The following is a 115,343-nucleotide window of genomic DNA, read 5'->3' as shown; positions in this document are numbered from 1 at the left end:
GTCAGCACAGTCGGAGAAATCGTGCGGTCATGCGCATCAAATACGCCGCCGAACGCCGTTTTCGCCCCTTTTTCAATGGCATCATCATATAGGGCTTTGACACGGTTAAAGTTGCGGTCATTGACAATCTGCGTGAATTTAGTGCGGTCAACCGTATGATCATCCTCCATAAAACCTGCATTGACAATGGTTTGCAGGAGATCTGTAAAGGTATCCTGTACATCTTCCTTCATAAGGAGATAGTCAGGAGCGATACATGTCTGCCCCGCATTGACAAATTTGCCGACGGCGATTTTTTTCGCCGCGTCCATCAAATCATATTCGCTGTCAATAATCGTCGGACTTTTTCCGCCAAGCTCAAGCGTGACGGACGACAAGTGCTTCGCCGCTGCCGTCATGACGATTTTACCGACATTCGTGCTTCCGGTGAAGAAAATATGGTCAAACGGCTGGTCGAGCAGTTCTGTCGCTACATCGACCTCACCTTCAAAAATGGCGACTTCTTCTTCGTGAAATGCCTCGCGAATGACTGTTGCGGCGATATGGCTCGTCTCCATCGTAAAATCGGACAGCTTCACAATCGCGCTGTTGCCGGCCGCAATGGCAGCGGCAAGCGGAGCCATCGTCAGCATAAACGGATAATTCCATGGGCCGAGAATGAGGGTGACGCCTTTTGGCTCGTACATTAATACGCCGTCAGCGTCCGGACTGACGGATGAGCCGACGCGTTTCGGCGCCATCCAGGTGTCGAGATTGTTCATGTTATCTTTAATCGCCTTGATCGTTCCCTGCGTTTCCGCTCTTTTCACCTCGTGATAAGGCTTGCGCACGTCCCGTCTGATCGCCTCGATGATTTCTTCTTCATGAGCGGTGACGGCATCTAAAAAGCGCTGAAGCTTTTCTCTGCGCTGCTCGGCTGTTGAAGCACGCAGCGTTTTCTGATTTTTTTTCTGAAGCTCAAAGACGCGTTTGATGTCTGCTTTTATATGCTGATCCATCGGTCTTCCTCCTCTGGTTGCTTTTTTATTTCTTCAGGGCCTATTATAGTGTGATATGTTTTTGCGGCAAAGACAGCGTAAACACATCTATACGTTACCGTACAAATTGCGGTGATCTGTCTAATGGAAGGAGTGTCTCTTATGCCGGATTCTGTGACAACTGATATCAAACAAGCGCTTCTGGCTATGCTTGGAGAGCGGGATATCCGCCGTGTGACCATGAAGGACATCGCCGAGCGGGCGCACGTGAGCCGGGGGACATTGTACCTTTATTACGAGGATAAATATGCAATTTTGGAAGATATGGCGGAAGAAATGAAAGACGGCCTGAGCGAAGCGCTTTATCATTCGCTGAAGCATAAAGATGTGCTTCATTTAAATGGCGGATGGCAAAAAGTGCATCCGACCCTGTCTTTTGTTGACCGGCATCGGGTGTTTTTCCAAACGATGATGGATCGTCATAAAATGCCGTATTTTCACTTTCATGCTTTTTTTAAAGATGTGTTCCGGCATGATGTGCTTCTGTCACCGGTCAATGCGGATTTCTCACCGACTGAACAGGATATGTACATTCATTACCGCGCTTTATACACGTATGCTATTGTTCTGTACTGGCTGAATGAGGATCAGGCGGCATCCCCGGAAGCGATCAGCGGGCAGGTGTGGGATTTGATTTCTCAAAAACGGTTTTACTGGCTGTTCGGCCGCCGGGTGTCAGAGCAAGAAGAAAAAAAGCCCGCCGACCGCCGGGTGATCCGAACGAGACAGGCCTTGCAAGAAGCTATGATCGGCTTAATGGCGGAAAAAAAAGATTACGCGGCGATTACGATTTCCGATATTGCCCGTCAAAGCAATCTCCGCCGTGCCACTTTTTATGACCATTACGCCAACAAAGAAGGATTGCTGAAAACGATCATCCATCAATCATGCCGGGATTTGATCGGATTATTGACGGTAAAAGGAGAGCCTGCCGATTGCTCTATGGAAGAAGCGGAAGCGGCGCTCGTCCGTCTTTTTTCCGCACTGTCGGAAGGCATGCCGCTCGTCCATTTTCTGAGAGAGGGTTCCGGAGTGCCTGACGTCATCCCGGAGATCTTCAGAGCACTGCAATCGTTTTATCTTCATCAGCCTCTGCATATTCAGGCGGGCAAAAAGCTATACGCATACTATGTCGCATCCATGCTCGTCGGCCTGATTCAATACCGTCTTCATGAAGGAAAAGACCACGCGCCGGACGTGCTGGCCCGGGAATTTCTGCAGTTTTTGGATGTGAAGAAGTACCGTGTGATTTTGCTGTGAATAGGATGAAAAAAAGAACTCCCGAAACAGGCGGAGTTCTTTTTTACGGTTTTCTTGGATAAGAAATCGTCTTTTCTTTATCAGTCTAGTTTTAATCCCTTGCAAAAAAAGTAACCGCTCTATATGACGTCTGATCAGCATTCTGCCGCCAAACATGACAAATGTCATATTCGGGGCATGATGCCTGCTACTACAAGCTCGTCGAGCGCCTCGGTATACTTGGAATCATAATGAAAAAGAAGGGAAATGACATGTATGACCAATCACACCGCAACTCAAAAACAAGCATCTTTGAAAAAGCAGGTTGCTGCATTTTCCGGTGCCGATACAAAGCATAGTGTCATTCAGCTTTTCAATACGTTTGTGCCGTTCTTTGGCCTTTGGTTTCTTGCTTACTTCAGCCTCAATGTCTCCTATCTCCTGACCCTCGCCTTTACTGTTATTGCAGCGGGCTTTTTGACAAGAATATTTATCATTTTCCACGACTGCTGCCATCAATCCTTTTTCAAACAAAAGCGGCTGAACCGGCTGTTCGGGTTCATTTCAGGTGTGCTGACACTATTTCCGTACCTTCAATGGCAGCGCAGCCACTCCATTCATCATGCGACAAGCAGCAATTTAGATAAACGGGGCACCGGCGATATTTGGATGATGACTGTCAAAGAATATAACGAAGCGTCAGCCTGGACAAAAGTACGCTACAGACTTTATCGCAATCCGTTTATTATGTTTATTCTCGGGCCGATTTATGTATTTCTTATTCAAAACCGTTTCAATGTAAAAGGCGCCCGCCGCAAGGAGCGCTGGAACACGTATTTCACGAACGCGGCTATTGTCATATTGGCTGCCGCAGCGTGCCTGCTTGTCGGGTGGGAAAACTTTTTGCTTGTTCAAGGTCCGATTTTCCTTATTTCGGGGTCAATCGGCGTCTGGCTCTTTTATGTACAGCATACGTTTGAAGACTCTTATTTTGAAGCCGATGAGCATTGGAACTATGTGCAGGCCGCTGTAGAAGGAAGCTCCTTTTACAAGCTGCCGAAGCTTTTGCAATGGCTGACAGGCAATATCGGCTACCATCATGTCCACCATCTAAGCCCAAAGGTGCCGAATTACAAGCTGGAAGCGGCTCATGAGGGGCATGAACCTTTAAAAAATGTACCGACCATTACGCTTAAAACAAGTCTTGAATCCATGAAATTTCGTCTGTGGGATGAGGACGAAAAGCAGTTTGTCACGTTTCGGGAGGCGCGGAAAACACCGCCGCCCCGGCAGGCGCCGGAAAAACCTTTAAAGAAAAATGCCTGATATGGCACGCGGCTCTTTCTCTTATTAGAAAGGGCCGTCGCTTTATGAGTGAGGATGCAATGAAGGCGTTGTTTTGGTAAAGTGATGGTAGACATAAGCAGCAGAAGGTGGCACAAGGATGAAGAAGTATTTTAAATTTCAAAAACTGAGCGGGATTTCTCCTTATATATGGACGATTTTTTTCATTCTGCCTTTTTACTTTATTTTTAAAAGCTCTTCTACCTTTGTGATGGTTGCCGGCGTCATTTTCACCCTTGTTTTCTTCGGCGCATATCGCTTCGCATTTGTTGCAAAAGGCTGGCCGCTTTATTTATGGGCGTTTCTTCTGATCGGTATTTCGACCGGCTCAGTCATGCTGTTCAGTTATATTTATTTTGCCTTCTTTATTGCCTACTTCATCGGCCATATCCGAGAGAAAGTTCCTTTTTACATCTTATATTACATTCATATCATCAGTGCGGCGATTGCCGTCAACTTCAGCCTTGTTCTGAAAAAAGGGTGGTTTCTGACTCAAATTCCGTTTATCGTCATTACACTGATCAGTGCCATCTTGCTCCCGCTCAGCATTCGAAGCAGGAAGGAACGAGAACGCCTTGAAGAGAAATTAGAATATGCAAATGAACGGATCGCGGATCTTGTGAAGCTGGAAGAAAGGCAGCGCATCGCCCGAGACCTCCACGATACACTTGGACAAAAGCTCTCCTTAATCGGACTAAAAAGCGATCTTGCCCGAAAGCTGATATACAAGGATCCTGAACAGGCCCGCGCTGAGCTGAAAAGCGTTCAGCAGACGGCCCGCACCTCCTTAAATGAGGTCAGACAAATTGTCTCGTCGATGAAAGGCATCCGATTGAAGGATGAGCTCGGCAATGTTCGGCAAATACTTGAAGCAGCGGGAATTGACTTTGTGTACGAAGAAAAAGAAGCGCCAAAAAATATTTCCCTGCTGAACGAAAATATCGTCAGCATGTGTATTAAAGAAGCTGTCACCAATGTCGTGAAACACAGCGGCGCTAAATTTTGCCGCATCACCATTCAGCAGCTTTCGAAAGAGGTTGTCATTACGGTAGAAGACGACGGCAGCTTCCAATGCAGAGAAGACCGCTTTTTTTCAAAGGGGCACGGCCTGCTTGGAATGAGAGAACGGCTTGAATTCGCGAATGGCAGTTTAGCCATCGATACAGCTGCCGGAACAAAGCTGACCATGAGAATCCCGAATGATTCAAAATCAAAAGAAAAGGATGGTGGCAGATGATCAACATCTTCATTGCCGAGGATCAGCAAATGCTGCTCGGCGCACTCGGTTCGCTGTTGAATTTAGAAGAGGATATGACGGTTGTCGGCAAAGGCACAAGCGGCCAGGATGCCATCGATTTCGTGGAAAAACATGCTCCTGACATCTGTCTGATGGATATTGAAATGCCCGGGGTATCAGGTCTTGAGGCGGCGGAAAAGCTCAAGGACAGTGATGTGAAAATCATCATTTTAACGACCTTTGCCCGCTCCGGCTATTTTCAGCGGGCGCTAAAAGCAGGCGTCAGCGGTTACATGCTCAAGGACAGCCCAAGCGAGGAGCTCGTCAGCGCCATCCGCAGCGTCATGAAAGGAAGACGCGTCTACGCACCTGAATTAATGGAGGACATCTATGGTGAAGAAAACCCGCTGACCGAACGGGAAAAAGCGGTGCTTGAGCTCGTCGCAGACGGAAAAAACACAAAAGAAATCGCAAACGCCCTCAGCATCAAAAGCGGCACAGTCCGCAATTATGTTTCGATGATCCTGGATAAATTAGAAGTAAAAAATCGAATTGAAGCAATAACCCGATCAAAGGAAAAGGGCTGGTTTAAGTAACCAGCCCTCAGCTTGTTCTTCCACTCGTCACTCCGTCTCTTCCTTCCACTTCTTATCAATCAGCATTTTTCCCGGCCAAGTGTATGCCATGATGCCGCCGTCAGCGGTGATGTCTTCTCCCGTGACGTACGAGCTGTCGTCTGAAGCAAGGAAAAGTGCGACGGCCGCCATTTCTTCCGGTTTTCCGAGCCGGCCGAGCGGTGTGATCCATTTGTTGGCTTCACGGAAAGCCTCACCCATTTCGTCTTCTTTAGTGCCTGCCAGTTTATCAATGAGCGGTGTTTCAATCGTGCCCGGCGATAAGGAATTGACGCGGATGCCGCTTCTGGCGTAATCTCGCTTTTGTCAGGTTCGTGATACCGCCTTTTGCGGCGTTATAGCCTGAACGGTCAAGGTCTGCGGCCCGGCCGGACATGGAGGAGGTGTTGATGATGGAGCCTCCTTTTTCAAGCATGAGCGGAATCAGATATTTGCTGCAAAGAAATGTGCCGCGCAGATCGACGGCGATGATCCGGTCAAACAGCTCGACCGGGTACTCATGGACTTTGCCGCCCTCTTGGTCAACACCGGCATTGTTAAAAAGAATATCAATTGTTCCGTACTTCTGCTGAATACCGTCTGCAAAAGACTTTACGTTTTCTTCGTCTGATACATCAAGGTGAAAAGCCTCTGCTTCTCCGCCGTTTTTTGTGATGGCGCGGACGGTTTCATTCAGCTCGCTTTCATTGATGTCACCGCAGATCACGCGGGCGCCTTCATCGGCGAAAACCCGTGCCGTCGCCTGCCCGATGCCTGTTGCGGCTCCTGTGATGATTGCGGTTTTTCCGGATAATCTTCCCATGCTGCATTCTCTTTTTTTCTTTGACTTTTTCCCGTTATGTGAAGGAGTAAACATAGAACCGGGTGATTAAAAACAAACCAATTATTGTGTTTTATGTTAAATTATTAATATGGAGACTCAGCCGACAATCATATTGCAATAGATTGACAGAAGTCATTGAATATGATAAATAGATGCTGAAAAGATTTTACATAACATCAAAGCATAATTAAAGGAGAGATCTGAATTGCGGAAAAAAAAGTTTAAAGCAGAATCCAAGCGTTTGCTGGACATGATGATTAACTCCATTTACACGCAGAAGGAAATTTTTCTCAGAGAGTTAATTTCCAACGCGAGCGATGCGATTGACAAAATCTATTACAAGGCGTTAACCGATGATTCGTTAACATTTGATCAAGACAATTACTACATAAAAGTGACGGCGGATAAAGAAGGAAGAACCCTCACTGTCACAGATACCGGTATCGGAATGACAAAAGACGAGCTTGAACAGCATCTCGGAACGATTGCGAAAAGCGGTTCACTCGCTTTCAAGGAAGAAAACGACGCGAAAGACGGCCATGACATTATCGGTCAGTTCGGCGTCGGATTTTATGCGGCGTTTATGGTGGCTGATAAAGTCACGGTGAAAAGTAAGGCGCTCGGCAGTGACGAGGCGTATGTATGGGAGTCGGAAGGGGCTGCCGGCTACACGGTCGCGCCGTGTGACAAGGAAACCGTCGGAACCGAAATCACCCTGAAAATAAAAGAAAACACAGAAGATGAAAGCTATGATGAGTTTTTAGAAAACTACCGCATCAAAGCGATCGTGAAAAAGTACTCCGACTTTATCCGCTACCCGATCAAAATGGAAGAGACGGTCAACAAGCCGAAAGAGGGCAGCGAGAACGAGTTTGAAGAGGTTCAGGAAGAACAGACGGTCAACAGCATGGTGCCGATCTGGAGAAAAAACAAAAGCGAGCTGACGGATGAAGATTACGAGGCTTTTTACGCCGAGAAGCATTACGGCTTTGATAAACCGCTGACTCACGTGCATATCAGCGTAGACGGAGCGGTGCGCTACAATTCGATTTTGTTTATTCCGGAAAACATGCCGTTTGACTATTATACGAAGGAATTCGAAAAAGGATTGGAGCTGTATTCCAACGGCGTGCTGATCATGAACAAATGCGCCGACCTGCTTCCGGACCATTTCAGCTTTGTAAAAGGCATGGTCGATTCTGAGGATCTGTCGCTGAACATTTCCAGAGAAATGCTGCAGCATGACCGCCAGCTGAAGCTGATTGCGAAAAATATCAATAAAAAAATCAAAGCTGAGCTGAAGAGCCTGCTGAAGAACAAAAGGGAAAAATACGAATCTTTCTATGAATCTTTCGGCAGACAGCTGAAATTCGGCGTCTATAATGATTTCGGCGCGAATAAAGACGTATTAAAAGACCTGCTTCTCTTCTATTCATCTAAGGAGAAAAAACTCGTCACACTGGATGAATATGTGTCCAGAATGCCTGAGGATCAAAAATATATCTATTACGCGTCCGGCGATTCATATGAGCGGATTGAAAAGCTGCCGCAAACTGAAATGGTGGCGGACAAAGGCTACGAAATTTTATATTTCACGGAAGATATTGATGAATTCGCGATCAAAATGCTGACAAGCTACGAGGAAAAAGAGTTCAAATCCGTATCAAGCGCGGACTTAGGCATCGACGCTGATGAAGATGAAAAGCAGACCGAGGCCGAAGAAAACGAATATAAAGACCTGTTCGAAAGCATGAAAGAGATTCTTGCGGATAAAGTGAAGAACGTCAGAGCATCGAAGCGCTTAAAATCCCATCCGGTATGCTTTGCGACAGACGGCGAAGTGACGATCGAAATGGAGAAAGTGTTAAACGCCATGCCTGACAGCCAGCAGGTCAAAGCGGAAAAAGTGCTGGAAATCAACCCGAATCACGAAGTGTTTGAGACGTTAAAGAACGCGCACGGACAAGATCGGGAAAAGCTTGCATTATACACAAACCTTCTCTACAATCAGGCCCTTCTGATTGAAGGGCTGCCGATCCACGATCCGGTAGAGTTTACGAATGATATTTGCAAAGTCATGGTATGACGCCAAAAAGGAATCGCCCATCGGGGGCGATTCCTTTTTTGATTACAGCGTGCGCTGTTTAAGAATTTGATTTTGTTTGCTGCGCTTCTTTAAGGAGAAACGTTTTTTCAAGTGCGTTTCGATTTCTTCTAAACTTCTGCCCTTCGTTTCCGGAACGATGTAAGCGGCGAAGAAGAAGGATGTAAGGCAGATGACTGAGAAAATTCCGAATACCCAGCCGATGCCCATCGCGCTCAGCATAAGCGGGAATATCAGTGAAACGACCAGATTGGTTGCCGACAGAATCAATGTCGTAAATCCAGTTGCGGCTCCGCGTGCATTTGACGGGAACAGCTCCGGCATCAGGACCCATACGACGGGACCCCATGTCGCCTGGTAAAAGACGATATAGATTCCGAGAAACAGGACGGTCAGCCAAGCTGTTGAAGCTGACAGGCCGGCGAGAAGGAGAATGGCTGATAGTGACGCCAGGCTCAAGGTGATGCCGACACTTCCCCACATCAGCAGTTTTTTCCGGCCGATCCGGTCAATTAAGATCATGGCGGTGATACACATGATGACGTTTAAGACACCGATGCCCATCGTGCCGAGAACGGACGCCGAAGTGCCGAGTCCGGCCTTCGTAAAGATGGTCGGCGCATAGTAAATTACCGTGTTGATACCGACCGCCTGCTGGAAGATGGCAAGGCCGATTCCGATCAGCAGCATAGGACGGATCCATTTTGCTTTCAGCAAGCCGAGTGTCGATTCTTTTTTCTCGGCTTCTCCTTGTTTCATCTCCGCCAATTCAACGGCGATATCCTCTTTGTCGTGCGTCATTTCCATGACTTTTCTGGCTTCCTGTTCACGGCCGCGTTTGACGAGCCATCTCGGAGATTCCGGCATAAACGCGATTCCGATTAATAATAGCGCCGCCGGTACTGCGGCGAGACCTACCATCCAGCGCCAAGCTTCAAATGGGGTGAATATGTAATTCACAATATATGCGAGTAAAATTCCGGTCACAATCATTAAGTTATTCAATGTGCCGAGCGTTCCGCGTATTTTCGTCGGAGCCATCTCAGAAAGATAAACGGGAACAAGCGCCGTTGAACCGCCGACGGCTAACCCGAGAATGACACGGGAGATGATCAGCATAGTGACGGTTTGCGAAGCCGCGCAGGCAAGCGCACCGAAAATAAATATGAGTGAAAGGACGAAAACGACTTTTCTCCTGCCCCATCGGTCAGAGCATGTCCCGCTTAACGCGGACCCGAAAATCGCACCGAGCAGCAGCATGCTGACGACCAATCCCTCAGTCAGCGTGTTCAAAGGAATATCTTTGTTGATAAATAGCAAAGCCCCTGAAATCACGCCGGTGTCATAACCGTAAAGCAGCCCACCTAATGCTCCGAAAAAGTAAATCAGGTATTTTTTGGTGTTTTTCTTCACAGATGATCCTCCTCATCTTTTGGAACGCATAATAGTTTATTTAGATAACTATTTCATTCCCCTGTGAAAAAAAATATAAACATAAAAAAACACGCCCTTTAAAAGGCGTGTTTTTCTTATGAAAACAGCTTGTCGATAAACGCGATTTCTTCAGCAGAAAGCGTAATGGAGGCTGCTTTCATGTTGTCTTTTAGTTGATCCGCGCGTTTGGCGCCCGGAATCAGGATGTCGATTTCAGGTCTCGCCAAATACCTGGCAAGCACGATATGCGCCGTGTCAGCATTGTGCTTTTCGGCAATCGGTTTGAGCTGGTTGACTTTTTTGATGTTTTCTTTAAACTGCTCCCCTTGGAAATGAGTCTGATCATTACGCAGATCGCCTTCAGGGAAGGTTGTGTTCTCGTCGTATTTGCCGGCCAGCAGTCCGGAAACGAGCGGGAAGTACGGAATGAATGAAATATTGTGTTCTGTCGTATAAGGGAAGAACGTCTTTTCAGCCTCACGGTTCAGCAGGTTGTATTCCCCTTGAATCACATCGACTAAGCCGTCTTTATTGGCTTCTTTCAGCTGCTCCAGAGAGAAATTGGAGACGCCGATGGAACGGATTTTCCCTTCTTTTTTCAGCTCATTCAAGGCTTGCACGGCTTCGTCCTTCGGAGTGTCCTCATCCGGGAAATGGATGTAGAATAAATCAATGTAATCAGTCTGCAGGCGTTTCAGGCTGTCTTCGACTGATTGTTTCAAAAAGGCCAGTGAGTTGTCGAAAACGAAGTCATCGCCTTCTTTCCTGTGCGCGGCTTTTGTGGCGATGAAGACATCCTCACGGTTAAACTCTTTCAGCACCTCGCCGATTAATTCTTCAGAACGGCCCACACCGTAAATATAGGCGGTATCTAACATGGTAACGCCGCTTTTAATCGCTTCACGAACCAATTCTTTTCCCGTTTCTTCATTCAGATTCGGATAGAGATTGTGCCCGCCGACCGCATTTGTTCCCAAACCGATCGGAAATACCTTTAAGTCAGTTTTGCCGATTGTTACTTTGCTCATGTTTTCGCCTCCTGAAACAATAGAATATCTAGCGCCTGCCGGAAAATGACGGCAGCGTACTCTATTAACTATAACGCTATGCCAAGTGAATGTCGATTTGGTGCTCTTGGCAATACTTCGTATATTCCTCATCAAGCTGCTGAGAAGTGACGATGCTGTGAAGACGGTCGAAAGGCGCGTATGTCAGAAGCGTGGATTTGCCGAATTTAGAATGATCCGCGAGCAGATACACTTCGTTCGCCTTTTCAGAAATTTTCTTTTTCACCTCGTATTCCAGTAAGTCGGAATTCGTCAGGCCATGTGTGATCGTTGTCCCGGTAGCGGACATGAACGCTTTGTTAATGTTGTATTTATTGAGTGTGCTCGGATCATCAATGCCGACAAACGACCTTGTCTTCCGCTTGTAGTTATTGCCGATGATGATCAGGTCGATATTTTTCATGGATGAAGCGGCGTTAATAATATCAAGACTGTTCGTCAAAACCGTCACATTCTTATCGGGGTCAAGGGTCTCCAGCATCGATTTGGTCGTCGTGCCGGAATCAATAAACACAAGATCGTGATCCTCGATAAACCGTGACGCATAGCGGGCGATTTTGATTTTTTCATCCTGATGTTGAATAGTGCGGTTTTCAAAAGGGACGAGCACAGATTTTTCGGCTGATGTCACACCGCCGTATACCTTTTTAATAACCCCTTTTTCCGCAAGCTTATTAATATCCCGTCTGACCGTGTTTTTAGAGACGTTGAATACCTCGCACAGCTCATCCAGCGAAGTGGCTCCGTGTTTGAGAATGTATTCTTCCATCTCCTGAATCCGCATCAGTTTCATAAAAAAACTCCTTCTAGAATTCTTAAAGTAATTAAAATATATAATAAACACCAAGAGTTAATCAATAGTTACTTAACAAATGATAAAAAAGATGGATCATCCCGTACGATTCGACATCGTTCTCCAAGTTCCTGTTTCCCGGCTCAAAAAAAGTATAATAAAAATAATGAAAAAATTTTGATTTTTTAGATTGACTTGAAGGTGTGTTGGGCTTAAAATGTAACCAAGAAATGACCAAAATATAACCTGTAAAATCAAAAGTGAAAGGTGTAACCGCTTGCTTTTTCCGGTACATGACCAACTTTTACACGGGAAGATTGGGAATCACCATCATTTTAGCATTTGTAAGCGTTTAATTCATGTCTTTTGTATGTAAAAGATGAATATATTCATCCGTTATCACCCGGCTGAACAGGATGTTTACTATTTAAGGAGGCAATGAGAATGGCAGAGATCAGAAAACTGAAAAACTACATCAATGGTGAATGGGTTGAAAGTAAGACAGATCAATATGAAGACGTTGTCAATCCGGCTACAAAAGAAGTGATGTGCCAAGTTCCGATTTCTACGCGGGAGGATGTGGAATACGCCGTCCGGTCAGCGTCGGAAGCGTTTAAAACATGGTCAAAGACGGCAGTGCCGCGCCGTGCGAGAATTCTATTTAACTATCAGCAGCTTCTCCAGCAGAACAAAGAAGAGCTTGCCCGTCTGATCACTTTGGAAAACGGTAAAAACACGACAGAAGCACTCGGCGAAGTGGGACGCGGAATTGAAAACGTTGAATTCGCAGCGGGCGCGCCGTCACTCATGATGGGCGATTCACTCGCCTCTATCGCAACGGATGTAGAAGCGGCGAACTACCGTTATCCGATCGGGGTCGTCGGCGGTATCGCACCGTTCAACTTCCCGATGATGGTTCCGTGCTGGATGTTCCCGATGGCGATTTCTTTAGGAAATACGTTCATTCTGAAGCCGTCTGAGCGCACGCCGCTGTTAACGGAAAAACTGGCAGAGCTGTTTGAACAGGCCGGGCTGCCAAAAGGCGTCTTCAATGTCGTGCACGGCGCGCATGATGTGGTAAACGGCATTCTTGAGCATCCTGATATTAAAGCCATCTCATTCGTCGGTTCAAAACCTGTCGGCGAGTATGTCTTCAAAAAAGGGAGCGAACATCTGAAGCGCGTTCAGGCGTTAACGGGTGCGAAAAACCATACGATCGTGCTGAATGACGCCCATCTTGAAGATACGGTCACAAATATTATCGGTGCGGCATTCGGTTCTGCTGGCGAGCGATGCATGGCATGTGCGGTTGTGACGGTTGAAGAGGGAATCGCCGATGAGTTTATGGCGAAATTGCAGGAAAAGGCCGCAGACATCAAGCTCGGAAACGGACTGGATGACGGCGTGTTCTTAGGCCCGGTCATCCGCGAGGACAACAAAAAGCGCACGCACAGCTATATTGAAAAAGGCATCGAGGAAGGAGCGAGACTCCTTTGTGACGGCCGTGAAAACGTAACGGAAGACGGCTATTTCGTCGGACCGACGATTTTTGATAACGTAACGACGGATATGACGATCTGGAAAGATGAAATTTTTGCGCCCGTTCTGTCGGTCATCCGCGTGAAAAACCTAAAAGAAGCGGTTGACATCGCCAACCAGTCTGAATTTGCGAACGGCGCGTGCCTGTTCACTTCAAATGCGAACGCAATCCGCTACTTCCGTGAGAATATAGATGCGGGAATGCTCGGCATCAATTTAGGCGTGCCGGCGCCGATGGCATTCTTCCCATTCTCGGGCTGGAAGTCTTCTTTCTTCGGCACATTGCACGCAAACGGAAAAGACAGCGTCGACTTCTATACACGCAAAAAAGTCGTGACGGCACGATACCCGTCTCCTGATTTCAATTGATCTGACAGCCGGCCCGGACGGCTTTGATATCACGTCCGGGTTTCCTTTTACCATCAATTAAGGAGGAATAAACATGAGTCATTTGCTGCGAAAACCGAAGGCCGATGAGATTTCTCAAGGCGTGAACATCATACATGAAGTCACTTCATCTAATTCAGACCTCAAATACGTCGGATTTAAAGTCGTCGACCTCGCTCCCGGCTCAACATATACAGAAGATTTGAAAAAGACGGAGTGCTGCATTGTTGCGGTAACGGGAAACATCACCGTCACTGATCATGAACAGACATTTGAAAGCATCGGCACCCGTGAAAGCGTATTTGAAAGAAAACCGACGGACAGCGTTTATGTGTCTAATGACCGCTCTTTTGAGATCACAGCTGTCAGCGGGGCGAGGGTTGCGCTGTGCTACTCTCCGTCCGAACACCAGCTTCCGACAAAGCTGATAAAAGCGGAAGACAACGGTGTGGAACATCGCGGCAAGCTGGCAAACAAACGAACCGTTCATAACATTCTCCCCGATTCAGATCCATCGGCAAACAGCCTTCTCGTTGTTGAAGTTTACACGGACAGCGGCAACTGGTCGAGCTACCCGCCGCACAAACATGACCAAGACAATCTGCCGGCTGAATCCTTCTTAGAAGAAACTTATTACCATGAAATGGACCCGCCGCAGGGTTTTGTCTTCCAGCGTGTATACACGGACGACCGTTCGATTGACGAGACGATGACCGCAGAAAATGAAAACGTTGTCATCGTGCCGGCGGGCTATCACCCGGTTGGTGTTCCGGATGGGTATACCTCTTACTACCTGAATGTAATGGCGGGACCGACACGCAAATGGAAGTTTCATAATGATCCGGCCCATGAGTGGATTCTGGAACGCTAACAAGTGAGGAGTGGCAGATAACGATGAAATATACGTTTAATGAAGAAAGAGAGTTTGATATTGTCGCGATCGGACGCGCGTGTATTGATTTGAACGCGGCGGAATACAATCGCCCGATGGAAGAAACGATGACGTTTTCTAAATATGTCGGCGGCTCTCCGGCAAATATTGCGATCGGCAGCGCCAAGCTTGGATTAAAAACCGGTTTTATCGGCAAAATCCCGGACGATCAGCACGGCAGATTCATCGTTTCCTATATGAAGGAAAAGGGCGTTGATACGTCACAAATGGTCGTTGACAGAGACGGGCATAAAGCCGGACTCGCTTTTACGGAAATTCTCAGTCCTGAAGAGTGCAGCATTCTCATGTACCGGGATGACGTGGCGGATTTGTATCTTGAGCCGTCCGAAGTCAATGAAGGCTATATCGCAAACGCGAAAATGCTGCTCGTTTCTGGGACGGCGCTTGCGAAAAGCCCGTCGCGCGAAGCCGTCTTAAAAGCGGTGCATACCGCAAAAAAACATGACGTAAAAGTCGTTTTTGAGCTCGACTATCGCCCGTATACATGGCAATCGGCAGAAGAAACAGCCGTGTACTACACGCTGGTGGCGGAACAATCCGATATCGTCATCGGGACGCGTGACGAATTTGACGTGATGGAGAACCGCAGCGGCGGAAATAACGATGAAACCGTCCGCCATTTGTTTGCGCATTCCGCTGACCTTATCGTCATCAAGCACGGCGTTGACGGATCATACGCATACAGCAGATCGGGAGAAATCTTCCGGGCGCATGCCTATCAAACAAAGGTGCTGAAGACGTTCGGAGCGGGTGATTCCTACGCGTCCGCCTTCATCTACGGACTTGTCAGCGGCCGGGATATTGAAACGGCATTAAAATACGGGAGCGCTTCCGCTTCCATCGTCGTCAGCAAACACAGCTCCTCAGAAGCAATGCCGGCTGCCGATGAAATCATCGAACTGATTGAAGCACAGCACAGTCTGAATGGTAAATAGAACGATAAAAGGTGGGATCGTTTGTGGGCAAGACAATTCGCTTAACGACAGCACAAGCGCTGATTAAATTTTTAAACCGGCAGTACATTCATATTGACGGAAAAGAAGAGCCGTTCGTTGAAGGCATCTTCACGATTTTCGGCCACGGAAATGTGTTGGGGATCGGGCAGGCGCTTGAGCAGGACGCCGGGCACCTGAAAGTCTATCAAGGCAAAAACGAACAAGGCATGGCGCATGCCGCGATGGCATACAGCAAGCAAATGCTGAGAAGAAAAATTTACGCGGTATCAACATCGGTCGGGCCGGGTGCCGCAAATTTGACGGCTGCCGCGGGCACGGCTCTGGCTAACAATATTCCGGTGCTGCTGCTTCCGGCCGATACCTTTGCGACGAGGCAGCCTGATCCGGTGCTTCAGCAGGTGGAGCAGGAATACAGTGCCGCCGTCACGACAAACGATGCGTTAAAGCCCGTGTCACGCTATTGGGACCGCATTACCCGCCCCGAGCAGCTGATGAGCAGCTTAATCCGGGCATTTGAAGTAATGACGGATCCGGCAAAAGCGGGTCCGGCGACAATCTGCATTTCTCAGGATGTAGAGGGAGAAGCGTATGATTTTGATGAAAGCTTCTTTGAAAAACGCGTTCATTATATTGATCGTATGCAGCCGAGCGAGCGTGAGCTGAAAGGCGCCGCGGAAAGAATTAAAGAGAGCAGCCGCCCCGTCATTTTAGTGGGCGGCGGCGCGAAGTATTCCGGCGCGCGTGAGGAATTGATCGCGCTTTCTGAAACATACGGCATTCCTCTTGTGGAAACGCAGGCCGGTAAGTCAACGGTTGAAGCTGACTTCGCCAACAATCTGGGCGGCATGGGCATCACGGGCACACTTGCCGCAAACAAAGCCGCCCGCCAGGCTGATCTTATCATCGGTGTCGGTACACGGTACACGGACTTTGCGACATCCTCCAAAACGGCGTTTGATTTTGAAAAAGCAGCATTCTTGAATATCAATGTCAGCCGCATGCAGGCTTATAAGCTTGACGCGTTTCAGGTCGTAGCCGATGCGAAAGTGACGCTCGGCAGGCTGCACGGCTTATTGGACGGATATAAAAGCGCATTCGGCACGGCGATTAAAGACTGGAAGGATGAATGGCTGGCTGAACGGGACCGGCTCGGCAAAGTCACTTTTACACGTGACGCGTTCAAACCGGAAATTAAGAATCATTTTTCACAGGACGTGTTAAACGAGTATGCCGACGCGCTCAAGACTGAGCTGCCGCAAACAACGGCGCTTCTGACGATCAATGACACGATTCCTGAAGACAGTATCGTCATCAGTTCGGCGGGGTCTCTTCCGGGAGATTTGCAGCGTCTGTGGCATTCCAATGTCCCGAATACGTACCATCTGGAGTACGGCTATTCCTGCATGGGATATGAGGTATCAGGCACGCTCGGCCTCAAGCTGGCCCATCCGGACAAAGAAGTCTATTCACTCGTCGGCGACGGAAGTTTTCTGATGCTGCATTCAGAGCTGATTACGGCGCTTCAATATAACAAAAAAATCAATGTCCTGCTTTTTGATAACTCCGGATTCGGCTGTATCAACAACCTGCAAATGGATCACGGCAGCGGCAGTTATTTCTGTGAGTTCCGCACAGAGGACAATCAGATTTTAAACATTGATTACGCGAAGGTGGCAGAGGGATACGGCGCCAAAACATACAGAGCCAATACGGTTGAAGAGCTGAAAGCGGCGCTTGAAGATGCGAAAACGCAGGACGTATCCACGTTAATTGAGATGAAGGTTCTGCCGAAAACGATGACAGACGGCTATGACAGCTGGTGGCATGTCGGCGTGGCGGAAGTGTCTGAGCAGGAAAGCGTCCAACGGGCATACGAAGCGAAAGAGACGAAGCTGAAGTCTGCGAAGCAGTACTAGAGGGGAGGCATCACGATGGGCAAACAAGATATTCTGTGGGGCATCGCCCCCATTGGATGGCGCAATGACGATATGCCGGAAATCGGAGCCGGGAATACGCTTCAGCATTTGTTGAGCGATATTGTTGTCGCCGGCTTCCAAGGTACGGAAGTGGGAGGGTTTTTCCCTGAACCCTCCGTCCTGAATAAGGAGCTGGCTCTCCGGAACTTGCGGATTGCGGGAAAATGGTTCAGCAGCTTTATCATTCAAGACGGTATTGAAAAAACAGCCGAACAATTTACAGAACACTGTGATTATTTGAAAAAAGTCGGGGCTGATGTCGCCATCGTTTCTGAACAGACGTACAGTGTTCAGGGGTTGGACATTGATGTTTTTAAGAAAAAACCGCACTTCTCAGATGAAGAATGGGATACGCTTTGCCAAGGCCTGAACCGCCTTGGGAAAATCGCGGAAGAACACGGGCTTGACCTCACTTTTCATCATCATCTCGGCACAGGCGTTCAGACGGCGGGAGAAGTTGACCGGCTGATGGAAGGGACGGATCCCCGGTATGTCCATTTGCTTTATGATACAGGCCATGCTTATATCTCGGACGGAGATTACATGACGATTCTGAATAAGCATATGGAACGGATCAGACACGTTCATTTCAAGGATGCGCGGTTTGACATTATGGAGCTGTTCAGAAAGGAAGGCAAGTCATTCAGGCAGTCGTTTTTACAGGGCATTTTTACGGTTCCCGGAGACGGATGCATCGATTTCACCGAAGTGTACCGAACGCTCATCCGTCATGATTATTCAGGCTGGATCGTCATTGAAGCCGAACAAGACCCGGCAGTCGCCAATCCGCTTGAGTACGCGCTGATTGCGAGAAAGTATATCGACAAAGAACTGCTTGATCCTGCAAATTAGAGGGGGACTTATATGAATAGTGCCAAGGCGGAATCAGCTTTCAGCAAAAGGACCATCGCCGCAGCATTAGCAAATTACATTGATGCAGGTTCCATCGTGGCAGGGTCAGCGGGTTTATCCATGTGGGTCAGCTATTTGAAGCTGTCCGACAGCCAGATCGGATTGCTAGGCGCCTTCAGTGCAAACGCCATATCAGCGGCCATCGGAGCGCTGCTTGGCGGATATTTGGCTGATAAGGTCGGACGGAAAGCGGTCTATACAAACAGTATGCTCGTTTACGCCTTAGGAATTTGTTTGGTTTTGTTTGGATTCAACTTTCCTATGCTGTTATGCGGATACACGATTATCGGGATTTCTGTAGGCGCGGATATTACGGCGTCATGGACCATTATCGCGGAAAACGCCCCTGAGAAAAACCGGGCGAGGCATTGCGGGGTGGCGCAGGTGGCATGGGCCGCCGGAGCCGTTGTGGTCCTGCTGTTATCGGTCCTGGTTGGTGACCTTGGGCTTTTAGGAAATAAAATTGTTTTTGCGCATCTATTGGTGATCGCCCTTATCACATATACGCTAAGAAAGCGTTTACCTGAATCAGATGCCTGGAAAAACAGTGAAGACCGGCCTGCCGCCGTGAAAAAAACATCTTATTTTGACCTGCTTCAGCCGAAATTTTTTAAGAATATTTTGTTTTTAATGGGTGTGTTTCTCATATGGAATCTCGCCGCGGGAGTCATGGGATTCTTTATGCCGTACATCTATCAGCAGGTCGGCGGCGTATCCGCAAATACGGCTAACATTCTGCAGATGGCCCTGTTTATTTTCACCGGGCTCGGCGTCGCTTGTATCTTCATGCCTTTTGCGGATCAATATCGGAAAACGGTGTTCGGGATCTGCGCATTTATGGCTGTTGTCGGCTGGTCGCTGTTTTTACTGCCGTTTCAGGGGCTTCCGGTTCTGCTTTTGTTTGTCTTCGCGATCGGCATCAATAACGGAGCCGGCCAGCAGGCGAACTACCAGCTGTGGGCAAGCGAGCTGTTCCCGACGGAGCACAGGGCGTCGGCACAAGGGCTCATGTTCTTTCTGGTCCGTATTTCAATCGGAATTTGGAGTTTATTTGTGCCGGTTATCATGACACAGTTCGGCATCGGTGTTATGGCAGGTATTCTGCTCATATGCGTGACGGCCAGTATGGTCATCGGGCTTGTCTTCGCACCGAATACGTCCGGCAAGTCGCTTGAACAGATTCAGGAGGAACTGTACGGTGCTCCTCAGGACGGCAGCGAGAAAAGAAAGACGAGAACAATCATTTGATTATCAGAAGGAGTGGCGATCAATGAATTTACGTATAGGGGTTATCGGAACCGGTGCTATCGGAAAAGAGCACATCAACCGCATCACAAATAAGCTGTCCGGCGCGGAAATTACCGCTGTAACGGATGTGAATCAGGAGGCTGCACAGCAGACCGTTCAGGATTTCAATTTGAACGCCTCCGTTTATCCTGATGACGACAGCCTCCTCGCTGCTGAAAATGTGGACGCCGTCTTAGTGACAAGCTGGGGCCCGGCTCACGAGTCCAGCGTTTTGAAAGCGATTCAGCGCGGCAAATACGTTTTTTGTGAAAAGCCGCTCGCGACAACGGCAGAAGGCTGTATGCGCATCGTCGAAGAAGAAATGAAGACGGGACGCCGATTGGTGCAGGTAGGCTTCATGCGCAGATATGACAGCGGTTATGTTCAGCTGAAAGAAGCGATCGACAACCGTGTGGTCGGAGAGCCGCTGATGATTCACTGTGCGCACCGCAATCCGACGGTCGCGCCGAATTATTCAACAGACATGGCCGTTGTCGATACGCTCGTTCATGAAATCGATGTCCTTCACTGGCTCGTCAATGACGACTATGAATCCGTACAGGTCATCTATCCGAAGAAATCAAAAAATGCGCTGCCGCATCTGAAAGATCCGCAGATGGTCATTATTGAAACAAAAGGCGGTATCGTCATCAATGCCGAAATCTATGTGAACTGTAAATACGGCTACGATATTCAATGTGAAATCGTCGGAGAAGACGGCATCATCAAGCTTCCGGAACCATCCAGCATCAGCTTGAGAAAAGAAGGGACATTCAGCACCGATATTCTGATGGATTGGCAGCGCCGATTTGTGGCTGCGTATGATGTGGAAATTCAAGACTTCATTGATTCGATCCGGAAAAAAGGCGAAGTCAGCGGTCCGACGGCATGGGACGGTTACATCGCCGCCGTGACGACTGACGCGTGCGTAAAAGCTCAGGAATCCGGCCGGAAAGAGCCTGTGGCGCTCCAAGAGAAACCGGCATTCTATCAATCATTTACGACTGTGAATAAATAATAGATTGGGAGTGAAAGAAATGAAACTGGCCTTGGATCCATCCATGTACCGTGATGATTTAACGTTAGAAGAAATGGTCTATAAACCGGCGGAGCTCGGTTATGAATATATCGAACTGTCACCGCGTGAGGATTTTTGTCCTTTCTATAAATATCCGAAAGTCGATTCAGCAAAGATCAAACAATTGAAGCGCCTTTTAAAGGATACAGGCGTGAAGCTGTCCTCTCTCCTTCCGCTTTACCACTGGGCAGGCCCTGATGAAGACCGCCGCCAGGCAGCCGTGCGCAACTGGAAACGGGCGATCAAAATTGCGGTTGAACTTGAAGTGGATTTGATGAACAGCGAATTCAGCGGTTCAAAATATGATCCGTTAACTAGTGAAGAAAAATTTATCAAATCCATGGATGAGCTGCTGCCCGTCTTTGAAAAAGAAGGCGTCAAACTCAATCTGCAGGCCCACCCGTATGATTTTATCGAGACGCACAAAGGTGCGATGGATATGATCCGCGCGCTTGACAAGGATTGGAATCAATCTTGTCTACTCGACTGCGCATACATTCTTCTACGATGACGGCAAAGGCGATATTGCGACCATGTTTGACGAAGCCGGCGACCGCCTCACACATGTTTTATTTGCAGATACCTATAATCATAAGGCGGCGCATGGCCTGCGCTACATCGTCAATCCGCCTGACGCGAAAGTAACGGTTCACCAGCATTTGGACATCGGTCAAGGCGAGGTGGATTTTGATACGATTTTCAAAAAGATGAGGGAGATGAAGTTCGACGGAATTGCGACGAATGCCGTTTTTGCTTGGGTCGGAGAAAGAGCGGATGAATCAAGCCGGTTCATGCTTAAGAAATTAAAAGAAGAATTAGGTATGGCGTAAGCTGAGTATGGAGTTCGGCGGGACGGGGCCAAAAAGCCCTTCAGCCGGACTCCCTTCATATCTAAAACGCGATGGGAGAGGCTGACATGAAACTTTGCTTTAATGAAGCGACAACGTTGGAGAATTCAAACCTGAAACAGGATTTAGAGCTGTGCGAAAAGCACGGCTATGATTATATTGAAATCCGCACAATGGATAAGCTGCCGGAATACTTAAAAGACCATTCACTGGCCGATCTGGCGGAATATTTTCAAACCCATCACATTAAGCCGCTTGCACTGAACGCATTGGTTTTCTTCAACAATCGTGATGAAAAGGGCTATCGGGAGATCATTTCAGAATTCAAAAGCATGATGGAAACCTGCAAAACACTTGGCGTGGAATATGTGGTGGCCGTACCGCTTGTGACAGAGCGGAAAATATTAAAAGAAGAGATCAAAAAGAGCAGCATCAAGGTGCTGACTGAGCTTTCTGATATCGCGGAGCCGTACGGCGTAAATATCGCCCTTGAATTTGTCGGCCACCCGCAATGCACGGTCAATACATTTGAACAGGCATATGACATCGTGGAGGCTGTCGGCCGGGATAATGTCGGGCTTGTGTTTGACAGCTTTCATTTCCACGCGATGGGCTCCAATATTGAGAGCCTGAAGCAGGCGGACGGAAAGAAAATTTTCATCTATCATATTGACGATACAGAAGATTTCCCGATCGGTTTTTTAACGGATGAAGACCGCGTCTGGCCGGGGCAGGGGGCAATTGACTTAGACGCCCATCTGTCAGCACTAAGAGAAATCGGATTCAATGATGTTGTCTCCGTAGAGCTGTTCAGACCTGAATATTATAAGCTGACCGCGGAGGAAACGATCAAAACGGCAAAAGAAACAACGGAAGCCGTCGTATCAAAATACTTCATGAAGGAGGCGTGAACATGGCTTTTGTCACCATGAAACATCTTCTTGCGGAAGCGAAACGGGAGCATTATGCAGTCGGCCAGTTTAATATAAACGGCCTGCAATGGACAAAAGCGATTCTGCAAGCGGCGCAAAAGGAGCAATCCCCGGTCATCGCCGCGGCATCTGATCGGCTGGTCGATTATTTAGGCGGCTTTAAAACGATTGCCGCCATGGTCAGCGCGTTAATGGAGGAAATGGCGATTACCGTTCCCGTCGTGCTTCATCTTGATCACGGAAGCAGTGCGGAACGCTGCAGACAGGCGATTGACGCCGGGTTCAGCTCAGTGATGATTGACGGCTCCCATGCGCCGATTGACGAGAATATCGCAATGACAAAAGAAGTCACCGATTATGCCGCAAAGCACGGCGTGTCAGTAGAAGCCGAAGTCGGCACGGTCGGCGGCATGGAAGACGGGCTGGTCGGCGGAGTCCGCTATGCTGATATCACGGAATGTGAGCGGATCGTCAAAGCAGCCAATATCGACGCGCTGGCCGCCGCCCTCGGCTCCGTACACGGCAAATATCAGGGTGAACCGAAACTCGGATTTAAGGAAATGGAGGAAATCTCCCGCATGACCGACATTCCTCTCGTTCTTCACGGAGCATCCGGAATTCCGCAGGATCAGATCCAAAAAGCCATCACGCTCGGCCACGCGAAGATCAATATCAATACGGAATGTATGGTAGCCTGGACAGACGAAACACGCCGCATGTTTCAGGAACAAAGCGATCTGTACGAACCGCGCAGCTATATGACCCCCGGCATCGAAGCCGTGGAAGAGACAGTGCGAAGCAAAATGAGAGAGTTCGGATCAGCCGGTAAAGCTGTAAAACAGCAGGTCGGCTGATGAGACCGGAAACCGCCGGAATGGCGGTTTTTTTGTGCGGTGTTGCGTCCGTACGCCTGAAACGATTATGATGATGGCAGCAGTGTAAGAAACGGGAGTGGTTCAGATTGAATAAAATCATGATTGTGGAAGACAGTGAAGACATTCGCGGACTATTGCGGAATTATCTTGAAAAATACGGATATCAAACCGTGGCGGCCGCGGATTTTACGGCTGTTCTTGATGTTTTTTTACAGGAAAAGCCTGATGTGGTGCTGCTTGATATCAATCTGCCGTCCTATGACGGCTATTATTGGTGCCGCCAGATCCGTCAGCACTCCACAAGCCCGATCATTTTTATTTCAGCCAGAAGCGGAGAAATGGATCAGGTGATGGCGATTGAAAACGGCGGAGATGATTATATCGAAAAACCGTTTTCCTATGATATTGTGCTGGCGAAAATCAAAAGCCAGATCCGCAGGGCGTACGGGGAGTACGCCGCAAAGCAGGGGGAGAAAGTGCTTGAATATGCCGGTGTGCAGCTCTTTGTGGAACGGTTTGAACTGCGCTTTCAGGATGAAAAAAGCGAGCTTTCTAAAAAAGAAAGCAAGCTCTTGGAAGTGCTGCTGGAGCGGGGAGAAAAGGTGACGGGAAGAGACCGGCTCATGGAAAAAACATGGGACACCGATATTTTCGTCGATGATAATACACTTAACGTGTATATCACGCGGCTCAGAAAAAAACTGCGGGAGCTGAATGCGCCTGTATCAATTGAATCGGTGCGGGGCGAAGGCTACCAGCTGAGGGCGCTGTCATGAAGCTGTTTCTCCGGTCTCATGCAGTGCTGATTCTGCTTTTTCTCCTTCAAGGGCTGTTTGTCTTCTTTTATTACTGGTTTGCGGGTCTTCATTCTTTCTCTCACCTGTTTTACATATTGGGCGTGCAGCTTCTTATTTTGGCGGGCTATCTTGCCTATCGCTGGTACAAAGACAGCGGTGTTTATCTTTGGCTCAGCTCGGGACAGGAAGGGACGGACATCCCGCATCTCGGTTCTTCAGAGTTTTGTTCAGAGCTGTATGAAAAGCAGATGGAGCTGATACGGCTGCAGCACCAGAAGCTCCATGAGACCGAAGCCAAGCTCGACGCGCGGGTGACGTATATGAATCAATGGGTGCACCAAGTAAAGACGCCGCTGTCGGTCATTAATTTAATCATTCAGGAAGAGGATGAACCCGTTTTTGAACAAATTAAAAAAGAAGTCCGGCAGATTGAATACGGGCTGGAGACGCTTTTATATTCATCAAGGCTTGATCTGTTTGAACGGGATTTTAAAATCGAAGCGGTTTCGTTATCCGAGCTTCTCCAATCAGTCATTCAAAGCTATAAACGATTTTTTATTCAATACCGCGTCTATCCGAAAATGAATATTCGCGATGATCATCAGATTTATACCGATGCAAAATGGCTCAAATTCGCGATCGGCCAAGTTGTCACAAATGCGGTTAAGTATTCGGCGGGCAAGAGTGACAGACTTGAGCTGAATGTCTTCCGCGATGAAGACAGGACGGTGCTTGAAGTCAAAGATTACGGTGTCGGCATTCCTTCACAGGACATCAAGCGGGTGTTTGATCCGTATTACACCGGCGAAAACGGGCGGCGTTTCCAAGAATCTACGGGAATCGGCCTCCATCTCGTCAAAGAAATTACGGGCAAGCTCAATCATACGGTGGACATCAGTTCGTCCCCGGGTGAAGGGACATCGGTTCGATTTTCATTTCTTACAAAAATGTAAGGCTGCGTTAAGAAAACAACATAGCTCATTCTGTTTCCCCTTGATAACATGGATTTACGTCAAGGGGATTTTTTGTGTTGAACGCCCCGACATTACATGAAAGCAGCTGAGATCAAGAAGAATAAAACCATAAGGAGGATTCTCATGGCGAATATGCTTGAAGTCAAACATATAAATAAAACCTATAAAGGACAAGTGTCCTATCAAGCCTTAAAACAAATTTCATTTTCAATAGAAGAAGGCGAATTCACGGCGGTGATGGGGCCGTCCGGCTCCGGCAAAACAACGCTTTTGAATATCATTTCAACAATCGACCGTCCGGATTCAGGCGATATCCTGATTCACGGAGAAAACCCGCATCGGCTGAAGCGGACAAAGCTCGCTCATTTCCGCCGCAAGCAGCTCGGATTTGTGTTTCAGGATTTCAACCTTCTGGACACACTGACAATCGGTGAAAATATCATGCTGCCGTTAACGCTTGAAAAAGAACCGCCGTCTGTAATGGAAGAAAAACTGCACGCCATCGCGGAAAAGCTCGGAATCGAAAACCTCCTCAGCAAACGGACGTTTGAAGTATCCGGAGGCCAGCGCCAGCGGGCCGCCATCGCAAGAGCGGTCATTCATAAGCCGTCACTCATTCTGGCTGATGAACCGACGGGAAACCTTGATTCCAAAGCGTCAAAAGACGTCATGGAAACGATGCAGAGCCTGAATCAGGATGATCATGTCACGGCTTTGATGGTGACCCACGACCCTGTTGCGGCAAGCTACTGCCGCCGCGTCATTTTTATAAAAGACGGCGAACTGTTTAATGAGATTTACCGCGGGGAAAACCGCCAAGTATTTTATGAACAAATTCTTGATGTGCTGTCTATGCTGGGGGGAAACGCAAATGACCTTTCTTCAGTTCGCTTATAACAACGTCACGAGAAACAAAAGGGCCTATCTTGCATTCTTTTTAAGCAGCGCCTTTTCCGTTTTGATTTTCTTTACCTTTGCGATGTTCCTGTTTCATCCGGCTTTAAAGGAAGGCTACTTGAATAACATTGCCAGAAAAGGCTTAACCGCCGCGGAATGGATGATCTTTGTTTTTTCTTTCTTATTTGTTCTGTATTCGGTTAATGCATTTTTGAAATCGAGAAATAAAGAATTCGGCATCCTGCTTATGCAGGGCATTACGCCGGGGCAGCTGAGAAAGCTCATTACTGCGGAAAATATGATCATCGGCGTCATGTCGATTGCGGCCGGCATTATCGGCGGCGTCATTTTTTCGAAAACGTTCTTTACGGTCGGCGCTTATATTTTAGAAATGGACGCGCTGCCCCTGTACATGCCTTGGAAAGCGCTCGGCATTACGGCCGGAGGATTTCTGCTTTTATTTTTCCTTTTATCGCAGTTCACGATCCTTTTTGTCAGATCAAATACGGTTATCAAATTAATAAAGGGCACTGATAAGGTCAAGCCGGAACCGAAGCCATCCGTGCTTCTGTCCTTATTCGGCATCGCCTGCCTGTGCGGCGGGTACGGCATGGTTCTTAAAGGAAATGTCCACGGTACAGAACCATTCATCATTTTACTGCTTACCGTTATCGGCACGTATTTCTTTTTCAGCCAAAGCAGCATCTGGATTCTGCGCGCGCTGAAGAAGTGGAAAGCCTTTTATCTGCGCGGGAAAAATGTCATTTGGGTTTCTGATCTGGTCTATCGTTTAAAAGACAACGCCCGCCTGTTCTTTATTGTCAGCATTATTTCCGCGGTTGCGTTTACGGCGACGGGCGTGCTCGCGATGTACAAAGCGACCGTCGGGGCGGAAGAGTCAGCCTATGAGATGGAGTATATTTCTTATAGCGACAACCCAAAAGAACAGACTCATTTGAAAGATATTGAGCATGAACTGAAATCACACGGCTTTGCGTATAAGAAAGATAAAATAGATGTTTCCTATATTCGCTATCAGGAAGGAGATACTGTTCCGCCTGTATACATGATCAGTAAATCGGACGTGTCAAAATACTTCCATGTCAAGCTGAACGGGCTGAAAAATGATGAGGCTGTCTATTTCCCGGGCACGTATGACCGCAATCTCAAAAACGTAGCCCCGGATCAGCTGAAGCTGCTGAACCAAAAAGGCGAGCCGTCTGACCAAAAACTGTCGGTAAAAGAAGTCAAAAAACCGCTGATTTCATTGAATGCCATCATCGCTGTGAACGATCAAACCTTTGATCAGTTCAAATCACTCGGTGATAAAGCGTCATTATACGGCTACAGCTATGATCATTGGAAAGACAGTCTTGAGTTCAGCCAATCCTTGAAAAATGAAATTTACGGCAACTATATCGACGTGCATTCTGATTTTGCGTCAAAAGCCGGAACCTACTATGATACGGTGCAGCTGCCGAGTCTGAGTTTATTCATCGGCCTGTTTATCGCGATCGTCTTCTTCGTCGCAGCAGCAAGCTTCTTATATTTCAGGCTGTTCACCGATTTGGATGAGGACCGGGAGCGCTACCGTTCACTGGCCAAAATCGGTCTGAGTGAGCGTGAAATGTCACAAAGCGTGACGATACAACTGGCGATTCTCTTCTTCTTTCCATTTGTCATTGCCGTCATGCATACGCTGTTTGCCTTGAGAACAATGGCTGTGGAAGGGTATTCCGATATAGCGGGACCGCTCAGTCTTACCATCGGAGGATTTTTCATTTTTCAGCTTCTGTTCTTCCTCGCGGTGCGGTCGAGCTATTTGAAAAAAATGAACAAGTAAGGGGAGTGCAAAGATGAAGAAAGCATTGGCAATCCTGGCCGTCGTGGCGGCCGCTGCCGTTATATACGGGCTTCTCTTTTTTCATAACGATGTTACAGACAGATTTAATCCGCTTATTCACCAGCAAGATGTCTATGTACAGATTGACCGAGATGGTAAACATCTTAGCCCGGGCGGTACTGAGTATACATTAGACGGATATAATGCGTCCGGAAAAAAAGAGGAAGTGACCTTTTTCGCCGGTAAAGAACTTCGGAAGAACGCGTATTTGAAGGTGAAGGCGAAAGGAAAGTATGTCGAGACCTGGGAAGAAGTCAGGTTTGAAGATATGCCGGACTCCGTACAGTCAAAATTAAAATGAATCATACAAAACGGCACAGTGTTATAACTGTGCCGTTTTCTTATTTTTTATTTTCTTCAGCCCGTTTGATCAGCATGTCGGTGATGATATCCATCTGTTTGCTGACGGCAATCGGGTCATACGGATAGAAGGTGTGATAGTCGTTGATAAAGACACGATTGTTCTTCACGGCGTCGAGATTTTTCCAAACGGATGACTCTTTAAGACGCTCAAACGTTTTGCTTTCTCCGTTCGGATTGTAATCGGTAATGAACATATAATCAGCCGCATATTGAGGGATGACCTCTTGAGAAATCTGTTTCATGGCACCCGATTTGATGATGTCTTTTTCAATTTTAGCCGGCGCTTTTAATCCGAGCGCGTTATAAACGGCCTGGCCGCCGCGGCCGGAATTGTCATTGAAAATCCAGATCTCGCCTTTGTCCGTCGTTTCATAAAGGCCGACTGTCGTATCTTTGCCGATCACATCTTTGAGCCGCTTTCGATCGGCTTCAGCTTTTTTGTTGAAGTCTGCCATAAAGCTTTTGGCTTTATCCTTCGCTCCGGTAATGTCACCGAATAGGCTGACCGTATCTTTCGTATTTTTTGCGGTGTTAAAAGGAATGACAATCGTTGGCGCGATTTTCGATAGTTTCTCGTATTGGTCATCCTTCATCAGTACGATTAAATCTGGCTTCAGCTGCATCACTTTCTCCACATTGACGGGATTGCCGACGTCCGTGATGTGTTTCAGCTGTGTTTTGATAAACGGATTTTTGAAAGCCCATGAGCCCGCCCCGACGACATTTGCGTCAACGGACAGCAGCTCACCCGCATAAAAGTCAGTGACGATCCGCTTCGGGTGTGCGGGTATATCAATATTTCCTTTTGCCGATTGATATGTACGCATGTCTGTCTTCTCTTTACCTGATGCTGATCCGCTGTTTTCCTTCGCGCCGCTGCAGGCGCTTAAGGCAAAAACGAGCAGAAGTGCCAGGCCGATCAGCCATGATTGTTTCTTCATCATGATCCCCCTCATTAAATGATAATGATTATCATTATTAATATAGCAGGAAGACCTCATTCCGTCTATGTTTTTTATAGAAAACCTTCCTTGATTATCCATGTTATAGTAGTAAAGGAGGGATGAATGTTGATTACGAAAAGAGGGAACTGGTGGGAAGTGCTGCACAGCTGGTGGCTGCTGCTGACTCTCGTACCATTTGCGCTCACCGCTTTCTTGGCCTTTTTCTATATCGGCTACCGGGCCAAGAACAAAAAATGGCTGAAATACGGTCTTATCTATTTTATTATTTTAGCAATTGCTTTTGTGCTGCCGAGCACACCCGGCGTGTATATCGTGCTGCCTTTATGGGTCATCTCCATCATCCACGGTCTGAAGGTGCGGGCGGCTTATTTGATACAGCTTGATGTGTTTAAACAAAATGTCGAAGCAAGAGCGTATGAAGCGGTAAGACATGAGGCGGAAGCAAAATTCGGCAGAAAGCCCGCTCATCGCATTGATCTGACAAAACAACGATAAAAACAAATGACAAAGCCGATATCCTTGCGCTTTGTCATTTGCATGATCGGGCTACTGCTGGTATGAATGCTGTTGGAACGGTGTGTGATGCTGGGTTTGCGGGAATGAAGAAACATTCGTGTTTGGTCGGTGAAGGCATGTGTCCGCTTACGTCCTGCTGCAGCTGATTGCACACATTCACGATCTGCTGACATTTTTGAATGGCCATTTCATGCCCCTGAAGCGCTTGCTGAATGGTATGAACGGCATGCTGCTCATGGTTAAGCATCTGCTGAAGCATTTGAATATTTTGCTGTTCCTGCTGAAGCATTTGCTTGTACTGCTGGCTGCTTTGCTGTGTCTGCTGAATCAGCTGCTGTGCTGTCTGGCGGCATTGCTGGAGCTGATTTCCGCTGTATTGGTTTTGGTACATCATGAAAACCTCCTGGAATGATTGATTTTACATATTTATCATGTGAAAGAATGTGGGAGGCATTCATGCAAGCAGGGGATTCAAATATTTACCTGTTATGTACAGAGCGGAATACAAGGCTCGGGAATGGCCTGTCGAGCTTTGTATTCCGGCCCTTTTTCTCAGAAGCCGCCTTCTGTAGCGTGAAAAGGGATATTGAGTCTGTTTTCAACCGCGCGCAGGCGCTGATTCAAGCGGTTTAAGCGGCGGGAATGGATCTCAATTGCCTGGCTCAGCCGTCTGACCTGCTCGCTCATCCGTGTGATTTCCCGGTTTTGGCGCTGGTCTTCATTTGAGAGACGGGTGAGCTCTCTCGTTTGCTCAGCGTTTTGTCTTTCAAGCTGGGCGACTCTCCGTTCTAAAGCCGTCGGCTGCCGGTCTTCAGGCTGGTAGGGCGCATAATAAGCTTCCTGCTGATACGGCTCATACTCAACACGGTTCACTTCGAATTCCTGCTGCTGAGGGAAATAGGCAGGAGGGGTATAGTACTGATATGGGTTCATTCATCATTCTCCTTATCTAGTGAAGTCTTTATACACTATGTAGTCAATTGCACAGTGCCACGGCACCCGCCTAACTTACAGGCGTAAAAAAGCTTCGAAGGAAGGTGATCATGTTGCGGAATATACGGATTTTTATCATGCCGATTCTTGTTTTCGGATGCGTCATGATGACGGGCTGCCAGCTAAAGAAAGCAGACGATACCCCTTTTTATTACGGGACATGGGATGCAGGGCTTGAGCCGGGACCGATGGACGGGGTCAGATCTGAAACCGTCACGTTTACGAAAGACAGAGTCCTGACAAAGCAGGTCATCAAAGGCCGCGGCGAGGTTGACATGCCCTCAGATGCTTACAAGGTGATATCACAAAACACGGACGGAACGATCGAAATTGAATACCTCGGACATCCGCATCCCGTCAAAAGCACGTTGAAAAGAGGAAAAAATAATACGCTCATTTGGAAGATATACGGAGGAACAAAAACAATGACAAGAATAAAAACCGGCGGGGAGGATGCACATGCGAAATAAGGCTGCCGACAGACTCGTTTTGACGGGTGTCATCGTACATATCATTCAATGGTTTTCAGTGTTATGGTTATTCTTTATGCTTTTAGACCAGTTTGGGCATTTTACTATTTATAATCCCAATGTCGTAAACGGCAGCATGCAGTCATTTTCATTCTTTGATATGATGCGCGCTCTTCTGTTTTCCGGCACGCTGCGGAATACGCTGCTGCTGTTTTTATTCGCGGCACTGCTCATTTACTTATGGGTGAACGCTCTGTTTATCCTGTTAGAAATCGTTTCATATATCATGATCAGACGGAACAGCCGTTCATTGTGGGCATACTTTCCCGCAGCGATGGGAATAAAGCTTGCCCTTCTGGACATAGCGGCTGTCCCTTTCTTTGCGGCGGGGCTGATTCTCTTAAAGCAGAAAACAGAGAACGGCGAACAAGCCGACAAGAGGAAAAGACGGCCGCGTATCCGGAAACAAGCCCGGTATATGAAGAGAAGGCGGAGAAATCCGTCCGTTTGATTTTTCATTGAAAAGAAAAAACGATATGATGAAAGTATAAGAAGAAAAGGATCACAAAGGAGATGCAGGATGTACAAGTTAATCGCAATAGATATGGACGGAACACTATTAAACGATCATCATGAAGTAACGGCTGAAGTCCGCGGGGCGCTTGATGCCGCCAAAGCGGAAGGGGTCAATATCGTCCTGTGCACGGGACGGCCGATCGGCGGCGTGCGGCGGTATTTGGAAGAGCTGAATTTACAGGAAGAAGGCGACTTTGTGATTGCTTATAACGGCGCCCTCGTCCAAAATACGTATACAAACGGTGTCGTGGCCGAGCAGTCATTAGGCTTTGAAGATTTAGAGGCGCTTCACGAGCTGAGCTTACAGCTGGATACCCCGATGCATTACTTTGACACAGCCAATCTGTACACGCCGAACCGGGATATCAGTGAATACACGGTATACGAATCATACATTACAAAAGTGCCGCTTCATTTCCGCACGATCGATGAGGTGCCGAAGGATATTCTCATTCCGAAAATCATGTTCATCGACGATCCGGACAAGCTGGAGAAAACGATCGCTTCCATTCCGGAATCATTCAAGGAAAAATACACAATGGTCAAAAGCGCGCCGTTCTTCCATGAGATTCTTCACCCTGAAGTGAGTAAAGGAAACGCGGTCAAGCTGCTGGCTGAAAAACTTGGCATTGAACAAAAAGATGTCATGGCAATCGGCGATAACGGCAACGACATGTCCATGATTCAGTGGGCCGGCTGCGGTGTGGCAATGGCCAATGCCATCCCGGAAGTAAGGGACATTGCAAATTTTGAAACAAAATCAAACAACGAACACGGCGTAGCGCATGCGATTCAGGAGCTTGTGCTGAAAAAATAGGCACCCCATCAGAGGGTGCTTTTTTACCGTGTGTTTTGGTGATATGATAAGCGGAGAGGGGAGGCGCGATATGGATCGTGAAAAACAGCAGCTCAGCATAGAAGCGGCAAAATTATATTATCAATCAGATTACAGCCAGCAGCAGATCGCCGAGCGGCTTAATCTGTCACGCCCCACCGTTTCAAGGCTGCTTCAGTACGCAAAGGAAAAAGGATATGTCCAAATTCGCGTCATGGATCCGTTTGAGGATTTGGATGAACTCGGCGCGAAGCTGGAAGAAAAATACGGGCTGCTTGAGGCGCACGTCGTCTTTTCTCCAAGTGACGATTACCCGGCCATTACACATTACTTAAGCCGCTATGGCGCAGACTATATGCATAAAACCGTAAAGGACGGCGATATACTCGGCGTAAGCTGGGGGACGACGATGTACCAGATCGCAAGCCGTATGGAACCGAAGCAGGTAAAGAGCGTTGAAGTCGTGCAGCTGAAAGGCGGCATCAGCCATTCCAACGTCAATACGTATTCGTCTGAGACAATTCAGCTGTTCGCCGAAGCATTTCAGACCATGCCGAGGTATTTGCCGCTGCCTGTTATATTTGACAGCGCCGATGTGAAACAGATGGTCGAGCGGGACAGACATATTAAGCGGATCATTGAAATGGGCAGACAAGCCAATATCGCCCTGTTTACGGTGGGAACCGTCCGGGATGAGGCGCTGCTTTTCAGACTCGGCTATTTCCGGGAAGAAGAAAAACAATTGCTGAAAGCGCGCGGAGTCGGCGATATTTGTTCGCGCTTTTTTGACGCGGAAGGCAGGATTTGCAGCAGCAGCATTAACGGCCGGACCATCGGAGTGGAGCTCAGCGACTTGAAAATGAAAGAGCGTTCCATTTTGGTGGCGGGCGGTAGCAGAAAATGCAAGGCCATTCACGGTGCCCTGACAGGTAAATACGCAAACGTGTTGATTACCGATCAGCATACGGCCAAGAAACTCGTTCAAGAATTGTGACAATTAATGAACATAATTTCAATTACCAATTTACATATGTTCAAAATTCGGTTATTCTAAACGTATCCTAGGAAAAAGGAAGTGCATACAATGTCAATTGCAAGTCAAATAGACCATACTGCTTTGAAACCGCATACACAAAAAGCGGATATATTACAACTGATAAAAGAAGCAAAAGAATATAAATTCGCTTCCGTTTGTGTGAACCCGACTTGGGTCAAACTCGCAGCGGAGGAGCTGAAGGGTACGGGAGTTGACGTTTGCACCGTTATCGGGTTTCCTCTCGGCGCAACGACTTCGGAAACAAAAGCATTTGAAACGAAGGATGCCATCTCAAAAGGAGCCACTGAGGTTGACATGGTCATCAATATCGGCGCATTAAAAGACGGCGATGATGAAGCGGTTGAGGCTGATATCCGCGCGGTGGTTGAAGCAGCCGATAAAAAAGCGCTCGTCAAAGTGATCATTGAAACATGTCTTTTGACAGATGAAGAAAAAGAGCGCGCATGCCGCTTAGCGGTATCCGCGGGCGCAGACTTCGTCAAAACGTCTACCGGTTTCTCTACAGGCGGGGCAACGGCTGAAGATATCGCTCTTATGAGAAAAACAGTCGGACCGGACATCGGGGTCAAAGCATCAGGCGGCATCAGAACAAAAGCTGATGTTGACAGCATGATTGCTGCGGGCGCAAGCCGGATCGGCGCAAGCGCCGGCGTCTCTATCGTGAGCGGCGGAGACAGCGGCAGCAGCGACTATTAAGCAGCAGTGCGGAAGCCGAAAGCTTCCGCAATCCTCTTTCTTTGTTGATGCATAAAAAATTGTAAGCGAATACAAAAAAAGGAGAACACATATGAAGTATTTCATCGGAATTATCGGAATCATTGTGTTTTTAGGTCTTGCCTGGCTCGCCAGCAACGGCAAAAAAAGAATCAGAATCCGGCCGATCGCCGTCATGCTCGTTTTGCAGCTGATTCTCGGTTACATTCTCCTCAATACCGGGATCGGGAATTTTCTTGTCGGCGGATTTGCCAAAGGATTTAACTACTTGCTGGAATATGCATCAGAAGGGATTAACTTTGTATTCGGCGGACTTGTGAATGCGAAACAGACGACATTCTTCATGAGCGTGCTCCTGCCGATCGTCTTTATATCCGCTTTAATCGGAATATTGCAGCATTGGAAGGTTCTCCCTTTCATCACGAAGTATATCGGTCTTGCATTAAGCAAGGTGAACGGAATGGGGAAAATCGAATCTTACAACGCTGTCGCATCCGCGATTTTGGGTCAGTCGGAAGTTTTTATCAGCTTGAAAAAACAGCTCGGCTATCTTACTGAACAGCGCTTATACACGCTTTGCGCATCCGCAATGTCGACGGTCTCAATGTCAATCGTCGGTTCTTACATGATGATGCTGAAGCCTGAATACGTCGTGACGGCGCTTGTGCTGAACTTATTCGGCGGATTTATCATTGCTTCTATCATCAACCCGTACACCGTCAGCAAAGATGAGGATTTGATCGTTGTTCCTGAAGAAGAAAAACAATCCTTTTTCGAAGTGCTCGGTGAGTATATAATGGATGGATTCAGAGTCGCCGTTGTCGTAGCGGCGATGCTGATCGGATTTGTCGCACTCATTGCCCTGGTCAATGGCGTTTTTAACGCGGTCTTCGGCATTACATTCCAGGCGCTGCTCGGCTATGTATTTGCGCCATTCGCGTTTTTAACCGGTATTCCGTGGAATGAAGCGGTGAGTGCCGGAAGCATTATGGCGACGAAAATGGTATCGAATGAATTTGTGGCGATGCAGACGCTCTCATCCGGCGATTTCCATTTCAGTGCGCATACTCAGGCAGTGGTATCTGTATTCCTTGTCTCATTTGCGAATTTCTCTTCTATCGGAATCATTACGGGTGCGGTGAAAGGGCTGCATGAAAAACAAGGAAACGTCGTCGCGCGGTTCGGGCTGAAGCTGCTGTACGGGGCAACGCTCGTCAGCTTCCTGACAGCGGCGATCGTGGGATTGATTCACTGAACATAATTGAAGGACAGGTGATATATCATGAGAATGGTAGATCTTATTGTAAAAAAACAAAACGGTAAAGAACTGACAACAGAAGAAATTCAATTTTTTGTAAAGGGATATACGGACGGAAGCATTCCTGATTATCAGGCAAGCGCGCTGGCTATGGCGATTTACTTTCAGGATATGACGGATCAGGAGCGCGCCGATCTGACAATGGCGATGGTGAATTCAGGGGAAACGATTGATCTCTCCGCCATCGAGGGCATTAAGGTCGACAAACACTCTACGGGCGGAGTCGGCGACACAACAACTCTCGTACTCGCACCGCTTGTCGCGGCGCTCGGCGTTCCCGTCGCTAAAATGTCCGGCCGCGGCCTTGGCCATACGGGAGGAACCATTGATAAACTGGAAGCGATCGAAGGCTTTCACGTGGAATTGTCAAAAGATGAATTCATCAAGCTAGTGAACCGTGACAAGGTAGCCGTCATCGGACAAAGCGGCAACTTGACGCCCGCCGATAAAAAGCTGTATGCCCTTCGTGATGTAACGGGTACGGTAAACTCCATCCCGCTGATCGCAAGCTCAATTATGAGTAAAAAAATCGCTGCCGGAGCAGATGCCATCGTGCTTGACGTCAAAACGGGAGCCGGCGCGTTTATGAAGACGGATGAAGACGCCGTGAACCTCGCCAAAGCAATGGTCCTTATCGGAAACAACGTCGGCCGCCAAACGATGGCTGTTATTTCTGACATGTCGCAGCCGCTCGGTTTTGCGATCGGAAACGCCTTGGAAGTTCAAGAAGCCATTGATACGTTAAGAGGGGAAGGCCCTGAAGACTTAAACGAACTCGTCCTCACGCTCGGCAGTCAAATGGTCGTTCTGGCGAAAAAAGCCGAGACATTGGAAGAAGCGAGAACGAAGCTGCAGGAAGTCATGAAAAACGGCAAAGCGCTTGAAAAGTTCAAAGAGTTCCTGAGCAATCAGGGAGGGGACGCTTCCGTCGTTGACGATCCGTCCAAACTTCCGCAGGCGGCGTACAAAATTGACGTCCCGGCAAAAGAAGCGGGTGTCGTTTCAGAAATCGTCGCTGACGAAATCGGCGTCGCAGCGATGCTGTTAGGCGCGGGACGTGCGACAAAAGAGGACGAAATCGACCTTGCCGTCGGTATCATGCTCCGCAAAAAAGTCGGTGACAAAGTCGAAAAAGGAGAGCCGCTCGTCACCCTTTACGCCAACCGCGAAAACGTTGACGACGTGACCTCCAAAGTCTATGACAACATCCGCATCTCAGAAAAAGCGGAAGCGCCGAAGCTGATTCATACGCTGATTACGGAATAAGAAAAGAAAGGCACATACCTCATCAGTATGTGCCTTTTTTATGGCATGGTTTTATCCAAATGAATGTCACGGACGGGCTGTTTCGGCTGTTTTCTTCTCAAAAAACGAATGAGGTAGCACAAGATCATACATGGAACTCCGCAGAAGAGGGCGATTCTTTGATTGGGATCAAATGCAAGGCCTACGCATGAAGCGAAACACAAGATCATGGCAGCGATCGGAACGAGAGGGTATAACGGCGTGCGGAAGGTCAGATCCGTGAGACGGCCGCCGTTTTTTACATAATGTTTTCGAAATAACAGCTGAGACAGGGCGATGCTCATCCACACCACGACGCCTGCAAATCCGGCTATTGCCACAAGCACCACGTAGACCGTTCCCGGGGCGGCGATGCTTGAGATCAAGGATATGCAGGAAACGGCCATGCTGGCGAGCAAGGCGTTCAGCGGAATGCCTTTAGGCGTGACTTTTTTGAACCGGGCGCTGATCATGTTTTCATTAGCAAGTGACCACAGCATCCGGGTGGAAGCGTACAGTCCAGAATTGGCGACAGAAAGCAAAGCCGTTAAAATCACGAAGTTCATGATATCCGCGGCGTAAGGGATTCCGATCTGAGAAAAGACCGCGACAAACGGGCTTTCAATCACACCTGCTTCCTTCCATGAGATCAGTCCGGACAGCACAAAAATGGCGCCGATAAAAAAGATGACCGTTCTCCAGGCGACATTTCGGATCGAACGCGGAATATCTTTTTCCGGATTGGCGGTTTCACCCGCGGTAATGCCGATCAGCTCCGTCCCTGAAAAGGCGAAGCTTACGGAAATCATTGCGATGAAAACCGCAAGAAAGCCATTCGGAAACAGTCCGCCGTGTGAGGTGAAATTTGACAGCATCGGAGCTTCCGCCGAACCGTGCAACGAAATCAGGCCGAACATCGCGGCGCCGCCTAAGATGATAAATAAAAGGATGGTAACGATTTTGACGCTGGAAAACCAAAACTCCGTTTCTGCAAACAGTTTAACGGAGAATGCATTGGCGGCAAAAAGAAGGGCCGCGAAAATCGCGCTCCACATCCAGACGCTGCTGTGGGGAAACCAGCGCTGCATAAGAATACCCGAAGCTGTAAATTCTGAGCCTACCGTCACCACCCAATTCACCCAATACATGATACCGACCATAAAGCCCGTAGACGGCCCGATAAACGTTGTCGCATACGTTTGAAAAGAACCGGTCACAGGCATGGCTACTGACAATTCTCCGAGACACTGCATGACAAGATACATCATCAAGCCGCCGATTAAGTAGGCGGCGATCGTCCCGCCCGGCCCGGCCTGGCTTAACGTATACCCTGTGCTCAAAAAAAGCCCCGTGCCGATGACGCCCCCTAATGAAATCATAAATAAGTGCCTGCTTTTCATCGTGCGCTTCAATTGACTGCCGCCTTTATCAACATCCATTGTGATCTCCCCCTTTTTTCGTGGCATGAGAATACGCCGGTAGCCTGTTAACGTGACTGTTTAAATCCCTTTAATGCATGTAAGATCACGTGTGCGGCTGCCCGGCTTGTCATATCGCGAAAATCAAGTGTCGGATCAACCTCAACGATCTCAATACCGGAGATGTCAGCCTCCTGCGCTAAAAATCTGACCGCCTGAAGCAGTTCCTCGGTATACAGGCCTCCGGGGCCGATCGCAGGACAGCCTGGCGCATGGGCTTGATCCAGCACATCCATATCAACCGAAATGAAAATGGAATCCGCTCTTTTTTGAACGGCCGGCAAGGCGTCTTGTATCGTTCGGAGAAGCCCTTTCTCCCGGATCATTTCCATTGTATGCACTTCTGCCTGCCGATCTTTTACATATTCTTCATATGCCAAGCTGTTGCTGAACTCTCTGATTCCAAGCTGAATCAGGTTTTGGCCGCTTATGATGTTATCATCTAACAGCCGGCGGAATGGGGTGCCGTTTGTCGGCCCTCCGTCTTCTGTGTTGCGGACGTCGTGGTGGGCGTCGAATTGAAAGACGGCCGCTGTTCCTTTCGTTTCCGCAATGGCTTTGATGGTGGAATAACTGATGGAGTTGTCGCCCCCGAGAATGACGGGCACCCAGTCAGGCTGGTCCGCCAGAATGCCATGAATGGTCTGAAAAATGTGCTCATGAGATTTGACGATATCGGTGACATGAATCTGAATATCGCCGGCATCGTATAAATGGTCAATGACATGCTCCCGCAGCTCCGCGGAATAAGCGGAAATGCCGCCGAGCGCCTTGCGGATCGCACCGGGAGCAAAGCAGGCGCCGGAATGGCTGATTGACGACTTAGAAAGCGGAGCTCCGATCAAAGCCGGCCCTTTGAGCGGCTGGCCCGCCCACGCTTCCGTCACATCGCCGATCCTTGTCACATGCCGGTCGTTGAAGAGCGAGCCGGCTTTTTGCAAAAACGGATACTTATCCAAGAGCGGCTCCCTCCCTTGAAATGACCGTCTTTCCGTTCTTGATGACACGGTGCACATGATTGACGCCGTAATGATACGGAATATACATATAGTTCGGCGCTTCCCAAATGACAATGTCAGCCAGCCGGCCGGCTTTAATTTGTCCGGCCTCTTCGCCTTTCCCGATCGCATAAGCGGCGTTAACGGTGACGGCGTGCCAGATTTCTTCTGCGGTCATTTTTAAATGAAGTGCGGCAATCGACATGATGAGCTGGAGGTTTTCCGTCGGTGAGCTGCCCGGATTGAAGTCAGTCGCCAAACTGACCCGCACGCCCGCATCAATCATCTCACGGGCTCTGGCATAGGTGTGTTTGCCAAGATAGAAAGTTGTGCCCGGCAGCAGGACGGCGATCGTCCCGGACTCTGCAAGCTTGCGGATGCCTTCGTCAGATGCCCCCACCAGATGATCGGCTGAAACTGCGTCCAGCTCTGCCGCCAATTCCGCGCCGCCGAGCGGGTCAATCTCATCAGCATGGATTTTCAGGCCGAAGCCCGCTTCAGCCGCTTTTTGCAGGTAGTCCCGCGACTGGCTGACGGTAAAGACGCCTGTTTCCGTGAAAATATCGGCAAATTGCGCGAGGCCTTTTTCTTTTATTTCAGGTAAAAGCTGCAGCATACGATCCAGGAATTCGTCAGGGCTGTTCCGGTACTCAGGCGGAATGGCATGTGCTCCCATAAAGGTCGTGACAAGGTCGACCGGCTGGCGCTCACCCAGTTTTTTCGCCGCGGTCAGCTGTTTCAGTTCAGTGTCTTTGTCGAGTCCGTATCCGCTTTTTACTTCCGCCGTCGTGATGCCGTATGACAGCATGCGTCCGAGGTGAAAAAGCCCTTTTTCAATCAGTTCTTCTTCGGAAGCGGCTTTCGTATCTGTGACCGTTGACAAAATGCCGCCGCCTTGCGCCAAAATATCCAAATAGGATATACCCTGAATTTTTAAATTCAATTCCTTTTCGCGGGAGCCGCCGAATACAAGATGGGTATGGGGATCGACGAGGCCGGGGGTGACGAGCCTTCCCCCACAGTCGATCATGTCTCTTGCCTCGTATCCTTCCTCCGCTCCTTTATGTCCGGCAAAAACAATGTGCCCGTCGTGAATGCCGATAACGGCATCTTCCATGACTTGAAGATCCTGCATGCTTCCGCCTGCGCGGGGGCCGCCGGATTCCATCGTTAACAGCTGGCCGATGTTGGTGAGAATCGTATCAATCTGTTTCGGCATGTTACCGCTCCTTTTTCATCGGTATCATAATGTCTTGTTCCTCGGCGACTTGAGCCGCTTTTTCATATCCCGCGTCCGCATGGCGGATAATACCCATTCCCGGATCGCTTGTCAGAACCCGGGCAAGCCGTTCTTCCGCAAGCCGGGTGCCGTCAGCGACCGCAACCATTCCCGCGTGAAGGGAATACCCCATGCCGACGCCCCCGCCGTGGTGGAAAGAAACCCAGCTTGCGCCTGAGGCCGTGTTGACAAGCGCGTTCAGCACCGCCCAATCGCCGACTGCGTCACTTCCGTCTTTCATCGCTTCTGTTTCACGGTTCGGGGAGGCGACTGATCCGCAGTCCAAATGGTCTCTTCCGATGACGATCGGGGCTTTCAGCTCGCCGTTTCTGACCAATTCATTGATGGCGAGGCCCATCTTTTCCCGTTCGCCATAGCCAAGCCAGCAAATGCGGGACGGCAGGCCTTGGAATGTGACTTTTTTCTGCGCCATGTCAATCCAGCGGTGCAGAGCTTTATTTTCGGGAAACAGCTCTTTTAATAAAGCGTCCGTGCGGTAAATATCTTCTGGGTCCCCAGACAGCGCGGCCCAGCGGAACGGCCCTTTTCCTTCACAAAATAAAGGCCGGATGTAGGCGGGGACGAATCCCGGAAAATCAAAAGCATCGGCGAGGCCTTCATCTTTGGCAGCCTGGCGGATATTGTTGCCGTAATCAAAGACGATGGCCCCTTTTTTCTTGAAAGCAAGCATGGCTTCCACATGCTTTTTCATACTCTGTTTAGAGAGTCTCACGTATAATTCGGGCTGCTCCCGGCGCAGACGGTCGGCCTCTTCAAGTGAGTATCCGGCCGGAATATAGCCGATCAGCGGGTCATGGGCGGAAGTCTGATCGGTCACGATGTCAATATGGACTCCGCGGCTCAGAAGCTCATGATGCACCTCTGCCGCATTGCCGAGAAGGCCGATGGACAAAGGCTTTCCGGCTTGTTTGGCTGACTCGGCCCAGCGCAGCGCTTCGTCAATGGACGCCGTTTTCCGGTCGCAATAGTTTGTTTCAATCCGCTTATCGATCCGTTTTTCATCCGCTTCAACGGCGATGACGACGCCATCATTCATCGTGACGGACAGCGGCTGTGCGCCGCCCATTCCGCCAAGTCCGGCTGTCAGCGTAACGGTTCCTTTCAGACTGCCGCCGAAATGCTGTCTCGCAAGTTCTGCAAAGGTTTCATAAGTGCCCTGCAAAATACCTTGGGAGCCGATATAAATCCAGCTGCCGGCCGTCATTTGCCCGTACATCATCAGCCCTTTTTTCTCAAGGTCATGGAAATGCTCCCAATCCGCCCATTTCGGCACGAGAACCGAATTGGCCAAAAGGACGCGGGGCGCGCGGCTGTGCGTGCGGAACAGTCCGACCGGTTTCCCGGATTGAATCAGCAGTGTTTCATCATCTTTTAACGTTTTGAGGGAGCGCTCAATCGCGTGAAAAGCATCCCAGTTTCGCGCGGCCTTGCCTATGCCGCCGTATACGATCAGATCCTCCGGCTTTTCGGCAACCTCCGGGTCAAGGTTGTTTCGGAGCATGCGGAGCACAGCTTCCTGTTCCCATCCTAAGCATTCAAGTTCGGTGCCGCGGCTGGCGCGGATTGATTTCTTTACTTCAGTCATCTTGTAAGTCCCCCTTCATTGGTCATCAGTTTTTGGTGATGCTCATTCGACAGAAAAGACTCTTTCTTCAGCCAGTCACTCAGATGCTCGATATCATAAGAAAACACGCGGTCTTCTTGTATGGACGGAACGATGTTTCTCATTTCGAGATAGAGCTGCTTTGTGTACGAAGCGCAATGTTCTGCGCCACGGTATTCCACGGCTTGCAGCGCGCAAATGGCTTCAACGGCAAGCACCCGTCTCGTATTCGCGATGATCTGGTAGGCGTGCCTTGAGGCGATGGTCCCCATGCTGACGTGATCCTCCTGGTTTGCCGACGAAGGGATCGAATCGACACTGGCGGGATGGGCCAGGGTTTTATTTTCCGACACGAGGGAGGCCGCCGCATATTGCATGATCATCGCTCCGGACTGTAAGCCGGGCTGAGGGCTCAGAAAGGGCGGCAGGTCATTCAGCTGCGGGTTCACAAGCCGTTCGATACGCCGTTCAGAAATATTCGCAAGCTCGGCAGCCGCCACTTTGAGAAAATCCATGGCAAAGGCGATCGGCTGTCCGTGAAAGTTTCCGCCAGAGATGATTTTGGCGCCGTCCTCGAAAATGAGCGGGTTATCCGTCGCGGCATTCATCTCGATTTCTAATTTTTCTTTTACATACGCTAATGTCTGCCACGATGCGCCATGGACTTGAGGAATACAGCGGATCGAATAGGCGTCCTGGACACGCAGCTCTCCTTGGACAGTCGTCAGTTTGCTGTCAGACAGGTAATAGCGGATTCGTTCTGCAACATCCATTTGCTCCTGATAGCCGCGGGCGGCATGAATATCTTCGTCAAACGCATCCATGATGCCTTGAAGCCCTTCGATCGTTAAGCTCGCAATCCGTTCTGACTGATAGGCCAGCTTTTCCGCCTCGAGGTAAGCGATCAGCCCCATCGCGGTCATGGCCTGTGTTCCGTTGATCAGCGCGAGGCCTTCCTTAGAGGTCAGGACGACCGGCTGAAGATTTGCCTTTTCTAAAGCGTGCGCCGTCGGCATCTGGTCCCCTTCGTAAAAGACTTCGCCTTGACCGATGAGCGCCAGCGCGAGATGAGAAAGCGGCGCCAAATCTCCGCTTGCCCCCAGTGACCCTTGCTGCGGGATGACCGGATGAATGCGATGATTGAGATACGCGAGCAGCTGATCAATCAGCTCAGTCCGCACGCCGGAAAAGCCTTTCAGCAAGGCATTGGCGCGCAAAAGCAGCATGGCCCGTGATACAGATTCGGGAAACGGATCACCGACGCCGCACGCGTGGGAAAGAATCAGATTCAGCTGCAGATCAGCGGCGTCTTCCTTTTGAATCAGCACGTCGCTGAACTTGCCGAACCCCGTCGTGATCCCGTAAATGGTCTTTTCTTCTTGAACAATCCGTTCAACCGCAGCCCTGCTTTTTTTCACCCTTTCCATGCTTTCAGCAGATGCTTGAGCCTCTTCAAAATCAAATAAAACACGCTGGGCATCTGCGGTTGTCAGTGAGGAACCGTCTAACGTTACCATCATTTCAACCCCTTTTTCTTTACTTTGATAAAGCGCCCATACAAAAAGGAGCTATGCCATGAAAATGATTTTTCACGCATAGCCCCCTATCGTCTAAAATCTATGGGCTGATTCATATGTGATTAATTCCTACTCCGAATGTTTCGTGCTCAAGCCCCTTAATCGGAGCTCCGATCGTGCCGTAAAGTGAAACGGCGATCCAATCGCCTTCCGCCTCGCTTTCATAAGGGTTTCCCCGCAAAACGGCAAATTTAAGGCCGACGGTACGAAGCAGCGAGCCAAGCAGCATTTCGCCCCGCGTCACTCCATGCAAAGCTTCCATTGTGGCATGATAAAGCGCGTGTGATTCACGATAACCCTCTGATTGAATGACACCGCTCTTTTTGGAAGCGGTTTCAATTGCGGCTACCACTTTATGCGCATCCATCGAACCGACCCTGCCGAGACAGACTTTCCAGCCATCCCGTTCCAGCCGGCTGATCTGCTGGCTCTCTTCAGACTCATGAAGCAGAAGAAGGACGGACAATCGCCCGATGCGGCGGTCTTTGTGTAAGGTCATATATGCTTCACTCAATTCTTAAATATTCTGATAACTAGTAACTGTTTTTTATATTAAGTGTTTGCGAATCAGAAGTCAAAACTTTTTTTCCATTCTTTTGCAAATCAGATTATTATCGCAGTAAAGCGGTACATCACGAAGCCGGCGCTGTTGATCACATATTCCCGCCATCCCCATCATAAAATGGAACGTTGTCTTGAAAGCGTTTTTAAGAAAGAGGAGAGCGAGGAGATTTCAGAAAATGAAAACCAGTTTCTTTCGTGTGTGCCTGATTTCAGCAGCGGTCATCGGGTTCACCCTGCCGCAGGCAAAAGCCCAGCATCCGGTTTTTTCAGAGGTCAGCGTCCATGATCCGTCCGTTATCAAAACAGGCGATACGTATTATGTATTCGGCTCGCATTTGGCTTCCGCCAAGTCGAAAAACCTGATGCAGTGGCAGCAAATATCTTCAAGCGTCAATAACAATAATCCGCTGATCCCGAACGTCTATACTGAATTAAAAGAGACGTTCGACTGGGCCCAATCTGATACGCTGTGGGCGCCGGACGTCGCCCAGCTGGCTGACGGGAAATTTTACATGTACTACAACGCCTGTAAAGGGGACTCGCCGCGATCCGCTCTCGGTGTCGCCGTGAGTGACAAGATTGAAGGGCCCTACAAAAACAAAGGCATCTTTTTGAAATCGGGAATGGAAGGAAAAAGCGAGGACGGCACGACGTATCATGCAAACGTCCACCCGAACGTCGTAGACCCGCAAACGTTTTTTGACCATAAAGGCAAGCTCTGGATGGTGTACGGCTCTTACTCCGGCGGGATTTTTATACTAAAAATGAATCCGAAAACCGGCTTCCCCCTCCCGAACCAAGGCTACGGAAAAAAACTGCTCGGCGGAAATCACAGCCGGATCGAAGGCCCGTACATCAGCTACAATCCGGAAACGAAATATTACTATCTGTATCTGTCATTCGGCGGGCTTGACGCATCAGGCGGTTATAATATCCGTGCGGCCCGCTCCAAATATCCGGACGGACCGTATTATGACGCCGCAGGTCATAACATGCTTGACGCCAAAGGAAAAGACGGCAGCTTCTTCGATGACAAAGCAATTGAACCGTACGGGGTCAAACTCATGGGCAGCTATACCTTCGCCTCACAATCTGAAAAAGGCAAAGGCTACGTCTCACCGGGGCACAACTCCGTGTTTTACGACGGGAAAACGAAACGATCATACCTCATTTTCCACACCCGTTTCCCGAACAGAGGCGAGGAGCACGAAGTCAGAGTGCATGAGCTGTACATGAACAAAGACGGATGGCCGGCTGCAGCCCCGTACCGCTATGCGGGGGAACCGGATACACACATATCGGCAGCCGCCGCACCCGGAACCTACAAACTCATCCAGCACGGAAAAGACATCACAGCTGCCATCAAAACCCCAAAAACCATCCGGCTTAACAACGACGGCACCATTTCCGGGGAAATGACCGGAACCTGGACAATAACCGGCAGCAGCAAAGCCAAAATCAACCTGAACGGCACAAATTACGACGGCGTCTTCCTGAAAGAATGGGACTCAGCAAGAGAGAAAGAAGTCGTGACGTTTAGTGTGCTGAGCGGTGATGGGGAGGCTGTTTGGGGAGTGGAGTAGTTTAATCAGAGACGTTATTTAGAATAAAAAAACTCTTTTTCGTTGATATCTTCCTCACGTAAAAGAGTTTTTCAAATTGTTATCTATCTTAGATATTGTAGTGTGGACTTATGTTCCTTTTTGAATTCATCCCAACAGGCTTCTTGTTTAGCCCACTGTGTAACATTTCGTTCTCCAGCAGAATCCCTTAAATAATTTAAAGTAACATTCGCGATAGTTGCAATGATAGGGTTCCAAACATCTGATAATTTTTGGTTTTCCCAAACTTTAATTAGGCTTATTTGATCACCATATATTTCTTTTAGGATTGCTACGGAATAATAAACAACGTTAGCTCTATACCCTTTAAGTTTTTGTTCAGATACAATTTCATGTACTCGCATGTTAATAATAACTCGCGCTATTAATTTTTTATAATCATCAAGGCTTAAGCTTTTTCTACCATCTTCATTTTTTTCAGTTTTCCAATAAAGCGAATTGTGTTCCATAAATTCTTTAAAAGCTGCTTCCCCTCCTTTACTTGAAATGTGAGGGAAACCTTCCCAAGACATAAAATACTTTGCCAGGTCTACTTTGGAAAGCACTTTATCTGAAGGATTTTGTTTTTTGAAGTTATTTGATCCTTTATCTTTCTTGAATCTGTTAACATCAACCATATATTGGCCTCTAGTACGTTCAAAATACCATTTTTCACCCGCTTTACGTCCATCATGGACAGGTATCCATGTGCTTCTGGAGAACATTTCAATCTCTGACATAAATCGAGTGTTGGCTAGAAGATCCGACTTATTAATTTTGTTTTGAGTGTTGGCAAATTCCGATATTTTAGCAACCATGTTATCTTCTAATTTAATTCGCTCGTCTTCATTTTTACTGCTTACCTTCAATATTGTTAATTTAGTTTGTATGTAGACATCACTTAAATCAATACCTTCCAAGTAAGCTCGGTGAATAGAAGCCGTAGTCTGTCCGCCGTTTACAATCTGCCACCCATCAAGCCCTTTTATAGTATAGAGGTTGATGCCCTCAGCAGATTTTTCAATGTCTCCGCTTCTGGCCACAGAAGATATCCCATTGTTATAGGCTACAAACATTTTACGCTCCTCGGGATTTTTGAGTGTATCTCTAATTCCTCTATTTGTTTGTGCACGTGCCTGCAGGAAGGAACGAACGTTTCTTTCAACTAATTTTGGTCCCCAAAAATTGTAAATTTTAGCTAAAAGTTCTGCAGGGATAAAGCCAATATAACATTCAAAATTCTTAGCCTTATTGTCCGGTACATACATCATCTCAAAAGTTTCGTCAAACTGACTTTTAAAATCAATAAAAGTTAGCTGATCTCCATTATCGGCAGAGTACAGTTGATAAGCTCTTTCGACGTCCCATACATGAACATGCACTTCATTAATACCCGGTATGTTTAACTTGACCATTTTATTTGATCTGTAAAACCTGTTTGTTACAACTATAATATCAATATTATTTATATCATTCTCTATAATTGTTCTTGCGAGAGAATGGGATTCTTGAGACGGATCTATATTGTTAAAAAGCAATTTTGCATTTGTATAGAAACGTTTTGCTTTTTCAGCTATAGAATTTATTTCAGACATAGTTATAGTCAGCATCTCATCTTCACTTTGTTCACTATCATAATCTACTACATACAACTGAAGCCTGCTTTCCTCCTTAATGTTGGAATAAGCATTTACTAAAATTTTTTTATGTGTATTTTTATAGGGAGGATATAAAATATTAGGGTCATTTTCGCTATCAATGTACTTAAGCATTTCATTTAGAAAAACATTCTGGAAATTCCCTTCTTTTGCGGCTTTTTCTAGTACTATATTTAATAGATTACCTAAAAAATTTCTTTCTAGCAGTCGTTCCAACATATTAATATTCAGCTCCATTTTGTATTGTAGGCACGGTTTTCTTGTAATAAAAACTCTTCACAAGCTTTTAAATCTATAGAATAACTAACATGAGATACAGCAGAGTGAAGAGATTCCGGTAAAATACGGGGAAAATTCTCATTTGCATCATAGACTTCAACGCTGTTAATTGCAAAGAGATTCTCAGCATACTCCCCATCACGATAACCGGCTTTTATCAGTAGTTCATTAAATACCAGTAATATTTCTTGAGACATGCTTTCAATTAAGTCTCTAATAGTATTAACCATTGAATCGAGTGATGTACCATGGGTTTGGCTATTCTCAATAAAGCAAACATACAAGTATATAGATTGTACGGCCTCTGTTAAGGTTAGTTGCGTCTCATTGGAAATCTTCACTTTCTTACCTATTTTTTCTGTTACTGTTTTTATTTCAATACAGTGGTGTAACATATTAAAATCCAAACGACCTGTTAAGGGACCTTCCCAGCAATTTATTAAAGTTGGAGGAATTCCAGGGTTTTTTTCAATCCATTTTTTTATATAGTAAAGTTCGCCGAAAAGTCCTTTTTGTTGTTCCTCTGTTAATTTTTTATACCCACCTTTAGAAAAGAAAGCTTTCCACTTATCTAAAGTTCGATATAATAAAGGATATAATTCTTCTGTTTCAGCCTTTAAAGTGATTGTTTCTAGAATATTTTGTAAAACAGACACAAATACATCTGTGTCATACCCTTTTTCTTGGCTGATAGCTACAACATATTCGTTTTCAAAAGGTCCAATCTTAAAGTGGAAATCAAAGCTAATAGTCATGCCTTTCCACTTAGGTAAAGATATAATTTGTTCTTTTCCCCATGCTTTTTTACCAGCAGTAATAAATAAAATCCTTTGTTCTGAACTTGGATTGATTCCTGCAAAAACAGCAACAGGATCGACCAAAACAAGCCTTAGTTTTAATGGAGCAGGCTGAACAGGATGCATTGATTCATTAAACATTTCTGTAAATTCATTTTTTATTGAAACCACTTTGTTCTCCTTGAACCTGCGGTACCGTGCTGTTTATTTGATAGACTTTATCATTTTCAATATTAGTCCCGGGAAAAGAAAGGGCAACTCCTATCGGTACGAGTTCTTCGCTAAATTTTATTTCTAAATCACTAAATATTTTTACGTTTGGATTTAAAGGATAAATCATAAGAAAGCCTTGAGTTTTGTCTCTTTCTTCACGCATTTTCCTCTTTGATTTCGAGGTGACAAGTTTTTTTTCATCCAAATCTAGAAATTCTTGGTTATCTGCTACAATTGCCCGTATATCTACTAGCTCTCTGGATTTATTGTATTCATGTGCTTTCTCTCCACGCATAACGGTATTTGATAGATATAAACTTCCTAATTTAACAGGATGGTTAGGTACAATATGATTTGACATTTGACCTTCAAATACTGCTACTGTCCAATTTTCCAGTTCATTATTTTCTTTATTGGCAAGGGCTATATAATTTGATAGTAAATTTGATTTAACTATTGTTGCATGCTCACTAGTTTGGTACTTTTGAAAGAATTTCAATATAGTATGTATATTCACATTTTTAGCTAGGTGATATAAAGACTTTTTTCTCTGAATTGTAGAAAAAGTAAGGTTAGAAACAAGATCTGACACAGCCTTCATGTTATTGCGAAAGAAAGTTTCAGAAGCATTAAAAACTCTTGTCTGCTGCAGACTTGCATCAAAACGAGCATTATAATTAGTCGCCATTTTCATTTTTAATAAACTTGTTAATCTCATTGTTTCATGACTTAACATGCGTACTGCATATTGCATTGGCGTTTTGTTTTTTTCTGCCATATAATCAAGTTCCTCACGCAACTTTTGCATAGCAATAGCCAGATGTTCAAAATGGTTTGCTATTGTCTTTGATGTATAAATCCGGCAAAGGTCTATATAACCTTCTCGATAACCAAACCAACGGCCCATTTGCATTAATGTATCATACATAAGAGTATTGCGTGTATAGTATGTAATGCTTAATCCTTCAAGGGTAAGGCCCCTTGAAAGTTTGTCTCCTCCAATTGCAATAACATTTAGCCCGTCTTCTTTATAGCTGTGATAATCTAAAGCATCGCTACTGTCGCCATTAATTGCAAATAATTGTACTGTTATAATGCTTTTTTTTATCTCTTTTAATACAGTGTTCCATTCAAAGGTCTTGATACTGTTATCCCATTCTTCCGTTGTTTTAGTTATTTCATGATCATAAATAAATTTAAGTTCATCTATTATAGGACTGTATTGGTCATAAAGTATAGAATCTGTATAAGACGCGAATTCTTCAGCGATTACATCTTTAATATAGGTTTGAACACCCTTTAATCTGGAGATATGGATGAGCATTGAATTATGCTTTTTTTTCTGGCCTCTTAGATTTCTTATCGCAATAGTGATTAAAAAGGATAAAATCGCTTTTTTCATTTGACTTGGAACGGAATCAAATATTTCTAAGTCGTCCACTTTTTTTATTGACCCAATGAGTTTCTCTTCATCACTATCTAAATACTTAATTAAACTAGGTTTACTATAATTAGAGTTTTCTTCAGTGTTAAAAAACTCTTCAGGCCCACAATATCCTGTTGGTTTTGGCAGACCAATTAGAAAATCTTTAGGATAAAGATCCTTGCCTTCAGCCTCTGTTTCAGAAGTTACATCGATTAACAAGTTTGCAAAAGGAGTAGCAGTATAACCGACATAATTTCTGCGTGGAAAAATATCTAATAGCTGTCTAATTAATTTATTAATTGTTTTTGGTTCTTCTTCTTTTATCTTGTCCGCCGTATCAATTGAGGCTTGGTCTGCTTCATCATCAATTATTAAGACCGGTATATCTAATTGATAAAGTCTTCTATGATTGATTAATTGTTCAATAAGTGTTTCCAATACTGACTTGTTTTTCTTAACGACCATTAAAGTTGGCTTATTCAGATGGGACACTTGAGGGGTTGTGCGAGCAGATATATCATGCTTTTCGGTAGTCCATGTTCCAATAATATGATCATCATTATTTGGTCTGATTTCAGCTACGCCAACTGGGCACCCGCTCTTATCTGTACGATTACCAACAACTTCTTCTTCTAATCTTATTTGGGTCTGAGTCCGCAGATCGTTATGAATTCCTGCGAGGACAATGATTAATTTATAACCGACATCAAATGCTTTATTTATAAGACCTGTAAAATTTGCAGTTTTTCCTGATTGAACATATCCTAAAACCAGCCCTCTTTTGTCAAAAGGATTTGGGTTCTCAGGATTACCGAGGAATTCTAGTATCTTATCAGTTGATTTATCAATAGAATCCACAGTTTCAAAATCCCATTGTTTTTTATCGAGCAAATATCTTCTATATCGATTCCAAAAGTAAAAAGTTGCTTTCTTTGATGGTGAATACCAGTTATCTCTGTTTTTTCCGTCTAACACACTAATTTTATTTGGCAACTCCATCCCAATTTTATATTTGAAAAAGATTTTTGCTTTTGCTTTTTCTCTCTCAGTTTGAGAGATTTCTTTTATATTAAGAATGTTTAAGGCATAATCAAAAGCTTCTTCCGCAGCTTGATCTCGATTATGGCCGTGAGCTTCCATACTGGAGTGAATTGTCTGGAAATGAAAATCCAATAAGTTGAAATTTATATTCATTCTTTGCTCTCCTTTTCTAGAATATATTTCAGTGTGCTTTTATTAAACATCTCAAAACCAGGTTGAGTCATTAGTGCTTCGATAATTTCTTTTTTTGTATTTAAAAGGCCAAGTTGAGTCATTGTTTCAGCAAAGCGATGAACCATTTCTAACTGTTGGTCTGTAAAATTTTGAATTTCATCTTCTAATTGTGGTACTGCTATAATATTTACAGGTGAACCTATTTCAATTAATTTCAAAAAAAAGTTCAGCATTCGCGCTTGTTCTTCATTCAACATCTTTAATAACTCTAAATAAATTGGATGACTTTTATTTAAAACAAAAGGGGATTCTGAATCTTTCCCAGACTGTTCCCAAGTATTTAAGCTGCCTTTAATTTTGCTTCCAGCTATTGAAGACTGTGTCCTGAAGTAAGATATCTCTCTAGAGATATCTCTTGCTTCTTTGGCAATTGGACGTAAGATTTTTATGGCTTGTTCGGGTATTGTAACCATTGACTTCTTAACATCAACGTGCCAATCAGAATCCGCTTCATTAGAGATGTCAATTCGTACTCTGGCTAATTGAGATTGAGTATCTTTTGGGAAAAGGTTTCTCCAATCTCCATAGTGTAATAAGCGATTTTCCCTATATATGTATAAACCTTGGTGATCTCTCCATCCTCTTTCGCCGCCTGCTTTTTTAAATTCAGTGCGAGTAAGTTTGGAGGCATGGGGAAGAATTGTATACTTGACTTTCATTTTATGTCCATCCAATTTCCATAGTGTTTCTTCTCCTTCAATTATTGAGGGATGCTCAGTCATAAAAGGGTCCCAAGGAGTTAATTCAACATCGTTTATAGAAATAATAATCTTGTTATTGTCTATAAGATCATGAAAAACAAATTCAAGATGTTTTTGAATTTGAGCGGTTTTTGAAAAAAAAGTTTTTCGTTGTATTTTTTTATTGCGCATATAACGATCAAGTTTATCAATTATTATGACAGTACCACTAGATCCATTAATTTCGCCCGCCACTTCTTTAACCGGAGTAGGTATAGAAGTCAACAGATTCCATTCGTTGCATTCAGATACGTAATCGAGATCCCAGCATCTCTCATGGTATACTCCATCTTTCTTTGTTATAACGCTTAAGCGTTTTCCTAATGAAAATGAGGCAGTTTTTAACCCCATTCCAAAACGGCCTAATTCATTTGGTGATCTTTTAGTTCTAGGATCTTTTGCTCCTATATTCATTGCAGTCTGTATTTCTTCTTCGCTCATACCGTTCCCATTATCTTCAATTTTAATATAGCCATTAAGTTTATCATATTCAAAGTGTAATGTGATTTTTGAGGCTTGAGCATCAATTGCATTATCAACTATATCTGCAATTGCAGTTTTTGCTTTATAACCTATTGATCTGAGTGCATGAAGTACTGGTGCAGCTGATGGCCGTGTTAGTATAATGTTCATAAATCCCCCTGTTTTTCAATTTTTTAATATAACTATAATAAAATAAGTTCATTCCAAACGTATATCTTTCTAAAAAGATTTAACAAGAATTATCAAAAAAGCTTGACGATATACTGATTTTATCGTCAAGCTTGTTGTTATTCTAAATCTAATAATTCATTTTTAAGTGAGATAGTAGGCTCAACACCCATAGCATTTAATAATGCCTCGGCTGCTGCACGTCCAAGCAAAGGGGGAACTGCATTCCCTACTTGTTGATATTGCTGATCTTTTGTCCCTCTAAATTTAAAATTATCTGGAAATGATTGCAGACGGGCTGCCTCGCGAATACTTATTGCTCTAGCTTTTTCTGGATGACTCCACATTGATTTCCTTACGTTAACGACTGTAGGAGATGGACTGCCATAGTCTAGTCTTAAATAGATTGTATTCTGTGTTCTAGACACATCAGAGTAGGTTGTTTTTAACTCATCATTAAGACTGTGGAAATTTTTACCTTTCAATTGAAGTATTGCTTCAAAACGAGTTTTACTTAGCTGACGGCTTTCAGTATTTATATGATTATCAATCAACCCTTTATCAGCATCTTTTCTGAAATATCGAAGCATAGGCGATGCCTGCGCATCTGATTCTATATAATCTAATGGTTTAGCTTTTTCCATATCTGTAAGGGGCGTTATATCGGCTAAATCCTGTATTGCATCCCTTACTGTAAAAGGTGTTGAGTGTACCAACGCATCGGGAAGTTTCGGACTGTTCTCAAATAAATCATTTCTAACACCAAGGATGATAAACCTTCTTCTTATTTGTGGTACGCCAAAGTCTGTAGCTGTTAAGACCCCGAAATCAGTATTATATCCAATTTGGTGGAATGCCATTTCAAGATATTTTACAATATTATAAGACCAAACCTTTGCAATGATTTTAATATTATCCTTATGTGTATCATCTATATAAAGCTCATATCTAATTTTTTCATCATTTAGTTCTTTTATTCTTAACAGTATTAGATTTAAACTCATAAAGTTAGTGATATCTTTTTTAGCGCATTTATCAAATTCCTCAAAATCCTCAAGCAGCAATTGGAGTGCTGCTTTTCCACGAGAAACTATATCTTTAGTGCTTAGGTGATCTCCATCTGCTTGGAAGGTTTTTAGTTGTTGATTAATCAACTCAATAATTCGAATAATATCTTTTTTTTCCTTTAGTGACAAGCTAGGATTACCTTCTGTCTTTATAATTTTTTTTGATATACTTTTCAAGCGGGATAAGTAGTTATGATCCCCAATTATTGGTTTAGGGGGAGTTGAACCATCGATGATTTTTCTCCAAATATGACTTAGTGATATTTCAACTGACTCCATTAGAATTATCTTATCATCCATTAAAAACTTATTTTCAATCAACTTTTCTTTTGATGTATTAAATAAGCAAGTTAAATGTTCTAAAGAGCTATATGCAAAGCGCGAATTATCTAAATGTTTTGTGATGAAAAATTTATGTTTATCTGAGTTCATCGATGGCACATTCTCCATAAGAAATGCAGCTGGCCGGATCTCATCAATAGCACGAAAAAACTCTATAACAAGCTGATTATTTCCTGATATCAGATAATTTTTCTGCCTATTAGCATTGGAAAATCCTTGACAAGGAGGTCCGCCAATAATTGTTAACAAATTAGGATCAATGTTTTTGCTCTTCTTCCATTTACGGAAGTCGATTTTACTAATGTCACTGGTATCACTTTCGTCCGGCCTAATAATAATGTCTCTGTTTCCGCCGTGGTTATAAACATAAGTTTCAATAGCTGCTTGATTTATTTCTACCGCTCCAATTGTTTCAAAGCAGCCAGTTTGCTCAAATCCTTTGCTTAGACCTCCAGCACCAGCAAATAAATCAACCAGTTTAAATCTCTTATTATTGCTGTTCATTTCTTTCAACTCTTTCTGCTTATAGGAAATATATTCTCTGTTTTTCGGTGTTTCTTTCTATAGCAGCATACCCTTTTTTAAGCTTACGTTGCAAGTTTATTTTTTAAAAAAATGACGGTTATTGCTCTTAATATAGGAAAGAAATATATTAAATATTAAAAGAGAGGTTAAAGCCAATGGGTGATACTCATACAAAAGAGCAAAGAAGAAAAAACATGCAAGCAATAAAATCTAAGTCTAAATTAGAGGATAAAGTTTCTTCAGAATTATGGAGAAGGGGTTTAAGGTTTAGAAGGAATGTAAAATCTCTTTTTGGTCAACCGGATATAGCTATAAAAAAATACAAAATTGTGATTTTTATTGATTCTTGTTTCTGGCATGACTGCAGTATTCATGGGAATAAACCAAAGAGCAATTCAGCTTATTGGGAGAAAAAGTTACAGAGAAATAAAGAAAGAGATAAAGAAGTAACTTCCTATTATCAAGAAATCGGCTGGCATGTATTAAGGATATGGGAACATGAATTTAAAGAGAATTTTACGGAAACAATTAATCATATTGAAGCCTTTATTAAAAAGAAAAAAGGCAAGAATGAGTTGTAGGGCCAGAGCATAGCTATCTATCACAATTAGAATTCACAATAAGAGGTTTTTGATTTCTGGAAGAAAAGCTGAAACGCCCCAGATATGAAATGCACATTTGATACTTGAGTTTTCAGATATCAACCATTTAATCAGCCAGCCTCATTGTTGCCGTATACGTGGAAGGGAAGGCTTAGTCTTGCGTATAACTTAGACTTTAATTTGTTTCAACAGAACATTAAAATGTAAGCGTTGACACCCCCATAACCCTAGTGCTAAAGTATACATATCAACCCAATATCATTCACCTAGGATTGTTACTGCAAACCGCAGGCAAAACCTAAATTGCGTCAGGCAGGGGAAGACCCCCTTGCTCTGTGCAGTTTAGGTTTTTTTTATACCCTTTTTTCGGAGGTGATGCTTATTTCATAAAAAAAAGCCGGAGAAAGGCGGCCACCTTTCGTCCGGCAGATCCCCCATTTTTAAGGAGGCAGACTCATGGACTATCATAAAATATCAAAAGAGATTTTACAACTTGTCGGCGGGGAGGAGAATGTTCAGAGTGTCATCCATTGCATGACGCGGCTTCGTTTTAATTTGTATGACAATGCGAAGGCAGATCGGAACGCACTGGAGCAGACAGAAGGCGTGATGGGGACAAATATCAGCGGCGGGCAATTTCAGATCATTATCGGCAATCATGTGCCGAAGGTGTATCAGGCTTTGATCGAGAGCAGCGGGCTCAGTGATGAAAGCGCAAACAAAACCTCGAAGCAGAAGAAAAATATGCTGAGCGCCGTGTTTGATGTGATTTCCGGCGTGTTTACGCCGATTCTGCCGGCGATTGCCGGAGCCGGAATGATAAAAGGGCTTGTCGCATTAGCGGTGACATTCGGCTGGATGTCGGAGAAGAGCCAGACTCACAGCATTCTTACGGCTGTTGGCGACGGTGCGTTTTACTTTCTGCCGCTTTTGCTTGCGGTAAGCGCGGCGAGAAAATTCGGAAGCAATCCGTACGTGGCGGCCGCTGTGGCGGGTGCGATTCTGCATCCGGATTTGACGGCTTTGCTTGGGTCAGGGAAAAGCATCTCCTTTATCGGTCTTCCTGTAACCGCTGCCACGTATTCATCGACAGTCATTCCGATTTTGCTGGCGATATGGCTGATGTCCTATGTGGAGAAAGGGATCGACCGAATCACCCCTTCATCCTTGAAATTGATTGTTGTGCCGATGCTTACGCTTGTGATCGTCGTGCCTGTCACGCTTATCACGGTCGGCCCGCTCGGCGCGATTCTCGGGAATTACCTGTCTGTCGGCGTCAATTATTTGTTCAATCATGCGGGCATTGCCGCGATGATTCTGCTTGCCGGAACATTTTCACTCATCATTATGACGGGGATGCATTATGCGCTTGTGCCGATCATGATCAATAATATTGCTCAAAACGGACATGATTACATTCTGCCTGCGATGTTTTTGGCGAACATGGGGCAGGCCGGCGCGTCATTTGCGGTTTTCTTGAAATCAAAGAACAAAACATTCAAGTCGCTGGCGTTTACGACGGGCATTACGGCTTTGATGGGCATTACCGAACCCGCGATGTACGGCGTCAACATGAGATTGAAAAAACCGTTCGCGGCTGCGTTAATCGGCGGTGCGGCAGGCGGAGCTTTTTACGGTGTAACCGGCGTCGCTTCCTACATTGTCGGCGGCAACGCCGGTCTGCCGAGCATTCCGGTCTTTATCGGGCCGACGTTTCTTTACGCGCTGATCGGGCTTTTTATCTCGTTTGCGGCCGGTATTGCGGCGGCACTGCTGATCGGGTTTGAAGATGTACAGCCCGAACAGGCCAAAGCGCCTGGAATGCCGGGGGTGACGGCTGGCGGCGAAATCATTCACAGCCCGATTAAAGGTGAAGTGAAAGCATTAAGTGAAGTGAACGACAGCGTGTTTTCCGGTGAAATTATGGGAAAAGGCTTTGCGATTCTGCCTGAAGAGGGCGCGGCGGTTTCTCCCGTAGAGGGCACGGTGACAGCCGTATTTAAAACAAAGCACGCCATCGGTATTACGAGCGCCCGGGGAGCCGAGGTTCTCATTCATATCGGGCTTGATACGGTCCGGCTGGATGGCAGACATTTTGAGGTGCACGTAAAAGAGGGCGATGCTGTCGCGCCTGGAGATCTGCTGATTACTTTTGATATCGAAGAAATAAAGGCTGCCGGTTATGACGTGATCACACCGGTCATCATTACGAATACGGATCAATATTCATTTACAGACGTGAAAAAAAGCGGCATGGTCAAACCGAATGAAGCGCTTCTGGCGTTATCCTGAAAAAGAGGTGGAGAAAACATGAAGAGATTTCCGGAAGGTTTTTTATGGGGCGGCGCAACGGCTGCCAATCAGATTGAAGGAGCTTACAAAGAAGGCGGCAAAGGACTTTCCACGGCGGATGTCTCCCCGGACGGCATTATGTCACCGTTCCATGAGACAGACGATGCGCTGAATCTGTATCACGACGCGATTGATTTTTATCACCGCTATCAAGAGGACATCGCTCTGTTTGCGGAGATGGGCTTTAAAGCGTTCCGCACCTCCATTGCGTGGACGAGAATCTTTCCGAACGGCGATGAAACAGAGCCGAATGAAGAAGGGCTGCAATTTTACGACCGTCTTTTTGATGAATTGAGAAAACATCAGATCGAACCGGTGGTCACGATTTCGCACTACGAGATGCCGCTCGGTCTGGTGAAAAATTACGGCGGCTGGAGAAACCGCCAAACGGTCGATTTCTATGAGAGGTACGCCCGCACGGTTTTCACCCGTTATAAAGACAAGGTGAAATATTGGATGACATTCAATGAAATCAATGTCGTTCTTCACGCTCCGTTTACAGGCGGCGGTCTCGTATTCCGGGAAGGCGAAAATAAACAAAACACGATGTACCAAGCGGCCCACCACCAGTTTGTGGCGAGCGCGCTGGCGGTAAAAGCCGGCCATGAGATCATCCCGGATTCACAGATCGGCTGCATGATCGCCGCGACGACGACGTATCCGATGACGCCGAAGCCGGAGGATGTATATGCGGCTTTGCAGAAAGAGCGGAGCACGCTGTTCTTTTCTGATGTGCAGGCGAGGGGCAGCTATCCGGGCTACATGAAGCGCTTCTTTAAAGAAAACGGAATTACGATTGAGATGAAGGAAGGAGACGAGGAGCTCCTGAAAGAACACACGGTGGATTACATCGGCTTCAGCTACTACATGTCGATGACGGCAAGCACCGCGCCTGAGGATCTGGCGCAATCGAAGGGGAATCTTCTCGGCGGCGTGAAAAATCCTTATCTGGAATCTTCGGAATGGGGCTGGCAGATTGATCCGAAGGGCTTGCGCATTACCTTAAACACGCTGTACGACCGTTATCAGAAACCGCTCTTCATCGTCGAAAACGGGCTCGGCGCACAAGATCAGCCGGAGGAAGACGGAAGCATACAGGATGATTACCGTATCAAATATCTGCGGGATCATTTAATAGAAGCAAGAGAGGCGATCGAAGACGGAGTCAACCTGATCGGTTACACGTCGTGGGGGCCGATTGACCTCGTCAGCGCCTCAACTGCTGAAATGAAAAAACGCTACGGCTATATCTATGTTGACCGCGGCAATGACGGAACAGGCACGTTTGAAAGGAAGAGAAAGAAAAGTTTTTATTGGTATAAAGACGTCATCGCGACAAATGGAGAAAGTCTGTAAGGCAATGTTCCGGAGAAAGCCGGCAAAATTGACATTCAGCAATGAGAGGAGGACAATAAAAGCAGAAAGGCGGGATTCATATGTTTAAAAAAATTCTTGCAGCAGTAGACGGTTCAGACATGAGCAGCAAAGCCCTGGACGCAGCCATCCACCTGGCGAAAGAACAGCAGGCTGAGCTCACCATTCTCTATGCGGGACGTGAAGCCGTTGTTTCCACATCAGCCTTAACCGGGATTGTCTATGTTCCGGAGAACTTCATTGAAGACATCAAACATGAAGTCGAGCAAAAAGGAGCAGCCATTCTGGAAGATGCCAAGCAAAAAGCGGCGGAAAGCGGAGTAGAAGCGGAAAGCCTGTACGTCCAAGGTGAGCCTGCGCATCAAATTTTAAACATAGCGAAAGAACAGCATTTCAATCTGATTGTCGTCGGAAGCCGAGGAATCAGCGGATTTAAAGAAATGATGCTCGGAAGCGTGAGCCACAAGGTCTCACAATTGTCTCCTTGTCCTGTACTGATCGTTCATTAAACAAACGGCCCTGCTGATGCGGGGCTTTTTTCATGAGAAAAGACCGCCCCCGGCTGAAAAATAGGATGATTTCTTCCTCTGAATCAAGTAAAATGGCTGTTAGTATTTGTCTGAATAAACAGTCAATGATATGGAGGAAGAGCACGATGCAAGCTAAACAAACATCAAATGCCGTCATCAAAATGGTGATTTCTATGGTGATTTTCGGATCAATCGGCTTTTTCTCAGAACATACGAATGTGCCGTCGATTGAACTGGTTTTTGTGAGGTGTCTGTGCGCCTCATTGTTTCTGGGTGTTTGCTGGTTTGGTTCCGGACGTTACCGCACCGAACAATGGAACCGGCGGGAGGTTCTGCAGACGCTGGCCTGCGGCTTTTTTCTTGTGCTGAACTGGGTGTTTTTATTTAAATCGTTTGAGGAGACATCAGTGACGATAGCGATTTCCGTCTATCATTTGGCTCCGGTTCTCGTCCTTCTCCTCGGGAGTCTCATATACCGGGAAAAACTGCGTCTCGCATCCGTCAGTTCTATCGTGATTTGTTTTCTGGGAACCGCCCTGATTTCCGGCATCAACGGAAATACGTCCTTTTCCCAGCTGATGGGATCGGGGATTATTTGGGCCGTGCTGGCCGCTCTTTTTTATGCCTTTACGACACTGGCCGGGAAAGGCATCAACAGCCTCAGCCCATATGCGGTCACCTGTTTGCAGACCGGATTGGGCGTCATTATTCTTCTCCCGTTCGTCCGTTTCGGCGCTTTTTCTGATTTGTCGCATATGAACTGGATTATGATTGTGTCGACCGGCATCATTCACACGGGAATTGTGTATTTGCTCTTTTTTGACAGCCTGCGGTTTTTATCCACCCGGTTTATTTCAATCATCGTATTTCTTGACCCGGCTGTCGCGATCGTGCTTGACACCGTATTTACGGGATTTCGCCCCGACCTTTATCAATCTTTGGGGATTGTAATGATTTTTGCAGGGATGGCGCTGTCCCTAATGAGAAAGCATAAAGCCGTGCCGGAGCAGGCTCAGGCAGACAGCACCCGTATATAGGCAGCCGTCCAGGCTGCTTTTTTACGTTTTGGGGCTTTTCAGCCATAACGAAAAAGCAGACAAACAGATCATGGAAAAAGAGGATAGTAGTTGTATAATACTTCTTGTGTTTACAATTTAAGAGATTAAAGGAGTGAAGGGCATGATAAAGAAGACGCGTCATCTCGCTTTCTTGGCTGCTCTCGGCTTTGCGCTTTGTCTGGCTATCTTATGTTCTGCATCCAAGCAGGCAGAAGCGGCAGCGGCTTATCCGGATGTGATGCAGGGACTTACCGGGTTCGCAGGAAATGCGAAGGATCATAACGGAAAAGCAAAATCCGCCGTATCGGGAGGCCAGGGCGGCTCCTTTGTCTATGTCAGCAATCTCAATGATTTGAAAAACAATGCGGGCGGGACAGACCGCAAAACCATTGTCATCACAAGTGATATTTACTCTCCGGGTAAAGCCGTTGTGACAGTCGGCGCCAATAAAACCATTGTCGGCTCTTATACCAGCCACAGGCTGACCAACATCTATCTGACAACAGGCTCCGGCTCAAACAATGTGATTTTCAAAAACCTCATTATCAGCCATAGTGCCAGCATTACGGGCAACAACGACATTCCGATGTACATAGCGAACGGACAGAATTACTGGATTGACCACGTGTGGTTTGAAGGGCACAGCTACAATCCGAACAGCCACAGCGATTTGGGAAAGCTTCTGTACGTCGGTGCCAAAGCGGATTTTGTGACTCTTTCTAATTCTAAATTCTCCGATCATCTGTACGGCTTGATTCTCGGTTATCCGAATGATGATAACGAAGGACGCAATTATATCGGCTATCCGCATATGACCATCACCAACAACTATTTTAATAACGTCTATGTCCGTTCGCCGGGCTTGATGAGATACGGCTATTTTCACGCGAAAAACAACTATGTGACCAATTTCAATTTAGGATTCACCATTCATACAAACGCGACTGTCTTCTCAGAAGCCAACTATTTCGGTAACGGAAATGAAAAAGGCGGAATGATAGACGACTACGGAACGGCCCAATTTACCGACATCGGTTCATTCCCGTCGCTCAATGCCCCGAAATCACCGCGCACCGGCTGGAATCCGAGATCGAATTACAGCTATGGCGCGCTTTCAGCACAGGATGCCAAAAACTTCGCCCAATCCTACGCGGGAGCGCAAAATACAAATCTCCGCTATCCATAATACGAAAACCGCCGGCACCGGCGGTTTTTTTGTGAGTAAAAGGTCATAAATCCCTGAAATCCTTAAAATAACCTTAAATACCTAGGAAAATATTGATAAGTTATTTCAATAATATTACTATTTTTAAAACTGTGTTGCACAAGAAGTGGAACTTAACTCACTTTAACTCATTACTGGCTATGGAAAGAGGATAATTCCAGAATACTGAGGTGTAATATGAAAAAAATCAACCTGCGTTCTATTACACAAAAAGAGATCTTACAAATAGAAAAACAATTTGAACGAATCGCATTAAACAAAATAAGAAACAATCAAGAAAAGTTTAGAAAAATGGGTTTGAAAATTGAAGCTGCTTTTAGAGACGAAAAAAAATAGGAAAAGAAGTACGGGCCTCAGATTGTTTTAAGAGTACCTATAATTCACTGATATTTTTTTCTGCAACTTATTTGGACGGCACCGACTTTCGCGATAATGAAGACGGCTATTGTGTAGACCATTTAGGGTTTGTGAAAAAAAGTTGTTTTCAGGTAAAGCTGGATATTTATCAGATCTAGAAAGTGATGAAGAAATCGCAAAAGAAATTCAAAACAAGATAAATGAATTGTACTTAGAAGCGGCAGAAATGATTGAAATGGTAAATGAATCCTAGTCTGTTAATGCGAAGAGAGGTTCCCAGCCTCTCTTTTCACCCAAAACGAGGAGGCAGCATGGCCAAAATTAGAGATGATTGTCTGGAACTTGACATAACACCGAGAAGGTACCAAGAGGCGGAGGATGATCCTTTTATCTCAACAATGTTTGAACTGTTGGAACATAATAAAGTAATCGCCCGGGATTACTCCGCCGCTTTATTAGAAAGTGAATATAAAATGCTGATATCAGGGATTGAAGCATTATTAGCAGGGAATCAAGATAGGATACGTTTAGAAACAATTGAACCATTTTTTATTTTGAGAATTGATAAAGAAAACGAATATTACAGATTTATAATTAGATTTGTAGAAAATTATTCAAATACAACTGTCTATAAATTGAACTGTAATGAAGAAAAGCTAGAATTTTTCGTGAAGACTTTAAAATCAGATCTCAAAGACACAAAAAATCCTCCAAAACTTCCTTAGGAGATAAACGATGTACAAAACAATAAATGAGTGGGTTGATTATATAGATGAGGGGTGCGCTGTCCTTCATTTTGACTTTAATGTGTTTAAAAAAGAACTTTCACTTAATATTAAGGTTTTTGAAAAAGAAAGTGAATATACACATAAAATATTATTTCAAAATGTAGCATCTGTTTATTTTAGCGCAGATATTGGTGATATGAGATTAGAAAAAATAGATCCCGAAGAATACAATTGGCAAGTATTTGAGATGAGTTATCACCCGGAAGGAATCGGAAATCTATCAAATTCTGTAATTCCGGAGTACCAATCAAATGCTAACTTTCTCATTGACATGAACAGAATGCTGATTGCTATAGAAGCTGAAACAGTCCGCTTTGATAATCAATCATTTTATGCGTATCATTCGAAGTCATAAATAAACAAATAAGAGAGGTTCCCAGCCTCTCTTTTCTTAAAGGACAGAAACCAAACCGTGGATCTGCAGCAAATACATTTATACGTGGGAAACCGTTTATTCCACACAGAATACGGCTGTGAGCTTGCATATAAACCGCCGAAGAGAGGTACAAGATGCACCCCTTTTTTATAAAGAACACAAAGGAATCGGCAGTCTTTCAATCCCAGATATATTCCTTATTTCATGAAGACAAAACGTTGCCCGAACAAGTATTTAAACAACAAAAACATTATTATCTATTCGAGGAATTCCACTGGGTCTTGTCTGATGAAGGCTGGATGATGCTCAAAAGTTTGGCGCATCATCATCACGATGAATTTATCTTAATGGCCGTTCTGGAACACTCGGATGATATGAATCGGTTTTACGGGGAATTCGGATATTTTAACTGGTTAAAGATCCCTTTGCATATAACTGCAGATGAATATCTTTCAATCTTAACTGATTATCCAAAGCACAGTAAAAATGACTGTATATTGAACATTGCATCTCGTGTTGTTTGGGCTTCACCGACTTTCAAGTGGGCGATTTACGGAGAGAGGGAATTTGAAATTTGTATTTTAGGCATTGATCAGGAGATTGCGGGAAAAACGTTAGAATCATGGAGGCCGTTAGATGATCATGTTTTAGACTGGATATCAGTTGTATTCCCGGATCAGATTGTTCCGGATGAATTTCAAAAAAAGCTCGCCGCTCATTATAAATAGCAAGGGGCAATTGCATGAAAATAAAAATGAACAAGATACATGACGATCTGGTAAAAGGATGTTTCTGTCATTTTGACGGCTGCGGGCGTCTGTATCTCGGACGGCATCAGAATGGCAGTCTTTCGTTTACGATCACGGAGGAATCCGGCGACACCCGAGAGGTTCATATCGATGAACAAATTCCGAGTGAGGATATTATGCTGTTTCAACAGAGTTCGGATGACAGGTATGTGTTGGTTTTCTTTGAATCGCATGAGCATAAAGTGAAGGTATTTTCAGCAGATGGAAAAGAACAAAGTGTATTTTCTCTGCCTTCAGGGGCTTCATGCAGTCTTCTGGATGAGAAACAAAACCTATGGGTCGGTTTAAGTGATGAAGGCATTTATGATGATGAAAATTCAAATGGTCAAAGTATGCTGTGCTTCACTTTAGACGGACAATTAAAGGAAACGCATATTGATCAGCAGCTTTCAGAAATATATGCGCCCGTTGTAGATGACTGCTATGCGCTTGCAGAAAAAAACGGACTGATCTACATGCTGTATTATTCATATACAGTCATTGCTGCGTTTGATGAAACCGACGTGAAACGAGTGTGGATTATTTCTGATAAAGCATGTTCAGGGGTATATGACCAGCTTGCGATTTCAGATGACGGGTTTTGGATATGCAAAGATGATCATTCACTGTCCTTCATTCCGGCTGATGTCAGTCTGCCGGTGCAAGAGGTAACGTGCTGTGATCCGGATGGCGGTGAGCTTTCGGGGCATCAGCTGAAGCTGACAAGTAATGCCATTTACGCGGTCTCGACTTCGGGGATCTACAAGCGGGATATAAGTAATGGGAAACAAAATGAATTCTTTTCGGCTAAATGAAATGTTGAGATCCAGCAGATATTCTTTAAATGATGACCTCATCAGAAACCTGAAGTTTCACAAAAAAGAATTGGAGGGTCCGCTACCCTCAGATGCGGGGAGTTTTGAAGAAGACTTTGAGGAGGTTGCCTGCGCGGGGGATTTTTATGAATATTTCGCGCTTGTCTGCGGCAGCTTAGATTTTGTTTTGGCGAATAAACAAATGCCTGCGCGGCAGCGTAAAGCCTTATATAAATCCTTTTTTGAGCTGTATCCTCAATATGCGCATCTGGAAAACGCTTTAACAGATTACCCGGAGCTCAGCCAGGAAGTCAGGCTGCACGAACGGGCCAGGAGGCTGTTAGTCAGCATTTTAAACAAGAAATGAAAGGAAATCGAAAAGCAGGTTTCTAACGTGAAAGAACCAACAATGGCAGAATGTCTGAAGAAGGCTGATCTGATCCTGAACGGTCAAGCGGCAAGGGAAGAAGTGTCGGATTGGGCGTGTGAGTATGTGGCTGCACATGATCCGGAGGTTGAGGATGAAAACGTTTGGGAGATGCTCGTGTATTTGAGCGGGTTTGATCTGAAAGATTCGCCTGATTCATATCTGCATACCACAGAAGAATTAAGAGAATGGATGCAGGGATATAAGTAACCGGAAATACATACGTATTGTGAAAAAATACCGTATAAACCAGGCATGCCAAATCAGCTGTAAAGAAGGAGACACAAAATGGAGTGGCACAAACATGAGAAAGCAGTTATGCTGAGGCCGGATTCACCGGGGTGTTTTGAATTGACGGAGTTTACTTTCTTTACTGGGTATAACGAGTATTATGATAAAATCCCGGTATTTGAGCTGAAGCTGACTGATGGACAGTATGATGCTGTGCTGCGGTTTGAAGGTGTGAGCGCTGCCCGGCTGGATGATCTTGAAAGCATCACCGACATCCGTCTGGATATCAGCCCGGTCGACGGCGGCTGGGAATCGATACGCTATTATGTCGATGACGTGGAAGGAAGCATGAGCTTTTATTGCGCCAAATGGGTCGTACTTGACATGAAGAAAAAGCAGTCCTCCGAATGGCCCGGCAAAACGTCAGGGTAAAGCGGCGGCGTTTCGCGTATAATGAGGGGAGTTAGACAGAGAAGGAGTTTATTCATGAGCGAATTTAAAGATTTTTCTATCAGCCTCGACATCGCAAGAGCGTTGGAAGGACTTCAATATACCGAGCCGACTGAAGTGCAGCGGCGCGTCATCCCCGCCGCGCTGCAAAAAAAAGATCTCGTCGTCAAATCGCAGACGGGCAGCGGCAAAACCGCGGCTTTCGGCATTCCGATTTGTGAGCTTGCGGATTGGGAGGAAAACAAACCGCAGGCGCTGATTTTAACGCCGACCCGCGAGCTTGCGGCGCAGATAAAAGAAGATATCACGAATATCGGCCGTTTTAAACGGATAAAAGCTACGGCGGTTTTCGGAAAAGCTTCTTTTGATAAACAGAAAACCGAACTGAAGCAAAAAAGCCATGTCGTTTGCGGAACGCCGGGGCGTGTGCTTGACCATATAGAAAAAGGGACGCTGCCGCTTGACCGGCTGGCGTATGTGGTGATTGATGAAGCGGACGAAATGCTGAATATGGGGTTTATTGAACAGGTGGAAGCCATCATTCAGCACCTGCCGAAAAACAGAGTCACCATGCTGTTTTCAGCGACGCTGCCGGACGACGTTGAGAAGCTGAGCCGCACATATATGAAGGACCCGGAATTGATTGAAGTAAAAGCGGAAGGCCTGACGACTAAAGACATCGAGCATTTTGTCACCAGAGCAGCAGAAGAGGATAAATCATCATTGCTGCGTGACGTCCTGATCACTGAAAACCCGGACAGCTGCATCATATTCTGCCGGACAAAAGAAAGAGTTATCCAGTTAACCGATGAGCTGGACAGGCTGGGCTATCCTTGCGATAAAATTCACGGCGGCATGGTGCAGGAAGACCGCTTTGACGTCATGAATGAGTTCAAGCGCGGCGAGTTCCGCTATCTGATTGCGACCGACGTAGCCGCCAGAGGAATTGATATCGAAAACATCAGCCTCGTTATCAATTATGATATTCCGCTTGAAAAAGAAAGCTATGTGCATCGCACAGGCAGAACGGGGCGCGCCGGACACCGTGGACGGGCCATTACGTTTGTGACGCCGTCTGAATCGCGATTTCTGAATGACATTGAGACATATATCGGTTTCCGCATCAAAAAGCGGGAGGCGCCGTCAGAGAAAGAAACAGCGGAACGGAAAGCGGCTTTTGCGGAAAAATTGAACGCCCGCCCCGACGTCAAAACAGACAAAAGCGAACAGTTAAACAAAGACATTATGAAGCTGTACTTTAACGGCGGAAAAAAGAAAAAAATCAGGGCGGTCGATTTTGTCGGAACGATTGCGAAAATCGACGGCGTTTCAGCAGATGATATCGGCATTATCACGATTCTGGACAACGCTTCGTACGTCGAGATTCTGAACGGCAAAGGCCCGCACGTTCTCAGCATTATGAAAAATACGACGGTCAAAGGCAAAAAACTGAAAGTCCATAAAGCCAAGAAATAAAAAAGAAAGCCTGCTGTGCACGCAGGCTTTTTTTTACGCCGTCTCCTCCGGAACAAACGCAAGGATGGCAATGCCGATCACAAATAATAGTATCAGGCTGAACACGGCGGCTGACGAATTCCCGGTCAGCTGGGCGGTTACGGCAATCAAAAGCGGCCCGATAATTGAAGCGAATTTGCCGAAAATATTATAAAAGCCGAAAAATTCATTGGCGTGCTGTTTGGGGACGAGCTTGGCAAAGTACGAGCGGCTCAGAGCCTGAATCCCGCCTTGAGAAGTGGCGACAAGCATAGCCAAAATCCAAAAATCAAAAGCGGAATCCATAAAATAAGCATACGTGCAGACAATCATATACACGCCGATTCCGGCGTAAAGCATCGTTTTCCCCTTAAACCGTTCGGCCAGTCTCCCGTACAAAATCGAAAAAGGGGCGGCGACGACCTGCGTGACAAATAAAACAATCAGCAGATTTGCAGCGCTGATGCCGAGGTCAGCCCCGTATGACGTCGACATCGTGATGATGGTGCCGACCCCGTCGATGTAGAAGAAATAAGCGAGCAGAAACAAAAACAGCGCCCGGTACTTCCTGATCTGCTTCAGCGTGCCGGCAAGCCGTTTAAAACTGCTGATCACAAGCCGAGGCTCTCTCTCGATATAATAGCGCTGGCGGACGCGGCGAAGGAGCGGGATCGTGAACAGCCCCCACCATGCGGCCGTAATCAAAAAGGCAATGCGGCCCGCAGCCTGGGCGGACAGCGGAATCACCTCCGCTTGTGCTGACAGGATGACGGCAATGCTGAGAAGAAAAGGGATCGTACTGCCGATATAGCCCAGCCCGAACCCCCTGGCGGACACCATGTTCATCCGCTCCTTTGCGGCCACATCTACGAGAAACGCATCATAAAACACATTAGACCCGGCAAAGCCGATCGTGGAAATCGTATAACAAATTAATAACAGCACCCAAGATTCACCGGGAATACAAGCCAGCGCGGCGGTGCCCGCCACACCGATCAGGAAAAAGAAAGCGAAAAACCGTTTCTTGCATCCTTTGTAGTCGGCAATCGTTCCTAAGACGGGGCCGAGCATCGCCAAAATAAAAGTCGCGGCGGCAATTGTATAGCCCAAATAAGCGGTGGAATCGGCCGCGCTGACGCCGTTTTCAGCCGCAGCCGCTTTAAAAAACAGGGGGAACACCGCCGTCATAATAATGACGGAATAAGCTGAATTGGCCCAATCATACAGCATCCAGCTGCTTTCTTCTTTCGAAAACCGTTTCATCACACACGCTCCTTCTCAAAAACCGGTTCTCTGCATTATATGCGCCTCTGTCACATAGTTGGACAATGATTTCTGAACGGAGTTTTCTGATTGACCTGGAGATATTGACCTAGTTCAAAAAGGATGTACAATCAAGGTGTAACAGGTAAATGGTCAGGTGGGAGGGAGACGGAATTGAAGATTGCGAAAGTCATTAATAATAATGTCGTCAGTGTGCTCAAGGAAGGCAATCAGGAATTGGTCATCATGGGCCGGGGCATTGCTTTTCAAAAGAAAACGGGAGACCCGGTAGATGAAGCCCTCATTGAGAAAGTGTTCACGCTCGATAACAAAGATGTATCCGAAAAGTTCAAAACCCTTTTGTATGAAATTCCGATCGAGTGTATGGAAGTATCCGAAGAGATTATCAGCTATGCGAAATTACAGCTCGGCAAAAAACTCAACGACAGCATCTATGTATCGCTGACCGACCATATTAACTTTGCCATTCAGCGCAATCAGAAAGGGCTCGATATCAAAAATGCCTTGCTGTGGGAAACAAAGCGGCTGTACAAAGACGAATTTGCCATCGGCAAAGAAGCGTTGGCCATGGTAAAAAACAAGACTGGCGTGTCTCTGCCGGAGGATGAAGCGGGCTTTATTGCGCTGCATATTGTAAATGCCGAGCTGAATGAAGAGATGCCCAATATCATCAACATTACAAAAGTCATGCAAGAGATTTTGAGTATCGTAAAATACCATTTTAAGATTGAATTCAACGAAGAATCGCTGCACTATTATCGATTTGTCACCCACTTAAAGTTTTTCGCACAGCGTCTTTTTAACGGCACACACATGGAAAGCCAGGACGATTTTTTACTGGAGACAGTGAAAGAAAAGTATCATCAGGCGTATAAATGCACGAAGAATATCCATACCTACATTGAGAAAGAGTATGGGCATAAGCTCACCAGTGACGAGCTGCTGTATTTAACGATTCACATAGAAAGGGTAGTCAAACAAGTATAATGAAAGCGTTTCCTCGTATTAATTGTTTCTTCCATTCATATATAGGATTGTTACGGATAAGCAGGCAAAACCTATCTGTCTGTGCTGATGGTAGTTTAGGTTTGTATTTTTTAACAGAAGGATTATCATTATTTCGACCGATGTTCCCTTTGAAAAGGATCATGTATGATCAATAAAGAAAGCGTGTTCAAAAAAGGGGGAATGCTAACATGAAACGAGTGTTGCTAATTCTTGTCACCGGATTGTTTATGAGTTTGTGTGGGATCACTTCTAGTGTTTCGGCTCAAACAGGCGGATCGTTTTTTGAACCTTTTAACAGCTATAACTCCGGGTTATGGCAAAAAGCTGATGGTTACTCAAATGGAGATATGTTTAACTGCACTTGGCGTGCGAATAACGTCTCTATGACGTCATCAGGTGAAATGCGTTTGGCGCTGACAAGTCCGTCTTATAACAAGTTTGACTGCGGGGAAAACCGCTCGGTTCAAACATATGGCTATGGACTTTATGAAGTCAGAATGAAACCGGCTAAAAACACAGGGATTGTTTCATCGTTCTTCACTTATACAGGTCCAACGGAGGGGACTCCTTGGGATGAGATTGATATCGAATTTTTGGGAAAAGACACAACAAAGGTTCAATTTAACTATTATACAAATGGCGCAGGAAACCATGAGAAGTTGGCGGATCTCGGATTTGATGCAGCCAATGCCTATCATACGTATGCGTTCGATTGGCAGCCAAACTCTATTAAATGGTATGTCGATGGGCAATTAAAACATACTGCGACAACCCAAATACCGGCAGCGCCGGGGAAAATCATGATGAATTTGTGGAATGGTACGGGTGTCGATGATTGGCTCGGTTCCTACAATGGCGTAAATCCGCTATACGCTCATTACGACTGGGTGCGCTATACAAAAAAATAATGTACAGAAAAGGATTTCCGCTGGGCGGAAATCCTTTTTTGATTAAAACGAAATAATCCCAATCAAAAGCGCCGCAATCGTCATTACAATCGTTGTCCCCACGGCCCATTTGATGGTGAATTTTTGATGGTCGCCAAAGCTGACGCCTGCCATTCCGACCAATAGATAGGTGGAAGGCACAAGCGGGCTGAGCAAATGCACCGGCTGCCCCAGCAAGGAGGCCCTTCCTATTTCAGCGGCGTCTATTCCGTAAGCGGAAGCGGCTTCGGCGATGATGGGAAGGACACCGAAGTAAAAGGCGTCATTCGACATGAAAAAGGTGAATGGCATGCTGACGATCGCAGTGATCAGCGGCAGGTGCGGGCCCATGGCATCAGGGATGAGTGAAACGAGGGAATGAGCCATCGCATCCACCATTTTTGTGCCGGAGAGAATGCCTGTGAATATGCCTGCCGCAAACACCATTGAGACAACGTTTAACGCATTACCCGCATGCGCCGAGATTCGTTTCTGCTGCTCTTTGACATTCGGATAGTTGACCATTAAGGCGATGGCGAACGCGGTCATAAAAAGAACAGGAAGCGGCAGCAGGCTGGTGATCAGTGCGGCCATCAGTGCGACAGTCAGCAGCAGGTTGAACCATTGAAGAGCGGGACGTTTGAGCGGCGCCGCCTCAGGCACGGAAGAGGGCGCGTGATCAATCGAAATGACGCCGATCCGCTTCCGCTCTTTCTTGCCGAGGATATAACTAACGGCGATCACCCAGAGAATGCCGGCGATCATAGCTGGAATCAGCGGCGTGAAGACCTCTGACGTGTCCAATTTCAAGGAAGCCAAAACCCTCGCAGTCGGCCCGCCCCAAGGAATAATATTCATGACCCCTGAACCGAGCATCGCTATTCCCGCTAACACCAAACGGTTCATGCCGAGCCGTTTGTATAAAGGCAGCATCGCCGCGATGGTAATCATATAGGTTGTTGTCCCATCTCCGTCCAGCGAAATGGTCATTGTCAGAACCGCTGTGCCTACGGCGATTTTTAACGGGTCTCCTTTGACAAGCGATAAGATTTTGGCAATGAGGGGATCAAACAGGCCTGAGTCAATCATAATGCCGAAATACAGGATGGCGAATAACAGCATGATACCGGTAGGTGCGAGGTCTGTCACGCCCTGAATCATCATCTCCCCGAGATCTTTGCCGAATCCGCTGATCAGGGCAAACACAACAGGAACGACAATCAAAGCAATAAGAGCGGAAAGCCGGTTAGACATAATAAGATACATAAAGACAATCATCATCACAAAACCGAGTATGGCAAGCACGATATGACCTCCCCTGTTCAACAGCTATTTTGGTAAGCGCTTCCGCACTTTCTTTCTGTGAAGAAGGCTTATTTCAAATGTGTATGGCCGCATATTTATATGTAGACCTAAAATCCTAATCAGCAGATCAGCAGTTTATATGAAGAACGCCGCGGGTAAATGTGCTGTAGAATGTTTCGTTTGATAAGGGGGAATAGACATGAGTGAGGATCAAAACAAACGTGTAAATGAACACTCAAAGGACGAGCAGCTGGAGCAGTACCGGGCAGATAACAGCGGCAAAAAAATGACGACCAATCAGGGGCTTCGTGTGTCTGAGGATGAGCATTCTTTAAAAGCGGGTGTCCGCGGCCCCACGCTGATGGAGGATTTTCATTTTCGCGAAAAAATGACGCATTTTGACCACGAGCGGATTCCGGAGCGGGTCGTTCATGCGCGCGGGTACGGCGTTCATGGGCATTTTCAGGTGTACGAACCGATGACGGAATACACAAGGGCGAAATTTTTGCAGGACCCGTCTGTCAAAACGCCTGTCTTCGTTCGTTTTTCAACAGTGGCGGGCTCCAAGGGGTCAGCCGACACAGTCCGTGACGCCAGGGGATTTGCGACGAAGTTTTACACCGAAGAAGGGAATTACGACCTTGTCGGAAACAATATTCCGGTGTTCTTCATTCAGGACGCGATCAAGTTCCCGGATCTCGTTCACGCCTTAAAACCGGAACCGCACAATGAGATGCCTCAGGCTGCGACGGCTCATGATACGTTCTGGGATTTTGTCGCCAACAATCCTGAATCCGCGCACATGGTGATGTGGACGATGTCTGACCGCGGAATCCCGCGAAGCTACCGAATGATGGAGGGCTTCGGCGTACATACATTCCGTTTCGTCAATGAGAAAGGAAAGGCGCGTTTCGTGAAATTCCACTGGAAGCCGGTTCTCGGCGTTCATTCACTCGTATGGGATGAAGCGCAGAAAATTGCCGGGAAAGATCCCGATTTCAATCGCCGCGATCTGTGGGAAACCATTGAAAACGGCGGCAAGGTTGAATACGAGCTTGGCGTTCAGATGATTGATGAAGAAGATGAATTCAAGTTTGATTTTGATATTCTTGACCCGACCAAGCTGTGGCCGGAAGAGCTTGTGCCGGTGAAGATTATTGGAAAAATGACGCTGAACCGCAACCAGGATAATGTGTTTGCGGAAACAGAGCAGGTCGCATTCCACCCGGGAAATGTCGTGCCGGGCATTGATTTTACCAATGACCCGCTTTTACAGGGACGGCTTTTCTCTTATACAGACACACAGCTCATCCGTCTTGGCGGGCCGAATTTTCATGAGATTCCGATCAACCGGCCGGTCTGTCCGTTCCATAACAACCAATACGACGGCTACCACCGGATGACGATTAATAAGGGCCCTGTCGCCTATCATAAGAATTCTCTGCAGAATAATGATCCGTCGCCGGCCTCAGAAGAAGAAGGCGGATACGTTCATTATCAGGAAAAAGTAGAAGGCAGAAAAATCCGCCAGCGCAGTGAGAGCTTCAATGACTATTTTTCTCAGGCCAAGATGTTCTGGAACAGCATGTCTCCCGCCGAAAAGGAACATATCATTTCCGCGTTCTGTTTTGAGGTAGGGAAAGTAAACAGCAAGGATGTGCAGCAGCAGGTGGTGAATGTCTTCAGTCACGTCGACGCCGAGCTTGCCGAGCGCGTTGCGAAGGGAATCGGAGTGAACCCGCCGCCGAAGGATCGTGAATCTGATGAAACCTTCACTTCCCCGGCCTTAAGTCAGGAAAACACGGTGAAAACAGCAGCCACAAGACAGGTCGCGGTTTTGGCCGATCACGGGTTTGCGGACGAGGAAGTCAAACAATTGCTTGCCGTATGCAAAGAGGCGGGAGTCAGAGCCGATATCATCAGCCCTGCACTTGGAACCGTCAAGGGAGAAAACGGTACGGAGCTGGAAGCGTCAGCCACTTTCCTGACAGCGGATTCCGTCCTGTATGATGCTGTTTTCATTCCGGGCGGGCAACGAAGCACAGACAGTCTCAAAGCCCGAAAAGCGGCTAAAGACTTCGTCAGTGAAGCCTTCAGTCATTACAAAGCGATCGGTGCCTCCGGAGAAGGAAAAGAACTTCTCACCCTCGCCGCCGGAACCGAAAGCGGCCCCGGCCTTGTTCCGGACGGAAACCATGAACAATTTCTGAAGGCCGTAGCCGAGCATCGGCATTGGGACAGAAACATATAAAGATAGTAAAAAGTACCCTGCTAAGGGTACTTTTTTAGTTTTTTAGAATGGAATAATTATTTTAAGTGTGATATTCTGGAATATAATAAAAATTTTAGGGGGGATAAGTATTATGATTGTGGGAACTTTTATTAACGGATATAAGTCATATGCAAAATCAATTTTTGCACCTATAGCAAATAACAATGAGCAAAAGTATGCTGTCTATATTGGTGCAAATGGTGTAGGCAAAAGTGGAATTTTGGAGTCACTTGATGTTTTCTTTAATGGACGAGATTGGAATGCAACAAGAGGATCTAGGAGAGAGGATCGGTATATAACCCCTGTATTTTTTATTGAAAGGAATAAATTTGAAGAATTTATTATTAATTCAAATCGATACAGCAGGTCTGAGATAGATGGAAATAAAAAAACTTTAGAGGATATAAATATTATAAGCAACAAATTCTGGAGCGGTATACAAGATTGGTTAAAAGGAGCTGCTAGAAGGGAATACATTGAAAATTTTTACGAGTTTATTGAATACCTAACAACTAACTATTCTGAACAAGAATACTATATACTTCCCTCAGGCGTGAAATTTAATGGAAAGCCAACACTTGCTCCTTTCGAGAGCTACTTTGAAAAAATATTAGGAAATAAAGAATACATAAAAAAATAGAAAAGATAAGGAAATTAATAAAAGAACACTATGCTTATGTTTATATTCCTGTGGAACAAAGTGCTAACGAAATTTTGAAAATTGAAGATAAACAAATGCAAACTTTAATGAACAAAGATATCTTACTAGAAATTGATAAGGTACTGACAAGTAGGTATGAAATAGAAGGGAAAAATAAAAGTTTCTTAAACTTTATAAATGATTATCTTAATAAATTTATGGAAGATATAAATAATTCTATAAAAGCGATTGATAATCAATATAATTACAGTCCCGAAGCAAATAGTAAGAGAAATTTAACAGTAACAGATATAAGAGAAAAAGTTATTGAAGCTTACTTTTCAAAAAGACCATTAAGGTACAAAAATAGAGAAGTCCAAAAACTAAGTTCTGGTGAGCAGAGAAAGGCATTAATAGACATTGCATATGCATTTCTTTCAAATGTGAAAGAAATGGATAGAGAATTAATTCTGGCTATTGATGAACCAGAAGTGTCTATGAATGTTGTTAATTGTTTTCCGCAGTTCGAGAGGTTAGAAAGACTTTCGAAAGATTTTAATAGACAAGTCATGATAACGACCCATTGGTATGGATCTCTGCCCATCACCAATAGCGGTCATTTACTTCATGTGAGTAAAGAAATAGAAGGAAGTGTTTCGATTTCAGATTTTAGTTTTTTTGATTATTTAGATGAAAGAAGAAGATTTCCGGATGATATAGCATTAAAAAGTATGTTTGATTTAGCAACTAGCATTATTAGTTACTCAAAATCTATGAAAAATACTAATTGGATTATATGCGAAGGAAGTACAGATAAATTATACCTTGAAGAATTATTAAAAGATGCGGGGAATTTTAAAATTTTACCTGTTGGTGGATGTTCTAATGTGATTAAATTATATGGTTTATTGAGTTATCCTTTATCCGATAAAACTACAGCCCAAGCAATGAGTGGAAAAATTCTTTGTATGATTGATACTGATCGAGTAAAGATCAATGTTTCAAAAGCAACTGAAAGTTATGGAAAAGTGGATTTGAGAAGGTTACAAACATTAAAAAGTAATAATATCGAATCAGTTAGACTTTTAGAACCGTGGAAACAAGGTCAGTATTATGAACAAACAGTTATCGAAGATTGTTTAGATCCAAAGACTTTTTATGAAACTATTAAAGAAATTATAAATGCAAATGCAAATGAAGATATACAAAAGTTATTTACATTATATAGTTTTAATCCAAACATTAAATTTTCAAGAATTGATGGAACAGCTTCATTACTTATTCCAACAAATTATGAAGCTGGAAGTGAAAAGGAAAAATTAATTCAATTTTTAGCGGATAAAAAAATAAAAACAAAAGTTGCAAAACTCTATAATGAGAAAATTAAGATTACTCCGCCTGATAATAACTCATTAGCTGAGTTGATTATGGATTATTTTGGTATGTCCAATCCCTTAAAACCTAAAAAGAATGAAGTCTTAATATAAATATGATAAAGTAATAAAAAAAATAATAGCGGAGCAAAGCACATGAATCAAAAACAACTCGAAGAATATTACCGGCGTGACGAAAACATGATGATTTTGGTGTTTGCCCAATGGTGCGTCAATCATGACCTTGATCCGATGGCGATTTACAGCAGGGCTTATCCCGGACAGCCTTTAAACGAAGAGCTGCGAAAAACGGCTGAAGAGCTTGTCGTGCCGAAGGAGGAATCTGAGTCGATTCCTGATCAAACCGTTATCGGCGTTTTGGAGATGTTCGGCAACTCCGATCTGGCGGAAGCCGTTTATGAAGCCATTGCGCAAAGACCTTCACGGTAAAAGAGGCGTGGATTTTCCATGTCTCTTTTTTTGATGGAGAAAATGTGAGAAATGGCCCAGAAACAATTTCCTGATCTGCGCTGTCTATAGAGTGTAACCCGTTTTCAAAAAGGGAACGGTAAATAAAAAGGAGGAGTTGTGATGAAAAAGACATTCAAAATGATGGCGGCTGTGCTTTTGGCAGTGCTGACAGCCGCGCCGTTCGGAGGATTTGCGGCTTCAGCCGAGGCCGCGCAAACCGCAAAGCCCGTTGTCAAAAGCCATACGTATAAGCAAGTGAAGCAGCTGACGTACCCCGAGGTCACAAATACGGGAAACGCATCTTTTGAAAAGAAAATCAATCAGGACTTCAAACGTTATATTGACCATTCATATCAAGAATATGTGAAAAACAAAAAAGACGGTGAGAAACAAGGCTACAAAGCGGAATACCAAACAGATTTCAAGGTGAAGTATAATCAAGACGGCAAGCTCAGCATTCAGACGGAGAACTACAGTTACACAGGCGGCGCACACGGGATGACATCCGTACAGACCTTTAATTATGATCTGGCCGCAAAAAAACAGGTCGCACTCAGTGATGTGCTGAATACGAAAACGAAGGTAAACAAAACGAGAGACTATCTGTACGGCTACATCAAGAAACATGACGATCTGTTCGACCAAGACGTCAAAAAACAGGAGATCACCCTGAATAACGAAAGACCTTTCTTCTTTACGAAAAACGGCATTGCCGTTGTGTTCGGACAATATGATCTTGGACCATACGCGGCGGGAATCCGGGACGTTTCCGTACCTGCATCCGTCTATCAATAAAAAAAGCGATATCTCTCCAAAACGGAGCGGTATCGCTTTTTTCGTTTACCAGACAAACAATCCGACAATCGCCGCACTCAATAAGGAAACGGCAATTCCGCTGACAAGCAGCTTCCAGACGTTTTTCCCGATGATGGCTGACTTTTCACCATCAAGCAGAGATTGATACGATCCGTAGATCATACCGATGGTGCTGAAGTTTGCGAATGATGTCAGGAATGTCGTCGCAACGGCAATCGTGTGCGGCGGCAGTGAATGCAGCTGCCCCTTCAGATCGGCCATGGCCACAAACTCGTTCGTTGCGAGCTTGATGCCCATCAGCTGTGCGACATACATCGCGTCATGTCCGGTTAATCCGAGAAGAAAGGCAAACGGACTGAAGATGTAAGAGAAAATCTTTTGAATGGTCAAACCGTGCATGAACAGTCCGAGCACGCCGTTTAACGCGGCCGTTAACGCCACATACCCGATGACCATCGCTAAAATCACAATGACCATGTTCATGCCGACGAGCATACTGTTCGAAATCGTGGAGAAGAAGTCTTTTTTCTCCGCTTTTGAAGGGACGTAAATAATATCGTCCTCTTTAGAAACGTCCACAGGATTCAGCATATTTGCGATTAGAAGAGCGTTTAAGCAATTCAGCGGGATCGCTGTGAATACATAAGTGGACGGGACCATCGACAAGTACGATCCGATGATCGAACCGCTGATGCTGCTCATACTCATCAGCCCGAATGTCAGAAGCCGATTGTTGTTGACGACGGCAAGCTGCTGGCGGATGACGGCTAAAGCTTCCGTATTTCCTAAAAACATCATCTGAATGGAGAAAAAGCTCTCCAGCTTCGGCAGACGGGATATTTTAGAAATCAGCCAGCCGATTTTATCAATGAGCCACGGCAGAATACCGAAATACGACAGCATATCAAAGAAGGTCACAACGAAGATAATCGGCAGCAGCGCGCTGAAGAAAAAATCAACCGTCGGATTCGCCATGACAGACGGAAAGGCAAATGCAATCCCTTGACTGGCGCAGGAAATCAGCCATGTAAAGAATGCGCCGATCTTCCCGATGACAAAGCCGCCGACTTTTGTCCCTAACATAAACCAAGTAATCAGAAACTCAAAGACGAGGAGCATGACAATCGGACGCCATTTAATCTTCTTCTTGTTGGGAGAACATAAGAAAACAACAGCCATGACAACAATGAGACCGACAATGTTCAATAAAAAGTACATGTGAGCAACTCCTATAAGGGTATTATGGAAATAAAAAAAGCTCTTATTCGTCACAAATTCCTGAAAGTCAGAAAGTGTGATAAATAAGAGCCAAAAGAAAAGAATAGACAGCGTCATATGCTTTTCACTCGTTCAAATTTATGCAAACTTCCTTGTAGTCTAGTCTTTTACGGCACTAGGTAGAAACAATCAGACCATATTACTGATCATATACAAGAATAACGATATTACATGAGATAGCAGTATTTTATCGTTTCAATTTTTGAAAATCAACCTTTTTGGATATTTTCAAAATAATAAATTTATATTATAAATAAAGAAAATAAAGGATATGTAAAAGTAATTGGATTTTAATGGTATAAAGTGCACGCAGAAACAGTTCGGTTCATTGTAAGAACGGGACGCAGCTGATAAAATGGATCTGAGGGCACAGCCTTCAAAAGACGGCAGAAAAGGGGTCATCTTCATGATCATCCAGTTCATTCGTTACAGATAATGAGAGGTATAGATAAATAGGTTAAACCTTCCAATTTGGTGAGGTTTATTTGTCTATGCCTTTTTCATTTCATCAGAATAACGAATGAATGAGGTGTTTTTTTTGACGTCTATGAAAAGAAAACGCGCGGAATTACTGAATGCATGCCAGTCCGTATTCAGGTGTCCGCTATGCCGCACGGCCATGGCGGTTTCGCAATATCAAAGCCTGATATGCGGACATGGGCATACATTTGATATATCAAAACAAGGCTATGTGAATTTCCTCAATAAATCGGTCAAAACCCGCTATGACAGGCAGCTGTTCGAAGCGAGACACGAGCTTTTTGAGAGGCGGGAGTTTTTTTCGCCGGTTCAAAAAGAGATCGCCGTCATCATCAGCCGTATTCAATCTCCGCGAAAACAGGCGGCGGTATTGGATGCGGGATGCGGAGAGGGCTCCCATTTAGACGCTGTATGCAGATTGCTGCAGCCCGCTTTTTCCGTGACGGGAATCGGCATTGATATCTCGAAAGAAGGTGTGCTGCAAGCTGCAAAAGCCTTCGGGGATCATAATATTTTTGCCGTCGCTGATGTGGCGGATACGCCGTTTGCCGACAGCAGTTTTGATGTGATTCTGTCTGTTTTGTCACCTTGGAATTACAAGGAATGCAGCAGGCTTTTAAGAAAGGGCGGCACAGTCATTAAAGCGGTGCCGCGGCGCGATTACTTGAAAGAAGTAAGGGAATTCTTCTTCGGAGACAGTCCTGAACGGAATGATACCGCTGAGTCTGCGGCCGTCCGTTTCCAAACCGGCTTTCAAGCCTTTGAGCGCAAGCGGCTGTGTTACACGAAGACCTTATCGCAGCCTGATCTTGAGCTGCTTGTGAAAATGACGCCCTTAACATGGAAATGTTCTGATGAAAGCATTCAGCGCTTTATCAGCCGGAAAGCGGCTGATATTACGATAGATATCGATATTTTAATCGGAACCGATCCGCTGTAAAACGAAAAAGACACGCTGTAAGCGTGTCTTTTTTTTATTTCCAGACTTCATCGGCAATGTCGACGACATGGCGCAGTTTCGCCCATTGCTGTTCTTCTGTGATCAGATTTCCTTCCTCAGTCGAAGCGAACCCGCATTGCGGGCTGAGGCAAAGCTGATCCAGGCTGACATATTGAGAAGCTTCTTCAATCCGGCGTTTAACCGCATCCTTGTCTTCGAGTTCGCCGTGTTTCGACGTAATCAAACCGAGCACAAGCTGAAGATCAGAGCGTTTGACATAACGAAGCGGTTCAAAGCCGCCGGAGCGGGAATCATCATATTCCAAGAACAATCCGTCAAGGTCAAGTCCGTCAAAAATCGTTTCCGCCGCCGCATCATATCCGCCTTCAGCCGTCCATGTGGACTGGAAGTTGCCGCGGCAGATATGCATCGTAACCTTCAGATCGGCAGGACGATCTTTGATGGCGTCATTAATGGAAGCGGCGAACAGCCTGCGCAGCTCATCCGGCGTCGTGCCGAAAGCTTCAATCTGACGAAGCCCCGCCTCCGATAAGAAAACGGCCCATGCGGTATCATCGAGCTGAAGATAGCGGCACCCGGCGTCATAGAAAGCCTGAATCGCTTTTTTATACGCCTGTGATACATCATGCTGAAATTGTTGGTAATCGTTCTGATACGCCGCTTTTTCCAATTTTCCGCGGAAAAACAGCATATTCGGGCTTGGGATGGTCATTTTTGGCACAGCATCGCCGGCAATGCTGTGCAGGAATTTATAATCTTCAAGTATCGGATGCTGAGAAAATTCAATATCTCCCGTTACTTTAATGCCGCGCGCTTTCGTCTGTACGTTGTGGAACTGAATGCCGCTCTCAGGCGTAAACGCTTCGACGCCGTCTAAGTTTTCGAGAAAATCGAAATGCCACCAGGCACGGCGGAATTCGCCGTCTGTCACGACATTGAGGCCGGTTTCTTTTTGCTTTTCCACACTGCGGATGATTTCTTTGTTTTCGATTTCGCGCAGCTGTTCTGCCGAAATCTCATCAGCCGCTCTTTGCAGACGGGCTTGCTTCACAGCCGCCGGCCGCAGCAGGCTTCCGACCTGATCCGCGCGAAACGGCGGGTTTTTTCTTAGAAGAGTGTGCAATGGTTGCTCTGTGTTTTGCTGTGACATGAACGATTCCTTCTTTCCTGATGAAATATAAAAAAGCTCTTCCCTCGGATAGGGAAGAGCTTGCGTCCGCAAATCTCAACCTTATCTTCAGGATTTAGCACCATTCTGCTGAACAGCGGTTGCCGGGTATCATAGGGCCAGTCCCTCCACCTCTCTTGATAAGGAAATATGCTATTTTTCAGAATAAACTGTAATACTATTAATCTTAGTATGTTTTCTAGAATTGTCAATATATTTCGATAAATATTTTTATTTGTCACCCTCAAATAGAACCATATCAATCACAATTGCGATTGCGAGACAAAGAACGATATCCTCTTCATTTTCAATCTGCAGATGATAGGAATCGCCCCAGCTCATCCATGTTTTACTGACGGTCATCCGGCTTGATTTTCCGTCTGTCACTTGAAAATTCCGTCCCCACACGTCGCCGGTAATATCCCAGCCGAGGCCGGAAATTTCAAATTTCGGTTTGAAAAACGTTACTTTCTTGATGACTTGGCATACAGGTTTGCCGCTTACGGAAATCTCGTAACGGGGAACGAGCGACATCAGTTTCTGACTGACGCTGGCGAGTGTGCGTCCGTCCAAATCAGTCAGCTTCAGTTCATCGCCGAACGAAAACAACTTTCCCTCCGCATTGAAGACTTCTTTTCCGCTTTCAAGAAACACTTGAAACCGATTCTTAAATGTAAACACCCGCTCTTTGATATAAAAATGATTCATAAAAAAACTCCTTTTTTATGTTGTACGTAAAAAGGAGGCGGATGGTTTCATATAGGCAGGTGCATAAAAAAAGGCTGCCGATTTTGCGGCAGCTGTCGTTTTTTATGATAGCGGCATCCGGCGTTTTTGACGGATCGCATTTAAATCAATGATGTTATTCGTGTCGGCAGCTGTCACCAGCGGGCTTGTCTTTGGCGTTTTCCGGCGGTTGTCCTTACTGAAAGAGAAAACCAGGTATCCTGTCAAAGCAGCAAAAATAAGTAGCATCATTTTACATACCTCCCAAAAAAAGTTTTGGTATTATTATTGTACGAAAAAACAAACGAAAAGTATTCAAACAATTGTCACTTTTTTAAAAAATAACGACATTTTCCGTAAAAACGACTATAAGTTGCAAGGGATTTCACTCATGTTGTGGTTCTATAGATTGTATCGGCTGCTGAATGATTAACGTTTATATCACTTTTTTACTATTTTTTAACAGAGTCGAATTAACTAATTCAGTGTTTTCGTTTGCCTTGTGTTATTCAGTACCCTAAAAAATCCTATGATATGCAAAATAACTGCTTCTAACAGATGATTATAGATTGACAGCGCTTTCTTTATTTTTTGTAAGAAAACGATAAGTTATCTTAAAAAAATCGTTTGAACATTTTCCGCAGCTTTTTAAAAGGATTTGATTTCGTTTCCAAAACGCGCGGGTCTTTTAAGGTTTTTTTCAATTCTTTCGCTACAGTGCCTCTTGCCATAGTCTTCACTCCTTTTTTCCATTTCATACCTTATATACGTAAAGAAAGAAGGAAAGGTTTCACGTGAAAGAAAAAAACCAAAGCAGGGGGCTTTGGTTTTACGCGCGTTCTTCAAACAGCCTGGCGATTTCAACAATAACGTTTACCGCTTTTTCCATATGATCGACAGAAATGTATTCATATTTTCCGTGGAAGTTTTGGCCGCCGGTGAAGATGTTCGGCGTCGGCAGTCCCATGTAAGAGAGCTGTGATCCGTCGGTTCCGCCCCGGATCGGTTCGATAATCGGTTCGATGTCGAGGTTTTTCATGGCTTGATATGCGACGTCGACGATCTCTTTGACCGGTTCGATTTTTTCTCTCATATTGTAGTATTGATCATGCAATTCAAGCTTGATGCTTTCTTTGCCGTATTTGGCCGTAAGCGCGTCGGCGGTTTTCTGCATATATTCTTTTCGTTCTGTAAAGCGCTCTCTGTCAAAATCTCTGATGATATACGACAGGGCGGCTTCAGAAACGTCGCCGTTCATGGAAAGCAAGTGATAGAAGCCTTCATATCCTTCCGTATATTCCGGCGCTTCTTCTTTCGGCAGCGCGTGATGAAATTCCATCGCGATTTTTGAAGCGTTTACCATTTTGTTTTTTGCCGTTCCGGGGTGAACGCTTTTTCCGTAACAAGTAAGCTTAGCTGCGGCTGCGTTGAAGCTTTCATATTGCAGTTCGCCGAGGGGGCCTCCGTCTATCGTGTAAGCGAATGCGGCGTTGAAGCGGCCGACATCAAATTTGTGAGGGCCTCTGCCGATTTCTTCATCAGGCGTGAAGGCGACCCGGATCGTGCCGTGTTTGATGTCAGGGTGTTTGATCAAGTACGCCATTGCTGTCATGATTTCGGCGATGCCCGCTTTGTTGTCGGCTCCGAGCAGCGTCGTGCCGTCCGTTGTGATCAGCGTCTGGCCTTTATAGCGGGAAAGCTCCGGGAATTGTTCAGGCGAAAGGACGACATTGAGTTTGTCATTCAGAACGATATCATGTCCGTCATAGCTCTCAATAATCTGAGGATTCACATTTTTTCCGGTAAAATCAGTTGCGGTATCCACGTGAGCCAGAAAACCGACAGTCGGCACGTCTTTATCCGTATTAGCCGGAAGAGTCGCCATCACGTACCCATTGTCATCGACTGTGATTTCTGTCATGCCGATCGACTTTAATTCATCCGCCAGCATGTTGGCCAAAGTCAGCTGTCCGGGGGTTGAAGGGCAGTTTTCATTGTTTTCGTCAGACTGTGTATCGACTTTTACATAAGAGGTAAAGCGTTCAATGATTTCATTTTTCATACCGTCATCTCCTTTGTCTTATCTTACCATGTGCGGGGGAGGGATTTCTATTTCGCCACCCGTTTTGAATCGAAGGCTCTGTTTTTTACGCGAATGAAAACAAATTATGAAGAAACGATGACTAAACGATTAAACTTTTTGGAAATGGATGATTGAGGAAGAAAAAAACTATATAATATGGACAGTTCATTCAATAGGGGAGGCTTTCTTCATGGCGATTTTAGTGACAGGCGGAGCGGGTTATATCGGAAGCCATACATGTGTCGAGCTGTTAAACAGCGGCTATGAGATCGTGGTTCTGGATAATCTGTCAAATAGTTCACCGGAAGCATTGGAGCGGGTAAAAGACATTACCGGAAAAGGGCTTGTGTTTTATGAAGCGGATCTTCTGGACCGTGACGCCGTTCAACGGGTATTTGCTGAAAATGAGATTGAAGCCGTCATTCATTTTGCGGGATTAAAAGCGGTCGGTGAGTCTGTGGCTGTTCCGCTCCGTTATTATCATAATAATCTGACGGGAACGTTTATTTTATGTGAAGTCATGCAGGCATACGGTATAAAAAAAATCGTCTTCAGTTCATCAGCGACGGTTTACGGCGTTCCGGAAACAACGCCGATCACAGAGGATTTTCCGTTAAGCGCGACCAATCCTTACGGGCAGACAAAGCTGATGCTGGAACAGATTTTGCGCGATCTGCATAAGGCGGACCCTGAATGGAGCATTGCGCTTCTCCGTTACTTTAATCCGTTCGGCGCGCATCCGAGCGGCCGGATCGGGGAAGACCCGAACGGCATCCCGAATAATTTAATGCCGTACGTCGCCCAAGTCGCTGTCGGCAAGCTTGAGCAATTGCAGGTGTTCGGCAATGATTATCCGACGAAGGACGGCACAGGCGTGCGGGATTACATCCATGTCGTTGACCTTGCCGAGGGCCACGTCAGAGCGCTTGAAAAGGTGCTGGACACAACGGGCGCCGATGCCTATAATCTCGGCACGGGAAGAGGCTACAGCGTTCTTGAGATGGTCAAGGCGTTTGAAAAAGTATCGGGAAAAGCAGTGCCGTATCGTTTTGCCGCCCGGCGCCCGGGAGACATCGCCGCATGCTTCGCCGACCCGGCAAAAGCGAAGGCTGAACTGGGCTGGGAAGCAAAGCGCGGTCTTGAAGAAATGTGCGCCGACTCTTGGAAGTGGCAATCCTCCAATGTGAACGGATATCAAAAGGTGTAAAAAGAAAGAGACCTTCAAATGGTGAAGGTCTCTTTTGTTATGATCATTATTTAACTTTTACTTCAACATCGTTGCTGAATTTTATTTTCCAAGTGCCTTTAGCGTATGCGTTTTTATCAACTTCAAAGGCTTTCACTCCAGTGACCTTAATGTTCGGGTTCAGGTCACTTAAAATTTTACTGTTGTTCACTTTTGTTTCCGTTGCATAAGTCGATGAAGCGTCAATATCCGGATCATAGGAAGTTCCTTTAGAATCTACTAATTTCACGCTCGGAATGGAGAAAGAGCTTAACGGCTTGTTTGAAACATTTTTAACTGTATATTGGACAGCGACGATAACGCCTCCGTCAGATGCTTTTTTCTCGACAAATTCAGATCCTACTGAATCTCTTTTTTCCACCTTCGTAACAGTAACTTCAGTTTTTTCAGTCTTAACAGTGTCACCGATGTTATACAGCTTTTCCTTGGATTCCGCAGCTTTTGAAGACGCAGTTTTAGATGATGAAGACCCGCCTCCGCCGCCGATGTTTACGAGAATGATAATAACCACTACTGCCAAAAGCAATGTGATGATTTTATGTCTCATAAAAAAGTTTCTCTGATCTTTACCGCAGTTTGGACATTTTTTAACGCCTTTAGCGATTTCTTTGCCGCATGCCTTACAAGACACTAAGTTGCCTGCCATAATATTTCCTACTATGTAAACTATTTCTTGAAAACTATATACTATAATGCCTGTAAAATATCCTTCAGTCAATACAATTTTGAGAAAAACAGTATTTTAATGATTTTTTAGTCATGTATTTTTAGGTCCTTTTTTAGTGTCGTCAGAACGGTCAAATTTTTCATAGGTTTATGGAAAAAAGAGAGGTTGAACATGCTCGCGATTTCCCGTATAATCTTGAAAGAAATACAAAAACTGAACATAAAAAACAGTGGTTTTCTAGGGTTCCGCAATGCTGAATTGGTCTGGACCGAGAGAAAACACACAGCAGGTTTTTGCTGTGACACGGTGGGATAAAAGCCCGGGAGTTTCTGCTCTTTTGATGAAGAGTGCTCTCCCCGGGCTTTTTTGATTTTATAAAAAGGGAGTGTCTGGGATGAAAAAAAGATTGCTGGATGTGCTGATGCTGATCATTGGGGCTTTTATCTTTGCATTGGCTGTTAATTTATTCGCCATTCCGAATGATCTTGGAGAGGGCGGGGTAACGGGAATTACCTTGATCTTGTACTATGTGTTTGAATGGTCGCCAGGGGTGACGAATATCATTTTGAACGGAATTTTATTGATCATCGGATATAAATTTTTAGACGGAAAAACAACGCTTTATACGATCATTACGGTTGTCGCCAACTCGCTGTTTCTGCATCTGACGCATGATTGGCACTCGCCGTCACATGAACTCATTATTAATACTATTTTTGCGGGTGTGTTTGCCGGTGTCGGAATCGGGATCATTATTCGAGTCGGAGGCACGACGGCGGGATCTGCTATTTTGGCGAGGATTGCGAATAAATATCTCGATTGGAATATCAGCTATGCGCTTTTGTTCTTTGATCTGATTGTCGTCTTCAGTTCTTATTTCATCATCGGCGCGGAAAAAATGATGTTTACCATTGTCATGCTTTACATCGGAACGAAGGTGATGGACTTTATCATTGAAGGTCTGAATACGAAAAAAGCGGTGACGATTATATCTGAGCATAAGCACGAAATCGCTGAACAGGTCAACACGCTTATGGACAGAGGGGTGACGCTGCTGTCGGGTAAAGGAAATTACACAGGGCAGTCAAAAGAAATTTTATATATCGTCATCCAGAAGCAAGAGCTCTCCATGCTCAAGAAAATTATTAAAAGCTGTGATACAAAGGCGTTTGTCATTGTTCATGATGTGCGTGACGTGTTTGGAGAAGGCTTCGTCGATATCTCTAAATAAAAAAGATCCCTCTGCTGGTGCAGAGGGTTTTTTCATATCCGGCAGAAGCGTTTATGATTCGTTTCCCGGGAAATAGCCGGAAAGCTGTTTCGTAAAACTCAGTGGATACAATCCGCCGGACGTTTTATACTGAAAATATGATAGAGCGATAGAGAGGAGCGCATATGAACCCGATATTGGCAATTTACCCGAGGGCTGTGTTGTCTGATACGTGCTGTACGGCGGAGGATGTCTTTTGTTTTTATGATGAGAAGAGGCGGGTCTATGTCGCCATTCCGAAGGAGGATATCACCCAGAAGGAGAAACTGCTTCTGAATTCGTTTTTGACACCCGCTGAAGAGAAGGGCGTTTTTTTCCCGGAGACAGCGGCGGCAAAGAGGTGGCGGCGTTTTCTGCTGGAAGAGGGCCTGGTGCCTGAAGTCAAGGAGCCTCGTATCCGTTTTATCCATTATGATTTATTAGGAGAAAGGGATTGGGGGGCATTTACGGAAGCGCTTCGCCATTTCTGGCCGGTTCCGTATACAGTTGTCCGGACGGGAAGGGATCAGGGCGTGATTGTAGAGGAAGAAAAGCTTGAAGCGCCTGATCAGGATGATATCGCATCTTTTGTAAAGGTTCTTGAAGCCGATTTTTATTTCAGTGTCCGTTTTTTCATCGGAAGGTATTACGGCGCCGGAGAACGTCTGCGCCATCATTATCGGAGAGAACAGCAATATTTTCAGAATGGCAGGCGCCATCTCCCGCAGCTGAGCACGATGACCGCGGAAACGGTATTTCCGGCAATGCTCACGGAAGAAAGCAGGGAAAAGCTTTCCGCATTGCTTCAGGAAGAGGCGGCGTTGCTGTTTCAGAAAGAACCGGAGCTGAAGCATACGATTCAGGCTTTTATTGAACATAACTCGAACATGTCGCTCACATCGAAAAAACTGCATTTGCACCGCAACAGTCTTCAATATCGGATTGATAAATTTGCGGAACGCTCGGGGATTGATATTAAAACATATCGGGGCGCTCTGCTGGCTTATTTTATTTGCCTGCAGTATGAAAAGTCACATTAAATGGGAAATATGCACGAAGGCAGCGGACTTTTTTTATGTACATTGCCCATACACGCCGCCGCCGTGCGCTGTTACAATCCTATTTAAGAAAGCGTTTTCAAGAAAAGGGGGATATGACATGGCGGAACTTCGGCTGGAGCATATTTATAAGTATTACGATCAAAAAGAAGCGGCTGTCGATGATTTTAACCTTCATATTAAAGATAAAGAGTTTATCGTGTTTGTCGGTCCGTCGGGGTGCGGAAAGTCGACAACACTGCGGATGGTTGCCGGGCTGGAGGACATCACGAAAGGCAATTTTTACATCGGTGATACGAGAGTGAATGACATCGCTCCTAAAGACAGGGATATCGCCATGGTGTTTCAAAACTATGCGTTATATCCGCATATGACAGTCTATGATAATATTGCTTTTGGTCTGAAGCTGAGAAAAATGCCGAAACCGGAGATTAAAAAACGGGTCGAAGAAGCAGCGAAAATGCTGGGGCTCACAGAGTATCTGCACCGCAAGCCGAAGGCGCTCTCCGGCGGACAGCGGCAGCGGGTTGCTTTGGGACGGGCGATTGTCAGGGACGCCAAAGTATTCCTGATGGATGAGCCGCTGTCAAATCTGGACGCAAAGCTTCGGGTACAGATGAGGGCTGAAATTATTAAGCTCCATCAAAGGCTGCAAACAACCACAATCTATGTGACGCACGACCAAACCGAAGCGCTGACGATGGCGACACGCATTGTGGTCATGAAGGACGGAAAGATTCAGCAGATCGGCACACCGAAAGAAGTCTATGAACATCCGGAAAACGTATTTGTCGGAGGGTTTATCGGCTCCCCCGCGATGAACTTTTTTAAAGGAAGGCTGACAGACGGCGCCATTCAGATCGGTTCAGCCGCTCTCAGCGTGCCGGAGGGAAAAATGAAAATGCTCCGGGAAAAAGGCTATGCCGGCAAAGATGTCATCTTCGGAATCCGTCCGGAAGACATCCATGACGAGCTGATTGTGGTAGAATCCTATAAGAATTCATCCATCACAGCTAAAATCAATGTCGCGGAATTGCTTGGGTCAGAAATTATGGTTTATTCCCGGATCGGGGATCAGGATTTCATCGCCAGGATTGACGCCCGCCATGACATTCACGCCGGTGAGGAATTGACTGTCGCTTTCGACATGAATAAAGCCCACTTCTTTGACAGTGAAACAGAAATCAGAATCCGCTCATAACACAAAGCCGGACAGCTGGATGTCCGGCTTTTTTGATGTAACAATTTTATCAGCATAACCGATATAAAAAGTAAATATAAGACAGAAAGCAGGAAAACCATGAAACGCATCATCATGTGCATGTGCCTTTTGGCTGCCGTGTTTACGCTTGCCGCCTGCTCGGGGCATGAGGCAAGTACCGAACAGAGTATTCCGAAGGCGGAAGAGCACCACGAAAAAAAGTCCGTACATCCGCAAATAAAAAAAGAGCCGGATACGTCGGCATGGGTTAAAACGAAAGGAACGGCGAGACTGCCGATTCTGATGTACCACAGCATTTCTGAGGGGAACAGCCTGCGTGTGCCGAAGGAAGAATTCCGGCAGCATATGAAATGGCTTCATGATCACGGCTATTATACGATGACTCCGGAAGAAGCCTATCTGATGTTGACGGAGGATAGAGAGCCGCGTGAAAAATGCGTTCTGATCACATTTGATGACGGCTATACCGACAATGTAAAAGAGGCGTATCCGATTTTAAAGAAATATAAAATGAAAGCGACTATCTTTATGATCGGAAATTTTATCGGACATAGAAATCATCTGACTGAGAAGCAGATGAAGGAGATGGCCGCACACGGCATTTCCATTCAAAGCCATACGATGAACCATCTTGAGTTGAACGGACTCACACCGGAACAGCAGCGCCGTGAAATGGCGGACTCCAAGCATTTATTTGATCGAATGTTCGGGCAGCGGACGTCTGTGCTCAGCTATCCTGTCGGACGGTATAATAAGGAAACATTAAAAGCCGCCGCTGCATCAGGCTACCGTATGGCGGTCACGACGGAACCGGGTGCGGCATCAAGAGATCAGGGCCTTTACGGGCTTCACCGTGTACGTGTGTCGCCTGGTATGTCCGGCGCGGCATTCGGCTCTTATATTCAAAATGTGATGAACTAACAGAGCCTCCGCATATGGCGGAGGCTTTTTTCCGTTTAATAGAATTGATGAAGCAATAGAAGGGTGACGCTCACGGTAATCGCCCCGCCGATTCTGGTGGACACTTGGGCAAACGGCATAAGCTCAAGCCGTTCGGCGGCGCTTAAGATCGCGACATCGCCGGTGCCGCCCTGTCCGGAATGGCAGGCGTTAATAATCGCCGTCTCAATCGGGTACAGGTTCAGCCATTTTCCTGTCAGGAAACCGACGGCCATCATCGTGACGACGATTGATAAAATGGTAATGATGTTGCTGATAGTAAACGCTGCAATGAGCTTGTCCCATGGTGTCATTGAAACGCCGATCGCAAATAGGAGCGGATAGGTCACGGCTGTCGAGAAAAAACGCGAGACGCCGAAGGCTCCGTTTTCAATCGAGGCCGGCGCCAGCCTGAACAGCTTAATAAGCACGGCAAGGACGAGCATCACGACAGGAGCCGGAAGCTGAAAGAAATCATGCGCCAGCATGCCGACCAAATATAAAGAAACAGCTAAAATGCCTCCGGAAGCGAAAAAGGACAAATCAAACGTTTTGTCATTGGCCGGCTGTTCCAATGCCGGAGCGTTCTGATCAGACTTATCAACCTTCCCGTTGCCCGTCCATTCCGGTTTGCTTTTACCGATGACATTCAGCAGGCCCGATAACATAATGGCGCAAAGGCTTCCGAGCATGATGGACGGCAGCACAAGCGCAAAGGCTTCCCCCTGGGACATCGGCATAATATCGGAGTAGCCGATGGATAAAGGAATCGCGCCTTCACCGACACCTCCAGCCATAATCGGGACGACAATATAAAGCAGCGTGTGCTGAAAGCCGAGGCCGAGCAGGGTCCCGACGCATAAGCCGACGATGGCGGCTGCGATCGAGCCGGCGATAAGCGGAATAAAAATCTTGACGAAAGCCTTAACGAGCGTCTCTCTTTTCATCCCGAGAATACTGCCGACGACGATACCGGCAATAAATAGATAGAGAAAGTTAGAGCTTTCCGTGAATTCTGTTGTTGAAGTGATAATGTCTTTCGGAAGCAGGTGGTAGTAGACGACAGCGGACGGAATAAAGGTTGCGAGGATCGCAGGGCCGCCGATGGAACGCACGATCGGAATGGATTTTCCGATCTGGCCGAAGGTAAATCCGAAAAAACTCATGACGGCAATCGATGTCAGGATGTCGCTTTTTACATCGCGGCTCATGACAAACACCGTAATAAGCAAGAACAGCAGGATATAGATAGGAAGTGGAATAATGCCGATTCTTATATTCATTGCTCTGGCAAACCAGTTATCAGTCCGTTCCTGTTTTTGGAATGATTCCGTTTGAAAATTTGGTTGAAGTTCTCCCATGCTTGTTCCCCCAGTCGTTATGTAGTGAAAAATATCCCCATTTAAAGTATACTAAAAAATTTAAATTGTTCATATATTATGAATTTACTAGAAGATATACTTTTTCTTCGTTTTCTTTCTCAAAAAGGCGATCTGACGGGCTTTTTCACTGCATAAAGCATTTTGTTCGCCACACGAATAAAAAAGAGGTACGATATCAAAGGGACAAATATCCTAGATGCTGACATAAATTCTCTATAAATTCGACAATAATCGGTCACAATTTCAGCCTATTTTTAGGTATATTGATCTTTTTTTTTAGGCCGAATCGTTGTAAAGTAATGATATTGAATCATTTCTATGACAGCCGCTGACCCCAGGGTGTACAGGCTGATAATTCATTAGTTTTGACAAATTTGTGAAACATTGAGCAAATATATCATTCTTTGTGAAATAGCGAGCAAGGATCTTGTCGTGTTTGTGAAATGTTGAGCAATTTACCAGATTGGAGGAAAAACATCATGAGTGAGTTGGTTTTAGCCCGCATTCAATTTGCATCTACAACATTGTTTCACTTCTTGTTTGTGCCTATGTCTATCGGGCTTGTGTTTATGGTTGCTTTGATGGAGACGCTTTATGTTGTCAAAAAACAAGAGACCTATCTCAAAATGGCTAAATTTTGGGGACATCTCTTTTTAATTAACTTCGCTGTCGGCGTCGTCACAGGGATTCTTCAGGAATTTCAGTTCGGTTTGAACTGGTCTGATTATTCCCGCTTCGTTGGAGACGTATTTGGAGCTCCGCTTGCGGTTGAAGCGCTTTTGGCGTTTTTTATGGAGTCTATTTTTATCGGATTATGGATTTTCGGTTGGGACCGTTTATCTAAAAAAGTGCATTTGCTTTGCATTTGGCTTGTATCCTTCGGAACGATTATGTCATCTTTCTGGATTTTGACGGCAAACTCATTCATGCAGGAGCCGGTCGGCTTTACGATTAAAAACGGCCGCGCGGAAATGAGTGATTTCGGGGCGCTTTTAACAAACCCTCAGCTTTGGGTTGAATTTCCTCACGTCATTTTCGGAGCGCTTGCAACGGGTGCTTTCTTTATCGCCGGTGTCAGCGCATTTAAATTATTGAAGAAAAAAGAAGTGCCGTTCTTCCATAAATCGTTCAAGCTTTCGATGATTGTCGGGCTGATCGCCGGTATCGGCGTTGCGTTCAGCGGACATATGCAGGCTGAGCATTTAATGGAATCGCAGCCGATGAAAATGGCTGCCAGTGAAGCGCTTTGGGATGACAGCGGTGATCCTGCTGCGTGGACGGCTTTTGCGAACATTGATACGAATAAAGAAAAAAACACATCTGAAATTTCAATTCCTTACGCACTGAGCTACTTGGCTTATCAGAAGTTCAGCGGCAGTGTTAAAGGGATGAAAACACTTCAAAAAGAATACGAAAAAACGTACGGAAAAGGCGACTATATCCCGCCTGTTAAAACGACGTTCTGGAGTTTCCGCATTATGGCGGGAGCGGGCGCGCTTATGATTTTTGCCGCAATTGCCGGTTTTATTCTGAACCGCCGCAAAAAGCTTCATACGAGCAAGTGGTACTTACGCGGTATGGTCGCGCTGATCGCATTCCCATTCATTGCGAACTCTGCCGGATGGATTATGACTGAAATCGGCCGCCAGCCGTGGACGGTCATGGGGCAAATGACGACCGCACAATCCGTTTCGCCTAACGTAACGACGGGATCTCTGCTGTTTTCAATTATCGGCTTCGGCGTCATGTACTTGATTTTAGGCACACTGCTTGTCTTCCTATTCGTTCGTGAAATTAAAAAAGGTGCGGACCATGATGATCACAAGGATGTTCCTGTATCAACGGATCCGTTCAGTCAGGAGGTCTACCATGGGGTCACTTCATGATCTTTGGTTTATACTCGTTTCGGTTTTGTTTGTCGGATTTTTCTTTTTAGAAGGTTTTGATTTCGGTGTCGGCATTTCGACCCGATTTCTTGGCCATAATGAATTAGAACGCAGAGTGCTGATTAACACCATCGGCCCGTTCTGGGATGCGAACGAGGTATGGCTGCTGACAGGGACGGGAGCGATTTTCGCGGCATTCCCGAACTGGTATGCGACGATGCTGAGCGGATATTACATTCCGTTTATCATCATCCTTCTTGCCTTGATGGGCCGCGGTGTGGCATTTGAATTCCGCGGGAAAGTGAATAATTTGAAATGGGTCAAAACATGGGACTGGGTGGTTTTCTTCGGCAGTCAGATCTGGAGCTACTACGTCTTCCGGAAACGCGTCAGCCATAAGGAGCCTATGACTTATTAATGGGAAAAGACCTGTTTCTTTATAAAGGAATGAAGCGGATTCTTGCGATCATTACGGGATTAACGATAATACAAACGGCCGCCATTATCTTGCAGGCGGAATGGCTGAACCAGGCGGTAACCGGATTGTTTAACGGGAAGCGGATTGCTTCTCTTTATCCGGTTATCGGCTTTTTCCTGCTTGCGTTTTTGGTCCGGCATGCGGTGACAGCGGTTCGGCAGAAAATCGTGTACCAATATGCCGCTCAAACCGGCGCGGACTTAAGAAAAAGATTTCTTGAGCAATTGTTCCGTCTCGGCCCCCGCTTTGCGAAAAAAGAGGGGACGGGCCGGATGGTAACGCTGGCGATGGAAGGCATCAGCCAATTCCGCCGCTATTTAGAGCTGTTTCTGCCGAAAATGGTCAGCATGGCGATTGTGCCGGCAGCCGTTGTCATTTACGTGTTTTTTCAGGATAAAACATCGGCTTTGATTTTGATTCTGGCGCTTCCGATTTTGATTGTATTTATGATTCTGCTCGGGCTTGTCGCGCAGAAAAAAGCCGATCGCCAATGGAAGTCCTATCAGACGCTTTCCAATCATTTCGTGGATTCGCTCCGCGGACTGGAGACATTGCGGTTTTTAGGATTAAGCAAATCACACAGCAAAAATATCTTTCATGTCAGTGAGAGATACCGTAAGGCGACGATGAGCACGCTCCGGGTCGCGTTTTTATCATCATTCGCCCTTGATTTCTTTACGATGCTGTCGGTGGCGACAGTTGCGGTGTTTCTCGGCTTACGGCTGATAGACGGGCATATTCTTCTCGGTCCGGCATTGACCGCGCTGATTCTCGCCCCTGAATATTTTCTCCCGGTCCGCGAGGTGGGAAATGACTACCACGCGACATTAAACGGGCAGGAGGCGGGAAAAACGATTCAAGCGATTTTGGCGCAGCCCGGTTTTAAAGAAGAAAAGCCGCTCGAACTTGATACGTGGACTGACGGGGACGAATTACAGCTTACGCGTTTGAACGTCCGTGAATCGATGTCTGAATTTAATCTGTCCTTTAAAGGGAAGAAGAAAATCGGGATTATCGGTGAAAGCGGGGCGGGAAAATCGACACTTATTGATGTGCTGGGCGGCTTTTTAGAGCCTGCGTCCGGTGAGATTAAGGTCAACGGTGAATCCCGCTCACATCTGCAGTCGGACAGCTGGCAGAAGCAGCTGCTTTATATTCCGCAGCATCCGTATATTTTTGATGACACGCTTTTGAATAATATCCGGTTTTATCATCCTGATGCTTCCCATGAGGAAACGGCGCGCGCCGCCGCTTCGGCGGGTCTTTCCGACCTGATTCGTAATCTGCCCGGCGGTCTTGACGGCCGGATCGGCGAGGGCGGACGGGCGCTCAGCGGAGGGCAGGCTCAGCGTGTCGCGCTGGCCAGAGCCTTCTTAGGGAACCGGCCGATTCTCCTTTTGGATGAGCCGACCGCTCACCTTGATATTGAAACAGAATATGAAATAAAAGAAACGATGAAAGACCTGTTTGAAAACAAGCTTGTCTTTCTGGCCACTCACCGTCTTCACTGGATGCTTGAGATGGACGAAATTATCGTGCTTGATCACGGCGCGGTAGCGGAAATCGGCACCCATGACGAATTGATGGCAAAACAAGGCGTATACGCCAAACTTGTAAAGGCGCAACTGGGGGAAAGAACATGAGGAAAGAAGAATGGATTCTGCCGTATATTAAGCAAAATGCCCGTTTGTTTGTTCTTGTGATTTTTTTAGGCGCGGTGACGATTTTTTCGGCGGCCTTTCTCATGTTCACTTCCGGTTTTTTGATCTCAAAGTCGGCGACAAGGCCTGAGAATATCCTGCTCGTGTACGTTCCGATTGTGGCCGTGCGCACCTTCGGGATTGCCCGTTCAGTCTCCCGATATGCTGAGCGTCTGACGGGGCACCATATCATTTTGAAAATCGTGTCCGACATGCGGGTGCGGCTTTACAATATGCTGGAGCCGGCCTCGCTCATGCTTTCCTCCCGTTTTAGGACGGGCGATATGCTCGGCATTTTGGCTGAGGATATTGAGCATTTGCAGGATGCGTTTTTAAAAACGATTTTCCCGGCGGTTTCCGCTTTGCTGCTGTATGCGGCATCCGTTATCGGGCTCGGCTTCTTTTCCTGGCCGTTTGCCGCTTTTGCGGCGATTTACCTGTTTGTATTGGTTGTATTATTTCCGGTTGTATCGCTTCTAGTGACGAGAGCGAAAAACATGAGGCTGAAAAGCGGCCGGAATACGCTCTACAGCCGGCTGACAGATGCCGTGCTCGGCGTGAGCGACTGGATGTTTTCTGGACGTCAGGCCGCCTTTATTTCCTCTTATGAAGAGAAAGAAAAGGCATGGTTTGACCTTGAGAGCAAACGTCAGCGCTTTACGAGGCTGCGTGACCTCGCCGCGCAATGTCTTGTCGGCGGTTTCATATTGATCATGCTGTTCTGGACGGCGGGTCAGTATGCGGACGGCAGCATCGCCAACACGATGATCGCGGCCTTTGTGCTTGTCGTATTTCCATTGACGGAGGCTTTTCTGCCCCTTTCGGATGCGCTGACAGAAGTGCCTTCTTATCAGGATTCCATCAGCAGAATGAGTAAGGCGGCTCCGGAGCTGCGGGGGCGTGAGGTGAAGCAGTCAGATGAGAAACTGGATGTATCTGATGTGACACTGACATTTGATAACGTGACATTTTCTTATGATCAGCACAGTCATGTGCTTGACCATTTTTCCTTCACTCTCCGCCAAGGTGAAAAAATGGCGCTACTCGGCAGAAGCGGCTCAGGTAAGTCGACTTCTCTCGCTTTAATTGAGGGCGCCTTAGTTCCCGATTCGGGCAAAGTGACGCTGAACGGGCTGGAAACTGCGGCCGTGCAGGATCAGATTTCCTCAGCGGTAGCCGTTTTGAATCAGAAGCCTCATCTCTTTAATACGAGCATTATGAACAATATCCGTCTCGGAAACGGCAAGGCGAGCGATGAAGATGTCAGGCGTGCGGCGCGGCAAGTGAAGCTGCATGATTATATTGAATCACTGCCTGACGGGTATGAAACGTCCGTGCAGGAGACGGGGATTCGTTTCTCCGGCGGGGAACGGCAGCGGATCGCGCTTGCCCGTATTCTGCTCCAGGATACGCCGGTCATTATCCTTGATGAACCGACGGTCGGCCTTGATGCGGTCACCGAAAGTGACTTGCTTGAGACCATTTTTGACGTCTTTAAAGAGAAAACGATTCTCTGGATCACACACCACTTAGCAGGTGTGGAAACAGCTGATAAAATCGTCTTTTTAGAAAATGGAAAAGCAGAAATGGAAGGAACCCATCAAGAGCTGCTTGCAGAAAACGAACGGTACCGGAAGCTTTACCGTCTTGACGTTCCGATCAGAACATAAACAGCCGCAAACGAGCGGCTGTTTTTTTTGTGCGGTTTAAAATTGCTCCTGATTTGGAATATAAATAGGAGACAGACGAGGAGGTACAGAGATGAACATACTTGATTGGACGGAGCAGGATGTGAAAGACACACTGCCGAAACGGGACGCAGACAGCCATAAAGGAACGTTCGGGACGGCGTTATTGCTGGCTGGGAGCGAAGATATGCCGGGAGCCGCCCTTCTGGCCGGATTGGGCGCGATGAGAAGCGGTGTCGGCAAGCTTGTCATCGGTACGTCGGCAGGCGTCATCCCGCTCATCGTCCCGGTGCTGCTGGAAGCGACATACTGGCGTGACGGCTGGAAAAAAGCCGCGGACGGCCAGCCTGAAGAGAACATCCGGGCTGCGGCCATCGGGCCGGGACTCCCGCAAACGGATGAAGTGCAACAGGCGGCTGATCAGCTGCTTTCTGCCGATTATCCCGTCATACTGGATGCGGGCGCCATTACGAAAAGAACCTATCCAAAGAGGGAAGCCCCGGTGATCTTGACGCCTCATCCCGGCGAATTTTCCAGAATGACAGGCCTTCCGATTCAGGAGATTCAGCAGAACAGAGCCGCATATGCCGCGGAGTGGGCGGAGCGGCTTCGTGTCACGATTGTCCTGAAAGGAAACGAAACCATTATCGCTTTTCCCGATGGGGAGTGCCGCAGGAATACAACCGGAAACGGCGCGCTTGCAAAAGGCGGGACCGGCGACACGCTGACGGGAATGATCCTCGGCATGCTGTGCTGCCATCAAGAACCGAAGCATGCCGTATTGAACGCCGTCCGTCTTCACGGCGCCTGTGCGGAATTATGGACGAAAGAGCGCTCCGCCCATACCTTATTGGCGCACGAACTTTCTGAACTGCTGCCGCGGGTGTGGAAACAGTATGAATAAAGAAGAGGCGTCTTTATATGGAAGGCGCCTCTTTATGTTTCAACCTTGATTTCATCAGGAAATAATACAGCAGCGACGGCACGGCCAGGCCGACGATCCAGGCAATGTCGCCTCCGCCGAATATTTCTGCGAGCGGTCCGATGTAAAAGGATGTATTGATGAACGGGATTTCTAAAATAATCGACAAAACGAAGGCGGCCGCTGTAATCCAGTTGATCCTGCCGTATTGTCCGTTTACGTCAAACATCGATTTGACGTGGTATTTTCCGCGGCGGATGAAATAGTAATCCACGAGGTTGATCGCCGTCCATGGAATTAAGAAATAACTGATGAAAAAGATAAAATTTAAAAACAGTTCCATGAAGTTGCTTTGGCCCAAGAGACTTAACACAGTACCCGCTGCCGTGACACAAAGGATCATCACCACTCTTGTTTTCGGCGTCACCTTCAGTTTCAAAAACGGCTCCAAGGTGGTCGTGGTTGACATAAAGGCTCCGTATAAATTAAAGACGTTGATCGCCATTTGCCCGAACAAGACAATGATCAGCATAATAAAGGAAAACGGACCGAACAATCGGACAATCTCATTTCCTGCATTAGCGGTAAATTCCGGGAGCGCCGTCGTCAAAATAGCGCCGAGAAGCATCATCCAGATGGAACTGACTGATGTGCCTGCATAGCTGTACCAGAAAGTATGCGATGCCGGTGTTTTGACCGGCAGATAGCGGGAGTAATCTGCCACATATGGCGCGTATGCCAGCTGCCATGTCGCCACCGCGCTGACCGCCACTAAGAAAACAGGCAGATCTAATGAGCCGGGTACCCAGCTTCCTGAGGGAATCGGCAGTTGAAAAATAAGAATCGTTGCTGCAAAAAAAACGGCAAAGGAGGTCCAAGAGAGGATTTTCTGCATTTTGTGAATCAGATCATGACCGTAAATCGTGAGTAAAAAACAGATGGCGCTTAAGCCGATAATACACCATGAAGCCGGAATCGGGACATAGCTGCTCAGTGTGCCGGCTGCGAGAATCGTACTGCTCGCAAAGAAACCAAGATAAATAAACATGACCAAAAAGAGGGGCAGAATCGCTCCGATCACGCCGAATTGCGCGCGGCTTTGAATCATTTGCGGAATGCCGAGCTGGGGTCCTTGTGCGGAATGAGACGCCATAAAAATTGCGCCGATAAAGGTTCCGATAATAATGGCGGCGATACTCCATAAGAGATCGAGTCCCATTGTAACGGGCAGTGTGCCGGTGACTAACGTCGTGATATGCATATTCGCCCCGAACCAAACGGGAAACAAATCTCTGGCCTTTCCGTGTCTTTCATGATGCGGAATATGTTCAATCGTTCGCCTTTCTACTTTCAATAGATAATCTCCTCCGTATGTTCTTCTTTAACATAAAGTCATAGCTTAACAGAATGACTTGCCGTTTACAAATTCCAGTAAAGTTTTTTTAAAAAACCAAACTGATACCGCAAAAACGATTTTGGCAGGGGTTAAAAGGTATGGATAGGTTTAAAGGCCGGCTAATATGTATCAAAGAGAAATGTGTCAATTCTTTGACGAATGGAATCATTATTCGTTAAGCTGGAAGAATAGTTTACTTTGTGTAAATTTCATTATTGAAAAGGGGATTGATGATATGTGTACAAGTCTTACATTGAAAACGGCAGACGGTAACCACTTATTGGCGCGAACGATGGATTTTGCTTTTCAGCTCGGCACGGACGTCATGCTTTACCCTCGTCAGTACAGCTGGAAAAGTGAAGCTGACGGCAGGCTGCATAAGACGAAATACGCATTTATCGGCATGGGGAGAAATCTCGGCAATATTCTGTTTGCCGACGGCGTGAATGAAAAAGGACTGTCGTGTGCGACACTGTATTTTCCGGGCTTTGCGGGATACGAGAAAGCGGAACGGGAGGGCACCTCTCACATCGCTCCTCACGAGTTTGTCACATGGACCTTATCAAACTGTGAATCTGTTGAAGATGTAAAGGAAAAGCTTGGTTCACTGACGATTGTAGAGAAGAAATTAATGTTATTGGATACGGTCCTGCCCCTTCATTGGATTTTATCAGACCGCACGGGCGGCTGCATTGTGATCGAGCCGACACCGGAAGGAATGAAAGTCTATGACAACAAACCTGGAGTGATGACCAACAGCCCTGAATTTCCTTGGCATGTGACCAATCTGCGCCATTATATCGGAATCAGGCCGCAGCAGTCAGAAAGCAAAACATTGGGCGGAATGACATTAACCGCATTCGGGCAAGGCTCAGGAACGATCGGGCTTCCCGGTGATTACACGCCGCCATCCCGATTCATCAGAGCCGCTTATCTGAAAGAGCATTTGGAGCCTGCAGCTCATGAAACGGAAGGGGTCACGGCAGCTTTTCACGTGCTGTCCAATGTGAATATTCCAAAAGGCGCGGTGATCACTGAGGAGAATGAAATTGATTATACGCAGTATACGTCGGTCATGTGCTGTGACACGGGGAACTATTACTTTCATCTGTACGACAACCGGCAGATTCATAAAGTAAGTTTATTCCATGAAGATCTTGACCGTCCGGAGCCGAAAGTATTTGCGGCTGTGGCGGAGCAGAATATACAGGAGCTCAATTAGCTCAAAAAAAACAGGACGCTGCTGTCCTGTTTTTTTTGTTTAATACGGATCTGACGGATGGCTTTCCTGTTCAGCCTGCTTTGCGGCCTGTGCCGTATCCGTTGTGCCGATCGGCCCGCCGCTGTTGCTTTCGGAGGCTTTTTTCAGTCCTTCCGCAACACGTTTTCCGTAGTCCGGATCTGCTTTTGTGAAGTTCTCGATCATTTGATCCTGAATTTCTTTTCGGCAAGAAGACAGCGTATTGACCAAGTTTGTAATCAATTCGTTCCGTTCAAATTCCGAAAATCGGCGGTACGTTTCTCCGGCCTGACCGAAGTTATTCGTCCGGTCGATCGCTTCCCGCTTCACGTCGCCTTCGACATGAGGCGTATGGTCTTTCCCATCCTGCTTCGCTTCTTTCAGTCCGCCCATAATGGACGGCTCATAGTTGACGTGCGGGTTTTGTCCTTTTGCCCGATCGACCCGATACTGCATTTGTCCGCCTTCCTGGTTGGTGGCGACATGCTTTTTCGGCGAGTTGATCGGAAGCTGCAAGTAATTTGCGCCGACGCGGTACCGCTGGGTATCTGAATAGGCGAATGTACGCCCCTGAAGCAATTTATCATCTGAAAAATCAAGGCCGTCCACAAGCACGCCCGTTCCGAATGATGCTTGTTCCACCTCGGCGTGGTAGTTTTCCGGGTTTTTGTTCAGAACCAATTTACCGATCGGCTTCCAAGGGAAATCGTCTTTATACCACAGCTTGGTCGGGTCAAGCGGATCAAAATCAAGCTCGGGATGCTCGTCATCAGTCATGATTTGCGCATACACTTCCCATTCAGGGTAATCGCCTTTTTCAATCGCTTCATACAAATCCTGTGTCGCATGGTTGAAGTTTTTCCCCTGAATCTCTTCCGCTTCCTTTTGTGTCAGGTTGCGGATGCCCTGTTTCGGTTCAAAGTGATATTTGACGAGCACGGCTTTTCCTTCTTCATTGACCCATCTGTACGCGTGAACCCCTGAGCCCTGCATCTGCCGGTAGTTGGCCGGGATGCCCCACGGTGAGAACAAGAACGTGATCATATGAGTTGCTTCCGGTGATTGGGAAATAAAATCGAATATCCGCTCGCCGTCCTGAATGTTCGTAACGGGATCAGGCTGAAATGCGTGAACAAGATCCGGAAACTTCAGCGGATCACGGATAAAAAAGATTTTCAGGTTGTTGCCGACCAGATCCCAGTTGCCGTCTTCCGTATAAAGCTTAACGGCAAATCCCCGCGGGTCACGCAGTGTTTCCGGCGAATGTTTTCCGTGATTGACAGTTGAAAAACGCACAAACGCCGGTGTCTTCGTTCCTTTCTTTTGGAACACCTTTGCTCTTGTGTATTTCGAAATCTCCTCGTCTCCAAAACTTCCGTATGCCTCGAAGTATCCGTGTGCGCCGGCGCCTCGCGCGTGAACGACACGCTCCGGAATCCGTTCACGGTCAAAGTGGCTGATTTTCTCCAAAAAATCATAATTCTCCAATGTTGTCGGCCCTCTGTTGCCGACTGTCCTGACATTCTGATTGTCAGTGACCGGATGGCCCTGCCGGTTTGTCAGCGTGTCTTCTGACTCGCCTTTACCGGTCGTCTTACTGGAAAGCGTCTCATCGCTGTTATTGTTATTTTCCATTGTTGAACCCTCCTTTTTGAACGGTAACAATATGCCCAGCAGAGCCGTTTTTTAAAACCGGTTTTCAAAAGAAGCGGTTATTCCGCAATCGGCGTCAAGGTTCCGCTATTCCACATTTCGCCCTTGTTCAGCGTCCAGCTGTTTTGATAAAGGCTTTGCGCGCCTTGATTGGCTGCCGGGCTTAATTGTTCATCCCATGTCAAAAAGTAGGTTGTCTCGGGATACTTTTGCCTGATCGCGTTGATAAAAACAGCGTAATCAAAGCTTCCGATATTACCGGACGGACCCGTCTCGGCAAAGGCAAACGGTTTTTTCAGTGACAGCATTTCATCATAGCCTGATATCGCATACGGGTCGGTGAAGTAAGCATCCAGTCCGGTAATATCTACATAAGATGAGCCTGGGTAAAAGTCTGTTTTAAAGTCTCTGTTGGCATCAGGCGAATACACCCACAAAAGATTATCCAATCCTCTTGTCTCTGTCATATAGCGGTATATCTTCTTGTAAAGCTCTTTGTACAGCGAGATTCTCTCAGTGTCTTTTTGGTTGTAGCCTGTCAGCCCCCACCAGAACCACTCACCGTTCATCTCGTGCAGCGGCCTGAACAGAACGGTGACGCCTTGATTTTTCAGCTGAGTAAGGCCGTCGGCGATTTTGCTGAGCAAGGCCTCAAGCCGCCGTCCTTCAACAGTTGAAGGGTTCAGGATGTTTTTATACTGGCTGTTTGAAATGGCCGTTTTATAGTGTCCTGATGGAAAGGCCGGATTTGCGAGATGCAGGCTGACCTGAGGGAGGCCGCCGCTTTTCCAGTACGAAATGAGGCTGCTGTTGCAACTGTAGTCGATAGAGTCGGTGATATCTGATGTTTCCAGCCACCCTCTCCCATAATCACAGCCGTAGATGGCGGGAGACTGTCCCGTCGCGTTTTTCAAGCGGTTTTCCTCCGTCATTGAAAAGGTGACATCGCTGTACCCGCCGAATGCACCGGACATGACCCTGTTTTCTGAACGGTTGGGCAAATGCGCCAGCCAGTTCATGACGTCTTTTGTCGTCTGCTGGGCATTGGGATTGACAGGGTAAACGGTGTGAGCCGATATCGGACGGGCGGCTGAGATGAGTAATAAAATGATAGACAGACAGACTGCGAACTTTTTGAGCATAAAAAAGACCTCCTGATTTTTTAAGATGATGAAGGATGTGAAACGATAACCTCACAATCTCCTTCTATAACAAAATCTCCGAAATCCGCCGGCACAATAAAGTGCCCGCCTTTCTGAATGGAGCATCCATCCAGTTTTCCGCGTCCTTTAATGACGCTTGCGAGTAAATACCGGCCGGGTGCGGGGAATGATGCTTTCCCGCTCACGTTCCATTTATAAATTGAAAAGAAAGGTGTTTCAGCGAGTATCGTAATAAGAGCATCTCCGATCTGATGCTTTGTGCTTTTTACATTTTGATCGGTATGCGGTATGTCTGTTACGTCAATTGCTTTCTGAAGGTGAAGCTCGCGTTTATTCCCGTTCTCATCGGTACGGTCATAGTCGTAAAGCCGGTAGGTGGCATCAGAGCTTTGCTGGATTTCAAGAACGAGCGTACCTTCACATAAAGCGTGCAGCGTGCCGCTCGGGACATAGAAAAAGTCGCCGGGCTTAATTGGGATGCGGCGGAGCAGATGATCCCACTCGTTTCGTTCAATGAGCCGAACGAAATCTTCTTTTGTTTGGGCGCGGTGCCCTAAAATGAGCTCCGCGTCTTTTTGGCAGTCCAAGACATACCAGAATTCCGTTTTTCCGAGTTCTCCGTTTTCATGCCGATGCGCATATGCGTCATTCGGGTGCACCTGTACGGATAAGTCCATATCAGCATCAAGAATCTTTGTGAGCAGGGGGAAAGCGTCTTCTTTCGGATGTCCGAACAGTTCAGGATGTTCATTCCAGAGACGGTGTAATGATGTTCCGGAAAAAGGTCCGTTCCGCACGATGGATGCACCGTGCGGATGAGCTGAAATCGCCCAGCACTCTCCCGTCCGTTCAGAAGGAATCTCATACCCGAATGTATCGCGCAGCTTCGTCCCGCCCCATAATCTTTCTTTAAAAACCGGTTCTAAAAATAAGAGCTTCGTCATTTTCCCGCCTCCCGGTTTGCCGCCTCTAAGGCCTGCTCCGCCAATACGAGCGAACCGGCCGCGCCGGAGTGAATGCCCAATTGAGGGGGAACAATGCAGTTTTCAATATCGGGCAGATCAATATATTGATTCAGCCGCTTTTTTACGTGCTGACGGATATAAGAGAACAACTGCCGCTGCTTCATGACGCCCCCGCCGAGAATGATTTTTTCGGGAGAAAGAATGAGGATATACTGCACAAGCGCTTCAGCGATATAATAGCCCTCAAGCTCCCATACCTCTTTGAGATCCGTCAGCAGATATGCTTTTTTCCCCCAGCGTTTCTCAATGGCGGGGCCTGCCGCGAGACCTTCCAGACAATCTGTATGGTAAGGGCAATTGCCTTTGTAGCCGTCGTCCGGATGTCTTCTGACGTAAATATGGCCCATTTCAGGGTGTGACAGCCCTTGAACAAATCTGCCGTTCATGATGGCGCCCGCGCCGATGCCCGTGCCGACCGTCAAATAGAGGCAGCTGTCCGCGTTTTTGGCCGCGCCGAAAGAAGCTTCTCCGAGCGCCGCCGCATTGACGTCGGTGGTGAAGCCTGCGGGAATTTGCAGAGCGTTTTTGATCGTTTGGAGAAAAGGGCAGTTCCGCCAGGCTGTCTTCGGCGTCGCGGTAATGCACCCGTAAGTTTGACTGTCGGGACGGATATCAATCGGCCCGAACGACCCAATGCCAATGGCTTCTATCGGGAAATCTTTAAAATAACGGATGACCTGTCTGAGGGTTTCATCCGGTTCTCCCGTCGGAAACTCGATTCTGTCCAGAATGGTGCCGTCTTTTTGTCCGGCGGCACAGACAAATTTCGTGCCGCCGGCTTCAATACCTCCAAGCATGGCTGCAGCTCCTCCTCCGTTAAAAGCCGTTTTGATCGGAAACGGATTTGAACCAGCGTCCGCTTTTTTTGACGGTCCGTCCGCCCCCGTTTTCCAGATTGACAGATACAAAGCCGTAGCGGTTTTTATAAGCATTTGTCCAAGACCAGTTGTCCATGAAAGTCCACAGATGATAGCCTTTTACATTTGAACCTTCCCCGATGGCCCGGTGCACCCATTTGAGATGTTCTTTGATAAATTCAATCCTGTAATCATCCTGAATGATGCCGTCTTCATCGCGGAAGCGTTCCTCGCCTTCAACTCCCATGCCGTTTTCAGAAATAAAACACTCGATATTGCCGTAATGTTCTCTGAGGTTGGTGAGAATGTCATAGATTCCTTTTTCGTAAATTTCCCACCCGCGATGAGGGTTCATTTTCCGGCCGGGCATGACATACGGATCGAAGAAACGCTCAGGCAGGAAAGGGGCATGCGGATTCGGAACATGTTCTTTTGCTTTGACGCGTCTCGGCTGATAGTAGTTCACGCCTAGCAGATCGATCGTATGCTCCTGAATGAGGCGGAGATCATCCTTCTCATAACGCGGCAGAAATCCTTCCGCTTTGAGAATCTCAACAAGCTCCCTAGGAAATTCGCCCTTTACCGCTGGATCTAAAAATGATCGGTTAAAAAAGGCGTCGGCAATCCGGGCCGCTTTCATATCTTCAGGATGAGAACTTCTCGGATAAGAAGGTGTCAGATTCAGAATGATTCCGATTTGTCCGTCCTGCTTCAATTCTCTGTAGGATTTGACAGCTCTTGCATTTGACAGCAGGTTATGGAAACCGGCCTGTACTGCTTCTTGAAAATTAACGTGATTCGGATAGTGAAAATCATATAAATAGCCGCCTTCAATCGGCACAATCGGCTCATTGTGAGTGAACCATTTTTTTACCTTGCCGCCGAATAACGAAAAGCAGGTTTTGGCGTAATGCTCAAACGCGTCAACGGTGCTCCGGCTGACCCAGCCCCCTGAACGCTGAAGGGCGAGCGGCATGTCAAAATGAAACAAATTGACAAACGGCTCAATGTGATGGGCAAGCATTTCATCGATGACGTTCTGGTAAAACGCGGCCGCCTTCTGATTGATCTCACCCGTTCCGTCCGGAATCAGTCTTGACCAGGAAATAGACAGCCGGAAAGAGTTGTGGCCGATTTCTTTCATCAGCCGGATATCTTCTTTGTATTTGTCGTAAAAACGTGACGTGTCGCCGGGGCCGACTCCGTTAAAAAAACGGCTTGGCTCTCTTTCATACCAGTAATCCCATATGTTCTGGCTTTTTCCGTCTCTGTCGGCGGCTCCTTCGGTTTGGGTTGCGGAGGCGGAAGACCCCCACCAAAATCCTTCCGGAAAACGGTATTGAACAACTGATTCAGTCAATTAATTTCTCTCCCTTACTGCGATTTTTATTACATACCCACGCTGTCATCGCGGACTTGCTGCTGAGCTTCGGCTTCTTTTTCCTTTGCCATGTTTAATTTGTCCAGCGCTTTAAGAAACGGGAACCAGATGACAAAGACAATGCAGAGGTTGACCAGCTGCATAATGCCGCCCATGACGGAATTGGTCGCCATAATCCCGTTAATGAAAAGGGGGACGGTCCAAGGTACGGTCACGCCGGTAGGAGGGGGCACGAGCCCCGCCGACATGGCCAGGTAGGTGACAAGCGTGACAGCCATCGGTGCGATCACCCACGGAATGATAATGATCGGGTTCATTACGATCGGCAAACCGAAAATAACCGGCTCATTGACGTTAAAAATGCCTGGCGCGAGACCGAGTTTGGATATCTGTTTCATCTGTTTGCTTTTCATAAAAAGCAAGATGGCGATCACTATGGCCAATGTCATTCCGGTGCCGCCCATTCCGACGGTGTAAATCTCCATAAACGGTTTAGAAATAATGTGGGGAACCTCTTTCCCCGCTGTATAGGCAGCTAAATTCTCGACCTGTAATGTATTCCAGATCGGGTCCATCACGGAGTTGATGATGATTTGTCCGTGAAGACCGAAAAACCATAAAATCTGAATAAAGAAAACAGCGATTAATGTAGGAATGATGCCGCTTCCAAGTCCGACAAGCGGGGCTTGAACCGTGTGATAAATGACATCATGCAGATTGGTGTGAAAGATCTGGGTGACAGCCGCATTGATCAAGAGGAAAACGGTAAGCGTGATAAAAGCCGGAATCAATGCGGCGAACGATTTAGCAACAGCCGGGGGAACACCGGCAGGCATCTTAATCGTCAAGTTTCTCTGGACGATTCTTCTGTAGATTTCACCTGACAAAAACGCGGTAATCATGCCGAGAAACATCCCTTTTGCTCCAAGACGGTCAACCGGAATGACGCCTGCAACCGCTTTGCCCGTTTCCGGCTCTAATACAAAAGGAGTGAGCAGCAGAAAAGAAACCAAAGCGATCGCTCCGCCGAATACGGCCTCCACATCGTAGCTTTTGGAAAGGTAATAGCCGATCCCGAAGACGACAAAAATGGACATAATCCCCATCGTCGCCGTTGAAGCCCCGCCAAACCCGGATTGAAAGACAGACAGGGCGGAACTGCTCATGATTTTGTTTAAAAACGGCAGGTTCGTCAGCACGACGAACACTGAACCGAAAATGGTCAGCGGAAACGCCAGCATAAAAGCATCCCGTAAGACTTGCAAGTAGCGGTTATTGTTTAATTTGCCCGCGATCGGAACAAGGAATTGGCTGATTTTCTCAAACACGTCTTCACCCCCGGCTTTTTATAAATTCTTTGATTGAAATAAGTCGAGCATTTCTTTGACGATCTCTTTCATTGAGAGCGCTGACATTAAGTGATCTTCTGCATGCATGAAAAGCAGAGAGACATCCGTTTTGGCGCCGCTGGCTTCTTTTTGAATCATCTGAAAATGGATGTCATGCGCTTTTCCCAGCTCTTCTTCAGCCTTTGTCAGAAAGGTGTCTGACTCGTCTATCCGGCCGTCTTTATAAGCTCGTATCGATTGAATAATACAGCTGCGGGCATTGCCGCTGTGAAGAATCAGCTGAAAACTGATCTGTTCATCTGTGTATGTTTCCATGCTTATCGCCTCCTTTACCTGTTCTCTATCAAGACAACGGCCTGTTCATATGCTTTTTTGCCGTCTCCCATGCCGTATGCCATCATATCAATCACATCAACGGTGATGTGAAGCGGCTCCGCCTCTTTTTGAAGCTCACCTTTTAAAAAGCTCATCTGAGGGCCGATCAGCACGACGTCTGCGTCTTTCATCGCTTCTTTTGCTTTATCCTGTCCGACTGCCCAAATCTCGGCTTCCTCACCGATGGAGCGGGCGTAATCCTGCATTTTCGTGACAAGCAGGCTGGTGGACATGCCTGAGCTGCAGGCTAATAAAATTCTTTTCATGATAAATCCCTTCTTTCATAAAGTTAAAACGTTTTCATGAATATTATAATCTTTTCAATTTAAATGTCTATACTTTTAAAATATAAAAGTTTTACTTTTCGGATTTTTGACACAAAAAAACCTTTTAAGATTCAACTTAAAAGGTTTTTTCCTATCAGGAGAGCCATAACAGCCACAAATAAAGTCCGGTCAGCGTGATAAATAACGTCGGAATGGTTAATATCAGACCTGTTTTGAAATACATTCCCCAGGAAATTTTCACGTTTTTCCGGCTCAGCACATGGAGCCATAACAATGTCGCCAGCGACCCGATCGGCGTGATTTTCGGTCCGAGATCCGAACCGATAACATTCGCATAAATCAGCGCTTCTTTCATCAGCCCGTGAGTGTCCGTTCCGCTGATAGCTATGGCGTCAATCATTACTGTCGGCAGATTATTCATAACGGATGACAGGATTGCAGCAATAAAACCCATTCCGAGTGTCCCCGCAAACAGCCCGTGATCCGCCGCTTTCTGTATAAGCTGAGAAAGAAGATCCGTCAGTCCGGCATTCCGCAAGCCGTACACGACAACATACATGCCGACAGAAAAAAACACGATGGCCCATGGGGCGTCCTTGATGACTTGTTTTGCCGGGACGGCGGGGCTTCGCTGTGCCAGAATGAGAAAAATGACCGCGATGGAGCCGGCTACGAAGGAAACGGGTATCGACAGCAGTTCGCTGACGAAATATCCGATCAGCAAAACGGCCAGCACAACCCATGATAACCGGAAGAGGCGCTGATCCTTAATTGCAGATGACGGATGTTTGACAAGGCCGGTGTCATACCGTTTCGGAATGTTTTTTCTGAAATAGAGATACAGCACCAAAATGCTTGCAGATAAAGAAAAAAGGTTGGGCACCAGCATACGTGATGCATATTCAATATATCCGATATGAAAGTAATCCGCCGAGACGATATTGACCAAATTGCTTACAACGAGCGGAAGCGAGGTGGTGTCCGCGATGAATCCTCCGGCGATAATAAACGGAAAAACCAGCTTTTCAGGTAAATCCAAAGCCCGTACCATCGCAAGTACGATCGGCGTCAAAATGAGCGCCGCTCCATCATTGGCAAACAGGGCGGAGACAACCGCCCCTAAGACCGACACATAGAGAAACATCCGCAGCCCGCTGCCTTTGGCCGCCATGGCCATATGCAGCGCAGCCCATTCAAAAAACCCGATGCTGTCAAGAATCAATGAAATGATAATAATGGCGATAAAGGCAAGTGTCGCATTCCAGACGATCCCCGTCACTTCCGCAATATCATGAAGGCTGACTGCACCCGCGATCAAAGCGAGGACCGCTCCGCCGCAGGCAGACCAGCCGATGGATACATGTTTCGGCTGCCATATGACAAATACAAGTGTCAGCACAAAAATCAGTGCTGATAAAACCGCGATTCCCAAGAATAGATCCTCCTTACCGGCATGAAACAGTGACTTCTTTTAGCCGCAGTGTTTGTAAAACGCCGTCCTTTTCATCTATCTGCCGCAGAATCGAGCGGACCAGCGTGTATTCCGGACCGGACGGATGAATGGCATAGTACCGCCACTGGCCCTCCCGCCTTTCCCGCACAAGCCCGGCGTTCTTTAATTTCCGCAAGTGCTGGCTGATGCCGGGCTGGCTCATATCAAAAATGGCTGTCAGCTCGCAGACACAGTATTCCTTATCCGCCAGAAGCTTCATCATCAAAAGCCTCGTCGGATCGCTGAGAAGCTTGAGGCATTGACTGACCCCTTCGGAACTTAAGGCGTTTTGCTGCGGTTCCATGCTCTCACTCCTTTTCAAATCATTATATAAGCGTTTGGTTATATAAGTAAACAATAATATAAAAAAGCCGGCTTTGCAACTTTTGCAAAACCGGCTCATGTTTATTTTTGGAACAGCTTTTTCGCTTCATCCATTGCTAATTTATTTCCCAGTGCCGAATAATCAAGCCAAGGCTGATCGGCGATCTTATAGACATGATTTGCTTTAACCGCCTTCAGGCCTTTCCATACAGCACTTTTTTGCAATTCTTGATAGGCTTGCTGTGACTTGTCGTCTCTGTTAACGACGACGAAAATCGCATCTGCGTTGTAATCAGGCAGAACCTCTTGAGAAATGACCTCATAAGGGCGGGAGGTGTTCATTTCTTTAATGCCGTCAGCCGGCTTCAGCTTCAGATCATCAAACAGAATCGGACCCATCGGGCGGCGTGTGCTGAAGACGCGAAGCTCTTTTGCGTTCACGCGGATCGCCATAACTTTGGCGTTTTTCCCTAATTCCTTATTGATCATGGATCTGACTTGTTTTGTTTCATCTTCATAATTTTGAATAAAGGTTTTCGCTTCTTTTTCACGGTTGACGATTTTTCCGATGTCTTTTAAATGATCTCGCCACGTGCCTTTATCAAGGTCGAAAACGTGTGTGTTTCCGATTTTCTTGTATTTTGACACATCTTTTCCTGCAAATTCTTTATCAAGATAAATGTTATCAGGGTTCAGCTCGAGTAAAGCTTCCATATCCGGATCTGAGGCAGGGCCGAGTTTTTTCGTGTCTTTCAGCTGATTTTTCACATGAGGGAGAAAATCTTTTAATTCTCCGCCCACGACGGAACCGGCCGGTGTAACGCCGAGAGCCAGCAGATCATTTGTCAGGTGAATGGACATCGATGCGATTTTATGATCGCCGGATTTCTTCTTTGTCTCCGGCTGTGTTGAATCGGATTGGCAGGCAGCCAATAAGAAAATACACATGAAACTGACGAGCGCAATTATTTTTTTCATGAGAAAACTCCTTATTTTATGTTTTGATTTTCATGACCAGATAGAGAAAATACGGCGCCCCGATCGCTGCCGCAACCACCCCGGCCGGAATGGCGTTCGGCTGAAACAAAGACCGGCCGATGGTATCTGACGCGACAAGAATGACAAGGCCGATTAACCCCGCAATCGGGATAATATGCTGATGCATGGTGCCGACGAGCCGTCTCGCCAAGTGAGGGGCGGCAAAGCCGATAAAGCCGATTCCGCCCGCCATCGCGACACTCGCGCAGGATAAGCCGACAGCTATGGCGATCAGCATGATCCTTTTTCGCTGTACGTGTGCGCCGAGCCCCGCGGCTGCCTGGTCACCAAGCATTAAAATATTCAAAGACCGGGCGTTAAGCCAAGCCAGCGGTGCGAGAATGCCGATCCAGGGCAGCAGCGACCACACATGAATCCAGTCCCTGCCCCAGACGTTTCCGACCAGCCAGCGGGACGCGAATGTATAGGTTTCTTCATTCAGGCGCAGCGACATAAACAATGTAACGGCGCTGAAGCCCGCGGAAACGGCGATCCCGACTAACAGCATGCGAATCGTTAAAAAACCGTTCAGCCTGTCGTACGTAAGGACCACGATCAGCAGGGCAGCGAGGGTTCCGCCCGCAAACGTAAATAACGGGATGAACATCGACGCCTGCGCCTCCAGTGAATGAAAGAACGTGATATAAATCATCAGACCGAACGAAGCGCCGGCATGCAGTCCGAGAATGCCCGGATCGGCAAGCGGGTTTCGGGATACGCCCTGCAAAATAGCGCCCGACACGCCTAAACCGATACCGGCCAGCATCGTCACCAGAATCCGTGGAAGCCGATAATCAAATAAAACGGTTGTGCTTTGAAACGTGCCGTATCCGAACAGCGTTTTTCCCACCGTAAGAGGAGAAAGCCGGAATGAGCCCGTATGTAACCCGATCAGGATAATGCAAACGGCGATGACCAGCAGAATGAGGCCTGCCGCCGACGCTTTTTTTGTTTCCTTCTGAACCTTCACTTATAATTCTCTCCCTTCCTTGCGAGCAATATAAAGAAAGAAAGGGACACCGACAAGTGCGACCATAATGCCTATCGCCAATTCTCTCGGGGGACTGACTGTCCGCGAGGCCAAGTCGGCCAAAATCAAAAGAATCGCGCCAAGCAACGCGGACATCGGAATAATCAGCCTGTACGTAACGCCGACGATCTTCCGTGCGATATGGGGAATGACCAGCCCGACGAAGCCGATTGCACCGGCAGCCGAGACAGACACACCGGCAAGAACGACGGCGATCATTAATCCGGCGGCACGCGTCAGAGCCGTGTTCACCCCTAAATTCGCCGCAACGTCATTGCCCATTGAGAGAAGGGTGACGGACCGGCCCATGAATGTCGCGAGAATGATGAAGACCGTAATGACGGGAACGAGGACTTGTAAATGTGCCCACTTGATCCCTGATACCCCGCCGGCATACCAGAAGGCCAAATCCTGGCTTAAATCGTAATAAATCGCCACACCCGTACTGAGTGAATGCAAAAGAGCGGCTACAACCGCCCCGGCAAGCGTCACCTTTAAAGGTGTCATGCTGCCTTTTCCCGCCGCACTGATAAAGAAAATCAAGGCTGTGCTTGCCAGTGCGCCGAAAAATGACAGCACCATCAGCAGCGCGTATGACAAATGAGGGAAAAAAGCAAAGCTAAGCGCAACAACAAACATGGCTCCTGCGTTTACGCCTAAGACACCCGAATCGGCAAGCGGGTTTCTCGTGACACCCTGCATGAGGGCGCCGGCTGCTGCAAACGCGGCTCCTGTAACGGCCGCTCCGAGCACTCTCGGCAGACGCAATTCATGAATGATCTGCTGGCCCGTAATGTTTGGATTGTAATCAGCAACAGCCGACCAAACCGTATGTAAAGTAATGTCTTTCGCGCCGAATGAGACGGCGAAAAAAATAGAAACAAGCAGTCCGAGCACCGCAGCCAGGAAGAAAATCCCGTTTTTTAAGATGCTGAGCAGACGGTTTGCGGACGTGACAGAATCGCTCAAAAATCAATTCACCTACTTTTATGATCATTGTCCGGCATTTATTGAACATGAGAATCATTTTCAGTTGAACCATCATATTATAACCAGCCGATTTTCAAAACGCAATAGAGTGTTCAACATGACGCCCTTTTTTCTTTCATGTTTATATTGTAAAAAAGAAGTGAAAAACGTGAAAGAGGGAAATCGCTATATTCAGAAAAGGAGGAAGACGGATGACGGGAGAACGAAAGCCTTTGCCGATTGAATTTTTCTAGAGGCCGTCAGTGGAGCTTGCTCCTTTATTGCTCGGCTGTCTCTTGGTGAAGGAGACGGATGAGGGAACGGCATCAGGCTTCATCGTTGAAACGGAAGCTTATATGGGAGTGGAAGACCGGGCGGCGCACAGCTTCGGCAATCGGCGCACGAAACGGACTGAAATCATGTTCCATGAGGCGGGCCGCATTTATACATACGTCATG

At 46.4% G+C, this 115,343-nt stretch carries 102 protein-coding genes, 4 pseudogenes and 3 riboswitches (2 of these 109 cut by a window edge); of the genes and pseudogenes, 64 read left to right on the top strand and 42 right to left on the bottom strand.

The window, feature by feature from the left end:
• On the bottom strand, nucleotides 1–998 hold the 5' portion of the coding sequence (locus ACW5MY_RS18955; RefSeq protein WP_013354171.1) for an aldehyde dehydrogenase family protein. The gene continues 340 nt to the left of window position 1, outside the view; the window shows 998 of its 1,338 coding nt (coding positions 1–998); the start codon lies at nucleotides 996–998; its stop codon lies beyond the left edge, outside the window.
• Between the two features lie 141 nt (nucleotides 999–1,139).
• On the opposite strand from ACW5MY_RS18955, the gene ACW5MY_RS18950 reads away from it, so the two are divergent.
• The 4 genes from ACW5MY_RS18950 to ACW5MY_RS18935 all read left to right on the top strand — a co-directional run bounded on the left by ACW5MY_RS18950 (nucleotide 1,140) and on the right by ACW5MY_RS18935 (nucleotide 5,453).
• The gene (locus tag ACW5MY_RS18950) at nucleotides 1,140–2,297 is read left to right on the top strand and encodes a TetR/AcrR family transcriptional regulator (RefSeq protein ID WP_013354170.1); all 1,158 of its coding nucleotides are present in this window, start codon (nucleotides 1,140–1,142) and stop codon (nucleotides 2,295–2,297) included.
• Nucleotides 2,298–2,552: 255 nt separating this feature from the next.
• A complete protein-coding gene (desA, locus tag ACW5MY_RS18945; RefSeq protein ID WP_013354169.1) occupies nucleotides 2,553–3,602 on the top strand; it encodes a Delta(5) desaturase DesA in 1,050 nt (349 codons plus the stop codon).
• A gap of 118 nt (nucleotides 3,603–3,720) precedes the next feature.
• The gene (locus ACW5MY_RS18940) at nucleotides 3,721–4,857 is read left to right on the top strand and encodes a sensor histidine kinase (protein ID WP_013354168.1); all 1,137 of its coding nucleotides are present in this window, start codon (nucleotides 3,721–3,723) and stop codon (nucleotides 4,855–4,857) included.
• Nucleotides 4,854–5,453, top strand: coding sequence for a response regulator transcription factor (locus tag ACW5MY_RS18935; RefSeq protein ID WP_013354167.1), 600 nt, complete (start codon nucleotides 4,854–4,856; stop codon nucleotides 5,451–5,453). The genes ACW5MY_RS18940 and ACW5MY_RS18935 overlap by 4 nt, the downstream gene beginning before the upstream one ends.
• 27 nt (nucleotides 5,454–5,480) lie before the next feature.
• On the opposite strand, the pseudogene ACW5MY_RS18930 reads toward ACW5MY_RS18935, so the two are convergent.
• Nucleotides 5,481–6,294: pseudogene (locus ACW5MY_RS18930) on the bottom strand (SDR family oxidoreductase).
• Between the two features lie 226 nt (nucleotides 6,295–6,520).
• On the opposite strand from ACW5MY_RS18930, the gene htpG reads away from it, so the two are divergent.
• Complete coding sequence (gene htpG, locus ACW5MY_RS18925; protein ID WP_289394038.1) at nucleotides 6,521–8,401, top strand: molecular chaperone HtpG; 1,881 nt, start codon at nucleotides 6,521–6,523, stop codon at nucleotides 8,399–8,401.
• A 42-nt stretch (nucleotides 8,402–8,443) separates the two neighbouring features.
• On the opposite strand, the gene ACW5MY_RS18920 is transcribed toward htpG, so the two are convergent.
• The 3 genes from ACW5MY_RS18920 to ACW5MY_RS18910 form a co-directional block, all read right to left on the bottom strand.
• On the bottom strand, nucleotides 8,444–9,832 hold the full coding sequence (locus ACW5MY_RS18920) for a sugar porter family MFS transporter (RefSeq protein ID WP_013354164.1): 1,389 nt from the start codon (nucleotides 9,830–9,832) through the stop codon (nucleotides 8,444–8,446).
• Between the two features lie 116 nt (nucleotides 9,833–9,948).
• Nucleotides 9,949–10,881 carry an aldo/keto reductase gene (locus ACW5MY_RS18915; RefSeq protein WP_013354163.1) on the bottom strand — a complete coding sequence of 311 codons (933 nt, stop codon included), beginning with the start codon at nucleotides 10,879–10,881 and terminating at the stop codon, nucleotides 9,949–9,951.
• 76 nt (nucleotides 10,882–10,957) lie between these two features.
• Entirely contained in the window at nucleotides 10,958–11,713 is a 756-nt protein-coding gene (locus ACW5MY_RS18910) for a DeoR/GlpR family DNA-binding transcription regulator (protein WP_004393223.1), read from the bottom strand.
• Nucleotides 11,714–12,157: 444 nt separating this feature from the next.
• On the opposite strand from ACW5MY_RS18910, the gene iolA reads away from it, so the two are divergent.
• From iolA to ACW5MY_RS18835, 15 genes and pseudogenes are all read left to right on the top strand, one after another.
• Entirely contained in the window at nucleotides 12,158–13,621 is a 1,464-nt protein-coding gene (gene iolA, locus ACW5MY_RS18905; protein WP_014471255.1) for a methylmalonate-semialdehyde dehydrogenase, read from the top strand.
• A 73-nt stretch (nucleotides 13,622–13,694) separates the two neighbouring features.
• The gene (gene iolB / locus ACW5MY_RS18900) at nucleotides 13,695–14,510 is read left to right on the top strand and encodes a 5-deoxy-glucuronate isomerase (RefSeq protein WP_013354161.1); all 816 of its coding nucleotides are present in this window, start codon (nucleotides 13,695–13,697) and stop codon (nucleotides 14,508–14,510) included.
• A gap of 23 nt (nucleotides 14,511–14,533) precedes the next feature.
• Nucleotides 14,534–15,526, top strand: a complete 993-nt coding sequence (gene iolC / locus ACW5MY_RS18895; protein ID WP_013354160.1) for a 5-dehydro-2-deoxygluconokinase — start codon at nucleotides 14,534–14,536, stop codon at nucleotides 15,524–15,526.
• Between the two features lie 23 nt (nucleotides 15,527–15,549).
• Nucleotides 15,550–17,463: a 3D-(3,5/4)-trihydroxycyclohexane-1,2-dione acylhydrolase (decyclizing) gene (iolD, locus tag ACW5MY_RS18890; RefSeq protein ID WP_014471253.1), complete on the top strand. Its 1,914-nt coding sequence runs from the start codon at nucleotides 15,550–15,552 to the stop codon at nucleotides 17,461–17,463.
• 15 nt (nucleotides 17,464–17,478) lie between these two features.
• The gene (gene iolE, locus ACW5MY_RS18885) at nucleotides 17,479–18,375 is read left to right on the top strand and encodes a myo-inosose-2 dehydratase (protein WP_289394037.1); all 897 of its coding nucleotides are present in this window, start codon (nucleotides 17,479–17,481) and stop codon (nucleotides 18,373–18,375) included.
• A gap of 12 nt (nucleotides 18,376–18,387) precedes the next feature.
• A complete protein-coding gene (locus ACW5MY_RS18880; protein WP_014471252.1) occupies nucleotides 18,388–19,683 on the top strand; it encodes an MFS transporter in 1,296 nt (431 codons plus the stop codon).
• A gap of 22 nt (nucleotides 19,684–19,705) precedes the next feature.
• Entirely contained in the window at nucleotides 19,706–20,740 is a 1,035-nt protein-coding gene (gene iolG / locus ACW5MY_RS18875; protein WP_013354156.1) for a bifunctional inositol 2-dehydrogenase/D-chiro-inositol 1-dehydrogenase, read from the top strand.
• Between the two features lie 19 nt (nucleotides 20,741–20,759).
• Nucleotides 20,760–21,630: pseudogene (locus ACW5MY_RS18870) on the top strand (sugar phosphate isomerase/epimerase family protein).
• A gap of 86 nt (nucleotides 21,631–21,716) precedes the next feature.
• Nucleotides 21,717–22,559, top strand: coding sequence for a 2-keto-myo-inositol isomerase (iolI, locus tag ACW5MY_RS18865; protein ID WP_013354154.1), 843 nt, complete (start codon nucleotides 21,717–21,719; stop codon nucleotides 22,557–22,559).
• 2 nt (nucleotides 22,560–22,561) lie between these two features.
• The gene (fba, locus tag ACW5MY_RS18860; RefSeq protein ID WP_013354153.1) at nucleotides 22,562–23,434 is read left to right on the top strand and encodes a class II fructose-1,6-bisphosphate aldolase; all 873 of its coding nucleotides are present in this window, start codon (nucleotides 22,562–22,564) and stop codon (nucleotides 23,432–23,434) included.
• Nucleotides 23,435–23,541: 107 nt separating this feature from the next.
• Nucleotides 23,542–24,231 carry a two-component system response regulator YxdJ gene (gene yxdJ, locus ACW5MY_RS18855; RefSeq protein WP_013354152.1) on the top strand — a complete coding sequence of 230 codons (690 nt, stop codon included), beginning with the start codon at nucleotides 23,542–23,544 and terminating at the stop codon, nucleotides 24,229–24,231.
• Nucleotides 24,228–25,205, top strand: a complete 978-nt coding sequence (gene yxdK, locus ACW5MY_RS18850; protein ID WP_013354151.1) for a two-component system sensor histidine kinase YxdK — start codon at nucleotides 24,228–24,230, stop codon at nucleotides 25,203–25,205. Before yxdJ ends, yxdK begins: the two co-directional genes overlap by 4 nt.
• 144 nt (nucleotides 25,206–25,349) lie before the next feature.
• Nucleotides 25,350–26,123 (top strand): ABC transporter ATP-binding protein YxdL, encoded by a 774-nt coding sequence (yxdL, locus tag ACW5MY_RS18845; protein WP_013354150.1) that lies wholly within the window; start codon nucleotides 25,350–25,352, stop codon nucleotides 26,121–26,123.
• The gene (yxdM, locus tag ACW5MY_RS18840) at nucleotides 26,098–27,966 is read left to right on the top strand and encodes an ABC transporter permease YxdM (protein WP_013354149.1); all 1,869 of its coding nucleotides are present in this window, start codon (nucleotides 26,098–26,100) and stop codon (nucleotides 27,964–27,966) included. Before yxdL ends, yxdM begins: the two co-directional genes overlap by 26 nt.
• A 13-nt stretch (nucleotides 27,967–27,979) precedes the next feature.
• The gene (locus ACW5MY_RS18835; RefSeq protein WP_013354148.1) at nucleotides 27,980–28,327 is read left to right on the top strand and encodes a YxeA family protein; all 348 of its coding nucleotides are present in this window, start codon (nucleotides 27,980–27,982) and stop codon (nucleotides 28,325–28,327) included.
• A 40-nt stretch (nucleotides 28,328–28,367) separates the two neighbouring features.
• Here ACW5MY_RS18835 and ACW5MY_RS18830 read toward each other — a convergent pair whose 3' ends face one another.
• Nucleotides 28,368–29,330, bottom strand: coding sequence for an iron-hydroxamate ABC transporter substrate-binding protein (locus ACW5MY_RS18830; protein ID WP_013354147.1), 963 nt, complete (start codon nucleotides 29,328–29,330; stop codon nucleotides 28,368–28,370).
• Nucleotides 29,331–29,456: 126 nt separating this feature from the next.
• Between ACW5MY_RS18830 and ACW5MY_RS18825 the strand changes: the two genes are divergently transcribed.
• Nucleotides 29,457–29,849: a hypothetical protein gene (locus ACW5MY_RS18825; RefSeq protein ID WP_013354146.1), complete on the top strand. Its 393-nt coding sequence runs from the start codon at nucleotides 29,457–29,459 to the stop codon at nucleotides 29,847–29,849.
• Between the two features lie 51 nt (nucleotides 29,850–29,900).
• On the opposite strand, the pseudogene ACW5MY_RS18820 reads toward ACW5MY_RS18825, so the two are convergent.
• Both ACW5MY_RS18820 and ACW5MY_RS18815 read right to left on the bottom strand, forming a co-directional pair.
• Nucleotides 29,901–30,261, bottom strand: a pseudogene (locus ACW5MY_RS18820) (hypothetical protein).
• 161 nt (nucleotides 30,262–30,422) lie between these two features.
• Nucleotides 30,423–30,803, bottom strand: coding sequence for a hypothetical protein (locus ACW5MY_RS18815; RefSeq protein ID WP_013354144.1), 381 nt, complete (start codon nucleotides 30,801–30,803; stop codon nucleotides 30,423–30,425).
• Nucleotides 30,804–30,913: 110 nt separating this feature from the next.
• Here ACW5MY_RS18815 and ACW5MY_RS18810 point away from each other — a divergent pair, with 110 nt between their 5' ends.
• The 7 genes from ACW5MY_RS18810 to ACW5MY_RS18780 all read left to right on the top strand — a co-directional run bounded on the left by ACW5MY_RS18810 (nucleotide 30,914) and on the right by ACW5MY_RS18780 (nucleotide 37,099).
• Nucleotides 30,914–31,333, top strand: a complete 420-nt coding sequence (locus tag ACW5MY_RS18810; RefSeq protein ID WP_013354143.1) for a lipocalin family protein — start codon at nucleotides 30,914–30,916, stop codon at nucleotides 31,331–31,333.
• The gene (locus ACW5MY_RS18805; RefSeq protein WP_013354142.1) at nucleotides 31,323–31,844 is read left to right on the top strand and encodes a hypothetical protein; all 522 of its coding nucleotides are present in this window, start codon (nucleotides 31,323–31,325) and stop codon (nucleotides 31,842–31,844) included. Before ACW5MY_RS18810 ends, ACW5MY_RS18805 begins: the two co-directional genes overlap by 11 nt.
• A 69-nt stretch (nucleotides 31,845–31,913) precedes the next feature.
• On the top strand, nucleotides 31,914–32,726 hold the full coding sequence (gene yidA, locus ACW5MY_RS18800) for a sugar-phosphatase (RefSeq protein WP_013354141.1): 813 nt from the start codon (nucleotides 31,914–31,916) through the stop codon (nucleotides 32,724–32,726).
• Nucleotides 32,727–32,796: 70 nt separating this feature from the next.
• Nucleotides 32,797–33,738 (top strand): sugar-binding transcriptional regulator, encoded by a 942-nt coding sequence (locus ACW5MY_RS18795; RefSeq protein ID WP_013354140.1) that lies wholly within the window; start codon nucleotides 32,797–32,799, stop codon nucleotides 33,736–33,738.
• 90 nt (nucleotides 33,739–33,828) lie between these two features.
• Complete coding sequence (gene deoC / locus ACW5MY_RS18790) at nucleotides 33,829–34,497, top strand: deoxyribose-phosphate aldolase (protein WP_004393277.1); 669 nt, start codon at nucleotides 33,829–33,831, stop codon at nucleotides 34,495–34,497.
• A 91-nt stretch (nucleotides 34,498–34,588) separates the two neighbouring features.
• The gene (locus ACW5MY_RS18785) at nucleotides 34,589–35,770 is read left to right on the top strand and encodes a NupC/NupG family nucleoside CNT transporter (RefSeq protein ID WP_013354139.1); all 1,182 of its coding nucleotides are present in this window, start codon (nucleotides 34,589–34,591) and stop codon (nucleotides 35,768–35,770) included.
• Nucleotides 35,771–35,797: 27 nt separating this feature from the next.
• Nucleotides 35,798–37,099 (top strand): pyrimidine-nucleoside phosphorylase, encoded by a 1,302-nt coding sequence (locus ACW5MY_RS18780; protein ID WP_462061644.1) that lies wholly within the window; start codon nucleotides 35,798–35,800, stop codon nucleotides 37,097–37,099.
• A 38-nt stretch (nucleotides 37,100–37,137) separates the two neighbouring features.
• Here ACW5MY_RS18780 and ACW5MY_RS18775 read toward each other — a convergent pair whose 3' ends face one another.
• From ACW5MY_RS18775 to hutP, 6 genes are all read right to left on the bottom strand, one after another.
• A complete protein-coding gene (locus ACW5MY_RS18775; protein ID WP_013354137.1) occupies nucleotides 37,138–38,556 on the bottom strand; it encodes an amino acid permease in 1,419 nt (472 codons plus the stop codon).
• Nucleotides 38,557–38,603: 47 nt separating this feature from the next.
• On the bottom strand, nucleotides 38,604–39,554 hold the full coding sequence (gene hutG, locus ACW5MY_RS18770; protein WP_289394034.1) for a formimidoylglutamase: 951 nt from the start codon (nucleotides 39,552–39,554) through the stop codon (nucleotides 38,604–38,606).
• Nucleotides 39,547–40,812, bottom strand: a complete 1,266-nt coding sequence (gene hutI, locus ACW5MY_RS18765) for an imidazolonepropionase (RefSeq protein ID WP_462061643.1) — start codon at nucleotides 40,810–40,812, stop codon at nucleotides 39,547–39,549. The genes hutG and hutI overlap by 8 nt, the downstream gene beginning before the upstream one ends.
• A gap of 1 nt (nucleotide 40,813) precedes the next feature.
• The gene (gene hutU, locus ACW5MY_RS18760; protein WP_013354134.1) at nucleotides 40,814–42,478 is read right to left on the bottom strand and encodes a urocanate hydratase; all 1,665 of its coding nucleotides are present in this window, start codon (nucleotides 42,476–42,478) and stop codon (nucleotides 40,814–40,816) included.
• A complete protein-coding gene (hutH, locus tag ACW5MY_RS18755) occupies nucleotides 42,475–44,013 on the bottom strand; it encodes a histidine ammonia-lyase (RefSeq protein WP_014472383.1) in 1,539 nt (512 codons plus the stop codon). The genes hutU and hutH overlap by 4 nt, the downstream gene beginning before the upstream one ends.
• 112 nt (nucleotides 44,014–44,125) lie before the next feature.
• The gene (gene hutP / locus ACW5MY_RS18750; protein ID WP_013354132.1) at nucleotides 44,126–44,572 is read right to left on the bottom strand and encodes a hut operon transcriptional regulator HutP; all 447 of its coding nucleotides are present in this window, start codon (nucleotides 44,570–44,572) and stop codon (nucleotides 44,126–44,128) included.
• Between the two features lie 241 nt (nucleotides 44,573–44,813).
• On the opposite strand from hutP, the gene ACW5MY_RS18745 reads away from it, so the two are divergent.
• Nucleotides 44,814–46,220 (top strand): glycoside hydrolase family 43 protein, encoded by a 1,407-nt coding sequence (locus ACW5MY_RS18745; protein WP_014472381.1) that lies wholly within the window; start codon nucleotides 44,814–44,816, stop codon nucleotides 46,218–46,220.
• 83 nt (nucleotides 46,221–46,303) lie between these two features.
• Here the strand turns inward: ACW5MY_RS18745 and ACW5MY_RS18740 are convergent, their stop codons facing one another.
• From ACW5MY_RS18740 to ACW5MY_RS18720, 5 genes are all read right to left on the bottom strand, one after another.
• Complete coding sequence (locus ACW5MY_RS18740; RefSeq protein WP_462061642.1) at nucleotides 46,304–48,115, bottom strand: AIPR family protein; 1,812 nt, start codon at nucleotides 48,113–48,115, stop codon at nucleotides 46,304–46,306.
• Between the two features lie 8 nt (nucleotides 48,116–48,123).
• Nucleotides 48,124–49,143, bottom strand: coding sequence for a PD-(D/E)XK motif protein (locus tag ACW5MY_RS18735; protein ID WP_014471242.1), 1,020 nt, complete (start codon nucleotides 49,141–49,143; stop codon nucleotides 48,124–48,126).
• Nucleotides 49,124–51,805 (bottom strand): Z1 domain-containing protein, encoded by a 2,682-nt coding sequence (locus ACW5MY_RS18730; protein WP_061573607.1) that lies wholly within the window; start codon nucleotides 51,803–51,805, stop codon nucleotides 49,124–49,126. The genes ACW5MY_RS18735 and ACW5MY_RS18730 overlap by 20 nt, the downstream gene beginning before the upstream one ends.
• Nucleotides 51,802–53,259 carry an ATP-binding protein gene (locus ACW5MY_RS18725; RefSeq protein ID WP_013354127.1) on the bottom strand — a complete coding sequence of 486 codons (1,458 nt, stop codon included), beginning with the start codon at nucleotides 53,257–53,259 and terminating at the stop codon, nucleotides 51,802–51,804. Before ACW5MY_RS18725 ends, ACW5MY_RS18730 begins: the two co-directional genes overlap by 4 nt.
• Nucleotides 53,260–53,396: 137 nt before the next feature.
• On the bottom strand, nucleotides 53,397–55,190 hold the full coding sequence (locus ACW5MY_RS18720) for a DNA cytosine methyltransferase (protein ID WP_013354126.1): 1,794 nt from the start codon (nucleotides 55,188–55,190) through the stop codon (nucleotides 53,397–53,399).
• A 176-nt stretch (nucleotides 55,191–55,366) separates the two neighbouring features.
• Here ACW5MY_RS18720 and ACW5MY_RS18715 point away from each other — a divergent pair, with 176 nt between their 5' ends.
• The 15 genes from ACW5MY_RS18715 to ACW5MY_RS18645 all read left to right on the top strand — a co-directional run bounded on the left by ACW5MY_RS18715 (nucleotide 55,367) and on the right by ACW5MY_RS18645 (nucleotide 68,060).
• A complete protein-coding gene (locus ACW5MY_RS18715; RefSeq protein ID WP_013354125.1) occupies nucleotides 55,367–55,792 on the top strand; it encodes a very short patch repair endonuclease in 426 nt (141 codons plus the stop codon).
• Nucleotides 55,793–56,269: 477 nt separating this feature from the next.
• Nucleotides 56,270–58,105 (top strand): beta-glucoside-specific PTS transporter subunit IIABC, encoded by a 1,836-nt coding sequence (locus ACW5MY_RS18710; RefSeq protein WP_013354124.1) that lies wholly within the window; start codon nucleotides 56,270–56,272, stop codon nucleotides 58,103–58,105.
• Between the two features lie 18 nt (nucleotides 58,106–58,123).
• Entirely contained in the window at nucleotides 58,124–59,521 is a 1,398-nt protein-coding gene (locus ACW5MY_RS18705; protein ID WP_013354123.1) for a 6-phospho-beta-glucosidase, read from the top strand.
• 80 nt (nucleotides 59,522–59,601) lie between these two features.
• Nucleotides 59,602–60,048, top strand: a complete 447-nt coding sequence (locus ACW5MY_RS18700; protein ID WP_013354122.1) for a universal stress protein — start codon at nucleotides 59,602–59,604, stop codon at nucleotides 60,046–60,048.
• Nucleotides 60,049–60,194: 146 nt separating this feature from the next.
• Nucleotides 60,195–61,106 carry a DMT family transporter gene (locus ACW5MY_RS18695; RefSeq protein WP_013354121.1) on the top strand — a complete coding sequence of 304 codons (912 nt, stop codon included), beginning with the start codon at nucleotides 60,195–60,197 and terminating at the stop codon, nucleotides 61,104–61,106.
• 142 nt (nucleotides 61,107–61,248) lie between these two features.
• Nucleotides 61,249–62,313: a polysaccharide lyase family 1 protein gene (locus tag ACW5MY_RS18690; RefSeq protein WP_013354120.1), complete on the top strand. Its 1,065-nt coding sequence runs from the start codon at nucleotides 61,249–61,251 to the stop codon at nucleotides 62,311–62,313.
• 216 nt (nucleotides 62,314–62,529) lie between these two features.
• Nucleotides 62,530–62,688 (top strand): hypothetical protein, encoded by a 159-nt coding sequence (locus ACW5MY_RS18685; RefSeq protein WP_013354119.1) that lies wholly within the window; start codon nucleotides 62,530–62,532, stop codon nucleotides 62,686–62,688.
• A 332-nt stretch (nucleotides 62,689–63,020) separates the two neighbouring features.
• Nucleotides 63,021–63,434, top strand: coding sequence for a WapI family immunity protein (locus ACW5MY_RS18680; protein WP_014471237.1), 414 nt, complete (start codon nucleotides 63,021–63,023; stop codon nucleotides 63,432–63,434).
• 10 nt (nucleotides 63,435–63,444) lie between these two features.
• Complete coding sequence (locus ACW5MY_RS18675) at nucleotides 63,445–63,852, top strand: YxiG family protein (RefSeq protein ID WP_013354116.1); 408 nt, start codon at nucleotides 63,445–63,447, stop codon at nucleotides 63,850–63,852.
• A 155-nt stretch (nucleotides 63,853–64,007) separates the two neighbouring features.
• The gene (locus ACW5MY_RS18670) at nucleotides 64,008–64,601 is read left to right on the top strand and encodes a hypothetical protein (RefSeq protein WP_013354115.1); all 594 of its coding nucleotides are present in this window, start codon (nucleotides 64,008–64,010) and stop codon (nucleotides 64,599–64,601) included.
• Nucleotides 64,602–64,615: 14 nt separating this feature from the next.
• The gene (locus tag ACW5MY_RS18665; RefSeq protein ID WP_013354114.1) at nucleotides 64,616–65,476 is read left to right on the top strand and encodes a hypothetical protein; all 861 of its coding nucleotides are present in this window, start codon (nucleotides 64,616–64,618) and stop codon (nucleotides 65,474–65,476) included.
• A gap of 1 nt (nucleotide 65,477) precedes the next feature.
• The gene (locus tag ACW5MY_RS18660; RefSeq protein WP_041481747.1) at nucleotides 65,478–65,843 is read left to right on the top strand and encodes a YxiJ family protein; all 366 of its coding nucleotides are present in this window, start codon (nucleotides 65,478–65,480) and stop codon (nucleotides 65,841–65,843) included.
• 27 nt (nucleotides 65,844–65,870) lie between these two features.
• The gene (locus ACW5MY_RS18655) at nucleotides 65,871–66,113 is read left to right on the top strand and encodes a hypothetical protein (RefSeq protein WP_014471236.1); all 243 of its coding nucleotides are present in this window, start codon (nucleotides 65,871–65,873) and stop codon (nucleotides 66,111–66,113) included.
• 78 nt (nucleotides 66,114–66,191) lie between these two features.
• Nucleotides 66,192–66,566, top strand: coding sequence for a hypothetical protein (locus ACW5MY_RS18650; RefSeq protein ID WP_013354111.1), 375 nt, complete (start codon nucleotides 66,192–66,194; stop codon nucleotides 66,564–66,566).
• A gap of 54 nt (nucleotides 66,567–66,620) precedes the next feature.
• Nucleotides 66,621–68,060 carry a DEAD/DEAH box helicase gene (locus ACW5MY_RS18645; protein WP_014471235.1) on the top strand — a complete coding sequence of 480 codons (1,440 nt, stop codon included), beginning with the start codon at nucleotides 66,621–66,623 and terminating at the stop codon, nucleotides 68,058–68,060.
• A 33-nt stretch (nucleotides 68,061–68,093) separates the two neighbouring features.
• Here the strand turns inward: ACW5MY_RS18645 and ACW5MY_RS18640 are convergent, their stop codons facing one another.
• A complete protein-coding gene (locus ACW5MY_RS18640; protein ID WP_088030659.1) occupies nucleotides 68,094–69,344 on the bottom strand; it encodes an MFS transporter in 1,251 nt (416 codons plus the stop codon).
• A 171-nt stretch (nucleotides 69,345–69,515) separates the two neighbouring features.
• Between ACW5MY_RS18640 and licT the strand changes: the two genes are divergently transcribed.
• Nucleotides 69,516–70,349: a BglG family transcription antiterminator LicT gene (gene licT / locus ACW5MY_RS18635; protein WP_013354108.1), complete on the top strand. Its 834-nt coding sequence runs from the start codon at nucleotides 69,516–69,518 to the stop codon at nucleotides 70,347–70,349.
• Between the two features lie 209 nt (nucleotides 70,350–70,558).
• The gene (bglS, locus tag ACW5MY_RS18630; protein WP_013354107.1) at nucleotides 70,559–71,278 is read left to right on the top strand and encodes a beta-glucanase; all 720 of its coding nucleotides are present in this window, start codon (nucleotides 70,559–70,561) and stop codon (nucleotides 71,276–71,278) included.
• A 42-nt stretch (nucleotides 71,279–71,320) separates the two neighbouring features.
• Here the strand turns inward: bglS and citH are convergent, their stop codons facing one another.
• Nucleotides 71,321–72,601 (bottom strand): citrate transporter CitH, encoded by a 1,281-nt coding sequence (gene citH, locus ACW5MY_RS18625; RefSeq protein ID WP_014471234.1) that lies wholly within the window; start codon nucleotides 72,599–72,601, stop codon nucleotides 71,321–71,323.
• Between the two features lie 199 nt (nucleotides 72,602–72,800).
• Between citH and ACW5MY_RS18620 the strand changes: the two genes are divergently transcribed.
• The 5 genes from ACW5MY_RS18620 (at nucleotide 72,801) to ACW5MY_RS18600 (ending at nucleotide 78,152) form a co-directional block, all read left to right on the top strand.
• The gene (locus ACW5MY_RS18620) at nucleotides 72,801–74,852 is read left to right on the top strand and encodes a catalase (protein ID WP_013354105.1); all 2,052 of its coding nucleotides are present in this window, start codon (nucleotides 72,801–72,803) and stop codon (nucleotides 74,850–74,852) included.
• Nucleotides 74,853–74,964: 112 nt separating this feature from the next.
• Complete coding sequence (locus ACW5MY_RS18615) at nucleotides 74,965–75,513, top strand: OLD family protein (protein WP_289394033.1); 549 nt, start codon at nucleotides 74,965–74,967, stop codon at nucleotides 75,511–75,513.
• 74 nt (nucleotides 75,514–75,587) lie between these two features.
• Nucleotides 75,588–77,000: an ATP-dependent nuclease gene (locus tag ACW5MY_RS18610; RefSeq protein WP_462061641.1), complete on the top strand. Its 1,413-nt coding sequence runs from the start codon at nucleotides 75,588–75,590 to the stop codon at nucleotides 76,998–77,000.
• 42 nt (nucleotides 77,001–77,042) lie between these two features.
• A complete protein-coding gene (locus ACW5MY_RS18605) occupies nucleotides 77,043–77,336 on the top strand; it encodes a hypothetical protein (RefSeq protein ID WP_013354103.1) in 294 nt (97 codons plus the stop codon).
• A gap of 141 nt (nucleotides 77,337–77,477) precedes the next feature.
• Nucleotides 77,478–78,152, top strand: a complete 675-nt coding sequence (locus ACW5MY_RS18600; protein WP_013354102.1) for a DUF3298 and DUF4163 domain-containing protein — start codon at nucleotides 77,478–77,480, stop codon at nucleotides 78,150–78,152.
• Between the two features lie 45 nt (nucleotides 78,153–78,197).
• Here the strand turns inward: ACW5MY_RS18600 and ACW5MY_RS18595 are convergent, their stop codons facing one another.
• On the bottom strand, nucleotides 78,198–79,391 hold the full coding sequence (locus tag ACW5MY_RS18595) for a NupC/NupG family nucleoside CNT transporter (RefSeq protein ID WP_013354101.1): 1,194 nt from the start codon (nucleotides 79,389–79,391) through the stop codon (nucleotides 78,198–78,200).
• Nucleotides 79,392–79,526: 135 nt separating this feature from the next.
• A riboswitch (purine riboswitch) is annotated at nucleotides 79,527–79,627 on the bottom strand.
• A gap of 362 nt (nucleotides 79,628–79,989) precedes the next feature.
• Between ACW5MY_RS18595 and ACW5MY_RS18590 the strand changes: the two genes are divergently transcribed.
• On the top strand, nucleotides 79,990–80,871 hold the full coding sequence (locus ACW5MY_RS18590; protein ID WP_013354100.1) for a methyltransferase domain-containing protein: 882 nt from the start codon (nucleotides 79,990–79,992) through the stop codon (nucleotides 80,869–80,871).
• A gap of 34 nt (nucleotides 80,872–80,905) precedes the next feature.
• Here the strand turns inward: ACW5MY_RS18590 and ACW5MY_RS18585 are convergent, their stop codons facing one another.
• The 4 genes from ACW5MY_RS18585 to pepT all read right to left on the bottom strand — a co-directional run bounded on the left by ACW5MY_RS18585 (nucleotide 80,906) and on the right by pepT (nucleotide 84,848).
• Nucleotides 80,906–82,042, bottom strand: a complete 1,137-nt coding sequence (locus ACW5MY_RS18585) for a 5-methyltetrahydropteroyltriglutamate--homocysteine S-methyltransferase (RefSeq protein WP_462061640.1) — start codon at nucleotides 82,040–82,042, stop codon at nucleotides 80,906–80,908.
• 78 nt (nucleotides 82,043–82,120) lie between these two features.
• Nucleotides 82,121–82,207: riboswitch (SAM riboswitch) on the bottom strand.
• Between the two features lie 84 nt (nucleotides 82,208–82,291).
• Nucleotides 82,292–82,768 (bottom strand): LURP-one-related/scramblase family protein, encoded by a 477-nt coding sequence (locus tag ACW5MY_RS18580; protein WP_013354098.1) that lies wholly within the window; start codon nucleotides 82,766–82,768, stop codon nucleotides 82,292–82,294.
• Nucleotides 82,769–82,870: 102 nt separating this feature from the next.
• Complete coding sequence (locus ACW5MY_RS18575) at nucleotides 82,871–83,038, bottom strand: hypothetical protein (protein ID WP_003150808.1); 168 nt, start codon at nucleotides 83,036–83,038, stop codon at nucleotides 82,871–82,873.
• Between the two features lie 577 nt (nucleotides 83,039–83,615).
• The gene (pepT, locus tag ACW5MY_RS18570) at nucleotides 83,616–84,848 is read right to left on the bottom strand and encodes a peptidase T (RefSeq protein WP_013354097.1); all 1,233 of its coding nucleotides are present in this window, start codon (nucleotides 84,846–84,848) and stop codon (nucleotides 83,616–83,618) included.
• A 211-nt stretch (nucleotides 84,849–85,059) separates the two neighbouring features.
• Here pepT and galE point away from each other — a divergent pair, with 211 nt between their 5' ends.
• Nucleotides 85,060–86,076 carry a UDP-glucose 4-epimerase GalE gene (gene galE / locus ACW5MY_RS18565; RefSeq protein ID WP_013354096.1) on the top strand — a complete coding sequence of 339 codons (1,017 nt, stop codon included), beginning with the start codon at nucleotides 85,060–85,062 and terminating at the stop codon, nucleotides 86,074–86,076.
• Between the two features lie 46 nt (nucleotides 86,077–86,122).
• Here the strand turns inward: galE and ACW5MY_RS18560 are convergent, their stop codons facing one another.
• Complete coding sequence (locus ACW5MY_RS18560) at nucleotides 86,123–86,662, bottom strand: DUF4352 domain-containing protein (RefSeq protein WP_127721200.1); 540 nt, start codon at nucleotides 86,660–86,662, stop codon at nucleotides 86,123–86,125.
• Between the two features lie 346 nt (nucleotides 86,663–87,008).
• A riboswitch (guanidine-I (ykkC/yxkD leader) is annotated at nucleotides 87,009–87,110 on the top strand.
• Between the two features lie 66 nt (nucleotides 87,111–87,176).
• Between ACW5MY_RS18560 and ACW5MY_RS18555 the strand changes: the two genes are divergently transcribed.
• The 4 genes from ACW5MY_RS18555 (at nucleotide 87,177) to ACW5MY_RS18540 (ending at nucleotide 91,232) form a co-directional block, all read left to right on the top strand.
• The gene (locus tag ACW5MY_RS18555) at nucleotides 87,177–88,013 is read left to right on the top strand and encodes a YitT family protein (protein WP_003150818.1); all 837 of its coding nucleotides are present in this window, start codon (nucleotides 87,177–87,179) and stop codon (nucleotides 88,011–88,013) included.
• A 164-nt stretch (nucleotides 88,014–88,177) separates the two neighbouring features.
• Entirely contained in the window at nucleotides 88,178–89,071 is an 894-nt protein-coding gene (locus tag ACW5MY_RS18550; RefSeq protein ID WP_013354094.1) for a PucR family transcriptional regulator, read from the top strand.
• A gap of 118 nt (nucleotides 89,072–89,189) precedes the next feature.
• Nucleotides 89,190–90,290 carry an ABC transporter ATP-binding protein gene (locus tag ACW5MY_RS18545; RefSeq protein WP_013354093.1) on the top strand — a complete coding sequence of 367 codons (1,101 nt, stop codon included), beginning with the start codon at nucleotides 89,190–89,192 and terminating at the stop codon, nucleotides 90,288–90,290.
• A gap of 99 nt (nucleotides 90,291–90,389) precedes the next feature.
• On the top strand, nucleotides 90,390–91,232 hold the full coding sequence (locus ACW5MY_RS18540) for a polysaccharide deacetylase family protein (protein WP_013354092.1): 843 nt from the start codon (nucleotides 90,390–90,392) through the stop codon (nucleotides 91,230–91,232).
• Nucleotides 91,233–91,267: 35 nt separating this feature from the next.
• Here ACW5MY_RS18540 and cimH read toward each other — a convergent pair whose 3' ends face one another.
• Nucleotides 91,268–92,611, bottom strand: a complete 1,344-nt coding sequence (gene cimH / locus ACW5MY_RS18535) for a citrate/malate transporter CimH (RefSeq protein WP_462061639.1) — start codon at nucleotides 92,609–92,611, stop codon at nucleotides 91,268–91,270.
• A 500-nt stretch (nucleotides 92,612–93,111) separates the two neighbouring features.
• Between cimH and ACW5MY_RS18530 the strand changes: the two genes are divergently transcribed.
• The 5 genes and pseudogenes from ACW5MY_RS18530 (at nucleotide 93,112) to ACW5MY_RS18510 (ending at nucleotide 99,288) form a co-directional block, all read left to right on the top strand.
• Entirely contained in the window at nucleotides 93,112–94,518 is a 1,407-nt protein-coding gene (locus ACW5MY_RS18530) for a cytochrome ubiquinol oxidase subunit I (RefSeq protein WP_013354090.1), read from the top strand.
• Nucleotides 94,502–94,879, top strand: a pseudogene (gene cydB / locus ACW5MY_RS18525) (cytochrome d ubiquinol oxidase subunit II); the annotation flags it as partial. The gene ACW5MY_RS18530 and the pseudogene cydB, both read left to right, overlap by 17 nt.
• A gap of 56 nt (nucleotides 94,880–94,935) precedes the next feature.
• The gene (gene cydD / locus ACW5MY_RS18520) at nucleotides 94,936–96,639 is read left to right on the top strand and encodes a thiol reductant ABC exporter subunit CydD (RefSeq protein WP_013354088.1); all 1,704 of its coding nucleotides are present in this window, start codon (nucleotides 94,936–94,938) and stop codon (nucleotides 96,637–96,639) included.
• A complete protein-coding gene (gene cydC, locus ACW5MY_RS18515; protein WP_013354087.1) occupies nucleotides 96,636–98,366 on the top strand; it encodes a thiol reductant ABC exporter subunit CydC in 1,731 nt (576 codons plus the stop codon). Before cydD ends, cydC begins: the two co-directional genes overlap by 4 nt.
• Nucleotides 98,367–98,457: 91 nt before the next feature.
• Nucleotides 98,458–99,288, top strand: a complete 831-nt coding sequence (locus ACW5MY_RS18510; RefSeq protein ID WP_061573610.1) for an NAD(P)H-hydrate dehydratase — start codon at nucleotides 98,458–98,460, stop codon at nucleotides 99,286–99,288.
• A gap of 13 nt (nucleotides 99,289–99,301) precedes the next feature.
• On the opposite strand, the gene ACW5MY_RS18505 is transcribed toward ACW5MY_RS18510, so the two are convergent.
• Nucleotides 99,302–100,660 carry a purine-cytosine permease family protein gene (locus ACW5MY_RS18505; protein ID WP_013354085.1) on the bottom strand — a complete coding sequence of 453 codons (1,359 nt, stop codon included), beginning with the start codon at nucleotides 100,658–100,660 and terminating at the stop codon, nucleotides 99,302–99,304.
• Between the two features lie 277 nt (nucleotides 100,661–100,937).
• On the opposite strand from ACW5MY_RS18505, the gene ACW5MY_RS18500 reads away from it, so the two are divergent.
• Nucleotides 100,938–101,924: a choloylglycine hydrolase family protein gene (locus ACW5MY_RS18500; protein WP_013354084.1), complete on the top strand. Its 987-nt coding sequence runs from the start codon at nucleotides 100,938–100,940 to the stop codon at nucleotides 101,922–101,924.
• Nucleotides 101,925–101,963: 39 nt separating this feature from the next.
• Here the strand turns inward: ACW5MY_RS18500 and katX are convergent, their stop codons facing one another.
• The 13 genes from katX to ACW5MY_RS18435 all read right to left on the bottom strand — a co-directional run bounded on the left by katX (nucleotide 101,964) and on the right by ACW5MY_RS18435 (nucleotide 114,855).
• Nucleotides 101,964–103,577: a catalase KatX gene (gene katX / locus ACW5MY_RS18495; protein ID WP_013354083.1), complete on the bottom strand. Its 1,614-nt coding sequence runs from the start codon at nucleotides 103,575–103,577 to the stop codon at nucleotides 101,964–101,966.
• A 77-nt stretch (nucleotides 103,578–103,654) separates the two neighbouring features.
• Complete coding sequence (locus ACW5MY_RS18490; RefSeq protein WP_289394030.1) at nucleotides 103,655–104,737, bottom strand: glycosyl hydrolase; 1,083 nt, start codon at nucleotides 104,735–104,737, stop codon at nucleotides 103,655–103,657.
• 20 nt (nucleotides 104,738–104,757) lie between these two features.
• Complete coding sequence (manA, locus tag ACW5MY_RS18485) at nucleotides 104,758–105,702, bottom strand: mannose-6-phosphate isomerase, class I (RefSeq protein WP_013354081.1); 945 nt, start codon at nucleotides 105,700–105,702, stop codon at nucleotides 104,758–104,760.
• Nucleotides 105,699–106,580: an ROK family protein gene (locus ACW5MY_RS18480; RefSeq protein WP_013354080.1), complete on the bottom strand. Its 882-nt coding sequence runs from the start codon at nucleotides 106,578–106,580 to the stop codon at nucleotides 105,699–105,701. The genes manA and ACW5MY_RS18480 overlap by 4 nt, the downstream gene beginning before the upstream one ends.
• A gap of 19 nt (nucleotides 106,581–106,599) precedes the next feature.
• The gene (locus ACW5MY_RS18475; protein ID WP_289394029.1) at nucleotides 106,600–108,000 is read right to left on the bottom strand and encodes a glycoside hydrolase family 1 protein; all 1,401 of its coding nucleotides are present in this window, start codon (nucleotides 107,998–108,000) and stop codon (nucleotides 106,600–106,602) included.
• Between the two features lie 29 nt (nucleotides 108,001–108,029).
• The gene (gene celB, locus ACW5MY_RS18470) at nucleotides 108,030–109,349 is read right to left on the bottom strand and encodes a PTS cellobiose transporter subunit IIC (protein WP_289394028.1); all 1,320 of its coding nucleotides are present in this window, start codon (nucleotides 109,347–109,349) and stop codon (nucleotides 108,030–108,032) included.
• Nucleotides 109,350–109,367: 18 nt separating this feature from the next.
• A complete protein-coding gene (locus ACW5MY_RS18465; RefSeq protein ID WP_013354077.1) occupies nucleotides 109,368–109,685 on the bottom strand; it encodes a PTS lactose/cellobiose transporter subunit IIA in 318 nt (105 codons plus the stop codon).
• A gap of 14 nt (nucleotides 109,686–109,699) precedes the next feature.
• Entirely contained in the window at nucleotides 109,700–110,011 is a 312-nt protein-coding gene (locus tag ACW5MY_RS18460; RefSeq protein WP_014471222.1) for a PTS sugar transporter subunit IIB, read from the bottom strand.
• Between the two features lie 154 nt (nucleotides 110,012–110,165).
• On the bottom strand, nucleotides 110,166–111,464 hold the full coding sequence (locus ACW5MY_RS18455) for an arsenical efflux pump membrane protein ArsB (protein WP_013354075.1): 1,299 nt from the start codon (nucleotides 111,462–111,464) through the stop codon (nucleotides 110,166–110,168).
• Nucleotides 111,465–111,477: 13 nt separating this feature from the next.
• Nucleotides 111,478–111,828, bottom strand: a complete 351-nt coding sequence (locus tag ACW5MY_RS18450; RefSeq protein WP_013354074.1) for an ArsR/SmtB family transcription factor — start codon at nucleotides 111,826–111,828, stop codon at nucleotides 111,478–111,480.
• Nucleotides 111,829–111,929: 101 nt separating this feature from the next.
• Nucleotides 111,930–112,826, bottom strand: a complete 897-nt coding sequence (locus ACW5MY_RS18445) for an ABC transporter substrate-binding protein (protein WP_013354073.1) — start codon at nucleotides 112,824–112,826, stop codon at nucleotides 111,930–111,932.
• Nucleotides 112,827–112,842: 16 nt separating this feature from the next.
• A complete protein-coding gene (locus tag ACW5MY_RS18440) occupies nucleotides 112,843–113,856 on the bottom strand; it encodes a FecCD family ABC transporter permease (protein WP_013354072.1) in 1,014 nt (337 codons plus the stop codon).
• On the bottom strand, nucleotides 113,857–114,855 hold the full coding sequence (locus tag ACW5MY_RS18435) for a FecCD family ABC transporter permease (protein ID WP_050794252.1): 999 nt from the start codon (nucleotides 114,853–114,855) through the stop codon (nucleotides 113,857–113,859).
• Between the two features lie 293 nt (nucleotides 114,856–115,148).
• Here ACW5MY_RS18435 and ACW5MY_RS18430 point away from each other — a divergent pair, with 293 nt between their 5' ends.
• Nucleotides 115,149–115,343, top strand: the start of a protein-coding gene (locus ACW5MY_RS18430) for a DNA-3-methyladenine glycosylase (protein ID WP_289394027.1). 345 nt of this gene lie beyond the right edge of the window; the window shows 195 of its 540 coding nt (coding positions 1–195); its start codon is at nucleotides 115,149–115,151; its stop codon lies beyond the right edge, outside the window.

The sequence above is a fragment of the Bacillus sp. Bwzl_19 genome, assembly GCF_054900515.1.
This window is presented reverse-complemented; position numbering and strand designations above follow the sequence as displayed.

Excerpts from the sequence above, each read along its gene's own strand:
- ACW5MY_RS18660 (WP_041481747.1), top strand. The coding sequence starts at position 65,478 with ATGTTGAGATCCAGCAGATATTCTTTAAATGATGACCTCATCAGAAAC.
- ACW5MY_RS18880 (WP_014471252.1), top strand. The coding sequence starts at position 18,388 with ATGAATAGTGCCAAGGCGGAATCAGCTTTCAGCAAAAGGACCATCGCC.
- ACW5MY_RS18940 (WP_013354168.1), top strand. The coding sequence starts at position 3,721 with ATGAAGAAGTATTTTAAATTTCAAAAACTGAGCGGGATTTCTCCTTAT.
- ACW5MY_RS18780 (WP_462061644.1), top strand. The coding sequence starts at position 35,798 with ATGAGAATGGTAGATCTTATTGTAAAAAAACAAAACGGTAAAGAACTG.
- ACW5MY_RS18645 (WP_014471235.1), top strand. The coding sequence starts at position 66,621 with ATGAGCGAATTTAAAGATTTTTCTATCAGCCTCGACATCGCAAGAGCG.
- cydD (WP_013354088.1), top strand. The coding sequence starts at position 94,936 with ATGGGAAAAGACCTGTTTCTTTATAAAGGAATGAAGCGGATTCTTGCG.
- ACW5MY_RS18600 (WP_013354102.1), top strand. The coding sequence starts at position 77,478 with ATGAAAAAGACATTCAAAATGATGGCGGCTGTGCTTTTGGCAGTGCTG.
- iolG (WP_013354156.1), top strand. The coding sequence starts at position 19,706 with ATGAATTTACGTATAGGGGTTATCGGAACCGGTGCTATCGGAAAAGAG.
- ACW5MY_RS18805 (WP_013354142.1), top strand. The coding sequence starts at position 31,323 with ATGCGAAATAAGGCTGCCGACAGACTCGTTTTGACGGGTGTCATCGTA.
- ACW5MY_RS18595 (WP_013354101.1), bottom strand. The coding sequence starts at position 79,391 with ATGTACTTTTTATTGAACATTGTCGGTCTCATTGTTGTCATGGCTGTT.
- iolB (WP_013354161.1), top strand. The coding sequence starts at position 13,695 with ATGAGTCATTTGCTGCGAAAACCGAAGGCCGATGAGATTTCTCAAGGC.
- ACW5MY_RS18560 (WP_127721200.1), bottom strand. The coding sequence starts at position 86,662 with ATGAGACATAAAATCATCACATTGCTTTTGGCAGTAGTGGTTATTATC.
- ACW5MY_RS18715 (WP_013354125.1), top strand. The coding sequence starts at position 55,367 with ATGGGTGATACTCATACAAAAGAGCAAAGAAGAAAAAACATGCAAGCA.
- iolE (WP_289394037.1), top strand. The coding sequence starts at position 17,479 with ATGGGCAAACAAGATATTCTGTGGGGCATCGCCCCCATTGGATGGCGC.
- ACW5MY_RS18615 (WP_289394033.1), top strand. The coding sequence starts at position 74,965 with ATGATTGTGGGAACTTTTATTAACGGATATAAGTCATATGCAAAATCA.
- ACW5MY_RS18745 (WP_014472381.1), top strand. The coding sequence starts at position 44,814 with ATGAAAACCAGTTTCTTTCGTGTGTGCCTGATTTCAGCAGCGGTCATC.
- ACW5MY_RS18510 (WP_061573610.1), top strand. The coding sequence starts at position 98,458 with ATGAACATACTTGATTGGACGGAGCAGGATGTGAAAGACACACTGCCG.
- iolA (WP_014471255.1), top strand. The coding sequence starts at position 12,158 with ATGGCAGAGATCAGAAAACTGAAAAACTACATCAATGGTGAATGGGTT.
- ACW5MY_RS18830 (WP_013354147.1), bottom strand. The coding sequence starts at position 29,330 with ATGAAGAAACAATCATGGCTGATCGGCCTGGCACTTCTGCTCGTTTTT.
- ACW5MY_RS18720 (WP_013354126.1), bottom strand. The coding sequence starts at position 55,190 with ATGAACAGCAATAATAAGAGATTTAAACTGGTTGATTTATTTGCTGGT.
- yidA (WP_013354141.1), top strand. The coding sequence starts at position 31,914 with ATGTACAAGTTAATCGCAATAGATATGGACGGAACACTATTAAACGAT.
- ACW5MY_RS18480 (WP_013354080.1), bottom strand. The coding sequence starts at position 106,580 with ATGCTTGGAGGTATTGAAGCCGGCGGCACGAAATTTGTCTGTGCCGCC.
- ACW5MY_RS18675 (WP_013354116.1), top strand. The coding sequence starts at position 63,445 with ATGTACAAAACAATAAATGAGTGGGTTGATTATATAGATGAGGGGTGC.
- hutH (WP_014472383.1), bottom strand. The coding sequence starts at position 44,013 with ATGGTAACGTTAGACGGTTCCTCACTGACAACCGCAGATGCCCAGCGT.
- ACW5MY_RS18695 (WP_013354121.1), top strand. The coding sequence starts at position 60,195 with ATGCAAGCTAAACAAACATCAAATGCCGTCATCAAAATGGTGATTTCT.
- ACW5MY_RS18500 (WP_013354084.1), top strand. The coding sequence starts at position 100,938 with ATGTGTACAAGTCTTACATTGAAAACGGCAGACGGTAACCACTTATTG.
- ACW5MY_RS18730 (WP_061573607.1), bottom strand. The coding sequence starts at position 51,805 with ATGAATATAAATTTCAACTTATTGGATTTTCATTTCCAGACAATTCAC.
- ACW5MY_RS18935 (WP_013354167.1), top strand. The coding sequence starts at position 4,854 with ATGATCAACATCTTCATTGCCGAGGATCAGCAAATGCTGCTCGGCGCA.
- ACW5MY_RS18620 (WP_013354105.1), top strand. The coding sequence starts at position 72,801 with ATGAGTGAGGATCAAAACAAACGTGTAAATGAACACTCAAAGGACGAG.
- cydC (WP_013354087.1), top strand. The coding sequence starts at position 96,636 with ATGAGGAAAGAAGAATGGATTCTGCCGTATATTAAGCAAAATGCCCGT.
- ACW5MY_RS18585 (WP_462061640.1), bottom strand. The coding sequence starts at position 82,042 with ATGTCACAGCAAAACACAGAGCAACCATTGCACACTCTTCTAAGAAAA.
- ACW5MY_RS18705 (WP_013354123.1), top strand. The coding sequence starts at position 58,124 with ATGAAGAGATTTCCGGAAGGTTTTTTATGGGGCGGCGCAACGGCTGCC.
- ACW5MY_RS18555 (WP_003150818.1), top strand. The coding sequence starts at position 87,177 with ATGAAAAAAAGATTGCTGGATGTGCTGATGCTGATCATTGGGGCTTTT.
- ACW5MY_RS18835 (WP_013354148.1), top strand. The coding sequence starts at position 27,980 with ATGAAGAAAGCATTGGCAATCCTGGCCGTCGTGGCGGCCGCTGCCGTT.
- ACW5MY_RS18650 (WP_013354111.1), top strand. The coding sequence starts at position 66,192 with ATGGAGTGGCACAAACATGAGAAAGCAGTTATGCTGAGGCCGGATTCA.
- ACW5MY_RS18700 (WP_013354122.1), top strand. The coding sequence starts at position 59,602 with ATGTTTAAAAAAATTCTTGCAGCAGTAGACGGTTCAGACATGAGCAGC.
- ACW5MY_RS18810 (WP_013354143.1), top strand. The coding sequence starts at position 30,914 with ATGTTGCGGAATATACGGATTTTTATCATGCCGATTCTTGTTTTCGGA.
- ACW5MY_RS18545 (WP_013354093.1), top strand. The coding sequence starts at position 89,190 with ATGGCGGAACTTCGGCTGGAGCATATTTATAAGTATTACGATCAAAAA.
- deoC (WP_004393277.1), top strand. The coding sequence starts at position 33,829 with ATGTCAATTGCAAGTCAAATAGACCATACTGCTTTGAAACCGCATACA.
- katX (WP_013354083.1), bottom strand. The coding sequence starts at position 103,577 with ATGGAAAATAACAATAACAGCGATGAGACGCTTTCCAGTAAGACGACC.
- ACW5MY_RS18795 (WP_013354140.1), top strand. The coding sequence starts at position 32,797 with ATGGATCGTGAAAAACAGCAGCTCAGCATAGAAGCGGCAAAATTATAT.
- hutP (WP_013354132.1), bottom strand. The coding sequence starts at position 44,572 with ATGACCTTACACAAAGACCGCCGCATCGGGCGATTGTCCGTCCTTCTT.
- ACW5MY_RS18665 (WP_013354114.1), top strand. The coding sequence starts at position 64,616 with ATGAAAATAAAAATGAACAAGATACATGACGATCTGGTAAAAGGATGT.
- ACW5MY_RS18950 (WP_013354170.1), top strand. The coding sequence starts at position 1,140 with ATGCCGGATTCTGTGACAACTGATATCAAACAAGCGCTTCTGGCTATG.
- ACW5MY_RS18465 (WP_013354077.1), bottom strand. The coding sequence starts at position 109,685 with ATGGAAACATACACAGATGAACAGATCAGTTTTCAGCTGATTCTTCAC.
- ACW5MY_RS18530 (WP_013354090.1), top strand. The coding sequence starts at position 93,112 with ATGAGTGAGTTGGTTTTAGCCCGCATTCAATTTGCATCTACAACATTG.
- iolC (WP_013354160.1), top strand. The coding sequence starts at position 14,534 with ATGAAATATACGTTTAATGAAGAAAGAGAGTTTGATATTGTCGCGATC.
- pepT (WP_013354097.1), bottom strand. The coding sequence starts at position 84,848 with ATGAAAAATGAAATCATTGAACGCTTTACCTCTTATGTAAAAGTCGAT.
- ACW5MY_RS18815 (WP_013354144.1), bottom strand. The coding sequence starts at position 30,803 with ATGAACCCATATCAGTACTATACCCCTCCTGCCTATTTCCCTCAGCAG.
- ACW5MY_RS18740 (WP_462061642.1), bottom strand. The coding sequence starts at position 48,115 with ATGTTGGAACGACTGCTAGAAAGAAATTTTTTAGGTAATCTATTAAAT.
- ACW5MY_RS18690 (WP_013354120.1), top strand. The coding sequence starts at position 61,249 with ATGATAAAGAAGACGCGTCATCTCGCTTTCTTGGCTGCTCTCGGCTTT.
- ACW5MY_RS18540 (WP_013354092.1), top strand. The coding sequence starts at position 90,390 with ATGAAACGCATCATCATGTGCATGTGCCTTTTGGCTGCCGTGTTTACG.
- bglS (WP_013354107.1), top strand. The coding sequence starts at position 70,559 with ATGAAACGAGTGTTGCTAATTCTTGTCACCGGATTGTTTATGAGTTTG.
- ACW5MY_RS18450 (WP_013354074.1), bottom strand. The coding sequence starts at position 111,828 with ATGGAACCGCAGCAAAACGCCTTAAGTTCCGAAGGGGTCAGTCAATGC.
- ACW5MY_RS18445 (WP_013354073.1), bottom strand. The coding sequence starts at position 112,826 with ATGAAAAAAATAATTGCGCTCGTCAGTTTCATGTGTATTTTCTTATTG.
- galE (WP_013354096.1), top strand. The coding sequence starts at position 85,060 with ATGGCGATTTTAGTGACAGGCGGAGCGGGTTATATCGGAAGCCATACA.
- ACW5MY_RS18460 (WP_014471222.1), bottom strand. The coding sequence starts at position 110,011 with ATGAAAAGAATTTTATTAGCCTGCAGCTCAGGCATGTCCACCAGCCTG.
- ACW5MY_RS18725 (WP_013354127.1), bottom strand. The coding sequence starts at position 53,259 with ATGAACATTATACTAACACGGCCATCAGCTGCACCAGTACTTCATGCA.
- yxdL (WP_013354150.1), top strand. The coding sequence starts at position 25,350 with ATGGCGAATATGCTTGAAGTCAAACATATAAATAAAACCTATAAAGGA.
- ACW5MY_RS18670 (WP_013354115.1), top strand. The coding sequence starts at position 64,008 with ATGCACCCCTTTTTTATAAAGAACACAAAGGAATCGGCAGTCTTTCAA.
- ACW5MY_RS18490 (WP_289394030.1), bottom strand. The coding sequence starts at position 104,737 with ATGCTCAAAAAGTTCGCAGTCTGTCTGTCTATCATTTTATTACTCATC.
- manA (WP_013354081.1), bottom strand. The coding sequence starts at position 105,702 with ATGACGAAGCTCTTATTTTTAGAACCGGTTTTTAAAGAAAGATTATGG.
- yxdK (WP_013354151.1), top strand. The coding sequence starts at position 24,228 with ATGAAGCTGTTTCTCCGGTCTCATGCAGTGCTGATTCTGCTTTTTCTC.
- desA (WP_013354169.1), top strand. The coding sequence starts at position 2,553 with ATGACCAATCACACCGCAACTCAAAAACAAGCATCTTTGAAAAAGCAG.
- cimH (WP_462061639.1), bottom strand. The coding sequence starts at position 92,611 with ATGGGAGAACTTCAACCAAATTTTCAAACGGAATCATTCCAAAAACAG.
- ACW5MY_RS18550 (WP_013354094.1), top strand. The coding sequence starts at position 88,178 with ATGAACCCGATATTGGCAATTTACCCGAGGGCTGTGTTGTCTGATACG.
- ACW5MY_RS18680 (WP_014471237.1), top strand. The coding sequence starts at position 63,021 with ATGGCCAAAATTAGAGATGATTGTCTGGAACTTGACATAACACCGAGA.
- ACW5MY_RS18825 (WP_013354146.1), top strand. The coding sequence starts at position 29,457 with ATGTTGATTACGAAAAGAGGGAACTGGTGGGAAGTGCTGCACAGCTGG.
- ACW5MY_RS18910 (WP_004393223.1), bottom strand. The coding sequence starts at position 11,713 with ATGAAACTGATGCGGATTCAGGAGATGGAAGAATACATTCTCAAACAC.
- ACW5MY_RS18710 (WP_013354124.1), top strand. The coding sequence starts at position 56,270 with ATGGACTATCATAAAATATCAAAAGAGATTTTACAACTTGTCGGCGGG.
- ACW5MY_RS18685 (WP_013354119.1), top strand. The coding sequence starts at position 62,530 with ATGAAAAAAATCAACCTGCGTTCTATTACACAAAAAGAGATCTTACAA.
- yxdM (WP_013354149.1), top strand. The coding sequence starts at position 26,098 with ATGACCTTTCTTCAGTTCGCTTATAACAACGTCACGAGAAACAAAAGG.
- hutI (WP_462061643.1), bottom strand. The coding sequence starts at position 40,812 with ATGCCGAAACAGATTGATACGATTCTCACCAACATCGGCCAGCTGTTA.
- hutU (WP_013354134.1), bottom strand. The coding sequence starts at position 42,478 with ATGACTGAAGTAAAGAAATCAATCCGCGCCAGCCGCGGCACCGAACTT.
- iolI (WP_013354154.1), top strand. The coding sequence starts at position 21,717 with ATGAAACTTTGCTTTAATGAAGCGACAACGTTGGAGAATTCAAACCTG.
- ACW5MY_RS18775 (WP_013354137.1), bottom strand. The coding sequence starts at position 38,556 with ATGGATGTTGATAAAGGCGGCAGTCAATTGAAGCGCACGATGAAAAGC.
- ACW5MY_RS18785 (WP_013354139.1), top strand. The coding sequence starts at position 34,589 with ATGAAGTATTTCATCGGAATTATCGGAATCATTGTGTTTTTAGGTCTT.
- ACW5MY_RS18915 (WP_013354163.1), bottom strand. The coding sequence starts at position 10,881 with ATGAGCAAAGTAACAATCGGCAAAACTGACTTAAAGGTATTTCCGATC.
- ACW5MY_RS18605 (WP_013354103.1), top strand. The coding sequence starts at position 77,043 with ATGAATCAAAAACAACTCGAAGAATATTACCGGCGTGACGAAAACATG.
- fba (WP_013354153.1), top strand. The coding sequence starts at position 22,562 with ATGGCTTTTGTCACCATGAAACATCTTCTTGCGGAAGCGAAACGGGAG.
- ACW5MY_RS18580 (WP_013354098.1), bottom strand. The coding sequence starts at position 82,768 with ATGAATCATTTTTATATCAAAGAGCGGGTGTTTACATTTAAGAATCGG.
- ACW5MY_RS18575 (WP_003150808.1), bottom strand. The coding sequence starts at position 83,038 with ATGATGCTACTTATTTTTGCTGCTTTGACAGGATACCTGGTTTTCTCT.